This is a genomic window from Brevibacillus sp. GCM10020057, from assembly GCF_042683565.1.
Taxonomy (GTDB): Bacteria; Bacillota; Bacilli; order Brevibacillales; family Brevibacillaceae; genus Brevibacillus.
Genome location: NZ_JBHUJW010000031.1, coordinates 1 through 113,989, shown reverse-complemented (window position 1 = coordinate 113,989; position 113,989 = coordinate 1). Strand labels below are relative to the sequence as shown.

At 55.9% G+C, this 113,989-nt stretch carries 109 protein-coding genes, 4 pseudogenes and 2 other annotated features (1 of these 115 cut by a window edge); of the genes and pseudogenes, 31 read left to right on the top strand and 82 right to left on the bottom strand.

Annotation, left to right across the window (positions count from 1 at the left end):
• Both ACFSO0_RS10160 and ACFSO0_RS10155 read left to right on the top strand, forming a co-directional pair.
• A protein-coding gene (locus ACFSO0_RS10160; RefSeq protein WP_376879607.1) for a glycosyltransferase crosses the window boundary here: on the top strand, positions 1–605 show its 3' portion. The gene continues 532 nt to the left of window position 1, outside the view; the window shows 605 of its 1,137 coding nt (coding positions 533–1,137); its start codon lies off the left edge, out of view; it ends in the stop codon at positions 603–605.
• 137 nt (positions 606–742) lie between these two features.
• On the top strand, positions 743–1,570 hold the full coding sequence (locus ACFSO0_RS10155; RefSeq protein WP_376879605.1) for a M55 family metallopeptidase: 828 nt from the start codon (positions 743–745) through the stop codon (positions 1,568–1,570).
• Between the two features lie 128 nt (positions 1,571–1,698).
• Here ACFSO0_RS10155 and ACFSO0_RS10150 read toward each other — a convergent pair whose 3' ends face one another.
• The 5 genes from ACFSO0_RS10150 to ACFSO0_RS10130 form a co-directional block, all read right to left on the bottom strand.
• Positions 1,699–1,899 (bottom strand): cold-shock protein, encoded by a 201-nt coding sequence (locus tag ACFSO0_RS10150; protein WP_376879603.1) that lies wholly within the window; start codon positions 1,897–1,899, stop codon positions 1,699–1,701.
• 220 nt (positions 1,900–2,119) lie between these two features.
• A complete protein-coding gene (locus ACFSO0_RS10145; RefSeq protein WP_376879601.1) occupies positions 2,120–3,418 on the bottom strand; it encodes a nucleotide sugar dehydrogenase in 1,299 nt (432 codons plus the stop codon).
• Positions 3,419–3,659: 241 nt separating this feature from the next.
• A complete protein-coding gene (locus tag ACFSO0_RS10140; RefSeq protein ID WP_376879599.1) occupies positions 3,660–3,974 on the bottom strand; it encodes a 2Fe-2S iron-sulfur cluster-binding protein in 315 nt (104 codons plus the stop codon).
• Positions 3,975–4,006: 32 nt separating this feature from the next.
• Positions 4,007–4,417, bottom strand: a complete 411-nt coding sequence (locus tag ACFSO0_RS10135) for a DUF350 domain-containing protein (protein WP_376879597.1) — start codon at positions 4,415–4,417, stop codon at positions 4,007–4,009.
• A 16-nt stretch (positions 4,418–4,433) separates the two neighbouring features.
• Positions 4,434–6,791, bottom strand: a complete 2,358-nt coding sequence (locus ACFSO0_RS10130; RefSeq protein ID WP_376879594.1) for an endonuclease MutS2 — start codon at positions 6,789–6,791, stop codon at positions 4,434–4,436.
• 209 nt (positions 6,792–7,000) lie between these two features.
• On the opposite strand from ACFSO0_RS10130, the gene ACFSO0_RS10125 reads away from it, so the two are divergent.
• Positions 7,001–7,375, top strand: coding sequence for a phage holin family protein (locus tag ACFSO0_RS10125; protein WP_376879592.1), 375 nt, complete (start codon positions 7,001–7,003; stop codon positions 7,373–7,375).
• A 52-nt stretch (positions 7,376–7,427) separates the two neighbouring features.
• Here the strand turns inward: ACFSO0_RS10125 and larB are convergent, their stop codons facing one another.
• The 5 genes from larB to pheS all read right to left on the bottom strand — a co-directional run bounded on the left by larB (position 7,428) and on the right by pheS (position 12,968).
• Positions 7,428–8,177, bottom strand: coding sequence for a nickel pincer cofactor biosynthesis protein LarB (larB, locus tag ACFSO0_RS10120; RefSeq protein WP_376879590.1), 750 nt, complete (start codon positions 8,175–8,177; stop codon positions 7,428–7,430).
• A complete protein-coding gene (gene larE / locus ACFSO0_RS10115; RefSeq protein ID WP_376879588.1) occupies positions 8,170–9,015 on the bottom strand; it encodes an ATP-dependent sacrificial sulfur transferase LarE in 846 nt (281 codons plus the stop codon). Before larE ends, larB begins: the two co-directional genes overlap by 8 nt.
• Before the next feature lie 115 nt (positions 9,016–9,130).
• Complete coding sequence (zapA, locus tag ACFSO0_RS10110; RefSeq protein WP_376879586.1) at positions 9,131–9,412, bottom strand: cell division protein ZapA; 282 nt, start codon at positions 9,410–9,412, stop codon at positions 9,131–9,133.
• A gap of 82 nt (positions 9,413–9,494) precedes the next feature.
• Entirely contained in the window at positions 9,495–11,918 is a 2,424-nt protein-coding gene (gene pheT / locus ACFSO0_RS10105; RefSeq protein WP_376879584.1) for a phenylalanine--tRNA ligase subunit beta, read from the bottom strand.
• Between the two features lie 15 nt (positions 11,919–11,933).
• Complete coding sequence (gene pheS / locus ACFSO0_RS10100) at positions 11,934–12,968, bottom strand: phenylalanine--tRNA ligase subunit alpha (RefSeq protein ID WP_376879582.1); 1,035 nt, start codon at positions 12,966–12,968, stop codon at positions 11,934–11,936.
• A gap of 51 nt (positions 12,969–13,019) precedes the next feature.
• Positions 13,020–13,292: a binding site (T-box leader), on the bottom strand.
• A gap of 123 nt (positions 13,293–13,415) precedes the next feature.
• On the opposite strand from pheS, the gene ACFSO0_RS10095 reads away from it, so the two are divergent.
• Positions 13,416–14,135 carry a DUF2225 domain-containing protein gene (locus ACFSO0_RS10095; RefSeq protein WP_376879580.1) on the top strand — a complete coding sequence of 240 codons (720 nt, stop codon included), beginning with the start codon at positions 13,416–13,418 and terminating at the stop codon, positions 14,133–14,135.
• On the opposite strand, the gene ACFSO0_RS10090 is transcribed toward ACFSO0_RS10095, so the two are convergent.
• A complete protein-coding gene (locus ACFSO0_RS10090) occupies positions 14,132–14,959 on the bottom strand; it encodes a TrmH family RNA methyltransferase (RefSeq protein WP_376879577.1) in 828 nt (275 codons plus the stop codon). The genes ACFSO0_RS10095 and ACFSO0_RS10090 overlap by 4 nt on opposite strands.
• Positions 14,960–14,963: 4 nt before the next feature.
• The gene (locus tag ACFSO0_RS10085; RefSeq protein WP_376879575.1) at positions 14,964–15,617 is read right to left on the bottom strand and encodes a potassium channel family protein; all 654 of its coding nucleotides are present in this window, start codon (positions 15,615–15,617) and stop codon (positions 14,964–14,966) included.
• A gap of 164 nt (positions 15,618–15,781) precedes the next feature.
• Between ACFSO0_RS10085 and sspI the strand changes: the two genes are divergently transcribed.
• Positions 15,782–16,018: a small acid-soluble spore protein SspI gene (gene sspI / locus ACFSO0_RS10080; RefSeq protein WP_376879573.1), complete on the top strand. Its 237-nt coding sequence runs from the start codon at positions 15,782–15,784 to the stop codon at positions 16,016–16,018.
• A 93-nt stretch (positions 16,019–16,111) separates the two neighbouring features.
• Here sspI and ACFSO0_RS10075 read toward each other — a convergent pair whose 3' ends face one another.
• From ACFSO0_RS10075 to ACFSO0_RS10055, 5 genes are all read right to left on the bottom strand, one after another.
• Entirely contained in the window at positions 16,112–16,321 is a 210-nt protein-coding gene (locus ACFSO0_RS10075; RefSeq protein ID WP_376879571.1) for a Ger(x)C family spore germination C-terminal domain-containing protein, read from the bottom strand.
• Between the two features lie 95 nt (positions 16,322–16,416).
• The gene (locus ACFSO0_RS10070) at positions 16,417–16,776 is read right to left on the bottom strand and encodes a DUF1294 domain-containing protein (protein ID WP_376879569.1); all 360 of its coding nucleotides are present in this window, start codon (positions 16,774–16,776) and stop codon (positions 16,417–16,419) included.
• A 3-nt stretch (positions 16,777–16,779) separates the two neighbouring features.
• The gene (locus ACFSO0_RS10065) at positions 16,780–17,397 is read right to left on the bottom strand and encodes a DedA family protein (RefSeq protein WP_376879566.1); all 618 of its coding nucleotides are present in this window, start codon (positions 17,395–17,397) and stop codon (positions 16,780–16,782) included.
• 161 nt (positions 17,398–17,558) lie between these two features.
• Positions 17,559–19,334, bottom strand: a complete 1,776-nt coding sequence (locus ACFSO0_RS10060; protein WP_376879564.1) for a B12-binding domain-containing radical SAM protein — start codon at positions 19,332–19,334, stop codon at positions 17,559–17,561.
• Positions 19,335–19,508: 174 nt separating this feature from the next.
• Positions 19,509–20,015 carry a MogA/MoaB family molybdenum cofactor biosynthesis protein gene (locus tag ACFSO0_RS10055; RefSeq protein ID WP_376879562.1) on the bottom strand — a complete coding sequence of 169 codons (507 nt, stop codon included), beginning with the start codon at positions 20,013–20,015 and terminating at the stop codon, positions 19,509–19,511.
• 160 nt (positions 20,016–20,175) lie between these two features.
• Here ACFSO0_RS10055 and ACFSO0_RS10050 point away from each other — a divergent pair, with 160 nt between their 5' ends.
• Positions 20,176–21,618, top strand: coding sequence for an aminotransferase-like domain-containing protein (locus ACFSO0_RS10050; RefSeq protein WP_376879559.1), 1,443 nt, complete (start codon positions 20,176–20,178; stop codon positions 21,616–21,618).
• A 106-nt stretch (positions 21,619–21,724) separates the two neighbouring features.
• Here ACFSO0_RS10050 and leuB read toward each other — a convergent pair whose 3' ends face one another.
• From leuB to ACFSO0_RS09955, 19 genes are all read right to left on the bottom strand, one after another.
• Entirely contained in the window at positions 21,725–22,819 is a 1,095-nt protein-coding gene (leuB, locus tag ACFSO0_RS10045) for a 3-isopropylmalate dehydrogenase (RefSeq protein ID WP_376879557.1), read from the bottom strand.
• 84 nt (positions 22,820–22,903) lie between these two features.
• Complete coding sequence (locus ACFSO0_RS10040; protein ID WP_376879555.1) at positions 22,904–24,439, bottom strand: 2-isopropylmalate synthase; 1,536 nt, start codon at positions 24,437–24,439, stop codon at positions 22,904–22,906.
• A 56-nt stretch (positions 24,440–24,495) separates the two neighbouring features.
• The gene (gene ilvC / locus ACFSO0_RS10035; RefSeq protein WP_376879553.1) at positions 24,496–25,608 is read right to left on the bottom strand and encodes a ketol-acid reductoisomerase; all 1,113 of its coding nucleotides are present in this window, start codon (positions 25,606–25,608) and stop codon (positions 24,496–24,498) included.
• Positions 25,577–26,083: an acetolactate synthase small subunit gene (ilvN, locus tag ACFSO0_RS10030; protein WP_376879550.1), complete on the bottom strand. Its 507-nt coding sequence runs from the start codon at positions 26,081–26,083 to the stop codon at positions 25,577–25,579. Before ilvN ends, ilvC begins: the two co-directional genes overlap by 32 nt.
• 1 nt (position 26,084) lies before the next feature.
• Complete coding sequence (gene ilvB / locus ACFSO0_RS10025) at positions 26,085–27,821, bottom strand: biosynthetic-type acetolactate synthase large subunit (protein WP_376879547.1); 1,737 nt, start codon at positions 27,819–27,821, stop codon at positions 26,085–26,087.
• A gap of 592 nt (positions 27,822–28,413) precedes the next feature.
• On the bottom strand, positions 28,414–29,547 hold the full coding sequence (gene sat / locus ACFSO0_RS10020; protein ID WP_376879628.1) for a sulfate adenylyltransferase: 1,134 nt from the start codon (positions 29,545–29,547) through the stop codon (positions 28,414–28,416).
• Positions 29,544–30,245: a phosphoadenylyl-sulfate reductase gene (locus ACFSO0_RS10015; RefSeq protein WP_376879545.1), complete on the bottom strand. Its 702-nt coding sequence runs from the start codon at positions 30,243–30,245 to the stop codon at positions 29,544–29,546. Before ACFSO0_RS10015 ends, sat begins: the two co-directional genes overlap by 4 nt.
• A gap of 272 nt (positions 30,246–30,517) precedes the next feature.
• Positions 30,518–31,705, bottom strand: a complete 1,188-nt coding sequence (locus ACFSO0_RS10010) for a hypothetical protein (RefSeq protein ID WP_376879542.1) — start codon at positions 31,703–31,705, stop codon at positions 30,518–30,520.
• 76 nt (positions 31,706–31,781) lie between these two features.
• Complete coding sequence (locus tag ACFSO0_RS10005; RefSeq protein ID WP_376879540.1) at positions 31,782–33,323, bottom strand: YcdB/YcdC domain-containing protein; 1,542 nt, start codon at positions 33,321–33,323, stop codon at positions 31,782–31,784.
• Between the two features lie 8 nt (positions 33,324–33,331).
• Positions 33,332–33,853 (bottom strand): RNA polymerase sigma factor, encoded by a 522-nt coding sequence (locus tag ACFSO0_RS10000; protein WP_376879538.1) that lies wholly within the window; start codon positions 33,851–33,853, stop codon positions 33,332–33,334.
• Between the two features lie 257 nt (positions 33,854–34,110).
• Positions 34,111–34,470, bottom strand: coding sequence for a 50S ribosomal protein L20 (gene rplT / locus ACFSO0_RS09995; protein ID WP_005829335.1), 360 nt, complete (start codon positions 34,468–34,470; stop codon positions 34,111–34,113).
• Between the two features lie 90 nt (positions 34,471–34,560).
• Positions 34,561–34,758, bottom strand: a complete 198-nt coding sequence (gene rpmI, locus ACFSO0_RS09990; protein ID WP_376879533.1) for a 50S ribosomal protein L35 — start codon at positions 34,756–34,758, stop codon at positions 34,561–34,563.
• A 30-nt stretch (positions 34,759–34,788) separates the two neighbouring features.
• The gene (infC, locus tag ACFSO0_RS09985) at positions 34,789–35,292 is read right to left on the bottom strand and encodes a translation initiation factor IF-3 (RefSeq protein ID WP_376879531.1); all 504 of its coding nucleotides are present in this window, start codon (positions 35,290–35,292) and stop codon (positions 34,789–34,791) included.
• A 269-nt stretch (positions 35,293–35,561) separates the two neighbouring features.
• Complete coding sequence (moaA, locus tag ACFSO0_RS09980) at positions 35,562–36,587, bottom strand: GTP 3',8-cyclase MoaA (RefSeq protein ID WP_376879528.1); 1,026 nt, start codon at positions 36,585–36,587, stop codon at positions 35,562–35,564.
• A gap of 194 nt (positions 36,588–36,781) precedes the next feature.
• Complete coding sequence (thrS, locus tag ACFSO0_RS09975) at positions 36,782–38,695, bottom strand: threonine--tRNA ligase (protein WP_376879525.1); 1,914 nt, start codon at positions 38,693–38,695, stop codon at positions 36,782–36,784.
• Positions 38,696–38,753: 58 nt separating this feature from the next.
• Positions 38,754–39,003 (bottom strand) — a binding site (T-box leader).
• Between the two features lie 24 nt (positions 39,004–39,027).
• Positions 39,028–39,945: a sporulation protein YtxC gene (gene ytxC, locus ACFSO0_RS09970; RefSeq protein ID WP_376879523.1), complete on the bottom strand. Its 918-nt coding sequence runs from the start codon at positions 39,943–39,945 to the stop codon at positions 39,028–39,030.
• Positions 39,946–40,108: 163 nt separating this feature from the next.
• Positions 40,109–41,215: a cyclic dehypoxanthinyl futalosine synthase gene (mqnC, locus tag ACFSO0_RS09965; protein WP_376879520.1), complete on the bottom strand. Its 1,107-nt coding sequence runs from the start codon at positions 41,213–41,215 to the stop codon at positions 40,109–40,111.
• 192 nt (positions 41,216–41,407) lie between these two features.
• Positions 41,408–41,626, bottom strand: a complete 219-nt coding sequence (locus tag ACFSO0_RS09960) for a hypothetical protein (RefSeq protein WP_376879518.1) — start codon at positions 41,624–41,626, stop codon at positions 41,408–41,410.
• Between the two features lie 77 nt (positions 41,627–41,703).
• Positions 41,704–42,609 carry a spore coat protein gene (locus ACFSO0_RS09955; protein WP_376879515.1) on the bottom strand — a complete coding sequence of 302 codons (906 nt, stop codon included), beginning with the start codon at positions 42,607–42,609 and terminating at the stop codon, positions 41,704–41,706.
• A gap of 176 nt (positions 42,610–42,785) precedes the next feature.
• Here ACFSO0_RS09955 and ACFSO0_RS09950 point away from each other — a divergent pair, with 176 nt between their 5' ends.
• The 3 genes from ACFSO0_RS09950 (at position 42,786) to gerQ (ending at position 44,428) form a co-directional block, all read left to right on the top strand.
• A complete protein-coding gene (locus tag ACFSO0_RS09950; RefSeq protein WP_376879512.1) occupies positions 42,786–43,346 on the top strand; it encodes a YqaA family protein in 561 nt (186 codons plus the stop codon).
• 210 nt (positions 43,347–43,556) lie between these two features.
• Complete coding sequence (locus tag ACFSO0_RS09945; RefSeq protein ID WP_376879510.1) at positions 43,557–43,979, top strand: cell wall hydrolase; 423 nt, start codon at positions 43,557–43,559, stop codon at positions 43,977–43,979.
• A 29-nt stretch (positions 43,980–44,008) separates the two neighbouring features.
• On the top strand, positions 44,009–44,428 hold the full coding sequence (gene gerQ, locus ACFSO0_RS09940; protein ID WP_376879508.1) for a spore coat protein GerQ: 420 nt from the start codon (positions 44,009–44,011) through the stop codon (positions 44,426–44,428).
• Between the two features lie 73 nt (positions 44,429–44,501).
• Here gerQ and ACFSO0_RS09935 read toward each other — a convergent pair whose 3' ends face one another.
• From ACFSO0_RS09935 to ACFSO0_RS09910, 6 genes are all read right to left on the bottom strand, one after another.
• Positions 44,502–45,641: a DUF2087 domain-containing protein gene (locus ACFSO0_RS09935; RefSeq protein WP_376879505.1), complete on the bottom strand. Its 1,140-nt coding sequence runs from the start codon at positions 45,639–45,641 to the stop codon at positions 44,502–44,504.
• Between the two features lie 112 nt (positions 45,642–45,753).
• Entirely contained in the window at positions 45,754–46,227 is a 474-nt protein-coding gene (locus ACFSO0_RS09930; RefSeq protein ID WP_376879503.1) for a PilZ domain-containing protein, read from the bottom strand.
• 69 nt (positions 46,228–46,296) lie between these two features.
• Positions 46,297–46,470: a hypothetical protein gene (locus ACFSO0_RS09925; protein ID WP_376879500.1), complete on the bottom strand. Its 174-nt coding sequence runs from the start codon at positions 46,468–46,470 to the stop codon at positions 46,297–46,299.
• Positions 46,471–46,558: 88 nt separating this feature from the next.
• Positions 46,559–47,809, bottom strand: a complete 1,251-nt coding sequence (locus ACFSO0_RS09920; protein WP_376879498.1) for a GNAT family N-acetyltransferase — start codon at positions 47,807–47,809, stop codon at positions 46,559–46,561.
• 151 nt (positions 47,810–47,960) lie between these two features.
• Positions 47,961–48,356: an NUDIX hydrolase gene (locus ACFSO0_RS09915; protein WP_376879496.1), complete on the bottom strand. Its 396-nt coding sequence runs from the start codon at positions 48,354–48,356 to the stop codon at positions 47,961–47,963.
• 296 nt (positions 48,357–48,652) lie between these two features.
• Complete coding sequence (locus ACFSO0_RS09910; RefSeq protein ID WP_376879493.1) at positions 48,653–49,723, bottom strand: branched-chain amino acid aminotransferase; 1,071 nt, start codon at positions 49,721–49,723, stop codon at positions 48,653–48,655.
• Between the two features lie 261 nt (positions 49,724–49,984).
• Between ACFSO0_RS09910 and ACFSO0_RS09905 the strand changes: the two genes are divergently transcribed.
• The 3 genes from ACFSO0_RS09905 (at position 49,985) to ACFSO0_RS09895 (ending at position 52,434) form a co-directional block, all read left to right on the top strand.
• Positions 49,985–50,305, top strand: coding sequence for a hypothetical protein (locus ACFSO0_RS09905; RefSeq protein ID WP_376879490.1), 321 nt, complete (start codon positions 49,985–49,987; stop codon positions 50,303–50,305).
• 120 nt (positions 50,306–50,425) lie between these two features.
• Entirely contained in the window at positions 50,426–51,109 is a 684-nt protein-coding gene (locus ACFSO0_RS09900) for a response regulator transcription factor (RefSeq protein WP_376879488.1), read from the top strand.
• On the top strand, positions 51,106–52,434 hold the full coding sequence (locus ACFSO0_RS09895; RefSeq protein WP_376879486.1) for a sensor histidine kinase: 1,329 nt from the start codon (positions 51,106–51,108) through the stop codon (positions 52,432–52,434). Before ACFSO0_RS09900 ends, ACFSO0_RS09895 begins: the two co-directional genes overlap by 4 nt.
• 108 nt (positions 52,435–52,542) lie before the next feature.
• Here the strand turns inward: ACFSO0_RS09895 and ACFSO0_RS09890 are convergent, their stop codons facing one another.
• Positions 52,543–53,037 (bottom strand): YdhK family protein, encoded by a 495-nt coding sequence (locus ACFSO0_RS09890; RefSeq protein WP_376879484.1) that lies wholly within the window; start codon positions 53,035–53,037, stop codon positions 52,543–52,545.
• A gap of 153 nt (positions 53,038–53,190) precedes the next feature.
• Here ACFSO0_RS09890 and ACFSO0_RS09885 point away from each other — a divergent pair, with 153 nt between their 5' ends.
• Positions 53,191–54,078 carry an AraC family transcriptional regulator gene (locus ACFSO0_RS09885; RefSeq protein WP_376879481.1) on the top strand — a complete coding sequence of 296 codons (888 nt, stop codon included), beginning with the start codon at positions 53,191–53,193 and terminating at the stop codon, positions 54,076–54,078.
• A 73-nt stretch (positions 54,079–54,151) separates the two neighbouring features.
• On the opposite strand, the gene ACFSO0_RS09880 is transcribed toward ACFSO0_RS09885, so the two are convergent.
• The 8 genes and pseudogenes from ACFSO0_RS09880 to ACFSO0_RS09845 form a co-directional block, all read right to left on the bottom strand.
• Positions 54,152–56,263, bottom strand: a complete 2,112-nt coding sequence (locus tag ACFSO0_RS09880; RefSeq protein WP_376879479.1) for a glycoside hydrolase family 3 N-terminal domain-containing protein — start codon at positions 56,261–56,263, stop codon at positions 54,152–54,154.
• On the bottom strand, positions 56,260–57,936 hold the full coding sequence (locus ACFSO0_RS09875; RefSeq protein WP_376879476.1) for a serine hydrolase domain-containing protein: 1,677 nt from the start codon (positions 57,934–57,936) through the stop codon (positions 56,260–56,262). The genes ACFSO0_RS09880 and ACFSO0_RS09875 overlap by 4 nt, the downstream gene beginning before the upstream one ends.
• Positions 57,937–57,951: 15 nt before the next feature.
• Positions 57,952–59,235 (bottom strand): exo-beta-N-acetylmuramidase NamZ family protein, encoded by a 1,284-nt coding sequence (locus tag ACFSO0_RS09870; protein ID WP_376879474.1) that lies wholly within the window; start codon positions 59,233–59,235, stop codon positions 57,952–57,954.
• A 167-nt stretch (positions 59,236–59,402) separates the two neighbouring features.
• The gene (locus ACFSO0_RS09865; RefSeq protein WP_376879471.1) at positions 59,403–60,611 is read right to left on the bottom strand and encodes a macrolide family glycosyltransferase; all 1,209 of its coding nucleotides are present in this window, start codon (positions 60,609–60,611) and stop codon (positions 59,403–59,405) included.
• Positions 60,612–60,627: 16 nt separating this feature from the next.
• A pseudogene (locus ACFSO0_RS09860) lies at positions 60,628–60,849 on the bottom strand (P1 family peptidase); the annotation flags it as partial.
• Positions 60,850–60,877: 28 nt separating this feature from the next.
• A complete protein-coding gene (locus ACFSO0_RS09855) occupies positions 60,878–61,834 on the bottom strand; it encodes a Gfo/Idh/MocA family protein (RefSeq protein WP_376879469.1) in 957 nt (318 codons plus the stop codon).
• 294 nt (positions 61,835–62,128) lie between these two features.
• Complete coding sequence (locus ACFSO0_RS09850) at positions 62,129–62,326, bottom strand: Panacea domain-containing protein (RefSeq protein ID WP_376879625.1); 198 nt, start codon at positions 62,324–62,326, stop codon at positions 62,129–62,131.
• 577 nt (positions 62,327–62,903) lie between these two features.
• On the bottom strand, positions 62,904–63,125 hold the full coding sequence (locus tag ACFSO0_RS09845; protein ID WP_376879467.1) for a LysE family transporter: 222 nt from the start codon (positions 63,123–63,125) through the stop codon (positions 62,904–62,906).
• 44 nt (positions 63,126–63,169) lie between these two features.
• On the opposite strand from ACFSO0_RS09845, the gene ACFSO0_RS09840 reads away from it, so the two are divergent.
• On the top strand, positions 63,170–63,598 hold the full coding sequence (locus ACFSO0_RS09840) for an SRPBCC family protein (protein ID WP_376879465.1): 429 nt from the start codon (positions 63,170–63,172) through the stop codon (positions 63,596–63,598).
• A complete protein-coding gene (locus ACFSO0_RS09835) occupies positions 63,595–63,957 on the top strand; it encodes an ArsR/SmtB family transcription factor (protein ID WP_376879463.1) in 363 nt (120 codons plus the stop codon). The genes ACFSO0_RS09840 and ACFSO0_RS09835 overlap by 4 nt, the downstream gene beginning before the upstream one ends.
• Positions 63,958–64,119: 162 nt before the next feature.
• Here ACFSO0_RS09835 and ACFSO0_RS09830 read toward each other — a convergent pair whose 3' ends face one another.
• The 6 genes from ACFSO0_RS09830 to ACFSO0_RS09805 all read right to left on the bottom strand — a co-directional run bounded on the left by ACFSO0_RS09830 (position 64,120) and on the right by ACFSO0_RS09805 (position 69,736).
• Positions 64,120–65,328, bottom strand: coding sequence for an MFS transporter (locus tag ACFSO0_RS09830; RefSeq protein ID WP_376879460.1), 1,209 nt, complete (start codon positions 65,326–65,328; stop codon positions 64,120–64,122).
• A 42-nt stretch (positions 65,329–65,370) separates the two neighbouring features.
• Complete coding sequence (locus tag ACFSO0_RS09825; protein WP_376879457.1) at positions 65,371–65,937, bottom strand: thioredoxin family protein; 567 nt, start codon at positions 65,935–65,937, stop codon at positions 65,371–65,373.
• A 125-nt stretch (positions 65,938–66,062) separates the two neighbouring features.
• Positions 66,063–66,479: an RrF2 family transcriptional regulator gene (locus ACFSO0_RS09820; protein ID WP_376879455.1), complete on the bottom strand. Its 417-nt coding sequence runs from the start codon at positions 66,477–66,479 to the stop codon at positions 66,063–66,065.
• A 109-nt stretch (positions 66,480–66,588) separates the two neighbouring features.
• A complete protein-coding gene (locus ACFSO0_RS09815; RefSeq protein WP_376879452.1) occupies positions 66,589–67,569 on the bottom strand; it encodes a quinone oxidoreductase family protein in 981 nt (326 codons plus the stop codon).
• A gap of 38 nt (positions 67,570–67,607) precedes the next feature.
• Complete coding sequence (locus ACFSO0_RS09810) at positions 67,608–68,195, bottom strand: DUF1802 family protein (RefSeq protein ID WP_376879450.1); 588 nt, start codon at positions 68,193–68,195, stop codon at positions 67,608–67,610.
• A gap of 269 nt (positions 68,196–68,464) precedes the next feature.
• Positions 68,465–69,736: a cation:dicarboxylate symporter family transporter gene (locus ACFSO0_RS09805; protein ID WP_376879448.1), complete on the bottom strand. Its 1,272-nt coding sequence runs from the start codon at positions 69,734–69,736 to the stop codon at positions 68,465–68,467.
• Positions 69,737–70,117: 381 nt separating this feature from the next.
• Between ACFSO0_RS09805 and ytvI the strand changes: the two genes are divergently transcribed.
• Positions 70,118–71,149, top strand: coding sequence for a sporulation integral membrane protein YtvI (gene ytvI / locus ACFSO0_RS09800; RefSeq protein WP_376879446.1), 1,032 nt, complete (start codon positions 70,118–70,120; stop codon positions 71,147–71,149).
• 122 nt (positions 71,150–71,271) lie between these two features.
• Here the strand turns inward: ytvI and ACFSO0_RS09795 are convergent, their stop codons facing one another.
• Positions 71,272–72,201: a bifunctional helix-turn-helix transcriptional regulator/GNAT family N-acetyltransferase gene (locus tag ACFSO0_RS09795; RefSeq protein ID WP_376879444.1), complete on the bottom strand. Its 930-nt coding sequence runs from the start codon at positions 72,199–72,201 to the stop codon at positions 71,272–71,274.
• Between the two features lie 348 nt (positions 72,202–72,549).
• Between ACFSO0_RS09795 and ACFSO0_RS09790 the strand changes: the two are divergent.
• The 4 genes and pseudogenes from ACFSO0_RS09790 to ACFSO0_RS09775 all read left to right on the top strand — a co-directional run bounded on the left by ACFSO0_RS09790 (position 72,550) and on the right by ACFSO0_RS09775 (position 75,102).
• Positions 72,550–73,027 (top strand): annotated as a pseudogene (locus tag ACFSO0_RS09790) (MerR family transcriptional regulator).
• Between the two features lie 6 nt (positions 73,028–73,033).
• Positions 73,034–73,237, top strand: a pseudogene (locus tag ACFSO0_RS09785) (SRPBCC domain-containing protein); the annotation flags it as partial.
• A gap of 40 nt (positions 73,238–73,277) precedes the next feature.
• Positions 73,278–73,736 carry an SRPBCC family protein gene (locus ACFSO0_RS09780; RefSeq protein WP_376879442.1) on the top strand — a complete coding sequence of 153 codons (459 nt, stop codon included), beginning with the start codon at positions 73,278–73,280 and terminating at the stop codon, positions 73,734–73,736.
• A gap of 310 nt (positions 73,737–74,046) precedes the next feature.
• Entirely contained in the window at positions 74,047–75,102 is a 1,056-nt protein-coding gene (locus ACFSO0_RS09775) for a hypothetical protein (protein ID WP_376879440.1), read from the top strand.
• 221 nt (positions 75,103–75,323) lie between these two features.
• Here ACFSO0_RS09775 and ACFSO0_RS09770 read toward each other — a convergent pair whose 3' ends face one another.
• The 4 genes from ACFSO0_RS09770 to ACFSO0_RS09755 all read right to left on the bottom strand — a co-directional run bounded on the left by ACFSO0_RS09770 (position 75,324) and on the right by ACFSO0_RS09755 (position 80,348).
• Complete coding sequence (locus ACFSO0_RS09770; RefSeq protein ID WP_376879437.1) at positions 75,324–76,685, bottom strand: (Fe-S)-binding protein; 1,362 nt, start codon at positions 76,683–76,685, stop codon at positions 75,324–75,326.
• Complete coding sequence (locus ACFSO0_RS09765) at positions 76,678–78,093, bottom strand: FAD-binding oxidoreductase (RefSeq protein WP_376879434.1); 1,416 nt, start codon at positions 78,091–78,093, stop codon at positions 76,678–76,680. The genes ACFSO0_RS09770 and ACFSO0_RS09765 overlap by 8 nt, the downstream gene beginning before the upstream one ends.
• 192 nt (positions 78,094–78,285) lie before the next feature.
• Positions 78,286–79,128: an aldo/keto reductase gene (locus ACFSO0_RS09760; protein WP_376879432.1), complete on the bottom strand. Its 843-nt coding sequence runs from the start codon at positions 79,126–79,128 to the stop codon at positions 78,286–78,288.
• Positions 79,125–80,348: an MFS transporter gene (locus tag ACFSO0_RS09755; RefSeq protein WP_376879429.1), complete on the bottom strand. Its 1,224-nt coding sequence runs from the start codon at positions 80,346–80,348 to the stop codon at positions 79,125–79,127. Before ACFSO0_RS09755 ends, ACFSO0_RS09760 begins: the two co-directional genes overlap by 4 nt.
• Positions 80,349–80,553: 205 nt before the next feature.
• Here ACFSO0_RS09755 and ACFSO0_RS09750 point away from each other — a divergent pair, with 205 nt between their 5' ends.
• Positions 80,554–80,922: a winged helix-turn-helix transcriptional regulator gene (locus ACFSO0_RS09750; RefSeq protein WP_376879427.1), complete on the top strand. Its 369-nt coding sequence runs from the start codon at positions 80,554–80,556 to the stop codon at positions 80,920–80,922.
• 211 nt (positions 80,923–81,133) lie between these two features.
• On the opposite strand, the gene ACFSO0_RS09745 is transcribed toward ACFSO0_RS09750, so the two are convergent.
• Both ACFSO0_RS09745 and ACFSO0_RS09740 read right to left on the bottom strand, forming a co-directional pair.
• Positions 81,134–81,511, bottom strand: coding sequence for a VOC family protein (locus ACFSO0_RS09745; protein ID WP_376879425.1), 378 nt, complete (start codon positions 81,509–81,511; stop codon positions 81,134–81,136).
• 17 nt (positions 81,512–81,528) lie between these two features.
• Positions 81,529–81,891, bottom strand: a complete 363-nt coding sequence (locus ACFSO0_RS09740) for an MmcQ/YjbR family DNA-binding protein (RefSeq protein ID WP_376879422.1) — start codon at positions 81,889–81,891, stop codon at positions 81,529–81,531.
• A gap of 298 nt (positions 81,892–82,189) precedes the next feature.
• Here ACFSO0_RS09740 and ACFSO0_RS09735 point away from each other — a divergent pair, with 298 nt between their 5' ends.
• Positions 82,190–82,966 (top strand): YheC/YheD family protein, encoded by a 777-nt coding sequence (locus ACFSO0_RS09735; RefSeq protein WP_376879419.1) that lies wholly within the window; start codon positions 82,190–82,192, stop codon positions 82,964–82,966.
• Between the two features lie 208 nt (positions 82,967–83,174).
• On the opposite strand, the gene mscL is transcribed toward ACFSO0_RS09735, so the two are convergent.
• The gene (gene mscL / locus ACFSO0_RS09730) at positions 83,175–83,639 is read right to left on the bottom strand and encodes a large conductance mechanosensitive channel protein MscL (protein WP_376879417.1); all 465 of its coding nucleotides are present in this window, start codon (positions 83,637–83,639) and stop codon (positions 83,175–83,177) included.
• A 311-nt stretch (positions 83,640–83,950) separates the two neighbouring features.
• Here mscL and ACFSO0_RS09725 point away from each other — a divergent pair, with 311 nt between their 5' ends.
• Complete coding sequence (locus ACFSO0_RS09725; RefSeq protein WP_376879414.1) at positions 83,951–84,286, top strand: hypothetical protein; 336 nt, start codon at positions 83,951–83,953, stop codon at positions 84,284–84,286.
• Between the two features lie 359 nt (positions 84,287–84,645).
• Here the strand turns inward: ACFSO0_RS09725 and ACFSO0_RS09720 are convergent, their stop codons facing one another.
• From ACFSO0_RS09720 to ACFSO0_RS09705, 4 genes are read right to left on the bottom strand one after another with little or no spacing between them, the layout of a single operon-like run.
• Complete coding sequence (locus tag ACFSO0_RS09720; protein ID WP_376879412.1) at positions 84,646–84,861, bottom strand: hypothetical protein; 216 nt, start codon at positions 84,859–84,861, stop codon at positions 84,646–84,648.
• A 57-nt stretch (positions 84,862–84,918) separates the two neighbouring features.
• A complete protein-coding gene (locus tag ACFSO0_RS09715) occupies positions 84,919–86,136 on the bottom strand; it encodes an ABC transporter permease (RefSeq protein ID WP_376879409.1) in 1,218 nt (405 codons plus the stop codon).
• On the bottom strand, positions 86,133–86,855 hold the full coding sequence (locus tag ACFSO0_RS09710; protein WP_376879406.1) for an ABC transporter ATP-binding protein: 723 nt from the start codon (positions 86,853–86,855) through the stop codon (positions 86,133–86,135). The genes ACFSO0_RS09715 and ACFSO0_RS09710 overlap by 4 nt, the downstream gene beginning before the upstream one ends.
• Positions 86,856–86,859: 4 nt before the next feature.
• Positions 86,860–88,428: an efflux RND transporter periplasmic adaptor subunit gene (locus ACFSO0_RS09705; protein WP_376879623.1), complete on the bottom strand. Its 1,569-nt coding sequence runs from the start codon at positions 88,426–88,428 to the stop codon at positions 86,860–86,862.
• 243 nt (positions 88,429–88,671) lie between these two features.
• Here ACFSO0_RS09705 and ACFSO0_RS09700 point away from each other — a divergent pair, with 243 nt between their 5' ends.
• Positions 88,672–89,175, top strand: a complete 504-nt coding sequence (locus ACFSO0_RS09700; RefSeq protein ID WP_376879404.1) for a hypothetical protein — start codon at positions 88,672–88,674, stop codon at positions 89,173–89,175.
• 118 nt (positions 89,176–89,293) lie between these two features.
• Here ACFSO0_RS09700 and ACFSO0_RS09695 read toward each other — a convergent pair whose 3' ends face one another.
• Positions 89,294–90,712 carry a HAMP domain-containing sensor histidine kinase gene (locus ACFSO0_RS09695; protein ID WP_376879621.1) on the bottom strand — a complete coding sequence of 473 codons (1,419 nt, stop codon included), beginning with the start codon at positions 90,710–90,712 and terminating at the stop codon, positions 89,294–89,296.
• Positions 90,705–91,388 (bottom strand): response regulator transcription factor, encoded by a 684-nt coding sequence (locus ACFSO0_RS09690; protein WP_376879402.1) that lies wholly within the window; start codon positions 91,386–91,388, stop codon positions 90,705–90,707. Before ACFSO0_RS09690 ends, ACFSO0_RS09695 begins: the two co-directional genes overlap by 8 nt.
• 137 nt (positions 91,389–91,525) lie before the next feature.
• On the opposite strand from ACFSO0_RS09690, the gene bluB reads away from it, so the two are divergent.
• Positions 91,526–92,191 carry a 5,6-dimethylbenzimidazole synthase gene (gene bluB, locus ACFSO0_RS09685; protein ID WP_376879400.1) on the top strand — a complete coding sequence of 222 codons (666 nt, stop codon included), beginning with the start codon at positions 91,526–91,528 and terminating at the stop codon, positions 92,189–92,191.
• A 25-nt stretch (positions 92,192–92,216) separates the two neighbouring features.
• On the opposite strand, the gene hrpB is transcribed toward bluB, so the two are convergent.
• Complete coding sequence (gene hrpB, locus ACFSO0_RS09680; protein ID WP_376879397.1) at positions 92,217–94,748, bottom strand: ATP-dependent helicase HrpB; 2,532 nt, start codon at positions 94,746–94,748, stop codon at positions 92,217–92,219.
• 161 nt (positions 94,749–94,909) lie between these two features.
• On the opposite strand from hrpB, the gene ACFSO0_RS09675 reads away from it, so the two are divergent.
• Both ACFSO0_RS09675 and ACFSO0_RS09670 read left to right on the top strand, forming a co-directional pair.
• Positions 94,910–95,752, top strand: coding sequence for an MBL fold metallo-hydrolase (locus tag ACFSO0_RS09675; RefSeq protein WP_376879394.1), 843 nt, complete (start codon positions 94,910–94,912; stop codon positions 95,750–95,752).
• Between the two features lie 130 nt (positions 95,753–95,882).
• The gene (locus ACFSO0_RS09670; protein ID WP_376879392.1) at positions 95,883–96,095 is read left to right on the top strand and encodes a hypothetical protein; all 213 of its coding nucleotides are present in this window, start codon (positions 95,883–95,885) and stop codon (positions 96,093–96,095) included.
• A gap of 91 nt (positions 96,096–96,186) precedes the next feature.
• On the opposite strand, the gene gnd is transcribed toward ACFSO0_RS09670, so the two are convergent.
• Entirely contained in the window at positions 96,187–97,086 is a 900-nt protein-coding gene (gnd, locus tag ACFSO0_RS09665) for a phosphogluconate dehydrogenase (NAD(+)-dependent, decarboxylating) (protein ID WP_376879389.1), read from the bottom strand.
• A 168-nt stretch (positions 97,087–97,254) separates the two neighbouring features.
• Between gnd and ACFSO0_RS09660 the strand changes: the two genes are divergently transcribed.
• The 3 genes from ACFSO0_RS09660 (at position 97,255) to ACFSO0_RS09650 (ending at position 101,225) form a co-directional block, all read left to right on the top strand.
• Entirely contained in the window at positions 97,255–98,124 is an 870-nt protein-coding gene (locus tag ACFSO0_RS09660) for a MurR/RpiR family transcriptional regulator (protein ID WP_376879387.1), read from the top strand.
• A gap of 186 nt (positions 98,125–98,310) precedes the next feature.
• The gene (gntK, locus tag ACFSO0_RS09655; protein WP_376879384.1) at positions 98,311–99,852 is read left to right on the top strand and encodes a gluconokinase; all 1,542 of its coding nucleotides are present in this window, start codon (positions 98,311–98,313) and stop codon (positions 99,850–99,852) included.
• A gap of 44 nt (positions 99,853–99,896) precedes the next feature.
• Positions 99,897–101,225 (top strand): GntP family permease, encoded by a 1,329-nt coding sequence (locus tag ACFSO0_RS09650; RefSeq protein WP_376879382.1) that lies wholly within the window; start codon positions 99,897–99,899, stop codon positions 101,223–101,225.
• Positions 101,226–101,682: 457 nt separating this feature from the next.
• Here ACFSO0_RS09650 and ACFSO0_RS09645 read toward each other — a convergent pair whose 3' ends face one another.
• Positions 101,683–102,981, bottom strand: a complete 1,299-nt coding sequence (locus tag ACFSO0_RS09645; RefSeq protein ID WP_376879380.1) for an MFS transporter — start codon at positions 102,979–102,981, stop codon at positions 101,683–101,685.
• A gap of 145 nt (positions 102,982–103,126) precedes the next feature.
• Here ACFSO0_RS09645 and ACFSO0_RS09640 point away from each other — a divergent pair, with 145 nt between their 5' ends.
• The gene (locus tag ACFSO0_RS09640; RefSeq protein WP_376879377.1) at positions 103,127–104,008 is read left to right on the top strand and encodes a LysR family transcriptional regulator; all 882 of its coding nucleotides are present in this window, start codon (positions 103,127–103,129) and stop codon (positions 104,006–104,008) included.
• Between the two features lie 181 nt (positions 104,009–104,189).
• Here ACFSO0_RS09640 and ACFSO0_RS09635 read toward each other — a convergent pair whose 3' ends face one another.
• The 8 genes and pseudogenes from ACFSO0_RS09635 to ACFSO0_RS09600 form a co-directional block, all read right to left on the bottom strand.
• Positions 104,190–106,037: an ABC transporter ATP-binding protein gene (locus tag ACFSO0_RS09635; protein WP_376879374.1), complete on the bottom strand. Its 1,848-nt coding sequence runs from the start codon at positions 106,035–106,037 to the stop codon at positions 104,190–104,192.
• Position 106,038: 1 nt separating this feature from the next.
• Positions 106,039–107,766 carry an ABC transporter ATP-binding protein gene (locus tag ACFSO0_RS09630; protein WP_376879372.1) on the bottom strand — a complete coding sequence of 576 codons (1,728 nt, stop codon included), beginning with the start codon at positions 107,764–107,766 and terminating at the stop codon, positions 106,039–106,041.
• A 226-nt stretch (positions 107,767–107,992) separates the two neighbouring features.
• On the bottom strand, positions 107,993–108,901 hold the full coding sequence (locus ACFSO0_RS09625) for a hydroxymethylglutaryl-CoA lyase (protein ID WP_376879369.1): 909 nt from the start codon (positions 108,899–108,901) through the stop codon (positions 107,993–107,995).
• 5 nt (positions 108,902–108,906) lie between these two features.
• The gene (locus ACFSO0_RS09620; RefSeq protein WP_376879366.1) at positions 108,907–110,262 is read right to left on the bottom strand and encodes a tripartite tricarboxylate transporter permease; all 1,356 of its coding nucleotides are present in this window, start codon (positions 110,260–110,262) and stop codon (positions 108,907–108,909) included.
• A complete protein-coding gene (locus ACFSO0_RS09615) occupies positions 110,259–110,705 on the bottom strand; it encodes a hypothetical protein (RefSeq protein ID WP_376879363.1) in 447 nt (148 codons plus the stop codon). Before ACFSO0_RS09615 ends, ACFSO0_RS09620 begins: the two co-directional genes overlap by 4 nt.
• Positions 110,695–111,975, bottom strand: a complete 1,281-nt coding sequence (locus ACFSO0_RS09610; RefSeq protein ID WP_376879360.1) for a hydroxymethylglutaryl-CoA reductase, degradative — start codon at positions 111,973–111,975, stop codon at positions 110,695–110,697. Before ACFSO0_RS09610 ends, ACFSO0_RS09615 begins: the two co-directional genes overlap by 11 nt.
• A 340-nt stretch (positions 111,976–112,315) precedes the next feature.
• Complete coding sequence (locus ACFSO0_RS09605; RefSeq protein WP_376879358.1) at positions 112,316–112,879, bottom strand: helix-turn-helix domain-containing protein; 564 nt, start codon at positions 112,877–112,879, stop codon at positions 112,316–112,318.
• Positions 112,880–113,221: 342 nt separating this feature from the next.
• Positions 113,222–113,989: pseudogene (locus ACFSO0_RS09600) on the bottom strand (hypothetical protein); the annotation flags it as partial.

The following is a 113,989-nucleotide window of genomic DNA, read 5'->3' as shown; positions in this document are numbered from 1 at the left end:
AGACGCAGCTGCGGGACGAAGATCGGGCACGCCTGCGCGCGGAATGGGACATCCCGCAGCATTCCTTCGTCTTCGGTTCCGTCGCACGCTTCGTTCCGGTAAAAGGACTGCCCGTCCTCGTCGATGCGTTCGCCCGGCTGGTGCAACGGACTTCATCCCGCCCTTATCTGGTGCTGGTCGGCGATGGACCCGAGCGCGCTGGACTGGAAGAACAGGTGCGCAGGCTCGGTTTGGAAGACTTCGTCCGCTTCGCCGGCTTTCGGCAGGACATTCCGGCTTGCCTGCACGCTTGCGACGCATTCGTCCACTCCTCCTATTACGAAGGGCTCGGGTATACCATCATCGAAGCAATGGCGTCAGAAGTGCCGGTCATCGCCAGCAAGGTCGGCGGTGTGAAGGAATTCGTCTTTCACGAAGATACGGGGCTTCTCGTCGAGCCAGGCGACCCAGCCGCCCTCTCTCAGGCGATGGAGCGGCTGCTGCAATCGGAACAACTCGTCGACAGCATGGTCCGTCATGCTCTGGAAAAAGTGGAGCGTTCCTTTACGATCGAGCAGATGGCCGCACATATTTTGGCTCTTTACCGGAAGTTGACAAATAGCTGAAAAAGCATGACTGGCGTTTTCCGCGCTCGTCATGCTTTTTTCATGCCGAACGTGTTCATGGTTGCCTCCTTCTAAGCAAAGTGGTTTGATAAAAAGGAAGTCATTTTACGAATCGTATGCGAGGGGATGGAGGAAGGATGAAAGTTTTCCTGTCAGTAGACATGGAAGGAATCTCCGGCATTGTGGATAACACATACATCAATCCGGATGCTGGCGTCAACTACCAACGCGGCCGCAAGTTTATGACGGACGACGCCAATGCGGTCATCGAAGCCGCCATCGAGGCAGGCGCGACGGAGATCGTTGTGGCGGACAGCCACAACACGATGAACAATATTTTGTGGGAATCGCTGCACCCAAAAGGGAAGCTGCTGGCTGGTTCTCCCCGCAATTCGTCCATGATGCAGGGGCTGGATGAGAGCTTCGACGCGGCGCTGTTCGTCGGCTACCATACCCGTCAAGGAGTGCCCGGTGTCCTCAGCCACACCATGTCCGGCGTAATCCGCAATCTGTACATCAACGGACGTGTGGTCGGTGAATTCGGCTTCAATGCGTATTACGCCGGCTGGTTCAATGTGCCCGTCGTCATGGTTTCCGGGGACGACCTCATCGCAGAAGAAGCGAAGGACCTGATTCCCGGCATTTCCACTGCTGTCGTCAAGAAAGCGGTATCCCGCACGGCTGCCCTCTGTCTGTCACGGGAGGAAGCGACGGCTGAACTAAAGCAAAAGACCAAGCTCGCCCTGTCCAAGATCGGGCAGATCGCTCCCCTCACCACTACGGTACCGATGGAGATGGCCATTCAGTTCGCGCACACCGGACAGGCGGAAATGGCGGCGATCGTGCCAGGCAGCCGCTATGAGACCGAAACCGGCACGCTCTCCTACACGGCACAGGACCCTCACGACCTGTACAAAACGATGCGCGCGATGCTCAACCTGGCGGCGGGAGTGGAATTTTTCTAGGGGCTTCCGTATTCGGAAAGACAGGCGGACGGTCGTTTGCCAAGCGCACGCAGCGACTGCCGCCGCTTTTTTCCTGAAATCAACAAGAAAACAGACCCCATTTATCGGGAGTCTGTTGGCTTTTGTGACTAGACTTTCTGTACATTCACCGCTTGGGGACCGCGCTGTCCATTTTCCACCTCAAAAGTAACCTCTTGTCCCTCATCCAGCGTCTTGTACCCTTCCTCCTGGATCGCCGAGAAGTGGACGAAAACATCTTCCCCGCCTTCCCGTTCGATGAACCCGAAACCTTTTTCACTGTTAAACCACTTTACTCTGCCGTGTTCCATTTTTGCCTCCTAGCATGTAAACCCATTACATGAAATTGATTTTTGCCTTACCCATCTAGCTTTGCCTTGCCGGGGGAATTCTATACAGGATGAAGACGGGCGATCTGGCGCACACAAGAGGGGTACAGGAGCGCGGCTGGCAGCATCCGCATCGCTTTCGTTAGGCAAAAAAGAAAACCTCCCCGGACGCGCTCGTCCAAAGGAGGTCTTTCGCGCTTGTTCAGATTCGTACCACCGTGGCTTTGCTGACCAGATCGCGCGGAATGCGATTCTTCGTATCGAACAGAATCGCCCCGTCCGCCATCAGGCTGGCGACCTGCGCCCAGTCGGCTTCCGCAAATTCTTTTTGCACGGCGGTCAACAGCAGCGCATCGGCATTTTGAACTGCCCCCTCCAGGCTCGCTACCTTGTGGGCATAAGCTGTCGGCACGGCCGGGTCGTAGGACCGCACCTCCACGCCTTTGCTCTGGAGCAGCTTGATCAAGTCGCTTACCGGGCTGACGCGATCGTCATTGGAGAAGTCTTTCATCGCCAGTCCCAAAACGGCTACGACGCTGCCTGCCAATGCCTTGCCTTTTTCCTTCAACGCCTTCTCCAGCATGCCGACGATGACATCCGGTACGGCGTCGTTCGTCTTGCGGGCTTGCTCCAGCAGCGGCAGACCGACTTCCAGCTCTCTCGCCTTTGGCTGGAGGTAGTACAGGGCGTTCGGCAGGCAGAAGCCGCCGACGCCAGGACCCGGCGTCAAAAGGTTGACGCGCGTATGGGTGTTGGCGACCTTGATCAGTTCAAATGTATCGATGCCGAACGCTTCGGCAAAACGGGCGAACTCCTGCACCATCGCAATGTTGACGTCCCGCTGAATGTTTTCAATGACTTTCGCCGTTTCAACCACGCGAATATCCGAAACCGTCACTTCTGTCTCGCTGATAAACGAGAGCAGTTCTTTCCCCTTGGCCGCGCTCTGCTCGTTGATCCCGCCGAGCACGAGCGGCATGTGGATGAACTCTTCAAAAGCTCGTCCTTCCGCAATGCGCTCCGAGCAGTACGTCAGGTAGAAGTCTGTGCCGGCGACAAGCCCGCTTACTTCTTCCAGAATCGGCTGGATGACTTCCTGGGTCGTGCCGGGAACGACGGTGCTGCGGATCATGACCGTATCACCTTTTTTCAGTACGCTGCCCAGCGACTCTGCACAGCTTTTCAGCGGGCCCAGATCCGGATCACCGTTGTGGACGGGAAGGCCGACCGTTACAATATAATGGTTCACGTTTGCTGCTGCTTCGGCGTACGAAGTCGTCGCGCGGAATCGTCCCGCGTCAATCTGCTCGCGAAGAATCTGTGGCAATGTTTTGCCCTGATAAGACTCCAGGTGATGGGAATGACCTGCATTGATCTCATCGACGACGCGCTGCACAGCATCGACGCCGATCACGCTTGCTCCTTTCATGGCGTAGGTAAGCGCCAGCGGCAAGCCGACAAATCCCAATCCCACAACAGCTACGCGTACAGGCTGAGTCATTTGGTATCTCCTCTTTCACGTTCTTCTCAATATTGGTCCACGCAAGCGTTATTACGCGGCCGCTTTCTTGTTGGTTACGACAGATAGTACACGCCTGCCGCCAAAAATACGATACACAATCCTATGAGGACCTTGTACAACGTCTCCAAGGCTGGCTCCTCCTCGTGCTATGCCATTTCGGCCTGGCTATGCTGCCAAAGCCTAATTATACTCCCGATTCTCCCGCCGTTCAATCATGCTTTCATCGGGGAGCATCCAGATAAACGCGCATCGGTCCTGTCACGAATACCTGACAGGTCAACCGGAAGCCTTTGGCCAGTGCCTCTTCGCCCAGCCGGTAACGCTCGGTCTCGGATGGCCCGCTGGCAGAACCTGCAGGAATGTCCATCCGCTGACGACAGGTCGTGCATTTGCCAGTCGTACAGTAAAAGTCGATGGGCAAATTCGCGCGCACCAAAGCCATCAAAAGGTTGTCTCCCGCTGACAAAGTGACTTCCGTTTCCTTCCCGTCATGTTCTACCGTCACTGCGAACTGTCTTTTCTCTGCCTGCTCCACCGTATCTCCCCCATGTCGTTCAAATGGTCGATCTATCGGGTCAAGCTCGCGCCGATAATATACGAAAAGCCGATGGACAACACCATGGCCGTGAAGCCGATCGCCCGGTTGCCTTTGGCGATTTCATCGTCGATGTTGAAGCTGGGCGTCATGAATTCAAAAATGAAGTAGGCGACGAGTAGCAGGCAATAGCCAAATGTCGCGCCGATCAGCGCCTGCCCCATGGAAGCGTGCTCCTGGATGGAATAGCGGAAAATATTGGCAATGCCGAATATTTTTCCCCCCGTCGCCATTGCCACCGCCATGTTCCCCTGCTTCAGCTCGTGCCAGACGCGGTAGCGCGTCACCAGTTCAAAAATGGACAGGAACAGGATCATCATCAACCCTGTCACAGCAAAGTAAGCAGCCGTAGCAAAATATTGATTGTGCAGCAGGCTCCCCATGACGTCCCCTCCCGTATTATTTCAGCTCGGCAATGGTGGCACCTACTCCGCCTTCTCCTTGCCCCCCCAGGCGGAACGATTTGACATTGCGATGCTGGCGCAAGTATTCATGTACCCCTTTGCGCAGCGCACCCGTCCCGTGGCCGTGGATGATCGAGACCGTATGCAGGCCGGCAAGCAACGCGTCGTCGAGGAACTGGTCGATTTCCCGGATTCCGTCTTCCACGTTGTAGCCGCGCAGGTCCAAATCCATCCGGATGTTGTCGCTCCTGCGCTTGACGGACGTGTACGACGCAGCCTGCGGCTTTTGTGAGATGGAATTTTGGACGTGCATGTCTTCCCGTTTGACTTTCATCTTCATGATCCCGATCTGCACGAGGAATTCGTCGTTGCTGACTTTTTCCAGTACGGTTCCCTTTTGGCCGAAGCTCGTCACCAAGACCTCGTCCCCGACCTTGATTTGAGTGGCGCGCACCGCTTTTGCCGGCTTCTTCACTTTTTCCTTCTCCAGCTCGAGGACGGCGTTATTCAGCCGCTTCTTCGCGTCGATCAAGCGGTGCTCCTTGATCTCCACGCCTTCCGCCTTCATTTCGCGCAGCTCACGGATGATGGACTCCGCCTCTTCCTTCGCCAGCTGGACCGCAATCCGCGCTTCGTCTTCGGCGCGTTCCATCCGCTTGTTTTTTTCCTCGGCGAACTTCGCCCTCTCCTCTTCCAGCTCGCGGCGCAGCCGCTCCGCTTCCCGCCGCAGCTCTTCGGCCTTTTGCCGCTCGGTCTCGGCCGCCTTGCGGTTGCGCTCCAGCGAAGCGATCATGCTCTCCACCTGGTTGTCTTCCTCGCTGATCGAGCCGCGCGCCACGTCGATGATCGCCTCGGGCAGTCCGAGCCTCTTGGCGATGGCAAACGCATTAGAGCGGCCCGGCACGCCAACCAGAAGGCGGTACGTCGGGCGGAGCGTCTCTACGTCGAACTCGACGCTCGCGTTGATTACTTCCGGCCTGTCGTAGGCGTACGCCTTCAGCTCGCTGTAGTGAGTGGTGGCGACGAGACGCGCACCCGAAGCGATGACGTGGTCGATGATTGCCATTGCCAGCGCTGCGCCCTCGGTAGGATCGGTGCCTGCGCCGAGCTCGTCGAACAGCACCAGACTTTTTTCATCCATCGCTTCTATAATATGGATGATATTTTTCATATGGCTGGAAAAGGTAGACAGGCTCTGCTCGATGGACTGCTCATCGCCGATGTCGGCAAACACGGAGGAGAACACGGTCATCTCGCTCTCTTCCTCTGCCGGGACATGCAGGCCTGCCATCGCCATCAGGGAAAGCAGCCCGATCGTTTTCAGCGAGACGGTCTTCCCGCCCGTATTCGGTCCGGTCACGACAATCGCCTGGTAGTCGCCGCCCAGCTCCACGTTCAGCGGCACGACCACATCGCGGGGAATGAGCGGATGGCGCGCCTTGCGCAAATTCAAATAACCACGGTCGTTCAACCGGGGGGAAATGGCCTTCATGCTCCAGGCAAGCTGGGCTTTGGCAAATTGAAAATCAAGCTCCGTCAGCGCATCGATGTTCATGGCGAGCGCGTCTACGGCGAATCCTACCTGCTCCGTCAGCAGGTACAAAATCCGTTCCACCTCGCGCTCTTCGCGCAGGCGCAGCTCCCTCAGCTTGTTGTTCATGGAGACGATCACTTCCGGCTCGATGAACAGCGTAGCGCCGGATGCCGACTGGTCGTGCACGATGCCGCCGAACACGTGGCGGTACTCCTGCTTGACCGGAATGACGAAGCGGTCGCCGCGGATCGTCACGATGTTTTCCATGAGCATTTTCTGGTACGAGGACGAGCGGGTCATCTGGTCCAGCTTTTCGCGAATCCGCGCCTCCAGCTGCCGGATCTCCTGCCGCACCTGCCTCAGCTCGATGCTGGCGCTGTCCAGGATGTCGCCGCCTTCGTCCACACAGCGGCGAATCTCCATCTCCAGCTCGCGAAGGCCCTCGATTCTCTCTGCCTGCGCGCGGAGCAGCGGCAGCTCGTGGTCATCGCACATGTCGAGCAAAAACTGTTTCAGCCGGCGTCCTGCCCCGATGGTGCTGGCGATGTCGAGCAGCTCGAGCGGAGCGAGCATGGCGTTGAGGCGCGCGCGTTGGACAGCGCCGCGAATATCGCGGATGCCTCCGAGCGGCACGCTTCCTTTCAGGCGCAGCACCGTCGCCGCTTCTGACGTTCCTCTCTGGGCGATCTCGACTTCCTCGATCGTGGTGAACGGGAGCAATTCTGCCGCTTTTTCCTTGCCATATGTGCTCGTCGCTTTTTCCACCAGCATCGCGACGATTTTTTCGTATTCCAATGTTTTGAGTACCCGTTGTTCCACGCAAATCCTCCTTACTTTCCTAAAGCGGCCCACCTTCGCAAGTCACCTGTGCAGCAGGGAGCGACAATCAGTTCACGGGTAAGCCATACGTTCCATCCATTATATCATGCCAGCCGTTCCAAGGATAATTTTACACGCCCACATCTGGCATAGTTCGACACCCAAATAGACAAAATGTAGATGAACCAACCGAAAAAGGAGGAGTATACTTGACGATCATGCGCCATATCGTCCGCTTTATCGTCGCGGCCGTAGTTCTGATGTTCGTCGGCTTTCTGGTTCCTGGCTTTTCCGTTAGCAGCTTTTGGACAGCTCTCCTGGCGGCTGTTGTGATCGCCCTGTTAGGCTGGGTCATCGAGGCGATGTTCGGCGATCGCATCTCGCCCTATAACCGCGGGATTGTCGGCTTCATCGTCAGCGCCGTCGTCATTTACCTAACCCAGTACGTCGTCTCCGGTTTTCGCGTCACCATCCTGGGGGCTTTGCTCGCTTCACTGGTCATCGGTATCATCGACCTGTTCATTCCGATCAAGACCCACATGGATCTGCGCAATGGCGATGCGGGCAACAAACAGGAGACGTAGACCCATCCTGCAAAAAAGCCAACCCTTTTTCTCTCGGGTTGGCTTTTTTGTATTACTTCCCTGCAATCTTCCGATGGATCATACCCGCCATGTAGCCGGCACCGAAGCCGTTGTCGATGTTGACGACAGCCACGCCGGCCGAGCAGGAGTTGAGCATGGACAATAGCGCGGAGACGCCGCCGAAATTCGCACCGTAGCCGACACTGGTCGGAACGGCGATCACCGGAATGTCTACCAGCCCAGCCAAAACGCTGGGGAGCGCGCCTTCCATCCCGGCGACGCAGACGGCGACAGCTGCCTCCCTGATCTCGGCAAGCCTTCCGAACAGGCGATGAATCCCGGCGACGCCGACATCTGCAATCACTCTCGCTTCACTGCCAAAGCAACGGGCCGTCCAAGCGGCTTCCTGGGCGACACCCAAGTCCGAGGTTCCGGCAGCCACGACCGCGACATAGCCGTCACGCACTGGACGCAAAGGCTCGCGGCTCGCTATGAGCAGGCCGGCTTCCTTTTCATACTGCACGTCCGGCCAGCGCGCAAGCACCCGCTGCGCCTGCTCCTCGCTCACCCGCGTCACCAGGACCACCTCCTGATGCTCCCGCAGCCGCTCCATGATTCCAATGAGCTGCTCCACCTGCTTGCCTGCCCCGTACACGACCTCGGGAAATCCCGTCCGGCTGGCGCGATCCAGGTCGAGCGTGGCGTAGTCCAGTGTGCTTGCGCCTTGCAACAGTTCGCTCGCCTGCTCGATGTCCAGCCGCCCTGCCTGGACTTCACGCAAAATCGCCTTCACGTCAGCCATGCTGCAGCTTCACTTCCGATCCCAGCACCGCGTTCATGCTTCCTGTCTGATAGCCAAACAAATCCAGGGTCACGTACGAAAAACCGATCTCCCGCAGCGTCTTGTCGATCTCGGCATGCCTTGCGATCAGCCGGGCAAATTCGTCGGGCGCAACCTCGATCCGGGCGATCGTATCATGGTGGCGCACCCGCACCTGATGAAAACCGAGACTAAGCAGATACCCTTCCGCCTGGTCGATCTGATCGATCTTCTCCAGCGTGATCGGGGAGCCGTACGGAATGCGCGACGACAGACAAGCGAAGGACGGCTTGTTCCAGGTCGGCAACCCCATCGCCTTGGAAATGGCGCGAATGTCTTCCTTGTAAAAGCCTGCTTCCTGGAGCGGGCTGCGTACCCCACGCTGCGCGGCGGCGACACGGCCCGGCCGGTAGTCTCCCTGATCGTCCACGTTCGCCCCGTCGCAAATGACGGCCTGCCACTCGTTTTCCTCCGCCATTTTCCCCAAGTGCTCATATAAGCCGTCCTTGCAGAAAAAACAGCGGTTCACCGGATTGGAGACGAAATTCGGATTTTCCATTTCGCGGATTTCCGTTGTGACAAACCGTGCCCCCAGCTGCGCCGCGAGCCGCTTGGCTGCTTCCAATTCCCGCGTCGGGAACGTCTCGGAGGCAGCCGTGACGGCAATCGCCGAATCGCCCAACTCCTCTACCGCCCGCGCCAGCAGGAATGTGCTGTCTACACCGCCAGAGAACGCGATCAGGACGGTGCCCATCTCACGCAAAATGCTGCCGAGTTTCCGGTTTTTTTCGCTCAACGCCTCACTGATTTGCAAGCTCATCCCCATCGTCCTCCCTTTTCCACAAACGGTCCTCTCCAGGCTAGAAATCCTGGCTGCGCCAAGCTGTTTGGCGGAGCCTTATCCGAACCAAAAAGAGGGGCAGATGCCCCTCCTTTCACGACTTCTCTATATCTTTTCCATTGGCATCTTCCCGCAGGATTTTCAGCAGTTCTTCGTACTCCCGACGCAAGCGGAAGTATTCATCCGCGATATTGACTGCAGAGAGTACGGCAATCTTGGCCGTGTCCAAACGATGGTTCCCGTTCGCGATTTCGTTCATCTTGTCATCAACGAAACCGGCCACCATGCGTATGTGATTGACACTTGCCTTTCCACTGAGCCGGTATTGTTGGCCAAAGATATCCACCGTCAAACGATTTTTCCCATCACCTTGCACGAGGGGTTCCTCCCTACTGCGACCTTTGCTCTACTTTATCCATTTTAGGTTACTGAAAATGTCAGTTTTCGTCAAGCCATGCTTACATGCGCAGCTCGGCGCCGGTCCTGGTTTTCAGCGCTTCGATCACCGCGGCAGTCACCTTCTGGATTTCCTCATCCTGCAGCGTCCGTTCGGCATGTCGCAGCACGAGTGCAAAGGCCATGCTCTTTTTGTCCGCTGCAATGCGCTCGCCGGTGTACACGTCAAACAACGTGAGCGATTCCAGCAGTTCGCCTGCCGCCTCGCGGATGGCCGCTTCGAGAGCGCCCGCCGGCACCGCACGGTCGACGACCAGCGCGAGGTCGCGCGTCACGGCCGGGAATTTCGGCAGCGGATTGTAGAAGCCGACGCTTGCTGAAAGCTCCACCAGCTTCGCTACGTCGAACTGGAAGACGTAGGTTTCGCTCAAATCGTACGCTTTTTCCGTTGCCGGATGGATTTGTCCCACATATCCGAGACGCACTTCCCCGGCCCATACTTCTGCCGTACGACCCGGATGCATGCCGGTCAGATTCGCTACCGCTCTGTACTGGACGTTTTGGATGCCCAGGCGGGTCAGCAACGATTCCACGATGCCTTTTGCCTGATAAAAGTCGACAGGCTGTTTCGCCCCCATCCAGTTTTGCGGCACCCATTGACCGGTCACGGCCCCGGCCACGTACAGCCGTTCTTCCGGCAGTCGGGTAAGCGTTTCTTCGGTGCTAAGGAAGACGCGGCCCAGCTCGAAGATCGCGATGTCGTGGTTTTGCCGGTTTTTGTTGTAGGCAATGGTCTCCAGCAGGCTCGGGATCAGGCTCGTGCGCAGCACGCTGCGCTCCTCGCTCATCGGCATGAGCAGGCGAACCGGCTTCACGTCGTCCTCGTGCAAGCCAGCGGCATCGTTTACACGGTCCGGGTGCACGAGCGCATAGGAGATCGCTTCGCTGAGGCCCACCCCGATCAGGTGACGGCGAATCGTACGCCGCAGCTTCTGTTCAGGTGTCAGGCTGCCCTGGGTGGTCGCGCCGGCTGGCAGGCTGGTCGGGATGTTGTCATAGCCGTACAGGCGGGCGACTTCCTCCACCAGATCTTCCGGCAACGTAATATCTCCCCGGCGTGTCGGCACCGTGACCGTCCAGCTGTCGTTTGCCGCTTCATACGGGAACTGCAGGCGGTCAAAAATCGGCGAGACTTCGGAGGCAACGAGCGATGTGCCAAGGTGTTGGTTAATTTTGGCCAGTGAAACGGTCACTGTCACCGGTTTCGCTTCCGTCACGACTGCAGAGGCGATGCCTTTGGAGATTTTCGCGCCGGACAGCTGCTGGATCAGGGCAGCAGCGCGCTCGCCCGCCTCGCGGACACGCGCCTGATCGACACCTTTTTCCCAGCGGACGCAGCCCTCTGTGCGCATGCCCAGGGAACGTGCCGTACGGCGAACGGTCTTCGGCGTGAACCATGCTGCTTCCAGAATGATTTCCGTCGTTTCGCCCGTGATTTCGGAGTTCGCTCCGCCCATGACACCGGCAATCGCCAAGCCTTTGGTCGGGTCGGCAATCAAGAGCGTCTGATCATCCAGCTTGCGCTCCTGATCGTCCAGCGTCACCAATGTCTCGCCTTCCTTGGCAAGGCGCACCACGATAGAACGATCTGCCACCTGTCCGGCGTCGAACGCGTGCAGCGGCTGGCCGTATTCGAGCAGGACGTAGTTCGTCACGTCTACCACGTTGTTGATCGGACGGATGCCCGCTGCCATCAGGCGGTTTTTCATCCATTGCGGCGAGCTTGCGATCACAGCGCCAGTGAAGTGGCGGCCGTGGTATTGGCTGCACTCGTTTGTCGCTTCGATCTTGACCTGGATTGGATTGGGCTCGTCGCTCTCCGTCAGTTCGATTTGCGGAAGCATAACTTCTTTGCCCAGAATCGCCGCCACCTCGTAGGCGACCCCGATCATGCTCAGGCAATCGGAACGGTTCGGGGTCAGGCCCAGCTCCAGGACGTAGTCGTCCATGCCAAGGTAGGATACCGCATCCATGCCGATTTCCGCTTCTTGCGGCAGCACCATGATGCCTTCCTGCTGGTCTTTGGCCAGCAGCTTGTCATTGAGACCCAGCTCCTTGGCCGAGCAAATCATGCCTTGGGATTCCACGCCGCGCAGCTTGGAGCGCTTGATCGTCAACCCGCCCGGCAACTTGGCGCCAACCAGCGCTACCGGCACTTTTTGGCCTTTCTCCACGTTGGGCGCCCCGCATACAATTTGCAAATCTTCTCCTTGTCCTGCATCCACGATACAAACGTTCAGACGGTCTGCGTCCGGATGCTTCGTGCGCTCCTTTACATAGCCGATCACGACGCCGGAGACACCTGCATTGCGCGACTCCACCGCGTCTACTTCCACCCCGCTGCGAGTCAGCTTCTCCGCCAGCTCGTGCGGTGTGCAGTCGCTCAGATCGACGTATTCCGCTAACCATTGGTACGATACCTTCATCTTGGCCTCTCCTCTCTACTCCCGATTGAACTGACGCAAGAAACGCACGTCGTTGGTATAAAAATGGCGAATGTCCTCTACGCCGTATTTGAGCATCGCGATCCGCTCCACACCCATCCCGAACGCAAAGCCGCTCACTTCCTGCGGATTGTAGCCCGCCATCTCGAGCACGCGCGGATGGACCATGCCGGAGCCGAGAATTTCGATCCAACCCGTCTGCTTGCAGACGCGGCAGCCGTGTCCGCCACAGTTGAAGCATTGCAGGTCGACCTCTGCGCTGGGCTCGGTGAATGGGAAGTAGCTCGGGCGCAGGCGGATTTGCTGGTTTTCCCCGAACATTTGGCGGGCAAACGTCAGCAGGATTCCTTTCAGGTCGCTCATGCCGATTCCTTTGTCGATCACCAGGCCCTCGATCTGCGTGAACTGGTGGGAGTGCGTCGCGTCGTCATCGTCGCGGCGAAATACTTTCCCCGGGCAGATGATTTTCACCGGCGTTTTGCCTTCTTTTTTCAGCATGGTGCGCGCTTGTACCGGAGAGGTGTGCGTGCGCATCAGGATCTCATCCGTCACGTAGAACGTGTCCTGCATGTCGCGCGCCGGGTGATCCTTCGGCAGGTTGAGCATTTCAAAGTTGAAGTGGTCCATCTCCACCTCGGGGCCTTCTGCTACCTCGAAGCCAAGTCCGACGAAAATGTCTTCGATCTCTTCGATGATGCGGGAGAGCGGGTGCATGCTCCCCGCAGGAACCGGACGTCCCGGCAGCGTGACGTCGACGGTCTGGGACGACAGCTTGGCGTTCAGCGCCGCTTGCTCCAGCTCTTGCTGTTTGCTGGCGAATGCCGTCTCGAGCGCTGCCCGCACTTCGTTGACCAGTTGCCCGACCAGTGGGCGTTCTTCGGCAGAGAGGCTTCCCATGCCGCGCAAAAGCTCTGTCAGCTCCCCTTTTTTCCCCAGGTACTTGACGCGCAAGTCCTGAAGCTGTGCGCCTTCCGTGACCTGGCCGATCTGGCCAAGGGCAGAGGCTTTCATCTCTTGCAACCGAGTTTGCACTTCATATCGCTCCTTTATATGGAAAGTGTAAAAAAAGAAAAACCCGCCCCAAAAAGGGACGAGTTACTTTTTACTCGCGGTACCACCCTTGTTAGGCAAACACGCGCAAACCGTGATCTTTTTCACAGGAAACGCCGTGACTTTTGCCTCACTTACGACACTGATAACGGGAGTGACCCGGCTGCTCCTACTGCGTAAAAACGGTTCAGAGTGCGGCTTCGGAGTGAATTCGGCAGCTACTGTGCTGAAGGTACTTTCAGTCTACGGCACCTTCTCCCTGAAAACAAATAGGACCTGCGTACTAGTCTCCTTCATCGCTTTCGGTTATAATTAGACGTAGGAAGATTATAGCGCAACCTTAACCAACTTTCAATTCTACAAAAGTTCCATATCATTCAGCCTATTCCTGATGACCTATAATCAAGCGCAGAGAAAGGGGACTTTCGCATGATTAATAACATCTCTGCCCTCTTTGACAAGTCCTGTAAATGCTTACATTGCCAAACCCCTTTTTCCACCAAACGTGTGCGAGGCGGCTCGTTGACCATGCTTTCCCGGGATACCGACTTCTGCACGCGCTTCAAGGAGCAATCGCTCAATCCGATCCTATACACCGTATGCGTCTGCCCCGCCTGCGGCTTTGCCTTTACGGAGCAGTTCAAAAGCAGGCTCACGGCGTGGGAGAAACAGACAGTGGCTGAGCAGATCGCAGCGAAATGGACACCGAAAAACTTTGGCTCCGTCCGGAAAGTACCCGAGGCGATTGTCAGCTACAAACTGGCTATCTACGCCGCAGAGCTGACAGACCAGCCACACTCTGTCAAAGCGGGACTTTATTTGCGGCTCGCCTGGCTGTACCGCTTTCTCGGCAAGCCGGAGCAGGAGCTGCGCTTCGTCAATATGGCCGTTGGCGAATACGAGCTGTCGTACGTCCATTCCGACTACGTCCGCGGCGAAAAGGAGATGTCCGAGGTGCGGCTGCTCTACCTGATCGGCGAACTGTATCGGCGGCTGGAAAAGTTCGACCTCGCCATCAAATACTTCGGCAAGGCGCTCGCCTTCCGCAACGTGACCATCGAGAGCGGCGTCATTCGTATGGCCCATGACCAATGGCAGCTGGCGCGGGAAGAGTACAAAGCGAAGCAGCAAACGCAAAAGATCGGTTAAGACAGCCGATCTTTTCTTTTTCGCTGCGCCTCGAAGACGAAGATGCCTGCCGCCACAGCCGCATTGAGCGATTCAGCCTGTCCGTAAATGGGGATGTGGACGAGCTGATCCGCGCGCTCCATCATGGCCGCAGAGACGCCCCGCCCTTCATTTCCGATGACGATCGCCGTTTTGTGCCCATAGCAAACTTCATCGTAGGAGACGCTCTGCTCGTGCAGTGTCGAAACGAGCAGTTGGCCGCCGCGGGCCTTCCACTCATCCGCTACTTCCGACAGGGCACGGGAAAACACCGGCAGGCGGAACAGCGCTCCCATTGTCGAACGCATGACTTTCCCGTTGTACAGATCCACGCTCCCTTTTCCCAGCACGACAGCGTCCACCCCTGCCGCCTCGGCTGTTCGCAAGATCGTCCCCAGATTGCCGGGGTCCTGGATTTCATCCAGCAAGAGAAGCAGCATCCCTTCCTGCCCGTCCGCCTTTTGCTCGATCCATTCGTTCCAATCGGCCTTGCTTTTCTTTACTTCCGCCACGATTCCCTGGGGAGATTTGGTTTCCGACAGCTTCGCCAGCACCGCCGATGAAGCCGCGATGACCTGGACGTCCAGCGGGTAGCTGCCGAGCGCACGCCTCGTGGCGGCATCCATGTTTCGCTCGCTGTCGTACAGGATAGTGAGCACTTCCGCCCCGCTTTTCAGCGCCTCCTCGACGAGATGCGCCCCTTCCACGAGAAAGCGTCCCTGCGCTTCCCGCCCTTTTCGCTCCAGCAATTGATGCAGCCGCTTGACCAGCGGATTTTGTACCGATGTTATGACTTCATGCCCCATGTGTCTACGCTCGCTCCTCGAATGCCTTCAAATCCTTGTTGTTCCCGATGACGACGAGTACGTCTCCGTATTGGATCAGTTCTTCCGGATTTGGGGCGATGTTGAATTTGTCGCCGCTCTTGATGGCGATGACGTTGACCCCGTACTTTTTGCGGATATCGAGCTGCCGCAGACTCTTGCCCACAAATTTGGAGGAGACGACGACCTCCGCCACGCTGTAGTCGTCAGCCAATTCGATGAAATCGAGCACATTGGCAGAGATGAGATTATGCGCAACCCGCACGCCCATATCCCGCTCCGGAAAGACAACGCGATCCGCTCCCACCTTGTACAATACCTGCCCGTGCCGCTCGTTTTGCGCCTTGGCGACGATCTTTTTCACGCCCAGCTCCTTGAGCGTCAGCACGGTCAAAATGCTAGCCTGGATGTCGACCCCGATGGCGACGACGACGACGTCAAAGTTGCGTATCCCGATCTCCTTTAGCGCCCTCTCGTCCGTCGAATCCGCCGCCACCGCATGGGTGACATACTGTATGTTTTCATTGATGCGCTCTTCGTTTTCATCAATGCCCATCACTTCATAGTCCATCTCGTACAACGTCCGGGCCACGCTGGAGCCAAACCGCCCCATCCCGATAATGGCGAACTGCTTTGACATTCACGATCTACTCCTTCACCTTGCCGCATCCCTCAAGAAGGCTTTTGCCAATACCAAGCATTATAGCACACCGCCGGCAGCATCGACAAAACAGGTATGAGCAGCACGAGTCAGACAAATACTAAAGCCGATTTCATTTCTACAAGAGAGGTGTGCGATCTGTCATGAACATTGCCTCGCTCAATTTGCGTCAAGCCATCATGTACAAAATGCAAGGCTCCGATGCATCCGCCGTACAAGATACCATCACGGATGCGATTGCAAGCGGTCAAGAGAAAACCTTGCCGGGGCTGGGTGTCCTGTTTGAAGTGCTGTGGCAAAACAGCGATCCTTCGTCCCGCCAGGAAATCGTCCAGACCATTGCCGGACATCTGCCCCGCCAGGCAGAAAAGCCGATGTAAACAAGCCCACACTTTTCCTGTACCGAAAAGGGAGCGACGTCAGGTCACTCCCTTTTTGCTTTCGCACGGCGCAGCCGCCAGCGCGACAGACTCCTATTGCATCTCCATCCCCAGACGCCGAATCTTGATGGTGTAGACCGCCTTGATCGGAAAGGTTTTGAATTCCTTTTTCCAATTGTGCTTCTCCCGGTAGTCGCGGTAATGATGGGCGCGCAGTGCGAGCCCCAGCCGCAGGACGTCGCTGTCGTAATCCTTCTGCAGTTGGACAAACAGCTTCTTCGCCCGGTTTGTTAGTGTGCCCAAGAAAGGAAATGAAAACCCACCAAAGAGAAAGTTTCGCGGACACCATTGCCAATAGAAAAAGGATTCTGCCTGCGAGAGAAGCAGAGTCCTTGTGCTTATTTTCCCATTGTGAGAATTAGCAGAAACAGCTGCAAGAGACAGAAAACTGGCACCAGAACGAGAAACGAGACGTGCCTGGTCTTGTGACGAAAAGCGAGCATCCCTACCAGGGCCCCGATTCCCCCGCCCAAAGCAGCTGCGAGCAGCAGGCTTGCCTCCGGTATCCGATAGCCTTGGCGAGGGGCCAGCCGTTTGTCCGTGCGCATCAAAAAATACGCATAGCCGTTCAAAAGCAACCCGCCTGCCGCAATCAGCCACGGCATCGGGGTGCCCGCTCCGGCAAGGACGAGCGCCCAACCCGCAGCGAGCAGGAGATTGCGGTTTCGTCTGTGTGCCTGCAATTGATTATGGTACATCGCTTATTCTCCTTTGGCCCGATACGGCCGGTTTCCCAGCACGAATTTGCGAATCACCAGCCCGATGACGAGCAAGACGAGCAGCGTGAGCAAGGTGTAAATGCCATAGTGCCGAATCATCCCGATGATGACCTCGACGTGGTTGCCAAAAATATACCCGAGCAAGTAAAAGGCGATCGTCCACACCAGTCCGATCGGGTAGGAGAGCAGGGCATAGCGGCGGTACGTCATGCCCCCCATCGCGACCAAATAAGGAACCACGTGCCGGACGACCGGAAACAGATAGCTGATGCAGAGCGCCGACGTCCCGTACTTTTGCAGCAGAGCCGTCGAACGCTCGACAGCATGCCGCATTTTTTCACTCTTCGACAGCCATTGCAAGATCGGCTTTCCAAAATATTTTCCGAGCAAAAACCCAATCGTCAATCCGGAGGCTACCCCCAGATACCCCGCCAAAAAAGCGCAAGCCGGGTCGAGCAGGCCGATTGAGACCAAAAATCCCCCCGTCGCTACGACCAGCTCGTCAGGGATCGGCAAGCCTACGATACCCAGCCAGAGCAAAAAGAAAATGGCCAGGTAACCGTATTGCTCTATGATTGACATCAGCAGGTTGATTTCCATGAGCAAAATCCCCTATTCTCGCCAAAATGCGGCTGTTACTAGGATTGCATGCTTACGGCATTCGTTCAGCCATAGCCAGTACGTATGAACACCCGAAAAAGGTACTTGTCTATTTTGCAATAGTTGGCTTCATTTTATCAAGCGAAGAAAATATGTCTGCCTTACAAAGACATGCGCGCATGATCCACGATCGTAAAGGTATTGCGCTCGCCTTCGACGTACGGATAGTAGACGACCAGGCTGTAGTCGCCTTCGATTACTGTCCCCGCCTTTAGCCATGCCCCGATGTCAAACGATACTTTCGCAGTCAGCGTATGCTTGAAGTAGTCCTTTTCCACAGCCGCATGTCGTGCGAAGTCTTCGCGCAGCTGCTTCCGCTGTTCATGGACGGCGGCAAACACATCTTGCATCTCCTGTTTGTCCACGACATCCTCCCACCACAGCTTGCGCGGGCGATGTTTATGATTGCACAGGAAGTCGAATTTCATCAGGCTGATGACGTGATCGAGCCTCTCTACCTGCTGGGTCTGCAGGAAGCCTTGCAGGCGGGTAAACAAGTCCTCCAGCTGATGCCCGATCCGGCTCCATCCCTGTTTCTCCCAGAAATCCCCGAACGACTGGAAAAAGTCAAACGGCGTTGCGAAGACATGCTGCAGCAGCCACTCCAGCGTATGGTCCATGCGGTGGGCGTTCCAATATTTCTCCAGCACATCCTCGACGCGCTTGATCTTTTGCATGTCGCCAAACGACAGGACATTGTTGCCGAGAATCTCATAAGGCGCTTCGTCCATGAAGATGTAGCCGTGCTGTGCCGCCCGGGCGCGCACGCCGGTACCGCGCAGCATTTTCAGAAAGCCGAGCTGCAGCTCTTCGGGACGGAGCGCGAACACATCGTTGAACGTCTTGCGAAAGGACTGGTAGTCTTCCTCTGGCAGTCCGGCGATCAAGTCGAGATGCTGGTCGATCTTGCCCGAATTTTTGATTTGCGTCACGGTGCGCGACAGCCGGTCGAAGCGTTGAATCCGCTGCACGAGCCGGTTTGTCTCATCGTTGGTGGACTGCACGCCGATCTCGAAGCGGAAGATGCCGGGCGGCGCGTTTTCCGTCAAAAAGTCCAGCACGTCCGCCCGCAAAATATCTGCGGTGATCTCGAACTGGAAAACGGTTCCCCGATGGTTGTCGATCAGGAACTGGAAAATTTCCATCGCGTACTTTTTATTGATATTAAACGTACGATCTACGAACTTGATCGTCTGCACGCCATGATTGATCAAGCGGAGCAAATCTTCCTTTACTCGCTCCAGACTGAAGTAGCGGACCCCGTCTTCAATGGATGACAGGCAGTATTGGCATTTGAACGGGCAACCTCTGGACGCCTCGAAGTAGACGACCCGGTTGTTCAGCTCATCCAAATGATCCTGGTAAGGGGACGGAATTGAATCCATCTCCTCAATCTGCGCGCGCGGCATGGAAAAACGCACATGCTCTCCATCCCGGTACGCGATCCCGGCTACCTCCCGCAGGTGCGGCTGCTGCCTGGTTTCTTTTGCCTCCCGATAGGCTTGCAGCAGTTCCAGGAAGGTCTGCTCCCCTTCGCCAATCGCGATGACGTCGATTTCCGGATGCTTCTTCATCCAGTAGTCGGCGTCGTACGTGACTTCCGGGCCGCCCAAAATAACGGGCACGTCCGGGCATACTTTTTTCAGATTGCGGATGACGTCGAGCGTCTCGCGAATGTTCCAGATGTAACAGGAAAAAGCCACGACGTCGGGCTCGCGCTTGTAAATGTCTGCGACGATATTCAAAGTGACGTCGTTGATCGTGTATTCGACCAGCTGTATCGCCGGAAAGGACGCCTGGGCGTAGCTGCGCAAATAGCGCAACGCCAACGAGGAATGGATGAACTTCGCATTTAAGGTGGCTAACAAGATATTCATGTTTCGGTCTACTCTCCTTGCACAATCTGGCTCCGATGCGGCCTGTGGCAACTGCTATGCAAGCCCGCCAGTCATATTCCTCTGGTAACAGTACCACATGCGGACGGAATCCGGCAAATCCGGCCGCCTGTGAAAAAAGGGCAACATCCGCCTCTCGCCTAGTCGCCCTGTCTGTCATCTGTTCAGCTCGCGCACCACGTGCGAAAGCTCCGGCACGATCAGCTTGCTCATCGCCAGCCTGACCGCACCCGTCGAACCTGGCGTGGAAAAGATCGCCTTGCCTTTGTAGCAGCCGGCGACCGCCCGGCTAAGCATGGCGGCAGAGCCGATGTCCTCCGTGTAGCTTAGCATGCGGAACAGTTCGCCAAAGCCGGGGATTTCCTTATCCAATAGCCCGGATACCGCCTCGAAAGTATTGTCACGAGGAGAGATGCCCGTTCCCCCGTTCAGCAAAATCACTTGCACTTCCTCATGCCCGATGCCTTTTTCAATCGCCGCGACGACTTCCGCCGGCTCGTCCCGGACGATTTCGTACAGCGCGGTGGCGTGGCCGGCTTCCTCGAGCAATTGCTTCATCAGCTGTCCGCTTTTGTCTGTCTCCTCTGTTCTCGTATCCGAGACCGTAATCACCATGCACGTGACCCGCTTGGGCGACAACGCCTTATGTTCTTGTACACTCATGTCCCAACCTTCAGCTCCCATCCAATAGCACGCTCCTTCCATGATACCATGCGCTTGAATTCCCAAGGGAGTTTTTCTGTTTGCCCTATAGTTACACCCCCTTGTTTTCCGATATAATTTTGTTGATTGCTATTTTTGACAGACAAGGAGGCGTGGCCGTATGGCAAACCGCCCTTTTTTCGCTTTTCACTTCCATAAACAAGCGCACACGCCCATGTACATACAGCTCGCAGAGCAATTGCAAACCGCCATTTTGCACGGCGCTTTCCTCGTGGACGGCCAGCAGCTCATCTCGTTGCGCGACATGAAGACTGTCAGCGGCTGTTCTCTGGAAACAGTAAAAAAAGCGTACGATCATCTGGCTGAAGAAGGCTGGCTGGAGGCTGTGCACGGCAAAGGCTACTACCTGACGCAGCGGGCCAAGGAAGCTCGCCTGGAAAGCCGGCTGCCCCTGACCGACATCCCGATCGCTTCGTTGGCCGACTCTTCTCCCCGTCCTGGCGAGGAGCTGGTCAAGCGGCTGCGCAGCGCATTCTACGACAGCCTGACCGTGTTGGACGAGCCGTCTGCCCAGAAAAAAGTACGGCGCGCACATGCGGCAAAAGTCTTCGCCGACCATCTGGGAAGACGCGGTCTTCCTCATTCGCCCGAGCGCATCCTCTCCTTTAACCGCAGCACCAGCGGCTTTGCCTTCCTGGCGCAGCGAATTATGAGTCCGCGGGATGTCGTCTTCGTGGAAGAATACAGCTATCCGGTCTTTTTGCGTCTCTTGAGCCAATGCGGCATCACGGTGCGCCCGATCCGCATGGATGAGGAAGGCATCTCGCTGGAAGCGCTCGATGCCGAACAGGAGCATTACCCCGCCAATTGGCTGCTGATCAATCCGCACTACCATTTTCCGACCGGGATCAGCTACTCCCGCGAGCGAAAGGAAAAGCTGCTCGAATGGGCGGTCCAGCGAAATGTCCGGCTGGTAGAAAACGACCACTACGGCGACCTGTGGTTTGAAAAGCCAAGCTCCTCCCTGTACCAAATGGCGCTGGAGACGCAAAGCTCCGTTCAGGTCTACTACCTGCACTCGTTGTCCAAAACGCTTGCGCGGGATTTGCAGCTCGGCGTCCTGATGCTGCCCTCCGATCTCGGCGAGTCAGAGCTGGAGCGCTACCGGCAGATCGTCTCGATGACCGGGGCAGAGCCATCCTTGCTGGTCGTGGAGGCTGCCGTGCGCCTGCTGGACGATCCGTGGTTCTCCGAAGTGTACCTGGCAGACCGGCGCGCCCTTTTCCAATCGCGTTTCCAGCGGCTGTGGAAGGAAAAGCATCACGCCCTGCCCGCCCACGCTCGCATGTATCCGATCTTGGGCGGGCTGAACACCTGGATCGAATGGGGCGCACCATCTGCCAAAGCTGCGGAGAGCGAGGACCGGATCGTAGCGATGCTGCTCGCGGAAGGTCTCGAGCTGACACCCGGCCATGCCTTCCGCGTCGCCGACGAGCCCGAAGATACATTGCGCCGCCCTGCCGTTCGCTTTCCGCTTGCCCCGATGGAAGAGCGGGAACTGAAGCATTGGCTGTACCGTCTCGGCGCCGCATTGATCCGGTAAGCCGCCGTCATTCGCCTTCGCAAAAAAGCGCCAAAAAAGCTCCAAAAATAACGCCCAAAAAAACTGCCGGCCATCGCAAACGATGCCGGCAGAGTCATTTCTTTGTTTATTTGGCAACCAATATTTTCGACAGCTCGTCGCGGACCAACTGGCCCATCTGTACCGTACCGATGGCTTTGCTGCGGTCGACCGCGATGTCGCCTGTGCGATGGCCGGCTTCCAGAACGGCCCAGACGGCATTTTCCACAGCTGCTGCCGCCTCGTCCATGCCGAGCGACAGGCGGAGCATCATCGCCACCGACAGGATGGTAGCCAGCGGGTTGGCGATGCCTTGGCCGGCGATGTCAGGCGCGGAGCCGTGCACCGGTTCATACAGACCGAAGCTGCCGGCAGCGAGGCTCGCCGAGGCCAGCATGCCGATCGATCCCGTTAGCATGGCCGCCTGGTCGCTCAAGATGTCGCCAAACATGTTCTCCGTCACGATGACGTCAAACTGCTTCGGCGCTCGCACCAGCTGCATCGCGCACGAGTCGACCAGCTGGTGGGACAGCTCCACGTCCGGATAATCCGCTGCTACGCGCTCGGCGACTTTGCGCCAGAGGCGGGAGCTTTCCAGCACGTTCGCCTTGTCGACGGAGACGAGGCGCTTTTTGCGCTTGCGGGCAATGTCGAATCCGACGCGGATGATCCGCTCGATTTCTGCTTCGTTGTAAATGCACTGATCTTCTGCGACTTCGCCGTTCGGCCCATCGTAGCGTTTTTTCTCGCCGAAGTAGATACCGCCAGTCAGCTCGCGGACCACGATCAAGTCCACGCCGGATACGACCTCCGGCTTGAGCGAGGACGCATCCACGAGAGAGCTGTGCATCGTCGCTGGGCGGATGTTGGCGAACAGCCCCAGCGCTTTGCGGATGCCGAGCAACCCTGTCTCCGGCCGCAGATGGCCCGGGTTTTGATCCCATTTCGGTCCGCCGACAGCGCCCAGAAGGACGGCATCTGCTTCTTTTGCCAGCTTCACAGTGGCATCCGGCAGCGGCGTGCCGTCTGTGTCGATGGCAATCCCGCCGATGCGGCCCTCTTCACATGTAAAGGTGACCCCTTCCCGTTCTCCGACGAGCGTGAGGACTTTGACCGCTTCCTGCATGATCTCCGGTCCGATCCCGTCCCCAGGAAGAACGGCAATGCGATAATGTTTTTTCATCGTCTATCCCGCTTTTCTATTTGGTAATGGTTTCCGATCTCTACCGGTTTCTTCACCCTACCCGGTTGTATACACTTGCTTTCCTTAGCTGACAACTGCCGGCACAGCCTCGCCGCGACGCTCCAAAATCTTGTTGATGGCGCGCACGTAGGCAATCGCGCTCGCCTCCAGCACATCTGTGCTCACTCCGCGTCCCGTCACGGTGAGGTCGCCCTGCTGCAGGCGGACAAACACTTCCCCGAGCGCGTCTTTCCCTTGGGTTACGGAAAGGATTTTGTAGTCGACGAGCGTCACTTCCTCGCCTGTCGCACGGTCGATCGCCTTGTAGATCGAATCGACAGAGCCGTTCCCGATGGCGGCTTCCTCCACGGTCGAGCCATCTGCCCGCAGCAGCCGCACGCTCGCTGTCGGCACGGATATGTTTCCGTAGCTGAGCTGGACAGATTCCAGCTTGAAGGCTTCCTGAGCTCTGACCATCTTGGTATCGACCAGCGCGAGAATGTCGTCGTCGCTGATTTCCTTTTTCTTGTCACACAGCACCTTGAAAGCCGTGAAAGCGGCGTTCACTTCTTCCTGCTCCAGATGATAGCCCAGCTCGATCAGCTTTTCCTTGAATGCATGGCGGCCGGAGTGTTTGCCCAGCACCAGCTTGTTGGATTTGAAGCCGACCGATTCTGGACGAATGATCTCGTACGTGGTGACTTCCTTCAGCACGCCGTCCTGGTGAATGCCGGATTCGTGGGCAAATGCGTTGGCTCCCACGATGGCCTTGTTCCCCGGAACGATCATCCCCGTCAAGCGGCTCACCAACTGGCTGGTCCGCGCGATTTCCTTGAGCTGCAATTTTGTGGTCGCCTGGTAGTAATCCTTGCGGGTCTCCAGGGCGAGCGCCACTTCTTCCAGTGCAGCGTTGCCCGCGCGTTCGCCAATGCCGTTGATGGTGCCCTCGACTTGTGTCGCACCTGCTTCTACCGCAGCCAGGCTGTTGGCCACCGCCATGCCCAGATCGTCATGGCAGTGGCAGCTCAAGCGGATGTTTTCCGTCTCCGGCACCAGGCGGCGCAGTTCGGTGAAGATTTGCCCGTACTGGATCGGCGTCATGTACCCGACCGTATCCGGAATGTTGACAGTCGTCGCCCCGGCCTTGATGACAGCCTGCACGACCTGTGCCAGAAAATCAATCTCTGTCCGCGCGGCATCCTCTGCGGAAAACTGTACTTCCGTGAAATATTTCTTCGCGTACTTGACGGCTTCTACGGCGCGCTCGAGCACCTGCTCCTTGCTCATGTTCAACTTGTACTGACGGTGAATGGGCGATGTTGCAAGAAAGACGTGGAGGGATGCGTCTTGCGCATTGCGGAGCGCTTCGTACGCCTTATCCATGTCGTCTTTCACGGCACGTGCCAAGCTTACGATTGTGGAGTTTTTCACCCGCTTCGCCACTTCGGCTACAGACTTTTGGTCGCCGGGGGAGGCAGCCGCAAAGCCTGCCTCGATCCTCGTAACGCCCAACTTCTCCAGTTGAAGGGCAATCTCCACCTTTTCGTTCGTGCTGATGTTGACACCCGGAGACTGCTCTCCATCGCGCAAAGTGGTATCAAAAATCTCAATGGTCCGCATGAACTTTTCACCTCCACTTTTTTTCCTACATTATATATTGTCTGTGATGCGGCCTTTTATTGGCCGACTTTTGCTTCTTCTTTTTTCGTTTCTTTGTTCAGCCAGGACATCATGCCGCGCAGTTGTTTGCCGACTACTTCGATGCCGTGTTCTGCTTCCAGGCGGCGGCGGGAAGTGAAGCCTGGGCGGTTCGCCTGGTTTTCCAGAATCCAGTTGCGGGCGAAAGTACCGTCCTGGATTTCGGCCAGCACTTTTTTCATCTCTTTGCGCGTTTCCTCGGTGATGATGCGGCGGCCAGTGCTGTAGTCGCCGTATTCAGCCGTGTCGGAGATGGAGTAGCGCATGCGGGCCAGGCCGCCTTCGTACATCAGGTCGACGATCAGCTTCAGCTCATGCAGGCACTCGAAGTAGGCGATTTCCGGAGCGTATCCGGCTTCCACCAGCGTATCGAAGCCAGCTTTTACGAGCTCGCTCGCGCCGCCGCACAGTACCGCTTGCTCCCCGAACAGGTCGGTTTCCGTCTCTTCACGGAAAGTTGTTTCGATGACGCCTGCCCTCGTGCAGCCGATTCCGCTGGAGTAGGCCAGCGCGATGTCTTTCGCTTTGCCGGTCGCATCCTGGTGAACCGCAATCAGGCCAGGTACGCCAAAGCCTTCCTGGTAGACGCGGCGAACGAGGTGACCCGGGCTTTTTGGAGCGGACATGATGACGTCGACGTCTGCCGGCGGCACGATTTGCGCGTAGTGGATGTTGAATCCGTGGGAGAAGCAGAGCGCTGCGCCGGATGTCAGGTTTGGCGCTACTTCATCGCGATACACTTGCGCCTGGCGTTCGTCTGGCATCAGGATTTGAACGACATCGGCGCGTTTGGTCGCTTCTGCTACGGACAGCACCTCAAAACCGTCTTTTACCGCTGCATCCCAGGACTTCCCTGGACGCAGACCGACCACTACTTTATAACCACTGTCGCGCAGGTTTTGTGCCTGTGCATGCCCCTGGCTGCCGTAACCGATGATCGCGATTGTTTTCCCACGCAGTACCTCATGTTTTACGTCTGCTTCATAGTACATTTTTACCATTTGTGTAGCCTCCCTAAAAATATGTTTAGTTTGAATTTTTATTCCGAATATTGAAATTTCAAACCGTTGCAGCGGCTGTTGCTGGAACATTGCTGCGTGCCATCGCTACCGAGCCTGTTCTCGTCAATTCGAGGACGCCATAGCTCTGCAGCAGGACGAGCAGCGCGTCGATTTTTTCCGTGTCGCCCGTCACCTGAACGATCAGCGAACTGGTTCCCACATCGACGATGGCCGCGCGGAACGGTTCGACGATGGCGTTCAGCTCCGCAAGCTGGCTGGGCGATGCGCTGACCTTGATCAGTGCAAGCTCGCGGGACACGTAGGAGTTGGCACTGAGATTGGTGACAGAGATGACGTCAATCAGCTTGTGCAGCTGCTTCATCAGCTGGTCGATCTGGCGGTCATCTCCTCCGGTCGTAATGATCATCCGGGACAGGCCCGCCTCTTCCGTGCCCCCGACCGTGATGCTGTCGATGTTGAAAGCACGCTGTCCGAACAAGGTGGACACGCGGGTCAGGACGCCGGGGTGATCGTTTACGAGTACGGCAAGGGTATGCTGCTGCATCTTACTCTTCCCCCAATTCCATCTGATCTAGTGTGTTCCCTGCGGCAACCATCGGATAGACGTTTTCTTCCTGGGCGACGCGGAAGTCCACCACGACCGGACCGTCGCAGGCGAGCGCTTCTGCCCATACCGCTTCGGCTTCCTCGGGAGTGCTGGCGCGCAATCCCTTCACGCCGTATGCTTCGGCCAGCTTGACGAAATCCGGGCTGCAGGTCAGGTCGATCTGGCTGTAGCGATTGTCGTAGAACAGCTCCTGCCACTGGCGAACCATGCCCAGGCACTGGTTGTTGAGGATGGCAACCTTCACCGGAACCTTGTACTGCGCGACGATCGCCAGCTCCTGGTTGGTCATCTGGAAGCCGCCGTCCCCTACGACCGCGATAACAGTACGACCCGGATGAGCGATTTGCGCCCCGATCGCAGCCGGGAAGCCAAAGCCCATCGTGCCGAGACCACCCGAGGAGATGAACGAACGGGCTTTTTTGAACTTGTAATACTGTGCTGTCCACATCTGGTGCTGCCCTACGTCCGTTGTGACGATTGCTTCCCCATTGGTGGAACGGTACAACAGTTCGATGACGGCCTGCGGCTTGAGCGTTTTCCCGTCTGTCTTGTACTTGTACGGCTGCTTTTGCTGCCAGTCCTTGAGCTGCTTGATCCACGCTTCGGAATCGCATGCAGCCGCCAGCGGAAGCGCCTTTTCCAGGGTGCTCTTCACATCGCCCGTAACCGTCACGGCTGTCGCTACGTTCTTGCCCAACTCCGCCGGATCGATATCGACGTGGACGATCCGGGCATTGGGAGCAAACTCCTTGGTGCGGCCCATCGTGATCCGGTCGTCAAAGCGGACCCCGAGACCGATGACGCAATCGGCATTGAGCAGCGCCTGGTTCGCCGTAAAGTTACCGTGCATGCCCGGCATGCCCAAAGACAGCTCGTGAACGCCCGGAAATCCGCCAAGTCCCATGAAGGTGCTGATGACCGGGATACGCGTTTTTTCCGCGAAGGCGCGCAGCTCGGCATCCGCGTTGGCTGCGATAATGCCGCCGCCTGCCATGATCACCGGACGCTTCGCCTTTTGGATCGCTGCTACAAAATTTTGAACTTCTTCATCGCTTGGCACCACCGAGGAGCGGTAGCCGCGAATGTTCACGGTTTCCGGATAGTAAAACGGTGCGACCGCGTTGGCGACATCTTTGGGAATGTCGATCAGCACGGGGCCCGGCCGGCCTGTCGTGGCGATGTGGAACGCTTCCTTCACGATGCGCGGCAAATCCCGCACGTCGCGGACGAAGTAGTTGTGCTTCGTGATCGGAACCGTAATCCCCGTGATGTTCGCCTCCTGGAACGCATCGGTACCGATCAGCGACTGGGCAACGTTGCCTGTGATGCACACCAGCGGCACCGAGTCCATCTGCGCCGTGGCAATCCCTGTCACCAGGTTCGTCGCTCCGGGTCCGGATGTCGCGATGCACACCCCCGGCTTGCCTGTCGCCCGGGCGTACCCGTCAGCCGCATGGATGGCACCTTGCTCGTGGCGGGTCAAAATGTGCTTGAAGTAGCTCCCGTACAGCGAGTCGTAGATGGGGAGCACCGCCCCTCCCGGATAGCCGAAGATGTATTCTACCTGTTCGAGGAGCAAACACCGAAGCAAGGCTTCAGCGCCTGTCACCTCTTCTCCGAATTGAATCTGCGGAATACTGTTCTTTGTCTGCATTTCGGCCATTTCAACACTCATGTTCTCTCCTCCTCCCACTTTCCAACAGGTATTGAAAATACCTATAGCAAAATAGAAAAACCCTTTCGCCCCGACACGGTTCTCTTTCCATGTCTTTTGGGGCGAAAGGGTTCGCGGTACCACCCAACTTCATCGGCGCCTCACGGTCAGCCGATCTCAGCCAGTCACATCAAAATTGCAGACTGTAACACGCTAACGGGTGTTAATCGGTTCTGCCTACTGCCTGCGCACAGCAGGTTTCAGCAAAACGGCTCAGAGGTGAGCAATGCGCGTGCTCTTTACCCGGTTCTCAGCAATCCGGGCTCTCTGTGAAAGAGTGGACGGGCACTATCCTCGTCATAGCCTGCTATTATAACAATATTTACAATATTGTTGTTGTCAGAATATAAAGTGTTACGTCTGATTATAGCTAGGCACCATAGGGGTGTCAACGAAAAGAACCGCAAATTTTTAGACTTTCGTCCGAACGAATGATCAGTCAAAATCGCCGATACGGCAACGGTTTTGGATGTAAGCGCATACACAGATTGTCCAGCTTGTCCCCTTGTCCGTGAAGGAAAAAGGAACGCAGAACCGTTCCTTTTCCTCCCGGCTAACATCCTTCCAGCCCGCTCCCGCTTTTCTCGTGCAGCCCCTCAATCAGCACCGCAGCCACTTCCGGCCGGCTGAACTGGGCGGGCGGTTTGATGCCGCTGCGCAGCAGCTCCCGCACTTTGGTTCCGGACAGCGTCACATGTCGACTGCTGTCATGCGGGCACGTTTTCGCCGTCGCCATGCCTTCGCATGCCGTGCAGTAGAAGCTGTGCTCGAAAAAGAGCAGCGAAATTCCCAGTTCATCCGGCCGAAATTCCGAAAAGATGTGCTGCGCGTCGTAGGTGCCGTAATAGTTGCCGACTCCCGCATGATCGCGCCCGACGATGAAATGGGTGCAGCCGTAGTTTTTCCGGACCAGAGCGTGGAAAACCGCCTCGCGCGGGCCAGCATAGCGCATGGCGGCGGGAAAGGCTGCAAGCAGCACGCGGTCAGACGGATAGTAGTGCGAAAGCAAGGTCAGGTAGCTTTTCATGCGCACGTCTGCGGGGATGTCATCCGCCTTGGTCGCTCCCATCAACGGGTTCAAAAAGAGCCCGTCGACGATTTCCAGCGCTGCTTTCTGGATGTACTCATGCGCCCGGTGCACCGGATTGCGCGTCTGAAAGCCGACGACCGTCTTCCAGTTCTTTTGCGCAAAGAGCGCTTTCGTCTGGGCGGGGGTCAGATAGTATTCGGCGAACTGCTCCGGGACTGGCCGCTGCAGGACGTCGAGCGAGCCGCCGAGATAGAGATTGCCTTTTTCAAACAGCCTTTTCACTCCGGGATGTGCCGGGTCTGCCGTGCGAAAAACCTGCATCGCTTCCCGCAGCTTATCTGGGTAATAACAGCTTTCGACCTGCAAAATCGCGTAGTTGCCCCCGTCCTCGCCGCGCAGCAGCACGCGCTCACCCGGCTGGATGTCGCCGTACTGCCCGTCATCGACCGCCAGCGTGACCGGCAAGGGCCAGACCGACCCGTCCGCCAGCCGCATGGTCTCCACTACGGAGAGGTAGTCTTCCTCAACCATGAATCCGGATAGCGGGGAAAATGCGCCAATCGCCAAACAATCAATGTCGGACAGCGTCCACTTGTCGATCGTGATCGTTTTCTTTGGCAAGCTTTGCGGTATCATGTTCTCCCCCACGTCCTTCATTTGTGCAGACCGCACTCGGTTTTTTCCTGGCCTGCCCATCTTCCGGACCGCGGATGCTCACCTGGCATGACTGTGCGCGTGCAGACGCTGCAACCGATGCTCGGGTAGTTTCGGTCGTGCAGCGGATTGTACGGGACGTCATGCGCGTGAATATACTCCCACACCTGCGCGTCCGTCCAGTCGGCCAGCGGGTTGAACTTCACCAGGTTGAACTTCTCGTCCCATTCCACTTTTTTCGCATGTGCCCGCGTCGGCGCCTGCTCCCGGCGAATGCCCGTGATCCAGGCCTGATACTGCGAGAGCACCCGACGCAGCGGCTCCACCTTGCGAATCTCGCAGCACAGGTTGGGATCGCGTTCCCACAGCCTGTCGCCGTGCATCTTAGCCTGCTGCTCCAGCGTCAGCTCCGGCAAAACCTGGATAAACGTCGAGCCGTACCTCTCCTGCAGCCGGTCACGGGTAGCGTATGTCTCGGCAAAATGCTTGCTCGTATCCAAATAAAAAACAGGGATCGTCGGCGCCAGCTTGTGCAGCATGTCGATCAACACGACGTCTTCTGCGCCAAAGCTCGAGGCGAGAACGAGACCGCCCGCATAATTTTCCACAGCCGTCACCAGGACGTCCATAGGCGACTTCGCTTCCAGCCGGTACGCCCACACCTGCAAATCTTCCCCCGCCATCATGTGGCGATCACTCATCAGACAAACTCCTTCCTGCGTGGATTCACCCATCATCATATGTGCGCAGACGGCAAGTGGCGCTTCGTCCCGCAAAAAGAAAACAGCTGCCAGGCGCGTTATGCCAGGCAGCATGGCTCGCTATCGCGACGTTCCTTTTTGCTGACTGGCCTTTGCTCAGGCAGAGCAGCGGAATTGTACACGATCGCGCCGATCACCTATGAAAATGTGCTGGGTGCAACGGCTGGGCCTTATGGGCCAATACTCCATCACTTCCCGGCGTTCTCCTATCTTTAGTATGGATAAAAGGTTTTTTCTACTGGTCCCAGAAATCCGCAGATCTCCCCTGCTGATGATACTTCAATCGCTAACCATTTTTCTGTTTTGGGGTTAAAGAACCTTACACTTTTGGTTGCGTAACTCACGCTGCCCGTTGGGAGATTGGTAATGTTCTCATTGCGAGCAATTTCTTTCAATTGGAATTCAACCTGTGCCGTATCGCCCAGATAGTCTTTGATAAAGGAAGCTGCTTTTTGCTTGGCCAACTCATCTGTTGCCGGTTGAATCCGTAGATCGTCCACCACTAAATTGTGGATGCTTCCGTCTTTGTTAAACGTTATGTAGACGCTTGGAAACCTTGTGATTCCGTCTTTGGACAACACAAGCTTGGCTGTACCGTCATCACTGCTCTCGATTTTTTCGTGGGTGTACGACTTGATCATCGGCAGAATCTGACTGACTTTGTCCAAGCTTCTCCTGGATTCGTCAGATAGAACATCGTTTGGCTTCGTCCGTTTGTCCAATGGGGCCACGTACCAGGAGTCGTACGCGATTGGTTTTGTCATCTTTTTATATCCGAGCAGCCTCCCGTCTCCCGTGAGATTTATCTCCACGTAATTCGCTTTTTCCGCATTTCCATGAACAGGAGAACGGAAGTTAAGCTGTACACTCTGTCCGACTTTTTTGCCCAGATCATACTCGTCCGTTTTCCAAACGGAAACGAGCTGATATTGATCGGCACCATCAGGTTGAAGCACTCTCACATAATCCGACGCGCGTTCTTTTAGCGTATTGTCATCCACTATTGTCTTCCCGTCATTCAGTCGAATACCAGAAATCCGTACTTCCATCAACTCCCCACTGTTTCTGTCGATATGGACAAACCCGAGCGGGAACAAATCCCGTTTCACCCCATCTGGTGTAATAACGGCTCGATTCACATCCCGCTCATACAGCCCTATGTTCACCACGTCATTTACCACGTCTGACACATCTAGAGCGACATAGTTTGTCATTTGGGGCAACCGTTGGGGAAGCCCCTCAATCGTTCTCATTACGCTCGGTGTAAGCTCAATGTTTTGCGGATTTATAATCGTTGCTTGATCTTTTTTTGCTGATTGCGAATCCGCAGCCCAAGCGGGTGTTGTTGTCAACATGCTGGCTGCAATTATTGTTACGATAAGCTTCCTGGTTGTTTTCATATTTCCATCTCCTACATGAAAATTTTGCTTTTCATCAGTATTAGTGCCTATTCATTTGAAAAGGTTACATATTTTTTTAATCCAGGCATTTCCCAGTATAGGCGTTGAATTCTACCGCATTTGGCGGCAACCCTATCAACCGATAGTGAAAAGAAGGGTCGCCCTGCAGGGGATGGATCGACGGTGTTCCTCTCAGCTGCAGCGGATATTGCTTCAGAAAGCTGGCGATACATTCTGCTCTTTCCATTGGCTTTTGCCGTGTGTTGATTTTATCCGGAATATCCGTGAAATCTCCACGAAATGCGATGATCTTCCCATCGGACAAATCAATGGTTATCAAAAAGGAACGATCGCGAATCGGTATCTGATCGATTACCGGCATCCACTCCATCTGAATGACAGAACCATTTCCTTGTCTGGATGCCTGATAAAAATACACATGGGAAATCGACTTCGGCATATGCTTTGAGAGAAATCTGGCGGCAATCTCTCGGGCATTGAGTTCCGATAGCTGTATTTTTCGCTCTGCCTGATGCTGATCCGATTCCTGGTAGGCAAATCCGATGATATTGCCTTCACTATTTGTTTCAAGCGTCAGACGTTTTCCTTGTTCGTTCTGCCATATGATGGTGCTGCTCTTCTCCCCTTTTTTCTCGTGAACAGGAAGATTCTCCACCTCAATGCCCGTATCCTCAGTCAGCAAATCCGCCAACTCCTTAACATGATTGCCGGAAAAAGATTGGCCCTGCGATTGAACCTCCTGTATAAAAGAATGCTGATACTGGGCAGATAGATAATCGGCCTTCCCGAAGAATCTACCTGAATGCGCATCAATTTCCTCCAACTCAGGCATCTCATAGATTAGCGTTGCTGTAGACACTCGATAAAATAACTGCAGCCGTGATGCGAGCATATCTTCTATCCATGCAGGGCTCTTCAATCCGTGAAATTCAACGATTCGCGCTATGTCCGCAGATGAACTGTCTGTCACGACGATGCCAACCGCTCGATCAGCTGAATCAAGACTCACTGAGATTACACTTCCGGGATCAGAAGCAGTCTCTTTCCCCCGGGTAAACGTAATTTCGGCTTTCCCCTCCTCCTTTTCGATTCGTTGCAATGCCTGATATTCTCTGCTGTATCGCTCTCCGACTACTTGGGTTAAAAACTGTCTTGCCTCTTTTTCCCCTTTTATCCCCCTTGGCTGGTCAGCTCCGGCTGCTGTTTCTGTAATGTTCTTGTTGTGGTCCGATGTAGCTTTCGACTGGAGATTCGTTTCCGGTATCTCCTGCTCTTTCGTTTCAGGTGACAGTCTATGCTGAGGGACGGGCGTTTCCGGTCTTGCGGTCGCCAAAAGCGGATTGGATGGTTTGACCGGCGTCTTTGCATGATGATTCTGATGCGAGATCAGAAAGGCTGAACCCATGAAAAGTACCAATGTTACGCTCATAACAGCTGCGACTCTGGATAAATGGGCTACTCTACGAGCACGTTTTTCTTTTGTTTTCAAAGATTGCAAGCACATTTGCCGCAGGCTGCTTGCAAATTCGGGATCAGGCTCATATCCCTCCTCGTTCTGCAGTGTCCTTTTTATCCACTTCTCAGTTGACCAGTCCACTTTTACTCTCACCCTTTCATCTTCGGATAAAGTGCTTTTGCCAGCATTTTGCATGCCCTATGGTAATCTACCTTCACTTTTGCTTCCGAGCATTTCAGTATTTCTGCTGTTTCCCTTACACTGCAGTCTTTTACACAACGCAGAATAAACACCATCCGATGAGTAGCCTTCAGCTTCCTCAAGGCATTTAAAACCTCGTTTGAATTTTCCTTGGCCATCAACTCCGACTCAGGGCGCCCATCTACCCCCTCCAATCCAGACAGAAAAGGGTCGAGAAATACCTGAAAGAACTTGCGCTTACGATACCAGGAACGGGCGATATTTTTGGAAATGGCAAAGAGCCAGGTCTTGATATGAGAACGGCCTTCAAAACGTGGCAAGGATGAAATCACCTGGAGAAAAGCTTCCTGTGTCAAATCCTCGGCATCGTTTTGATTACCTGTAAAACAATAGAAAAAGTGATAAACATCACGATAGTAGGCTTCATAGATGATGGTAAATTGCTTTTCGATCTGCAGATCATCTAGCAAAGTGTTCTCTCCCTGTCAACGAAAGGTAAACATAGTTCTTTATGAATTAGTGCCTAGTACAAGAAAAAGGTTACAGTTTTTTTGCGATTTTCTACCACTCTGGTTCATTTTTCAAGCAGTTCAAGACATTCAGAGATTTTTCATACGGAACTTCGGGCTTGCCGTCGTTTACCATTTTGGGGGAGATTCCTGGATCTCATCACCGCAGAAAAAAAGCCGATCTATCCCGGGGGGGAAGATCGGCTTCTTTGCCATTTTTACGCGTTCAGTTTGCCTTTTGCGACAGCAGCCAGCTCGTTGAAAGCGGCTTTGTCGTTTACAGCCAGGTCAGCCAGCATTTTGCGGTTTACTTCGATGCCAGCTACTTTCAGGCCGTGCATGAGACGGCTGTAGGACAGGCCGTTCAGGCGAGCTTGTGCGTTGATACGAGTGATCCACAGTTTGCGGAAGTCGCGTTTCTTTTGGCGACGGTCGCGGTATGCGTACAGCAGGGATTTCATTACCTGCGCATTAGCGGATTTAAACAGGCGATGTTTGGAACCGAAGTAACCTTTCGCCAGTTTCAGGATTTTCTTATGACGACGGCGTGTAACAATGCCACCTTTTACTCTTGGCATACTAAACTCCTCCTGGTCTTTCCAGCATGGCGGCCTGCTTCCAGGCGCTTAGGGAGCTCATGCTGTGTAATGGTGTGTAATCGGGAAAACTTACAGGTATGTGAGCATTTGCTCCATACGTTTTTGGTCGCCTTTGGATACCAGCGCAGCTTTGCGCAGGTGGCGTTTTGCTTTGGTCGTTTTGTTTGCGAACAAGTGGCTACCAAAAGCACGGTCACGTTTCAGTTGGCCGCTGCCAGTCTTTTTGAAACGTTTCGCAGCAGCCCTGTTGGTTTTCATTTTAGGCATCTGAAAAATCCTCCTGTCTAAACTACTATCTTACTTTTCCGCTTTCGGAGCCAAAATCATGATCATGCTGCGGCCTTCGATCTTCGGCTTGCGCTCAGGCGAAGCGATATCTTCACATTGGGCTGCAACACGTTCCATAACGGCAAGTCCGATTTCGGAGTGGGTGATTTCACGTCCACGGAAACGGATCGTACACTTCACCTTGTGATGATCCTCCAAGAACTTCCGGACGTTGCGAAGCTTCGTTTGGAAATCGTGCTCCTCGATGGTGGAAGAGAAACGCACTTCTTTCAGCTCGATGATCTTCTGGTTTTTGCGAGCTTCCTTTTCCTTTTTCGCCTGCTCGTACTTGAACTTCCCATAGTCCATGATACGGCATACCGGCGGCTTGGCTGTAGGAGCAACGTTGACCAGATCCAATTCGGCTTCCTGGGCGATGCGCAAAGCTTCCCTGAAAGGTACGACTCCCAATTGACTCCCGTCAGCACCGATCAAACGGACTTCACGGGCACGGATCGCTTCGTTAATTAACATTTGATCCTTGCTAATACTTGCCACCCCCGTCAATTTCGAGAAGGAACAAAAATGTGCGAACGCATTATGCGCCCGCACATATCTCACCTAGCAAATTCATCAGATCAAAGGATCTTTGCGTAAGAGTTACCTGTCAACAGTCACATGTGACGTCGACCCAGGTGAGAAGCTGGGCGCCTCTGCTTGTTCTCGAAGTATGAAGTGTTGATACACGCTCTTTATAATACAGGGCGTATTTTCTTTTGTCAAGTCCCGCTGTGCATATTCGGTCAGCCTCCGATGTGGGACATTTCCACTTTGGCCCGTTGTTTCAGGTCCGGTGTGGCGTTCCCCCGCACTTCCGAGTAGCGGTCGTCGCGCTTTTCCCAGATCGTGCGGATCAGCTCGCGGATCTCCTCGTCGCTTTGGCCATCGCGCAGAGGCGCCCGCAGGTCGTCACCCGTCGAGGCGAACAGGCAGCTGTACAGCTTGCCTTCTGCTGACAGCCGCGCACGCGTGCAGGTGGAGCAAAACGCCTGCGTCACCGACGAGATCAGCCCGATCTCCGTCTTTTCGCCGACGTAGCGGTAGCGGGTAGCCACCTCGCCAAAGTAGTTCGGGTCCACCGGTTCAAGCGGCATCTCCTCGTGAATCATGCGCACGATCTCGCTGGAGGGCACGACCTGGTCCAGCTTCCATCCGTTACTGTTCCCTACATCCATGAATTCGATGAACCGCAGGGTGTGCTTTTGCTCCCGGAAGTAGCGGGCCATCGGCAGAATATCCTGGTCGTTGACGCCGCGCTGGACCACCATGTTCAGCTTGATGCCAAGCCCGGCCTCTGCTGCCGCTTCGATCCCATTCAGCACATCGGCGACGCGGTAGCCCCTGCCGTTCATCCGGCCAAAACGTTCTTCGTCCAGACTGTCCAGGCTGACAGTAACCCGGTCCAGTCCCGCCTCCTTCAGCGCTCTGGCGTGGCGGGCGAGCAAGGAACCGTTTGTCGTCATGGCGATGTCATGCACGCCTTCGACTTCGCGGATCATGCGAATCAAGACCGGCAAGTCTTTGCGCATCAACGGCTCGCCGCCCGTAATCCGGATCTTCCCTACTCCCAGCGAGGCAAAAATCCGCGTCAACCGCGCCAGCTCTTCAAAGGACAGCAGCTTGTGCTGAGGCAAAAATACGAAGTCCGGCCCGAAAATTTCTGCAGGCATACAATACTGGCAGCGAAAATTGCATTTATCCGTCACCGAAATGCGCAAATCCCGGAGAGGGCGATTTCTGGCATCCATGATTGGCTCTGGCAATGGCATTTCCCTCCCTTCCACCCTTTGTTTTTACCCGTTCCCGCATCATCCTGCATTAAGAGTACCATATCTGGGTCCTGGACGCCTGATTTTCCTGCACTTTTGATCCGCTCCAAATCGTTTTGTCCATCCTGCACAAAAAGGACGCTCCCGCCATCCGGAGGGAAACGCCCTTTTTCGTTTTTGCGCGCAAGACGCGATTATTTCATTTCCTTGATTTCCGCACGAATTTTTTCAATGAACGCATCTACGGACATCGCGCCTTCGTCCCCTACGCCGCGTCTGCGCACGGACAGGGTGCCGTCTGCCATTTCTTTTTCCCCGATGACGAGCATGTATGGGATTTTTTGCACTTGCGCTTCGCGGATTTTGTAGCCGATTTTCTCGTTACGCGCATCCAGCTCGACGCGAATGCCTGCTTGCTGCAGCTTTTCCTTCACCTGCTCTGCGTATGGCAGATGCGCTTCGCTGATGTTCATCAGACGCGCCTGGATCGGCGTCAGCCATACAGGGAATGCGCCTGCGTAGTGCTCGATCAGGATGCCGATGAAGCGCTCCATGGAGCCGTACATCGCGCGGTGCAAGACAACCGGACGGTGCTTCTCGTTGTCCTGGCCCACGTAAGTCAGGTCGAATTTCTCCGGCATCTGGAAGTCCAGCTGGATCGTACCGCATTGGTGACGGCGTTTCAGCGCATCCGTGATCTGGAAGTCGATTTTCGGACCGTAGAACGCGCCGTCGCCTTCCTTGATTTCGTACGGCAGGCCGGCGTCGTCCAGCACTTTGCGCAAGGAGCTTTCCGCGATTTCCCACAGCTCGTCGGAGCCCATGGAGTCTTCCGGACGAGTGGACAGCGCCACGCTGTACTCGAAGCCAAACACTTTGTAAATGGTGTCGATCAGCTGGATCATGCCCTTGATTTCGCTTTCGATCTGGTCAGGACGGACAAAGACGTGCGCATCGTCCTGGCAGAAAGTGCGCACCCGCAGCATGCCGTTCAGCGCGCCGGAATATTCGTGGCGGTGCACCTGGCCGAACTCGGAGTAGCGAATCGGCAGGTCGCGGTAGGAATGCATGGTGTTTTTGTAAATGAGCATGTGCCCCGGACAGTTCATCGGTTTCAGGGCATACGTCGCATTGTCTACCTCGGAGAAGTACATGTTTTCATGATAGTGGTCCCAGTGACCGGACTGATGCCAGAGACGTTCGTTCATGAGGAACGGAGTGCGCACCTCAGTGTACTGCGCCAGCTGCTGCAGGCGGCGAGAGAATTGCTCCAGCTCGTTGCGGACTGTAAAGCCGTTTGGCAAATAGAACGGCATGCCCGGCGCTTCCTCGGAGAACATGAACAGCTCCAGCTCTTTGCCCAGCTTGCGGTGGTCGCGCTTTTTCGCTTCCTCGAGGAAGTGCAGGTATTCGTCCAACTCGGCTTTCTTCGGCCAAGCGGTACCGTATACGCGCTGCAGCACCTGGTTCTCCGCTTTGCCGCGCCAGTAAGCGCCTGCTACGTTCATCAGCTTGAATGCCTTGATGTACCCGGTAGATGGCAGGTGCGGCCCGCGGCACAGGTCGAAAAATTCGCCTTGCTCATACAGCGTGATGGTCGCATCCTCCGGCAGGTCGCGGATCAGCTCCAGCTTCAGATGGTCGTTCAGCTCCTGGAAAATGGCCGTTGCTTCTTCGCGGCTGACTACTTTGCGGCGAATCGGCAGGTCTTCCTTCACGATTTTTTCCATTTCCGCCTCGATCTTGGCGAGGTCTTCCGGAGTCAGGGACACAGGGATATCCATGTCGTAGTAAAAGCCGTCTTCGATGACCGGACCGATCCCGAATTTGACTTCCTTGCCGTAGAGGCGTCGCACTGCCTGCGCCAGCAAGTGGGCGGTACTGTGACGGTACACTTCCAGCCCGTCCTGCGAATCCAGCGTCACGATTTCAATTGCTGCATCCTCTTCCAGCGGGGTGTACAGATCGACGACTTTGCCGTCCTTTTTCCCTGCTACTGCCTTTTTCTTCAAGCTGGCGCTAATGGAACCAGCGATGTCTTCGATGGTAGTCCCGGCCTCGTACTGCCTTACTGCACCATCCGGGAAAGTCACATTGATTTGTGCCACGTTTGCTTCTTCCTTTCTGTTTGTAATGGAGAGTGGAGAAATAAAAAACACCCATCCCCAAAGGGACGAGTGTCATCTCGCGGTACCACCCTTGTTCGAGCCTGCCTGATGCGTGAAACGCACGGAAACAAACTCCTCAAGAAAACATAACGGTTAAAACCGGCTTACCGATAATGGAAGGCAGTGCCTTCGTTCCCGGCAGCTACTCGAAGGGGGTAGATCCATATGTGTCCGCAGCGGGCTTCCAGCCTAGTCCCGCCTCTCTATGGCGTCCTGCATATCGTCCATGTCCTTCTCATCGTATTTGCCATGATGTAAAGTTGTTGTTGCTATTATAGTGGAAACGGATTGTGCACGTCAAGTACGCGCCTGTCTGCCAGGCAAAGCGGGCATGATGGACAGATGCTCAAACGGCTGCCAAAAATGCTGCGGATCGTCTGGGTCAGTCCGGGCCTGTCTGTCGCCATGTGCAGGATGATGCTCTCCGGCGCCAAGGTCACCAGGGCACTGACCAGGTAATCTTCATCCCGGCAAATTTGTTCGTCCAGGCCAAGTGCGGCATCAAGCTGGTCGAGCCAGATGCGATCCCCTTTTTTATCATAAAGGTAGAAAGGTTTGTCCACACTAGGAACGACGTGAACCACTTCCTGCTTGATTTCCTGAACAGAGATAAAATAGCGCAGCAGCTCCACAAATTCCTGGTACTGCTTGTCTTCGAGATATTCGTCAATGCCGGACTCCACCAGCTCGAACAGCTCATTCCAGTGATCCTGCAGGCGGAAGCGCACAAAGCCAAGCACGTTGATCGACCGCTCCGACTCCAGGTACGCAAACGCTTTGCGATATAGATTGGCCTTGCGGGTGGTTGCAGGAAACTCGCCGCAGACCGACTCGCTCTCGTGGCACATGCGCTGGATATACGGGAGAATGTCGGCCCATTCGTCTTCCAGTTGTTCGGCACAGAGCAAGTCCGTTGCCATTTCCTCGACGATTTCCGGTTCCTTCACTTGCATGATCCACTCGGCCAGGGACAGTGCTACAAAGGCTCTTGCCCAGTCAATCGTCTGCGCATCGTATTCTTCCTCGCACCAGCTTTGAAAGCAGAACAGGCGGTACCCGTCCTGTTCCTCCTCCTTGTATGTAATTCTCACCGGTGCCGTGTTGACCCGCTCCGTCATCTCTTGCAAGATGGCGCGATACGTGCCACAATGCGCAGGGACATTCTCCAGCAATACGCGGAACGTCTGCATAACCATCCCCCCAACCGCAATTGTACTTACAGTATATGTCCCGGCAGGAGCGATATACTTTTAAACGGTTGGAAACAGAGGGAACGAAAAAAACACGCTCCCCGTCGCTTCCCCGCTTGCGGGGTTACGATCGAGAAGCGTGCTGTAACGGTTTTTACACCTGTCAGTTTTGCATGACGAAATCTTTCTCTGCCATCTCGCCGTCCTTGAAAATGCGCAGGATGTCGTACTGGGTGTTGCGCTGCGCGGGAATTTTGCCAGCGCCGCGGATCAGCTCGAGAATCTGGTTGGTGTTGACCTTGTAGGTACAAGCAGCGGCCGACACGACGTTTTCTTCCATCATCGTCTGGCCGAAGTCGTTGGCGCCGTATGAGAGGGACAGCTGTCCGTATTCCGGGCCCATCGTCACCCAGGACGCCTGAAGGTTCTCGAAGTTGTCCAGCATCAGTCGGCTGATCGCCAACGATTTCAAATATTCCTCCGGCGTGTTGTTAACCGCCTTCATGTTCGTGTTGTCCGGCTGGAACGTCCAGACGATGAACGCCTTGAAGCCGTGCGTCTCATCCTGCGCTTCGCGGATGCGCATCAGCGAGAGCACGCGTTCTTCCATTTCCTCGCCGAAGCCGATCACCATCGTCGCGGTACCTGGCAAACCGGCACGGTGCGCCGCCTTTTGCGTTTCGATCCAGTCCGTCCAGGAGCCTTTCAGACGGGAAATTTTGCGGCGTGTACGGTCGTCCAAAATTTCTCCCCCTGCGCCCGGCAGCGAATCGAGACCGGCAGCCTTCAGCTCTTTCAGCACGTCCTCGACAGACATGTTCGACACTTCGGCAATTTTCAAGACTTCTGCCACCGAAAGGGAGTGCATGGTAATGTTCGGGAAGCGCTGCTTGATGGCGCGCAGCAGGTCCGTGTAGTAGTCGATCTTCAAGTCGGGATTGGTCCCGCCCTGCATCAAAATTTCCGTCCCGCCTACATCGATGGTCTCCTGAATTTTTTGGAAAATCGTCTCTCTCGGCAAAACATATCCTTCCGGCGAGCCCGGTTTGCGATAAAAAGCGCAGAATCGGCAGTACGTGTCACATACGTTGGTGTAGTTGATATTGCGACTGATGACAAACGTCGCGATCGGGTCCGGATGGTGCTTTTGCATGACCAGATTGGCATAATGTCCGATCTTTTCAATCTGGTCGCTCGCATACAAGGCCAAGCCATCCTCCAGACCCAGGCGTTCGCCTCTCAACGCCCGCTCCAGAATGCTGTCGATCATAAGGATCACTCCTTGTTCCCTACGTAAATTCCACTCCACATAATAGCACACTTGCCCTACCCCGGCTATAGCCCAGGGCACTTATACTGTCAGGAGTTACATACCATCTCCGCTGTCTGTATTGCCCGCTTGCGCCGGAGAAAAAGAAACAACCTTGCCAATAGCAAGGTTGTCGACTTTCGGGGCATAGCCCTATTCAAATCCGATTTCCGCGTATACTTCCGGTTCCCAGTAAATAACGGTCTGCGCAAGAGGAAAATTCGTCTCCCGGGCGCCGTTTGGCTCGCCGTTGAAGTAGATGATTTCCGTCACGGAGACGCGATCGCCCCGCACGTCAATCTCGCCTGACAGCTGCTGCGTCGTGCCGTCCGGCGCATAAAAAATGACTTTCCCCGATCCCAACGTTTTCATGGGCCCCTCCCGAAAATGTTTGTCCTCTTTCTATAGTAGTGGAGATTATTTCCTGTCGTCAACGAAAATTACAGGACTTATTGACCAAGCAAGGTGTCTGAAATCGTGTTTTTCTTGCGACTTCGGGGCTGCCTGCCATCCGCCTGCTGATACAGCGCGTCAGTCGCCTCCACTCCTGTCGTCTGCACGATGTCCGTTGTCATCGCCGTATCTTCGGCCGCGCCGTGGACGTCATGCCGATAAGACGGCGGCGAAAAAACCGGATTGGCGCTCACCGGAGTCATAGGCGGCTCCACCACTGGCGCCACGCGTGCGCCGTTCGCGCTCTCCCTAAGCAGCTGTGACGGGATCGTGCTCTGCTCGCTGCCAGCTTGCACGGGGGCAGCCTGCGGGGAAACGGGTTGCTCCGGCTCGCTTCGCAGCGGCTGGTAGCCGCGCAGCAGCTCTGCGTTGGTCGCTTCCGGCATGACCGCCCACGTATAGTAGCCTTTGCGCTGCATGTAGCCCCACAGCTCATGTGCCTGGTGAGCGCAGTTGACGGCCCCTTGCAGCAGCAATTCGCGAATTTGCGGATGGGCGGCCTCCAGTGCAGCTGCCATTTTCGTCTTCGCCCCCGCCTTGTGGATGCCGAGCAAAGCGGACGCTACATCGCGGTCATGGATCTGGGACGCGTACGGATGAGGCTGGCTTGCCTGCATCGGCTGACCCGTCTGGACGGTTTGCCCCGCCATTTGCCCGGTGTAAGGAATCGGCTGATTGGATCGGTACGGCAGCAGCTCACCCGCCCCCAGTCCTTGCACCGTATAGACTAGTGTGTTGTACTCGCCTTGCATGAACTGAAGCTGATGGTGAACCAGCTGCGCCAGCTCGGGATCGCGAATGAACGGGACGTACAAATGGGCGGTCGTGATCGCGTCGATCGCGCCGTTCAACACTTCATGCAGTTCAATTACTTCGTGCGCGCCGTACGGATGGGATTTCATCTGGGTTTACGCCTCCTTCATAGATATGGCACTTGAGGAACATCCCTAACAGTATGTCCGAAAAATTTCTGTCCTAGAAGCTGGTGCTGACTTTGGACAATCCGGCATATCCTAGCTACAGAAACCGAATCTTTCCTGTATAATGGCGGGGAAGGAAAATTCGCAAGGAGAAGCCCATGCTCGAACAACTAACACAACTTTTTATGCAGTACGGAATATGGGGACTCTTCGGAATGGCATTTTTGGACTCGTTTATCAGTCCGGTTCCGCCTTTTTTCATGCAAATCGCCATGAGCCTGATCGATCCCGGCTCTGCGCTGCGCTTTGCCACTGTCGCCTTTACCGCTTCCGTACTGGGCGCGCCCATCGGCTTCATGCTCGGAAAATGGCTGGGGAAACCGCTCTTGCAAAAGCTGCTGCCTGCGAAATGGACGGCTGCGGCAACCGAACAGTTTGCCAAAAACGGAGATGCCGCCGTGCTCATCGGCGCCTTTACGCCCATTCCTTTCAAGGTGTTTACGGTATTGAGCGGCGTATTCAACTATTCGCTGACCAAACTGATGCTCTTCGCCATCGTGGGACGGGGCTTGAAATTTTTTTTGATCGGCACCCTGTTCCATTTTTACGGAAAACATGCAAAAGTTCTTCTGGATGATTATTTGCAAGTCACGCTCCTTGGCATCGCCGTCGTCGTCGCCATCGGCTGGTTCGTCTGGAAAAAGCGGCGACAGTCGTAGGGCAAAGCACGGTCGAAGCCATGCCGAGCTATGCAAATAAAGCGCCCGAGCCTTCTTTTTGGCTGCGAGCGCTTTTTTGCGTTCATCCGCATCGGCGCGTAAACATCAGCAGCTTGCAGGTCATGCAACAGGAATTTTTCATTTCTGCGAATCACCGATTGCAGGCGCGCCCATATATTGTAATTGTGAGTTTTTGGAGGAGGTGAAGCAATGGCTGTCATTAAAGCGAACTCCAGCGACGTAGACCTGCTCGCCAGGCTTTTGCGGGCGGAAGCCGAAGGGGAAGGCGATCTCGGTATGCTGATGGTCGGCAATGTCGGGGTGAACCGCATTTTATCCAACTGCCTGGATTTTAAAGGCATCCGCTCGATGAGAGACATGGTTTTCCAGTCCCCCGGCGGCTATGAATCGGTACAAAAGCCGTATTTTTACCAACGCGCCCGAGATCGAGAGAAGCGTCTGGCCAAACGTACGATCAACGGAGAACGGACACGTCCGGCTACCAACGCTTTATGGTTTTATAAACCTGCAGGCAGTTGTCCTCCTACCTGGTGGAACCAACAGAATTCCGGACGTTATAAAGCGCACTGCTTCTTCGTTCCGCAACCCGATGATTGCCCACGTGTTTACTAGAGAAAGAGAGATTAAGGAGCGAGTTCATCATGAGCCAACAAATGCCATTCCCGCAATACCCGCAGTATGGATACGACATGTTCCAGTCGCCGCAGATGCCCTACGGAATGCCGCTGCAACCGCAGATGACCCCGATGCAGCCAAGCGGTTCGACGATCCCCGGCATTCCCATGACCCCCGGCCAAGTCGTCGAGGAATCGTACATCGAAAACATTTTGCGCCTCAATCGCGGCAAAGTCATTACCGTGTACCAAACGTTTGAAAACAACAGCCAGTGGAACGCCAAAATCTTCCGCGGCGTGCTGGAGACGGCCGGCCGCGACCACATCATTTTGAGCGACCCGCAGACGGGCAAACGCTACCTGCTGCTCATGGTCAATACGGACTACATCACTGCCGACGAAGAATTGAACTACGTCCCGCCGACACTGCCACAAGGAATTCGCTGACATTTCGGGACAGGAAAAAGACAGATCCCCTGCCCAGCGTAAGGGACCTGTCTTTTTCTCATGCAGCCAGCTCTCACCGCTTTTTCATTTCGTTGTAGCCTTTTTCCCCGTACGGCTGGAGCTTGTCGAGCCATTTGTTCTCCAGCTTCTCCAGCGCATCCGCTTCATCAAAGTACGGATCGTTCTTTTTCTCCAGCACCTCCAGCACCTCGAATGCAAACGCATCCTCGCCGTACTGCTTCCAGTCTTCTTGCAGAGCCTTACACGGATGGGAGCCGTGCTTCAGCATGAACTGCTTGCCGTTCATCGTCTTCAAGTTCCGCGTCGCTTCAATCCAGACCTTTCCGTTTTGCGTGTTGCGGATCTGGTAGACACCCGCCTCCGTTTTCATTTCCTTGTAAAGCTGCTTGAGCTCCTGCTTCCGGTTCATCTGGTTCTCCTGCTCCTCTCCGCTTTTCCTGTTTGTGACCCAGTATTCGCTGCCGCCTGCTGTTCGCTCCAGAAAAGAATGGTCGATCAAGCTGCGGCGCAGCGTAACGTGGTCAGCGTAAACGTCTTGCAGTACCGCATTGACTTCTTTCTCGCTGTACACCCGCTCCGGATCGAAGCGTTTGGCAATCTCCTGAAGCACCACCAGCCGATGCTTGTGCTTGCGGGGGAACCGGCTCAACGGTCCCAGCGTTCCGTCCGGAAAATACTTGCTTACGATCTCGCTGTATTCTGCAGGAGACACCGCCAGTTCTGCCTCGCGCTGTCTGCCGCCAGCAGGCGCAGTTGCCTTCGCTGCCGTTTTCTTGCTACTCGCCTTCAGCAATTCCATCATGACCAGAAAGACTTTGGCTTGCCGCTCCTTTTCCTTCAAAGCAAAGCGATGGTTGCGAATGGTCGAGGCGCTCCCGATGCCCAACGCAGCCTGCACCTCCTGATCGCTCATGCCCTGGTAAAACAGACGCAGCAAGTTGCTCTGGTGGTCAGACAGGCCGGTAATCCGCTTGTCCAGCCTGCTCAGATGGTCAAATACCGAGACATGCGCCTCCTCGATGTGATGGTCCATATATTTGGCAGCATCGAAGAGACGATCGCCGACCGGATAAATGATTCCTTTTTCCACTTCCTGCCCGCACAGCAAACAGACATAATCATGCTCCCGCTCGCAAAACCCTTGCTTCAACTCCTCGAGGGATGCGCTCCAAAACTGTTCTGTCAACGACATATACAAACACTACTTTCTTTTGTTTATTTTATAGTAGACAATTTATCATTTCGTTTTATTTATGTCAAACAAAAAAGCTTCTCGTTGGCTCTTTGGCACAACGCAGAAGCTTTTATCTAGCGGGGGTAGTTTGCAGGCTGAGTCTGGCTTGCTCCTCGAGAAACTGTTCTCGGTCTCCTTGCAGGAAGTGTTCGCCGCGCACCTGCCTGTTCTGTCTGGAGCGGATCACGTACCGATTCACTATCCGGTTGATTTCGAGGTGCTGGGCCTCTTCCATCGTAAAACGGACTGCATATTCGTAAAATTTCTCTCCCCATATCGCGGTCCGAAGAATATGCCCGTACATTTTCAACGGCTCGTCCTGGAGCAACGTTTCAAATTGCAGGACGAGTTGATCGTTCGCAGGCATTTTCAGATGGGAAAGGAACCGAAGTCCCCCGCCCCCGATATCTTCAATCAAAACTTTGGCGCTCCCAACCTCCAAGGATTTGCCTTTGATGAGGACGATTGTCATGTCTGCAAAAAGAGGAGGATCAAGCCGCAAGCGGAAGTATTCCCGCCTGTGCCGCTCTTTTCCGAAAGTCATATCACTCACCCACTTCTCGGAATTGGTCACGCCACAAGCCGTTATCGTCAGTAACTGGCGCCTGTCCTTCTACTGTTTCTGTTTCGGGTAGCGCATATCCTGCAAAGTGACGTCATATTTTTCCCACAATTGGCGCTGGTCGTACATGATTGAATCGCGGCGGTCCAAGCGGAAGAGGAGTTTGACCACAATCCAGACTGCCACCAGAAAAATGGCGAAAATCACTAACGTCAAGAAAACCATCGAAAGTCCCCCCTCCCATTTTGTACCATCATATGGGAGGGTTCCAAAAAAGATACCTATTTATGGCTATTTCGTGACAATTCGATCATTAAAAGGGGGTTGTGCATCTCGGCTTCTCGTCCACTGCGAACATGTTGTCCAAAAGCGGCAGCAGCTTGTCGTCGCTTAGCTGTACAAGCCCGTACTGATGCAATTTGCGCAAGCTGACCGCGCCCATGGCGAGCGAAGAAAAATCGGAAATATCCAGCGTCATTTCGACGTCAGGCTGGCCTGCCTCTACTACGTCCGGCAGTCCCTCGCGAAAAGCGATCAGCCAACTGCCGTCGTTCTCCGGGAGAAACGAATCGCGAATGCGTAGTCGCAGCAAGCAGCTTTCCTGACCGAAGCGGCGTCGGGACAGCTGATGGAAAAAGCACGGTACATCGATCACCCGGTACATCAGCCCGACACCGGACACATGGCTCTCGTGATAGACGCTGGGAATCAGCCTGTCCGTTCCGTTGCCGGGATCAGACAAGAGCAGGTGAAAGTCATCGTCAGCCGTCGTCAGGACGACGCGCTGGACCTGATCGGACTGGGTGTGCAAAAAGGAGAGGAGCTGGGCCATCGCTTCCGGCGTCTCGTACAGAAACTCCTTGACAACGATGTCGCTTTGCAGCCGGTTGTCCTCGTGTGCAGACTGAAACTGGAACGCTAGATAGCCGCTCACTTTTTCTTCCTTTTTGCTGCCGACGACGATGAGTCCAGGCTGCTCCAGAAAACTTTTCAGCTCACGATCCGTCTTCTTGACCATTCCGTGCGTCTGCCGGACGATACGGTGATAGCAGGCCAAGATTTGCTCACGGTCCGCATCTGTCAGGTAATGCACCTTGTCCTTGGCCGTAAACGGCAGGCTCGCGGGACGGATGCGGTATTGGTGAAGTTTGCTCCCGACGCCGAAGCCCATCTTCTTGTAAAAGTCGACGCGAAACGGGTAGAGCGAGACGAGGCTGACGCCGCGCTCGCGATACGTGGCAAGAAATCCTTGCAACATGGCCTTGGCGACTTTTTCTTTTTTATGCAACAAATCGACCGCCACCGAGCCGATCCCTCCGGTCAGCAGCTGGATGCCGTGCACGTTCATCGGAAAATCGTACCACTTCATGACACCGACAAGCAGGTTCTCGCGGAAGAGTCCGTGAAAGCTGGCGTGCGGATCATTTTCCAGCGTATCCCGTACGCGTTCGGCAAAGCGCTGGCTGTTTTCCGGGGCGAGGAGACTGCTTCCAGGGTAGGCCATCGCCGTGATTCTGACAACGTCTTGGATATCTCCATGTGAAATCGGCCGAATTTCCTCCATCATTCTGCACTCCCATCTGTAACGATTTGGCAATATTCCCATCGCCTACAAAAATAGTACCCAAGATTCCTGCAACTCGGCAACCTTGTTGCTGCATTTCCTGGAAATGATCCACCAAACGCCCCGGACGTTCCCTTCCCGGCTCTCCGCTTTATTTTTCCAGCAGCGCCGCGCCAAGCCTGCGCACAGCGGAAAAAACGTACGTGTAATAATGGCTCTCGTGCGGCACGAACGCCTCTCGTCCCACATCCAGCACCACATCCCGCTTCGCCTCGTTTGCATCGGCCAAAAAGCCCGCCGCCTGCAGCTTGTCCCGTTTTCCGAAGAACAACGTCTCCAGATCATCCAGGTTCACCCAGAAAAGCCCGGTGACTTCCTCCGGCTGCAGTTCGTATGCGTGCAGCGGCTGGTCGCATGCATATGCGAACACATGGCACAGCTCCTTGTCGATCATACCCGGCCCGATCCCTACATCGCGGATCGCCCCGTTCGGTTCGAGAGCGGCAAAGGCAACCGAAAGCCCCAGTTCCTCTCCCAGCTCCCGCACCCCTCCGACCTCGGTGCCACGCCAATATGCGTCCCTGCCTCGTCAAATATGTCCAGCAACTCTTCGTGCATGTCTATCCCTCTCTCGCAACTGACGTTCACTCCCTGCTTTCGCCTGGCAGACATTTCCTGCGCTTGCTACAGGAGCGCACCTGGATTTGTGTTTCTGCTATATATACACAAGCAGCATAGCTCGACCCTTTCAGGTATCTCGCTATGCTGCACGCAAGACTCGCTTTATGGGAGAGTCACGTCATCCAGACGCCCTCCACCCTTTTTGGGAGCGGCGGTGTCTGCTTATCTGATTTCAACCGACCAGCCGAACTTGTCCTCCACAAGCCCGTACTGGATTCCGGTGAGGACATCGTACAATTTGGAGGTCAGCTCGCCGATCTGCTCCCCGTTGATGAACATCTGGCGGCCGTTCCAGTTCATTTCGCCAATCGGAGAAATGACCGCTGCCGTACCCGTGCCGAACGCTTCCTCCAGCTCGCCCCTCGTATAGGCTTCATACAGCTCTTCCATGGAAATGCGCTTTTCGACCACAGGCACTCCCCAATCTTTCAGCAATTGAATCGTGGAGTCGCGGGTGATGCCCTCCAGGATGCTGCCGTTTAGAGCCGGTACCCACACCTCGCCTTTCACCTTGAAAAAGACGTTCATGCTGCCGACTTCCTCGACGTATTTGTTTTCGATGCCATCCAGCCAGAGCACTTGCTCGTAGCCTTTTTCCTTCGCCTCTTCCTGGGCTTTCAGGCTGCCTGCGTAGTTGCCGGCTGTTTTGGCATTGCCCGTACCGCCGCGAACGGCGCGCACGTAGTTGCTTTCGACGTAAATTTTTACAGGCTTCATGCCGCCAGCGTAGTAAGCGCCTACAGGAGACAGGAGAATCAGCAATTTGTACGTGTGCGAAGCGCGTACACCGAGGAATGCATCGGTCGCGATGACAAACGGACGAATATACAGGGATGTTCCGCTTTCTGTGGGAATCCACTCTTTTTCAATGGCTACCAGCTGCTTGAGCGCCTCCAGCATAAATTCCTCGTCAATCAGCGGCATGCTGAGGCGGTTCAAAGAACGGTTCATTCTTTTGAAGTTTTGGTCGGGCCGGAACAACCAGGCTTTTCCTTCCTTGTTGCGGTACGCCTTCAATCCTTCAAAAACGGCCTGTCCATAGTGGAACACCATCGCTGCCGGATCGAGCGTGAGGGAAGAATACGGTACGATCTGCGGGTCGTGCCATCCTTTGCCCTTGGTGTAGTCCATCGTGAACATGTGATCTGTAAAGTGCACGCCGAATCCGAGCTTGTCGCTGGATGGTTTTTCCTTTTTCTGTTCGGACAGAGTAATTTTTAGCTGACTCTCCATCTTCCACATCTCCCTTGATTTTATATGCTATTCTTCTGGCACAACATATTGTCTATAAAATACCAACTATTTTGAATGATTTCCACCGTAAGTTTATTCCGAAAATATTTTTTTTGACTAAAAACCTAAATTTACGGATGATTCCCTGCATTTCTTCATAAAACTTCATACTTTTTTCAGAGCCATTACAGAAATGTAGTTTATAACTGGCAATGTAAAATGTTTTCCCTCAAGGAAGGGGGATCATGGAGGATGATTGCAATGAAAAAAACCTGTCGTTTTCTCACGCTCACAGCTGTAATGGCTGTTACCGCTTCTCTGGCTGTACCTGCATTCGCGGCGAGCGAGAAGGGTGACAAAGAAGGGACTGCCAGCTTCTTTAGCACATTTGTTGGCGAAAACCACATCTACACCAACCCGGCAACGGAAGTGTTCGCGCCGACTCCATCGGCTACAGATGCGACTGCAACCACGCCTGCACCGGAAACAACAGCTCCGGCTGCAGTCGACAACACCACCGCCCCATATGCACTGGGCTGGAACTGGATGTCCTTCCCAGAGCCGAGCGATGACGACAACTAAGACTTCGCGCTTCAGCAGGTGCTCCGTATCCCCGGGGCGCCTTTTTTACTTCGCAGGCCTCTCCCCCTTCTATTCCTCCGATACACAACTCTTTATAATAGTGATCAAGGAGGTTTCATCATGAATAGTCCAACGATTTTGATTGCTGACGATGATCCCGATATTGTCCGCCTGATCGCCGAAAGCTTTCAGGACGAAGGATTCCTGACGGTCGAAGCGTTAACGGGCAAAGAAGCGCTGGAAAAAGCGCTGGACCCCTCTCTCTCCCTGATTTTGCTCGACATCATGATGCCGGAGATGGACGGGCTGGATGTTTGCCGCAAAATACGAAATACCGTCAACATTCCCATTTTGTTCCTGAGCGCAAAGGATCGGGAGCTGGATCGGATCATCGGCCTCGAGGTTGGCGCGGATGATTATATTTTGAAGCCATTCAGCATTTCCGAGCTAATCGCACGGGTACGCGCGCATCTGCGCAGGGAAAACCGGTACATATCCGCCGCCAAGCCGATTCACAGCGGAAACCTCGTCATCAACAAGGACACGTTTGAAGTCTTTCACCATGACAAGCGCATCGAGCTGTCCACCAAGGAATTCCAAATTCTCGTGTACCTGGCCGAAAACGCCAACCGCGTCCTCAGCCGCGAACAGATCTACAATGCAATCTGGGGCGAGACGGAATACGGGGACATCAACACCGTCACGGTGCACATCAAAAACTTGCGCTCGAAGCTGGAGCACGACAAGCATTACATCAAGACAGTGTGGGGCATCGGCTACAAATTTGTCGGTGATTTGCAATGAAGCAGCACATAAAGATCAAACTTCTGATCGCTCACTGCATCGTGCTGCTGCTTAGTCTCATGATTCTCGGCATCTATTATTGGAAATTTGAAATTGCGGACTTTGCGACGCAATGGGAAAAGCTGCGCCATCAGTTCCAGCTGCAGGACCGGCAGTTTATCAACGAGATGAACAAGCTGCGCGGCAAGCCGCAGGAGATGCGCTCCTATTTGGACCGCTACGCGCAGGACTATTCCATGCGCATCAACATGTACGACCGCGAGACGGGAAAGACGGTAACCGTGGATTCCTTGTCCCACAACCTGTTCTCCGTCACACTCCAGGACGATCAGTACACCGATGAAAAGCATCGGTATGTGTTTACCTTCACGCATCCCGTCACGTGGGACATGTTGCAGCCGCTGCAAACGTCCAAACACATCATGGGTGTATCGATCCTGCTCTTTTGCTTGTCCACGCTCTTTCTGGCCACCTACAGCCGAAAGATCGCCATGCTCCCGCTCGTCACCTTTTACGAAAAACACAGCGAACTGCTGAAGACCGACCTGCAGTGTTACCCGCGAGAGATGGAGTGGGAAAAAATATACAGCACCCTCGTCCAGGCCAACGAGAAGCTTTTGCTGGAAAAACGCAAGCAGTCCGTAGCCATGGCCGCGATCTCGCACGATTTGAAGACGCCGCTTACTTCCATCAAAGGATACATGGAGCGATTGATGAAGGGGCGTGTCCAGTCGGAGGAAACCAGGCAGGAATACTACCAGATCATTTATCGGAAGGCGACCGAAATCGAAAAGCTGATGCAGGACCTGTCAGAATACGTGCAGAACGACAGCCATCCGCTGCTGGTCCGAAAACAGGTCCCGCTTCAGGCTTTCGTCGAGTCGATTGCGTCGGAGTATGCGGAAGAGCTGCCTGCCTTTTCGGCGGAGCTTCACTGCACATGCGAGGTCGAAGGAAACCCGACGCTGTTCATCGACGAGCAGCGCATTCGCCGGGTGTTCGCCAACATCATTCACAACTCGCTCAACCATTCGCATGCGAAGGACAACGTGCGCGTGAACATGCGGGTCTACACCGACCAGAAGCAGGCAATCTTCGAGCTGGAGGACAACGGCCCTGGTGTCCCCCTGGGGGAATTGTCCAAAATCTTCGAGCCGTTCTACCGCGTGGACAAGGCGCGGTCGAAGGTGAAAAACGGCAGCGGGCTGGGGCTTGCAATCTGCAAAGGAATGATCGAAAAGCAGGACGGAAACATCCATGCATACCTCCCTCCGAACGGCGGTCTCGGCATCAGGTTCGCCCTGCCCGTTCAGGAGTTGGACTGAAGAACAAAACGCCGGGCAGGATTACTGCGCAAAAGAGAGCACTTCCTTTTTGGGAAAGGAATGTGTTCTCTTCTTGTCCAGACCTCTGCGGGCGGCTTTCGGCATTGCTTACTTCGCCGGTTCAAGCTCGCTTTCGATCAGCCATTTGTGATTTTTCACTTCTCCGCCGCCCGTGGTCGGTGTATAGTCGACCATGTAGACCGTGGTCGTCTCTGCGGAGTCGATTTTCGCCGATGCGTCCATCATTCCTTTTTCGTGATCCGCCTTCAGGACCACCTCTGTGCCAGGCTTGTACGGTTTTTTCACATGGTTCTTGATTTCCTCATGGATGACCCATTTATGATTGGCCACCGGCGCGCCGCCAGTCGCAGGCGTGAAGGTAACCGCATAGGCTGTCGTATCGTAAGCGCCTGCTACCTTGGCCTTCGCACCTTTCATGCCCGGCATGTGGTCTGCTTTGATGATGACTTCGCTTCCGATCGGGTAGGCAGGATTTTGCTTCGCCTTGACCCCTTCCGGAATTTCAGCTGTACTCGACGATCCGCAGGCGGAAAGGCCAATGGCGGCTACGAGCAGCAGCGAGAGCAGTCGCAGCTTTTTCATTCAGATACACCTCCGGATTTTTCGTTATCCACATGAACAGTATACACATTGTGGCCGTCAATACCAAATCGGCCCCGTCAATGTTGTGCACGAAATGTCGGAGGTACGCACGCTTCCCCTTGTTATGCTTGAAAAGGAAGGGAGGTCATTCGCATGGATATGCTGAAGCAGTTGAATGCAGCCTTGGTGTACATCGAGGAGCATCTGGCCGATGAGATCGACTATAAAGAGGTGGCGAGGCTGGCGGCCTGCTCGGAATACCACTTCAAGCGCATGTTTCCGTTCCTCGCGGGAATCTCGCTCTCGGAGTACATTCGCCGCCGGAGACTGACGCTCGCCGCCTTTGAGCTGGCTCACAGCGACTGCCGGGTTCTCGACATCGCAGTGAAGTACGGGTACAGCTCCGCCGATTCCTTTGCGAGAGCTTTTCACGCCTTGCACGGCATCACCCCGTCGGAGGCCAGAGGGCACGGAGCATCCTTGAAAGCCTATCCGCGCATGACCTTCCAGTTGACTATACAGGGAGGTAGCGAAATGAATTATCGAATCGTAGAAAAATCAGCGTTCCGCATCGTCGGAATCCAGAAACGGGTCCCGATCCAGTTCCACGGCGTCAATCCCGAGATCGCCGAAATGTGGCAAAGCCTGGACGAGGCGACGATCCATCTGCTGAAAAGCCTGTCCAACGTCGAGCCGCGCGGGCTGATCAGCGCGTCCGTGAACTTCTCGGAAGGGCGGATGGAAGAAAAGGGAGAACTCGATCACTACATTGGGGTGGCTACCATCGCAAATTGTCCCTCTCACCTCGCAGCGCTCGAAGTGCCTGCCCTGACCTGGGCGGTGTTTGAAGCAGTCGGCCCGTTCCCCGCTACGCTACAAAACGTCTGGGGCCGAATCTATTCCGAGTGGTTCCCTTCCTCGCTCTACGAGGCTGCTCCAGGACCGGAAATTTTATGGAACGAGCATAAAGACATCTCCTCTCCCACCTTTCGCAGCGAACTGTGGATTCCGGTTGTCAAACGGTCGTTGCCGGAGTTTTAAATCCAAACTAGCCTGCACATAAGAAAAGATCCGGCGGTTGCGGCTGCCGGATCTTTTTTGCGCGCTGTACGCTTTATGAACGCGGTGCAAAGGTCAAGCCGTGGCCGTACGGATAGAGGATTCCGCCCTTTCCGTCCGGGATCGTCACCGGAAGTTTGCCCGTTGGGACATTCCAGCCGAAGATCGTATCGGCCATCGCGGCGAAGCTCGCCGGCCGGTACCCGTACTGGGCGAGGTACGCATCTGCTGCCGGATAGGCCATGACGTCGTACGGGTTGCGGATGCCCACCGAGATGACCGGCTTGTATGTTTGCTCGGTGATCTGCCTGTACAGCTTCATCGCGGGAGCGTCCGCAGACCTGCCCCTTGCATCTGCCGTACAGGAGGCGAGAATGACCGCATCTGCCTGCTGCACCTGTCCCCACTGCTCGGCGGTAAGCCCCTTTTTCCCTATGCGTATCGCCGCCGTCCGGGCATGGTGCTTTGCCAGCGCTGCGGCCAGCTCGTCGACGTAATCGGCTCCGACGACCACGAGCTTTTGCGACTCCGCCAGCTGCAGGGGGAGCACTCCGTTGTTTTTGACCAGGGTGATCGAGCGCGCCGCGATCTCGTTCTCCACGCGTTTGTGCGCGGGCGAACCGACCACTTCCTGTGCGCGAATCTGCCGGGCTTCGAGCGTTTCCGGATCTTCTTCCTTCAAGATTCCGCGCCTGATTTTCAGCGTCAGGATGCGCCGTACGGACTGGTCGATGCGCGACTCGGCGATCTGCCCCTTTTTCACCGCTTCGCAAACACTCTGGATGACCTTCTCCAGATTCATCGGCATGAGCACGATGTCGACGCCCGCCTGAATCGCCAAAATCGCCGCGTCTGTCTGCCCGAAATGGTCGGCAATCGCCTGCATGTTCATGGCGTCTGTAAAAATGACGCCGTCAAAACCGAGCTTTTCCCGCAGCAGACCAGTGATGATGGCGGGAGAGAGTGTCGCTGGCAGGGCGATTTTCGATCCGTCTTTTTTGGAAATGGCGGCCCTGTATTCGACCTTCGGAAAGGTGACGTGCGCCGTCATGATCGCATCCGCGCCTGCCGCAATCGCCTGCTTGAACGAGATCAGCTCCGTTTTTGCAAGGTGCTCCAGATCGTACGGCACCTGGGGCAATCCGAGATGCGAGTCGACCGCCGTATCTCCGTGCCCGGGGAAGTGTTTGAGCGCAGCGATGATGCCGTTGTGCTGCAGTCCGCGCATGTACGCGACTCCCAGTTCTCCGACCAGCTGCGGGTCCTCCCCGAACGACCTCACGCCGATGACGGGATTGTCAGGGTTGCTGTTGACATCGAGGTCAGGGGCAAAATCTGTGTTGATCCCAAGGCTCGCCAGCTCGCTGCCGATGACATCTCCCGCCTTCCAGGCCAATGCTTTGGAGCGCGCCGCCCCGAGCGCCATGTTGCCCGGCAAATCCGTGCCTTGCTGCAGCCGGGACACAATGCCGCCCTCCTGGTCAATCGCCACCAGCAGGCCGTACTTTTGGGCCGCTTGCTGGTACGCCTGCACGAGACGGATGGTCTGCTCCGTGCTGGCTGCATCCTCCCGAAACAAAATCACCCCGCCGATGTGATGCTTCCGGATCGTTTCCGCGATTTCGGGCGCAAGCGTCGCTGCATGTTGGCCCTCGGCCCGGCGAAAGTTTGGCATCATCATCTGTCCGATCTTTTCATCCAGCGTCATCCCTGCGATGGCTTTGTTGACGAGTTGGTAGCGCTCGCCTTTTTGCCTGTAGACCGCCACCTGCGGCATTCCCTGGCTGCGGCAGACCAGCTCGATCCGGTCGTTCATCCTGCCATCGGAGACAGTGACAATCGCCGTACCCGGACGGCCGGTAAAGTGGACGAGCCCCTGTTCGTCGACAGAAGCGACGTTTTTGTTCGAGCTTTGCCACTGCAAGCGCCGGGTTGCCTTTTCCATGTATCCGTCCCTGTATACGTGGAGGGCAAGCAAAGGAAGCGTGTCGCCCATCGGCTGCACCTCTACGCCGGGAATGTTCAGATGCAGGATGAGATCGGGGATCTGGACCTGTGCCTGGGCATTCGGCGGATAACCGGATGCGCCCGTGCTCACCACGATTGCAAATACAAGCATCTGCAGCGAAGTCAGATGCAGACGCATTCGTTTGTCCGTGCGGCTCATTGCTTCTCCTCCTCTCGCGCGGTTTCGTGATGCCAGCCTTCTGCCACCCAGTCGGCCTGCACCGGACGACCTTTTGCATCATAGACCGCCGGGTGGTGCACGTACCAGCCGCGACCGTTGATCGTCGCATCAGTCGCGCAGCGGAACCGGATATACCTCGTCCCTTCCGGCAGCCTGCATGCGGCGCCAGCCCAATCGCTCTCGCCGGTCACCGGGCTGGCAACGGACAGCCAGCTTTTGCCGTCCGGCGACACTTCCAAATAGCCGAAATCGTACTCGTTTTCCAGCCGATACCACGTGTCATACGTCAGCGTCCCTCCGCCGGGGAGCATGACTTGTGCCGTCAGCGTCGCCTGCCGCTCATCGCCTGCTCCCGCAAACCACGCACCGTCGCGCCACGGCTTGTGGACGGGAATCGCCAGCGCGACCTGCCGAAAGACACGGCTGCGCAGCGGCGTAATCGATTCTGTCTCGCGGGTCGGGTGAATCCGGTTGGTCAAAAGGACGGCGATGGTCTCCTGGCTCTTGCTCACCACGAGCGCCGTGCCGGTAAAGCCGGTGTGCCCCATCGCCAGACCGTCGCCAAGGGCGTCCATGTAAGCGCCGCGCCCCAGTTCCCACCCGAGCCCGTGCTCCTCTCCCGGCAAAGCGGCAAGCTGGTTCGCCGCCATCGAGGCTACCGACTGTGCGGACAAAATCCGCTTTCCTTTATACGTGCCGCCGTTCAGAAACATTTGCCCGAACACCGCCAGATCGCGGGCCGTACCGAACAGCCCGGCGTGTCCCGCTGCCCCGCCAAGCGCCCAGGCATTCTCGTCCTGCACGCTTCCCCAGACGAGGCCCCTCTCCGGCGACTGCTGAAATTCCGTTGCCGCCGTTTGCTGCTCCCATTGTTTGGGCGGATTGTACATCGTGCGTGTCATCCCCATCGGCGTGAGGATGTTCGCTTGCACGTACGAATCGAGCCGCTGGCCTGTTCGCCGCTCCACCAGCGCACCGAGCGCGATCATGTTCAAATCGCTGTACGCAAAGGTGCTCCCCGGCGGATGGACGAGCGGCTGGCACAGGACGGCCTGCAATCGTTCCGCGCGGCTGCCGCCTTTTTTATACAGCGGCATGTAGGCCTGAAAGCCGGAGGTATGCGTCAGCAGCTGGCGGATCGTCACCTTTTCCTTGCCGTTGGCCGCGAATTCGGGCAAATAGGAAGCCACGGGCGCATCCAGCTGTACCAGCCCCCGGTCCGCGAGCTGCATGATGGCAGTCGCCGTAAACAGCTTGCTGATCGACGCCAGATCAAACATCGTGTCCGGTTGCATCCGGATCGGGTGCCGCAGCCGGGTGAAGGCATCATCCGCATAACGGGCAGCAAAGCCGTACGCCTGCTCCTTGACGATCACGCCGCGCCGCGCCACGAGTACGACAGCACCCGGTATGAGCTTCTGGGCGATCGCCTCCTCGATGACCCCGTCAATCTCCTCCAAAGGTTCCTCCGTCATTCCGGCATCGCTTGGCTGTCCGACCAGCAACTCGCGGTGAGACGCTCCCGGGCGATCCCAGGCTGTAGCGGCGGGATGGAGGACAGGCTTCGGTTTTTTCTCTACTTCCTGCTTGTCCAGCGCAAGTGCATTACTGGACAGACAGAAGCAGAGCAGCAGAACAATTCCTGTGCGCAATCTCATCGGCTCCCATCACTCCGTGCCATACAGCAAAAAGGGCTTTCGCTGCATTTCAAACGCGCGCAGCTCCTCCTGCCACTTCGCCACGATCTCGTTCACAGGCGTTCCCTGATCCAGCGCTTTGCGGACCGCGTCTGTGCCAAGGAGCTTGTCGATCCAGTGATCGCCTCTCCAGTCAAACTGTCGCGGGTACTGCTTCTTCACTTCTGCCATGACCGTCAGCGCGGTGCGGACAGGTTCGTACGCTTGCCGATCCGTCACGTAAAACTGCACCCCGCCGATCGTCTTGCCCGCATGCTTGGAAAAGGCAGGCTGGAAGTACGCTTCCCGAAACGCAACGCCCGGCAGCTTTAGCCGATTCAGCCGATGCGCCAGCTCCCAGCCGTTGATGTACGGCGCCCCGACCCACTCAAACGGCAGCGTCGTACCGCGCCCTTCGGAAAGATTCGTCCCTTCAAAAAGCCCGTTGCCGGGATAGACAGCTGCCGTCCCGACGGTAGGCATGTTCGGGGATGGCGGCACCCACGGCAGCCCCGTGTCCTCGTACTGCATCCCCCGCTTCCAGCCCTCCATGCGGATGACGGTCAGGTCGGCCTTTGCGCCGTATTCCTTTTCCAAATCCTGCTTGCGAATCCACCCCGCCAGCTCCCCGACGGTCATGCCGTGGCGCAGCGGGATCGGGTACAGGCCGACGAAAGACTGGAAATGCAGATCGAGGATCGGCCCTTCGACCTTCTCTCCCCCGAGCGGATTTGGGCGGTCCAGCACGATGAAAGGCTTTCCCTCCATGGCCGCCGCCTTCATCGCGTAGGCCATCGTCGAAATATAGGTGTAAAAACGCGCTCCGACGTCCTGGATGTCGTACAGGACAACGTCGACGTCGCGAAACAGCCGGGCGATTTCTTGCGGTTCTTTGCCGTACAGGTTGTAAAAGGGCAAGCCCGTTTTCGCGTCCTGGAATGACTCCGGCGCAGAGCCAGCCTGCTCCGCACCGCGTATCCCGTGCTCGGGACCGTACACGGCGACGAGCTGAATCTTTTTCTCCAGCAGAGCGTCTACGTCATGGACGAGCCCTGACGTGACCCCGGTCTGGTTCGTAATGAGCCCGACGCGCTTTCCCAGCAGCTGCGCGGGCTGTTCCAGCAGGCGCTCGATGCCGGTCCGGACAGCGGGGGCGGTTGTCTGTATTTTTACTTGTGCAGGGGGCTGTTCTTCGCGAGCCACGGCCCCTGCGGCCAGGAAGCTGAACAGGAGCAGAATGCAGAGAGAGCATTGCCATGCGGTTGCCTTCTTCATGGAGATTCACCTCTGAACGGGGCCATCGTTTGCCTGGATGGTTGGATGTGCATGCTTTCCTTAGTTATTATTGGTTAATTTTAGGGATGGCAACCGCGGCTGTTCATCGGGGCGCAAAAAGACCCTGTGAGTTGGGCCGGCTGCGCATCAGGACTGCCCAGCTCCTTTCAATTGTCTATCTGATATTGCCTCTTCCATGCAAAAATTTCATCGACCGCCTGGCGATACCCCCCTGCTCGTTGGAAGGATTCCTGCACATTCGCCGCCGCTTTTTGAAATGAAGGGTTCGTTAACACATGTTCTGCCATTTCCCGCAGCTGACGGGCAGTCATGCCTTGCATTTGCAGGGAAATGCCTGCCCCGAGCCTGGCTGCTTGCTCGGCGACGATCGGCTGGTCCGCGCTTTGCGGGAGTAAAACGAGGGGAACTCCGTAATAGAGTCCTTCATGGGCGCTGTTCATCCCGCCGTGCGTAATAAACAGCTTCGCATGGGGCAGAACTTCCGTCTGCGGAACATAGCTTTTGACCACGAAGTTTTTCGGGATGTCCCCCAGATCGGAAAGGCGTACTTTGTCCCCGACAGACATGACAACGGTATGTCCGGTGTTTCCAAATGCCTCCATGCACAGCTTGTAGAAATCAATCGCATCGTTCAAGACAGTGCCCAGCGATATGTAGATGGGGTTTTTCCCTTTGATCGCAGCAAAGTCGAAGTCTGCCGACGTGAATCGCGGGGAAATGGATGGACCGACAAACTTGTACGTATGGTCGAACGTTTCGCCAGACGGTTGGAACTCGCGAGTCGTGTACACGATGGCAAGCGATGCGGGATTGCAGAAGACTTCATAGGGAGACTGGATGTTGACCTCGTAGTTTTCCTTCACCCTCTGCGTCAGTCTCTGGTATTCATCCTGGATCGGCTTCATGATTTCTGCCGGGATTTTTTCCGAAATCCCTTTCATCATTTCATCGAACGACTCTTTTGTCTGCGCGAAGGAAGTACAGGAAGTAATCGCGGGCCGCTTCAGTATCTGCGCCAGCAGCCGTCCGCAGCCAAACATGGAATCGTGGATGATGTAGTCAAAATGCTCGCCCCGGATCTGTTCCAGCACGCTGGGGATGACGATGTCTGTCGTATGCAAAAGACCGTTGATTCTTTCCGGCAAATAATTTCTTCCGCCGGAGATAAACGCCTTGATAAACTGTTGGCCGTCGATCGTGCGCACAGTCGCTCCCGTCTTTTCGATCCGCTCGTGGAAAGCATCGACGGTGAAGTACACGACTTCCTCGCCGCGCGATATAAGCTCTTGCACGACTCCCACCGTCGGATTGACGTGTCCTTCCGATCCGGCATTGATAAATAAAACACGTGCCATATTTACCGCCCCTTTGCTATCTAGTTCTCCGCTTTGTGCATGTCAGCTTCCTTCGCGGCTGCCTACTCGCTTCGGCCGCCGCAAACAACTGGTTCATCACCGGATGATCCTCGTGCAACTGCGTCCGCGTCTCCAGGAACGATTCAGACTGGTGCGGAATTTTGTGTGCCGTCGTAAAGGCGATCACGATGTCTCCGCTGCCGTGCCCGAAATGACTGCCCGTCCTCCCCAGCCCGATCTGCCGCAGCCCCCGCGATTTTTCCTGCCTATTCGTTGCTCAGGAGCGCCTCCAGCACTTTCTGCACTTTGACACCCGTCTCGAAGGTCACGAGCCGCGCCTCTTTTCCTTCCATGGCCCGCGCAAACTCGTCCAGCAAATTCGCCAGCCGGTCCACCAGCGGAATCTCGACCCGAGACGTCCGTTCATTGTCGCCGCCCGTGTACAGATTGGTCCAGTTTTGCAGGCTGATCGTCCCTTCCGTCCCGTAAATGCGGTAATCCAGATACTCCTCATGCGCGATGCCCGCCAGGCCGTTGATCGTGACAGGCGTACCGTCCGCCAGCCGCAGAAAAGCCGATACCCCCGTCTCGCACGCCTGCGGATCGGCCGGATAGTCCACCTCTGAGCGAATGACTTCCAGATCGCCGAACAGGGCGTACGTCAAATGGGTGAAATGCGGCAGCACCTCCCGGATGAAGCCCCCCTGCTCGCGGCCGGACAGCCACGGCGTCTGCTGCCAAGGACGAGGCCACTGGTGGAAGTGGGTGAGAATGTCGATGCGGCGGATGGTTCCCAGCTCCTTCAGGCGGCGCTGCAGCTCGGGGAAGATCGCCTGATAGTACGTCGGAAAGTTCATCGCGTGCACAACACCGGCTGCCTTGGCCGCTTGCAGCATCTCTTCCGCTTCTGCCAGCGAGTTGGCCAGCGGCTTTTCACACAGGAAATGCTTTTTGTGCGCCAGCACGTCCAGTGCGATCGCGTGATGGAATTTCGGCGGTACCGCCAAATAGACCGCATCCAGCTCTTCGGCAGCGAGCAACTCCCGGTAATCGGTGTACCACGGGACATCCCCGGACAGCCTGGCTGCCTCCTGTGCCCGTTCGGCGGACACGTCGCTGATGGCAGCGATCCGAAACGCCTCATGCGTGCGGATGGCGTTCATCATTCGCTCCCCCATCACCCCCGCGCCGATCACGCCGATTCGATAAACTGTTTGACTCATGGCAAAAATCCCTCGTCTCTCGTTGATATTGCATATCTCGTGACATGCCTTCACATTCCGCTAACCTTACCCCATTTCTCCACCGGGCGGAACAATCCTTGTGCAAAAAAAGTTTCACGAAAAAAGATGCCGTCTCCAGGTCGCTGTGCAAATGGTGCCGGATTGTAAAAATTTCCTAGCGATACGGATTCAAGGACATATGTAAACCTTTGATTTTTCAACGTTTTTGAACGGCAAAAGGGGCGTCTCCAAGTCAAAAAAATCGACTTTTGAGACAACCCCTTATTACTCAGCTTAATTGAATAGAATCCGCGTAGCTGTAAGAGATGATCTCTTCGTCCACCGTTTCTTTCCAAGCTGCTTCATGATGCGCGAAATTAAATCATGCTTTTTAGGGACCGGGCCATACGGTAAATGCCAATATGGAGTGCCGCTAATGGGTTTTCTGGTCCTCTTATATCTTAGGAAGTCAGAGTACCATAATAACTTCATGAGCTTGGTTTTTAAAACAAATTCCCTTGAGAAAAATAAGACCATATGAAACAGTTTTTGCGAGTTAAAGATAGCCCCCCCTGTCTCGAGCGTGTTGTTATGAGACTCATATGTTTTCTCCAGTAACCGTTGACTTGAAACCTCGATAACATCATTCTCAATGAATGGTTGGAGCTTTTTCTCCAAAGTTTTCAATTCATCCGGTTCAAACTTGCTTTTGTTCTGATCAAAAAATTGCTTTATTGATTTTGGATTACTCCTCAACATTTTATAAATGCCAATCTGCGTAGTATCCGGCGAAGATGTCCCCAATTCATATCTTTTTATAGTCGCAATTCCCATATTTAACAGTTTGGCAAAAAGATATTGGGAAAGGTCATTTCCTCCAAGTTTTTAAGTTCTTTTGATAACAGTTTCAAGAGATTATCATTTTTATGGTTCATCCTCGTGAAATGAAAGACACACACAGCCTCGTCCAGTTGTCTCAATCTTCACTTTCTTCCCCACCTCCTTATATAATATCCGTTCCAGTATCAATTGATACCTATCTAAAGATCATCACAGCTCGCTAACAGTATCAATTGATACTTTTCCATTTCACCACCCGAAAGATCGGCATGGGCTTCATCAAGATGGCGCGCAAGCCGACTGCTGCGAGCATGGTATAAATCAAGTCTCCCGTGGCGGCGCCGAGATCCGCCATGATGCCTGCCCGGCTATTCAGCAAACGAAAACCGCTTGACGCGCAACCATTTGGTTTCTTAAAATGAATGCGAAACGTTTTGGTTTCCTTTTTCAAGAAGACACTCAACTGTACACCAAACAACGAATTGGAGGTCGCTCATGTCTCAACACACTCCCGGAACGATCCCGGATATCGTCCAGACTCTCGTCCTCAACGCTCCCGTGTCAAAGGTATGGGAAGCCGTCGCCACGGCAGAAGGCATCGCCGCCTGGCTCATGCCCAACGACTTTCAACCGGTCGCAGGACAAGCCTTTACCATTTTCTCCCCCTACGGAGACTCCCCGTGCGTGGTCAAGGAACTGGACCCGCCCAACCGCCTCGTCTTTTCCTGGGGCAAGGATTGGGTAGTCACGTTTGCCTTGAAGGATCTGGGCGGTCAAACGGAGTTCACGCTCATTCATTCCGGCTGGTCGGAGGGCACGGTCACAGAGGTCGGCGAATCGCATACCGTGGTCCGCGAGCGCATGAACCAGGGCTGGGCTTCTTCCGTGCTGCCCAAACTGCGTGAGTACGTGGAGAAAAAATGAGTTCGTCTGCCGCCAAGCACGATGTCTTTCAAGCGATCGCAGACCCGACGCGGCGCCAGCTTCTTCGCCTGCTGGCCGAGCAGGAAATGTCGGTTACGGTCATCAGCGGGCATTTTCCCATGAGCCGCACGGCAGTATCCAAGCATTTGCGCGTCTTGTCGGAGGCCGGACTGGTCAAAGAGCAAAAAGTCGGCCGCGAGACGAGATACCGCACGCAGCCGGAGCCGCTGACCGAGATCAGGGACTGGCTGTCGTATTACGAGCGCTTCTGGGAAAACAAGCTGCAGGCGCTGAAGCGGTTCGTGGAAGAAGAGCACGCGCAGGACGGGCCTCCAGCCAAGCCGCGCCTCGTGGAGTAAGACAACGTGCAGTTTGCGTGAAACGGGCCCTGCAGCCGTTACCTGTGCGCCAGCCCCAGCCGCGGGCTTTCCCCTTATAGACAGCAGCAAAAAAGCGGACCCACTCTGTTCTCAAGGAACAAAGGGTCCGCTTTTTGTTTGCGTCATGCCAACGTTGGCCGATTACGATTGCACCGCAGCCGGCTTCAGTTTGCTGCGGCGATTTTCCCGGCGCGAGAGGTACAGACTGAACAGCAAAATGAGCGCGCCGAACAGGTACGGCGCATTCAGATGCACATCGTACAGCGTGCCTGCCGCCGCCGGACCGAAAATGTTGCCCAGACTCATGTAGGCGTTGTTCATCCCGGCTACGAAGCCTTGCTCGTCGCCTGCTCTCTTGGAAATGAGCGTGTTGATCGCAGGACGCATGATCGACGTCAAGGTAAAGAACAGAACGGTCAGCACGAGCATATACCAGAAGTTTCCGGACAGCAGCATCAGCACCATGGAAACAGCCGAGAGCAGGAACGTCCAGTTGATCAGGTTTTTCTCGCCGAAGCGATTGATCAGCTTGCCGATCAGAGCCCCCTGGACGACCGTGCCAGCCAACGCCCCGATGGTGATGATGATGGAGATGTCACGGGCCGTATAGGCGAACTTCGCATCGACAAACAACGGGAAGATTACTTCAAAGTTGGCCAGGCCAAAGGTCATCGTAAACACGAGAATCAGCATGACGAAATACGGCGCCTTTACCGACTTGCCCAGTTGGATAAAGATGCTTTCCTTTTTGATCGTGGCATTCCGTGCGGCGTGCTGCGCTTCCCTGGAGAGCGACTCCGGCAGGAACAGCAAGGAGCCCAGCGTGGCGAGCGCCCCTACAGCCGCCGAGACGTACAGCGGCATCCGCAAGCCCAGTTCGGCGAGGAAGCCGCCGATCCCCGGCCCGATGACAAAGCCGAGCGACATGGCTGCGCCGAGCATACCCAAGCCTTTGCCGCGCTTTTCCTCGGTGGTGATGTCTGCCACGTAGGCCAGCATCGAGGGAATCATGGCGGCCGCGCCGATCCCCGCGATCAGCCGGGATACGTACAGCATGGAAATGTGCTGGGCCGTCGCAAACAGCAGGTTGGAAATGGTGAACAGTGCCAGTCCGGAGACGATCATGATTTTCCGTCCGTACTTATCCGACCATTCGCCCGCGATCGGGGAAAAGATAAACTGCGTCATTCCCAGCGCAGCGATCAAATAGCCCGCCGTCTTGCCGCCCGCGTCAAATTCCTTCAAAAACTCGGGCAGAATGGGAATGATCAGGCCGATTCCCAGCATTGCAATAAACATGTTCACCATGAGAAAAAGAATCGGTCGTCGATTATTCTCTGCACTTCTCATTTTTGCGTTTATCCAGTCCTATTCATAAAAATTTTTCGTCTGTCACGATCGTTGCAGCGCCGCTTTCACGCTGTCGATCACCGTGCGCCAGATGGCCGGGTCGCTCGTGATCTGTTGCTTGAAGTCGCGATGGACGATTTTTTGCTTCTCGGCAAAATCCGGTGCATCTTTTTCGGGAAGTCCGCTGCGCAGGCTGGTAATCAGCTCCTGCACCTGCGGCGAGCGCGGGCCCCACACTGCCTGTTTTTCGCCCGCTTCGTCGATGAAAATAAAGATCGGAATCGCCCGGGCCGTACCGTTGGTCAAATACTGATCCATCAGCTCGAGATTTTCATCGCGAATCAGGTAGCGCAGTTCGATATTGCTTTTCTCCGCAATTCGCTGCACGATTGGCACATTCAATGCAGCATCCCCGCACCAGTCTGCCGTCAGCACGATGCCTCTCCAGCCCCGCTGCGCGACGTCTTCCCAAACAGCCAAATCCTCATCGGTAAAGGCGAGCTGCTCGTAGACACGCGTCAGCTCTTCGCGATTGACCTGCATGGCTTCCACGTACTGCTTGAAAGTCACGCCTTTTTCAAACCATGGATTGTGTGCGAAAGTAGCCATTGTTTCTTCCTCCTAGGCATTATACTGTAAACGGCGTTATTCCTGGATAGCAGATGTTCCCAGGTGATTCGCGCACATGTCCCGCCTTGTGCGCAAGGGACTGCCGTTTGGTCAAGTGAACAAGCCTACGACTGCCTGATTTTGTCCAGCACCGAGTGAATGGTAATCTGCTCCAGATACCGGGTGAAATGCTCCTCTGCTTCGTTGAAGATCTGGTCCATTACGCTGTGCATCTTGGCAGAAACGGGGCAGGAATCTTGCGGATCTCCCGTGCACCATTGCGGCTTCAACGTCCCGCAGGAAACGGTCCGGTAAAGCTGGGCCAGATTCACCTCGCGCGGATCGCAGTCGAGGATGTAACCTCCGCCAAGTCCCTCTTTTGTACGTACGAAGCCGTGCTTTCTCAGCATACTCATAATCTTTCGGATTCTTGCCGGATTGGTGCATACATTTTTCGCAATGTGCTCACTGCTGGCCATATGGTCAGGGAGGTTCGCCAATAGAGCCAGACTGTGGACGGCTATCGTCAATTCACTATTCACTTCAGCGGCTTCCTCCTCCAGAAGGGTACTGTAATCATAATGCGTACAGTTTGGGAAGTCAACAAGAGGGGACACTTTCCTGAACAGGCATGTCTTGGAAAAGCAGCTGTCAATTCCTCACATCAAGCAGCACTTTCCCCGTGCTTTGGCGACTCTCTACCCACGCATGGGCGGCGGCGGCTTCTTCCAGGGGGAAGCACTTGCCGATCTTGATCTGGAGCCTGCCGTCAGCGAGATAGGCGAACACCTTTTCCGCCGTGTCCTGCAGCAGATGGGGCCGCTTGCTGCGGGTGGTGCCGAAGCTGAAGCCAAGGACGGAGCGGCAGCTCGCATGCAGGTCAATCGTGCGGATGGAACCGACTTCGCCGCTGGCGTTGCCAAAATGGACGAGCCTGCCGTACCAGGCCAGACATTCCAGGCTCCGCTCCGAGACGGCGCCGGAGATGGAGTCCAAAATGACATCTGCCCCCGCACCGTCTGTCAGCTCGTTGACCTTTGCAACGAAATCTTCCGTGTCATTGCAGATGACATGGTCGGCTCCTGCTTCGCGGGCAACGGCAGCCTTGCCGGCGCTGCCTACCGTACCGATGACTTTGCCTGCCCCCAGCAGCTTGGCCAGCTGGATGGCGGTCGTGCCGATTCCCCCGGCCGCAGCATGGATCAGCACGGTCTCGCCGGGCACGAGCCGCGCTACGTCCGCGAGCAGCTTGTAGGAAGTAAACGAAACGACTGGGCTGGCCGCCGCCGTCTCGAAGTCGATGCTGTCCGGCAGCGCGAACGTCAACGCTTCGCTGGCTACGGCGTACTCCGCATACGATCCTCCTGCCGGAAACGCGATGACGCGCTGTCCCGGCGAAAAACGCTGCACCTGTGAGCCGACCCGCTCAATGACGCCGGCAACGTCAAGACCGGGGATAAAAGGGAGCGTTCCGCCTCCTTTTTTGCCGTAACGCGACTTGATGTCCGCAAAATTGACACTCGTCTTTTCTACGCGAATCAGGACCTGCTGCGGCGAAATATCCGGCATTTCCATCTCCACGAGCTTCATATGCTCCGGACCGCCAAAGGCGGTGACAACTACAGCTTTCATCCTTTCATTCTCCTCTCCTGAACCAAATGATCTATCCGTTAGCGGCCCAAGATTTGCAGGATTGCCTCTTTTTTCTGTGCATACTCTTCGTCGGAGAGCACAGGCGCAAAGCTCTGCCCCGGAATGGCAGCCAGCAGATGATGCCACGATTTGCAGCCCTTGTACGCCTCCTCGATGGCGATCTCCACCGGCCGGTCGAGGCGGTATACGCGGGCGAACAGGATGTGCAGCGGTTTTGTCTTTTTCCAGTGCAGCCGCACGTCCGCGAAGTTGTCTGTCCAGATATGGAAAGGCGCGAGCGCGCGCAGCTTCTCCTCGTCCATCAGCTCAATGTCATCGGTCACTTCTGCAAAGTAAGCGATCTCTACGGTCTGCTTTTCCGGCGACCAACCCGCAAGCGTCTCCTGCAGCAAGCCGTGGTATTCGGACTTGACCATCTCCGGCTTTTGATGCTCGTAGGTCGGATAGAGGTAAAACTTGTTGTTTTCGAGCCGAAATTCCCTCGTTTCTTCGTACAATCCGCCCTTGCGAATCGTGATGATCTGATGTCCTTCGCCCAATGCTTTGACGGCGACCGCCCACTCCTTGAGCGAGAGCGGCGATGTCGGTTGTGTGATGGTGTGCATGCAAAAACAGCTCCTTTACTTTCTACTCACGATGGTTATTGCTATAGTCTAGCCGAAGTTACAGCGGCTGGAAAGTCCCTGTAGCCAGCGCGTCCGCCTGGCGAATCTGTCGGGATGCCCGAGCTTGCCCTGCTTTCTCCCTTCGCCCGAAGTGTGGCACAAGCTGCACTTGTACTGGATGGAATCTCATCCATCCCGATCTGTACAAAAAGCCTCCCGCCCGGATTTGCTCCGGACGAAAGGCTTTGGAATTGCGTCTTTCCTTATTCTTATGCAGCTTTTTCGCTGCTGACTTCTTTCAAATACTGTTCGGCTTTCTTCATGTCGAACTGACCTTCCCAGCGGGAGATGACGACTGCGGCCAGCGAGTTGCCCACGACGTTAACCACGGTGCGGGCCATGTCCAACAGACGGTCGACCCCTGCGATGAACGCCAGACCTTCCAGCGGAATGCCCACGGAGCCCAGTGTCGCAAGCAGAACGACAAACGAGACGCCAGGCACGCCTGCAATCCCTTTGGAGGTGACCATCAATACCAGCATCAGCGTGATTTGCGCGCTGATCGGCATGTGGATTCCGTACATTTGAGCGATAAACAGCGCTGCCAGAGCCTGATACAAGGTCGAACCATCCAGGTTAAACGAGTAGCCTGTCGGGATGACGAACGATGTAATCGCTTTTGGACAGCCGAGGCGTTCCATTTTTTCCATGATTTTTGGCAAAACGGTCTCCGAGCTGGATGTCGAGTAAGCCAGCAGGAGCTCGTCCTTCAAGATGCGGATGATTTGCGTAATTTTGACCCCGCTCATTCTCGCAATCGCACCCAGTACCACGAGGATGAAGAATACCATCGCTACGTGCACCAGGATGACCAGCTTGGCAAGCGGCAGGAGAGAAGACAGACCGAATTTGGAAACGGTAACGCCGATCAGGGCAAAAACCCCGAATGGAGCAAAACGCATAATGGCGTTTACGACCCAGAACATGGCGTCCGCCACACCCTGGAAGAAATTCAGTACCGGTTTGCCGCGTTCGCCAGCAGCTGCCACCCCGAGACCAAAAAGGACGGAGAAGAAGATAATCGCCAGCATATCGCCGCGGACAATCGCATCAAAAACGTTTTTCGGTACGATGTTGACAAATGTATCAATCATGCTATGGCTTTGTGTCGATTCAGCCGTTTCCACGTAACTGTGGATATCCGTTTTTGACAGGTGAGACATGTCCACTCCGACACCGGGCTGGAAGATGTTCGCTGCCAAAAGACCGACCACAATCGCAACCGTGGTAACGATTTCAAAATACAAAATGGTTTTTCCGCCGATTTTCCCCAGCTTTTTAACATCACCCACGCCCGCGACGCCGACGATCAAGGTCGCAATCACGATCGGGATGACGATCATTTTGATTAACCGAAGGAACACATCGCCAATCGGTTGAAGATAGGTCGCCACAGCAGGATTGCCGAAGAACATGGCCCCAACCAGAATCCCCAGAACGAGACCGATGACAATCTGTATCGCTAATCCAAACCGCTTCATTTTGACACCTCACTAACAAGATGTAATCTATATTCACACAGATACGTTTTGTCGAACTGTGTCGAATACCATTCACATTTTACCATAAGGAATGTTTCTATTCACAATGTAAATAGATTCCTTTGCTTTTTGTTAATTTTAGCTATATTGATTTGCGATTCTTGGCCGAGAATCATATGGATGTTCATCATATCACAAAATTGCCACACCCCAGTTTTTTTGTATTTTTTCATCTTTCTTTACAATTTTGATAGTTCGGTCAGTACATGGCCGGGCCGCCTGTAAAGTGAGCACATTGTTTTCCTTGCGAAGAAAGTGATAATATAGTTACGAATGGATATAACCTGTTGCTTATTCGCTTGTGAGAATGGAGCCTTTTCGATGACGATCCGGAAATTTGTATTGCCGGGGATTCTCCTGGCCATCGCGCTGTTTCTCTTGCCCTATTCGGTTCCCTTTTTGCTCGCCTTGCTGACGGCCATCCTGCTGGAACCCGTCGTGCTCTTTCTCGTCCGGAGCCTGCGCGTGAATCGGCTCGGGGCCGTTATCGTTTCCTTTCTCGTGTTTCTTCTTAGCTTCGCTGCCATCGCCTATTGGCTAGGCACCCGGATCGTCGTCCAGAGCGTCGATTTGGCACAGCGGCTCCCGGCCTACTCCCAGCATCTGTTTGAGTTTCTCGAGTCCACCTTCGGACGCTGGGAGCTGTATTACTCGACCTTGCCCGAAGAGACGGTCATCCAGATACAGCAGGTGTTCGACAGCCTGAAAACGTCCGCGCTCGCCACCGCTTCCTCTCTTGGCAAAGGCATTCTCGGCACAGTCGCCGCCATTCCCGGCTTCCTGCTGACGGCTGTCATCTACCTGGTCGCTTTGTTTCTGATCAGTCTGGATCTGCCTCGGCTGCGGGCCGGCTTCCTGCGGATGTTCACGGCGTCGGCGCGAGAGAAGATCAACGTGGTGTTCACCCAGCTGAACCGCGCCACAATCGGCTTTTTGCGCGCACAGATCATTCTGAGCCTCGTCACGTTCCTGATCGCGTGGCTGGGGCTGATCATCCTGCATGTGAAATATTCGGCGGTAATCGCTCTGCTGATCGTACTCGTGGACATCCTCCCGATCCTGGGAACAGGGTCGTTCCTCGTGCCGTGGGCCGCCTACAGCTTTTTCACGGACAAGACGCACCTCGCCATCGGCCTGATCGTCCTGTTTCTGGTGATTACCGTCGTCCGGCGCATCATCGAGCCGAAAATTCTCGCCTCCAATCTCGGCATCAGCGCCCTGGCCGCTCTGGTCAGCATGTTCCTTGGCTTTCAGATCATCGGCTTTTTCGGGCTGATTCTCGGACCTGCGCTGGTCATTATTTACGAAGCGCTGCGCAAAGCCGGATTTTTGAAGTTCAGGATCGATTTCTAGGCCGCCATTCACCCGTAAAAAAAGCAAAGAGCTCTGGACAGAAAGGAAGCCTTCTGCCCTTGAACTCTTTGCTTTTTTGGTGTTTTCGCGCCGCTATGCCGCCCGGCGGACGCTGCTCCCCTCTACTGACCGGACTTGCGGGACAGATCGAGCTCCCATCGCTCCTCAATCACCCTCGTTCCGCCCCATTCCTCGTTCGGCTTTTCCTCCGTCAGCCGGAAGTTGTATTTGCGGTAGAGATGGCGCGCCGCTTCCAGTGTCGCTACCGTCCACAAAAACACATGCTGGTAGCCTCGTTCCCGGCAAAAGTGCAGAGCCGTCTCCATCAGCTTTTTCCCGATGCCCATGCCCTGGTGCCGTTCGTCCAGAATAAACCAGCGAAGCTGCGCTTCTGTATCACTCGCCTTTGTGATGGCGATCGAGCCGATGATCTCCCCGTTCCTTTCGGCTACCCATACTTCTCCGCCAGCCGTATTGTAGAGAAAATCGGCCAGCCCTTTCATCACGTAATATTCAAAAATTCGTCCAAACTGATATTTTTCGTCGTAAAACTTCCCGTGAAGGTAGCCGATGTATCCCAGATCACCCGGTCGAAAAGGCCGAATGGTCACGTCGGATGCGCGTTCTGCCGCGTAAATGGATTCGATCGTCTCCATGGAGGTGACCAGTCTGGAAAGCTCCCGCTCGGACAAATGCTGCGTCATTTTGCCGACGCCCTGGTTGGCCCGCTCCACCATTTCCGCAAAAATCGCCCTGCCCTTCTCTGTCAGCTCAAGCAAGTATTGACGCTTATCCTCCGGCGATTGACTTTTGGTGATGATCGCTTCTTCCTCAAACCGCTGCAGCATCCGGCTCATGTATCCTCTGTCAATGCCCAGATTTTCTCTAATCTCGGTAGCCGTGCTGCCGTGTCTGTAATGAATTTCTGCAATCACCCTCGCTTCTGTCAGCGGAAATGGCGGCTGGTAAATTTCCTGGTCGATCTTGCCGAGAACGCTGGCGTAATAACGATTGAACTTTCTGATTTTTTCTATGTAGGACAGCCTTTCCACAGAGACCCCTCCATGCCTTTGCAAAGTTTTGCTCTGAATCCAGCATATCAAAGTAAGTTGATTTTATCAACTTTTAATTTGACCTTGTCAACTAATTGAGGTCCCACACCGTCTTCTTTCTTAAATTTCTAGCTGTTCTTTGAAAATAAAGGAGTAGACTGGAAGCGGGTGTTACGCTAACTCCCCATGTATCTTCCATATATTGTGTTAAAATACAGATGAAACAACTTCTGAAATACGAATGGACGGCCTTTTCGGTTTTCTAAAAAACTTTCTCTTGCACCTTACGTTACGTCATCTTTCATAATCAAAGTATCGGTAAAAGTTAGCGCTAACGAAGGAGTATCTATGAGCCAGCATTGGAAGGTAGAAGATCTTGCCAAACTAACAGGACTCACCGTACGCACTCTCCGATTCTACGATCAAATTGGTTTGTTTTCGCCGTCCGATCAGACAGAGGCCGGGCACAGGCTGTACAACGAATCCGACCTTTTGCGTCTACAGCAGATTTTATCGCTTAAGGAATTGGGCTTGTCCCTTGAAGAAATCAAGATTCTCCTGGAGGGTGGGCTGATCAGTACGCTTGAGATTGGGACCTGCAAATGGCTCGGATTAAAGAGCAAATAAAGCTGCAGCAGAAACTTCTTGAGCAACTCCAGCATGTATCGAAGTTAATTCAAGTAAAGGCTCCCGTAACGGTTGAAGACTTTACCAAACTATTGCAAGCCATGAAAAAAAACCATGAAAAGCTCGTCATCGAACATCGAATGAGTTGGGAGCGTGTTTGGATGTACTGGGCAATTTCTTGGTTGAAGAGGATGAATGAACGTAACGCATTGTCTATACCTACTCCATAGATGCGGGCGAGACGCGCATTTCCGTTTCACTCACAACGGTTGAACTCTTCCCGACCGAGGGCGGCACGAAGCTGATCTTCACGGAGCAAGGGGCATTTTTTGATGGGCATGATACGCCGAAAATTCGCGAGCATGGCACGAACGAGTTGCTAGATGCCTTGGGGAAAGCTCTCGAATAGGACTGGGCGGATGAGTCTATATCATTTGGGAGGGATAAGCATGAGCCTGAACAACGCAGCACAAGCAGGCGAACGCGAGATTGTGATCACCCGCGTATTTGATGCTCCACGCGAGATGGTGTTTGATGCTTGGACAGATGAGGAGCAGTTGTCAAAGTGGTGGGGACCTCGAGGTTTTACATCGACTTTTCAGAAGTTCGATATGATGCCCGGCGGAACATGGGAGTTTATCATGCACGGCCCTGACAACGTTGATTATCCGAACATGCACGTCATTGTCGAAGTCGTTCATCTCGAGCGAATCGTCTTCAAACATGCTGTATTTTCCCATTTTATGGCGACGGTCTGCTTTGAGGATCTGGATGGCAAGACGAAACTCACCTACCGCACCGTTTTTGAAGAAACGGAAGCGGTATTCGATAAGGTGAAAAAATATGCCGTCCCAGGGGCCGAACAGACCATGGATCGGCTGGCAGAGCTTTTAGCAAACAACACCTGATGGGGTTCCATTTTGAAAAGCAAGGGCCTTCCCGAAAAGGATGTCCTTTGCTTTTTTTGCATTGATCGTTTAGAAAAAAATGTAAAATATACCAAAACTCCCCTCTCCTCTGATGCGTCTAACATACATCATGATGCAAAAGGATGATGGACCATGACCAGCAACAAAATGATGGCCACCCTGCTGGCTGGCTCGCTCTGCCTAACTGCCGCCCTCCTGCTCTCGCCTCTGATGCCCGCAGTTGCAGCAGCGGCTTCAAGCCCGCACATCACGTACAAGCCTCCCGCCGAATCCGGAAAAGTATCTGTTTTTGAATGTGCAGATGGTCTCCATCGCCAACCCGCAGGTGCCTGCCCTGAAAAGAACTTACACAAAGACGGACTATTTTATCGACATGGACAGCGGCGGATCGTATTGGAAGCTGGCCTTAGATACGAATCGCGAGTTCGCCTCCTCAAAAAAAGGATTTTTGTGGAATCTGTACGACTTCGTGGCGATTCTCCCCCCTGCCTTCCCAGCGGGTATAGACCTGGATGACCTCGACAGACGTATCTCCCAAGCGGAACCGTACTCAGATGAAGACCGCGAGCTTAGGGAGAGAAGAGCCCAGCTCTACATGAACGCCCGCCTCCAGCCGCTCATCGATGCCGGCTACGTCAGACCCGAGGAGATCGACGACGGGATCGCGACGAAACAGTTCGTTGCGACCGTCCTCTACCGCGTGTTTGGCGAAATCCGTCCCTATCACGGGGGCATTGACCTGAAAGATTCGGACGACACAGCCGTGCGCTGGGCCGTAGAGGTCGGCCTGCCCGGATTTGTCGTGGACAGCAAAGGCTATCTGTATCCCCATACGCCGCTCAGCATGGAGCCGGGACCGTTTGAACACCCCGAGGAGTATGCGTACGAACGGCTGTCGAACTTCATCACGCTGGTGCTCCCCGGCAAGAAGACGGCAAACGGATGGGAGTATTATCAGGTGAAGCTGCTGCCCGGGATGGTGCCGGCGCAGGCCCGAGAGCTGATCTACGTCAACGGGAAGCCGTATATATCCGATTCTCCCTTTGATGTGTTGGCTACTCCTGAATATGACAAGGCAAACAAGGCGATCAGGCAATATTTTATTTCGCGCTTCCCCCAAATGCTTGAGCAGGCGAGAAAAGACGCTCTGAAACCGCGGGTCTGGGACTGGAGCCGCGATCTCATCCATCACCCCCGCTTCGCCAAAGAAATCTCCGCCTACCGAAAAAGCAAGACGAACAAAAACGTAAACGCCGTCTACCAGGCGGTGCGTCAGTACTACAATTTGACCATCGCCCAAGACTCGGCCGCGAACATCAAAAGCGTGCTGGATCACGTGAAGTAACACTCTCCGCAGGCGCGCTGGTCATCCGAGCACTTCCGCCATCGCTACCAGAATGTGCTGCTCGCCAATGAACCCTGGAATGCGATCGAGGCTCCCCAAGGTCAGCTCAATGAATGGGATGAGCATTCGACCTACATTCATGCCATGGAAGTCATGTCCATCTACGACCTGCACATCCACCGGGACTGCACAGCTTCTGGTCGGGCAGCGCATCCGCCGCTTTATTTCGTGACGACCTCTGCCTGTTCGGCCGCTTTGCATTGCCCTGCGTACGTCGCTTTTTTCCCGAACTGGACTCTCGCCAGCAAATCTACGAGGTGCACCGCTTCCATCCGGTCCTCCAGGCCAGCCCGGTTGATGCCAGCCTTCATCTGCAGCAGGCACCCGGGGTTGGAGGTGACCAAGATGTCCGCCTGCGTGGCGGCGACGTGGCCCATCTTCTCGTCCAGCAGGCTGCCTGCCATCTCGGGCTGGATCAGGTTGTAGATGCCTGCCGAGCCGCAGCAGCGGTCGCCCTCGCGCAAAGGCACGTAAGTCGCGCCGGGGATCGACTGCAGCAAGGCGACAGGTTCTTTGGTGACCTTCATGCCGTTGCGCAAATGGCAGGAAGACTGGTAGGTGACGCGCATCGGCTGGGGCAGGGCGTTCCACGCCGCCGGATCGGTCAGCTCGGCCAGCAGCTCACTGATGTCTTTCACGCGTGCGGAAAACCATTTCGCTTTTTCCTGCCAGAGCGGGTCCTCCGCCAGCAGATGTCCGTACTCCTGGAGCATGGCCCCGCAGCCGCCCGCATTGGAGACGATCACGTCCACACCTGCCGCGCTGAAGGCCGCGATGTTTTTCCGCGCCAGCTCTCTCGCGGCTTCACGCTCTCCACTGTGAGCGTGAAGGGCGCCGCAGCAGACTTGGCCTTCGGCAATGACGACCTCGCAGCCGGCTTCCGTCAACAGGCGTACTGTGTTGAGATTGGTCTCACTGAACAGGACGTCCATGATGCAGCCGTGGAACATGCCGACGCGGCGTTTCCGTTCGCCAACGGCCGGGATGACCGTGGCGCCGAGATAGTCTCTGACCCCTTTTCCCGATGCTTCCGGCATGATCGCCTCCATCTCGCCCAGCTGCTTCGGCAAAATGCGGAGCATGCCGAGCCTGCGCACCGCTTTCTGGAGACCGGAGCGCTGATAGAAGCGCAGCAGGCTGCCGAGCCGATACATCCGGTCCTGCCGGGGGAACAGATGCGTGAAAACGACTTTGCGCACGAGCTTGATCCATGTCGGATGCGCCTGCACTTCCTCGATCGCTTCCCGCGTCTGCTCGATCAGCTGGCCGTAGGGAACGCCCGCCGGACAGACTGGCTCGCAGGCGCGGCAGCAAAGACACAGATTCATCTGGTCCACAAAATCCTGGTCCGGCTCCATGACGCCGTCCGCCACCGCTTTCATCAGCGCGATCCGCCCCCGTGGGGACGCCGCTTCGTAACCTGTCTCGCGAAAGGTCGGACAGGCGGGCTGGCAAAAGCCGCAGCGCATGCAGTTGGACAGCTCGTCGTAATCCAGTTTGTCGATCAACGCTTCTCTAAGCACGACTGACCACCACTCTGTTCCTTGTTTCTTTGGCGAACATCTTGCCGGGGTTGAGCAGGTTGTGCGGATCGAAAGCGCGCTTGATGCCTTTCATCACTTCGATGCCTGCCGCACCCACCTTCCATTCGAGATACGGCGCCTTGACGATTCCGACCCCGTGCTCGCCAGTAATCGTGCCGCCCAGTTCGATGGCCGCTGCGAATATTTCCGCGAATGCTTCCTCGACCCGTTCGATTTCTTCGTGATTGCGCGCATCGGTCATACAGGTAGGATGCAGATTGCCGTCACCTGCATGACCAAAGGTGCAAATGTGCAGACCGTACCGCTGCGCGATCTCTTGAATAGCGGCGACCATCGGGGCAATCTGGGCGCGCGGCACCGTCGCGTCTTCGAGAATCGTCGTCGGGCGCAGCCGGGACAGTGCGGCCAGGGCGCTGCGTCTCGCCGTCATCACTTCGTCTGCTTCCTCCGGCGTCGTCGCGACCTTGATCTGGACGGCATCGTTTTGCTTGCAGATCGCCGCGATCTTCTCCATGTCGCGGTCCACCGACTCGGGCTCGCCGTCCTGGCCGATCAGCAAAATGGCGGCGACATCCGTAGGCAGACCGATTTGCTTGAAATCCTCCACGACGCGGATCGTCCCCTGATCCAGAAACTCCAGCGTCCCCGGAATAATCCGATTTGCGATGATATCCGAGACGGAGCGAGCCGCCTGTGACAGGTCGGCGAACATCGCCAGCATGACGCGCTGGGTTTGCGGCTTCGGAATCAGCTTGAGGATCGCCTGCGTGATGATCGCCAGGGTGCCTTCGCTGCCAACCAGCAGCTTGGTCAGGTCGTAGCCTGCCACGTCCTTCATCAGCTTGCCGCCGGTGCGGATGATTTCGCCGTTCGGCAGCACTGCTTCCAGTCCGAGCACGTAGTCTTTCGTCGTCCCGTATTTCAGGCCGCGCAGTCCTCCGGAATTGAGCGCGATGTTCCCGCCGATGGTTGAGATGACCATGCTGCCCGGGTCTGGCGGATAGAAAAGACCGCGCGCTTCTACCGCCTGGTGAATGTCCGAAGTGCGGACGCCCGGCTGTACGGTGATCGTCAGGTTTTGCTCGTCGATTTCCACGATCCGGTTCATCCGGTTCAGGACGAGGACGATGCCCCCGCCGACCGGAATCGTGCCTGCGCACAGATTGGACCCGGCTCCCCGCGTGACGATTGGAATCTGATGCTTGGCGGCTACCCGCACGACTGCTTGGACTTCTTCCGCGCTTTGCGGCATGACGACGACATCCGGCAGGGACTGCTGCATCGGAGTAGCGTCATACGAATAGGCGACCAGCGCTTCCTGCCGATCCAGACAATGCTTTTCGCCCACGATAGCTCGCAGCTCGGAGCGAATGTGTTCTGGCAACATGGAAATCCCCTCCTGGATTAACTGTACTTCTGAATCGCTTCCCGGATTCTCCCATTGGTAAGATTCAACAAATGCGCCCCCTCTTCCCTGCTCGTACCCGTCAGCTTCAGCAAAATCGGCGGACGCAAAAAAGGTGCCCTATTCAAAGGCACCTTTTTTGCTTGTCTTTCTTCGATATACATAGAGGCCAGATTAGAAATCAAAATTGTCCGGGTCCGGACCTACGCGCACGCCTTCATCCAGGGCGTCGATCTTCGCCATGTCTTCTGCGGAAAGCTCGAAGTCAAAGACATTTGCGTTTTCCACGATCCGATGTTCCTTGATGGATTTCGGGATGGTGACGACGCCGTTTTGCAGATCCCAGCGCACGATGACTTGCGCGACGGATTTGTCGTGGCGCTCTGCGATCTCTTTGAGCACCGGATGGTCGAGCAACTGGCCTTGCATCAGGGGCGACCACGCTTCCATCTGGATGCCGTTTTCCCGGCAAAAAGCCAGCAGCTCTTTTTGCGCGAGGCGCGGGTGGTACTCAATCTGGTCGACCATCGGTTTGATCTCCGCGTCCTTCATCAAGTCTTGCAAATGATGTACGTGGAAGTTGGACACGCCGATCGCTTTGACCTTTCCGTCCTTGTAGATTTTTTCCAGGGCGCGCCATGCGTCCTTGTACTTTCCTTCGACCGGCCAGTGAATCAGGTACAGGTCGAGGTAATCCAGACCGAGCTTTTTCAGACTCGTCTCGTAAGCAGCCAGCGTAGCCTCGTAGCCAAGGTCGGAATTCCATACCTTGGAAGTGACGAACAGCTCCTCGCGGGTAATGCCCGCATCCTTCATGCCAAGGCGAATGCCTTCGCCAACGCCTTCTTCATTGGCGTAGACGGCAGCGGTATCGATACTGCGGTAGCCATTGCGGATGGCGGCGCGCACCGCCTCGATGACTTCCTGGCCATCCTGTACTTTAAACACGCCGAGGCCGAGCCAAGGCATTTTTACTCCGTTTGCGAGTGTTGTTGCAGCTTGCAGATTGGTTGTCATGAACACGTAACCTCCTTATGGTTTTTGCTAACCCTGGAACGGCCAGCCTTGCCTTCCAATACTCGGCTCCAGCCTGTCAAAATGACGGCGCCAAGCACCATAATTCCCCCGACCCATGTCGTATGAATAAGCCCGATCGAATCCGTGATAACTCCGCCCAGATAGGCGCCGATCGCGATGCCCGCATTAAACGCGGCGATGTTGACAGCCGACGCCACATCCTTGGCGCTCGGCACGTACCGCTCCGCCAAAATGACGACGTATACCTGCAGACCCGGCACGTTCATGAACGCCATGATGCCCATGAAAAAGATCGTGACCAGCCCGGCGAGCTTGAACGGCACAGTAACGAACAGGATGAACAGGACGAGCGCCTGCACGACAAACATGACCAGCAAAGCTCCGAGGGGATTGCGGTTCGCGAACTTTCCGCCCGCCACGTTGCCGATTGCGATGGCAATGCCGTAGACGAGCAGGATGATCGCGACTTGTGCTGCAGAGAAACCGGCAATATCAGTCAGCAAGGGCGACAGGTAGGTGAAGACGACGAACGTCCCACCGTAGCCCAAGGTAGTGATGATGAACATGAGGAGCAGCCGGCCGTTCGTGACCAGCTTCAGCTGATCGCCGAACGTCGTCTTGACTCCTTTGCGCAAATTCCCCGGGACGAGCAGGGAATTGGCGATCAGTGCAATGACGCCGACCAGAACGATCGCGGCAAATGCAACCCGCCACCCGAGCTGCTGGCCGAGGTACGTCCCCAGCGGCACGCCCGTTACCGTGGCGACCGTAAGCCCGGTAAACATAAGGGAAATCGCGCTCGCCCGGCGATCCTCCGGCACGAGGTCAGCGGCAATCGTCGACCCGATCGACATGAATACGCCGTGGGCAAATGAGGACACGACACGCCCGACGAGCAGCAACGCAATCGAGCCCGCACTGGCCGCGATACTGTTGCCCGCGATGAAAAAGATCATGATCCAGAACAGCAGCGTCTTTCTCGGCAAACTCGACGTGAGCGAGGTGAGTACAGGTGCTCCGACGGTAACACCCAGCGCATATAAAGTAACAGTCAGTCCAGCAGTCGTGACCGGGATGTTCAAGTCTTGCGAAATCAACGGCAGCAAGCCTACGCTGATAAACTCCGTCGTTCCGATCGCGAACGCGCTGATCGCCAGGGCAAGCAGGGCCAGCGTGCTTCGCTTTGTTCCTTCTGTCACAAGTATTCCTCCTTGATATTGAATCAACCGTTCGTTCACCGCGAACGGAAAAAGAATGGTATGGTGAATACCAGCTGGCAAATGCTATTATGGAGGATAGAAAACAGAATGAGAAGTACACACTTTTTTGTATGATAGGAACCTGAAAGTATCATAGGCACTTTTTTGTACCTATGCGATTTTATTAATGAAAGAAGGAGCCGGCATGAAGAAAAAGAAGTACAACATCTCGGTAGAAGCGACACTGGAGGTGATCGGCGGCAAGTGGAAATGCGTGATACTCTGCCATCTGACCCACGGGGCGAAGCGGACGAGCGAGCTGAAGCGGCTGATGCCGGGCATCACCCAAAAGATGCTGACCCAACAGCTGCGCGAACTGGAGGAGGACGGCATCATCAACCGGATCGTCTACAACCAGGTTCCGCCGAAAGTGGTATATGAGCTAAGCGAGTACGGCTGGAGCCTGAAAAACATTCTCGACACGCTCTGCGCCTGGGGCGAGCGGCATATCATCCGCGTTTACGGCGATACGGAAGGCATGCTGGAGGACAGCATCCTCAACCACAAGCGCTGACCGGAAGCCGCCCGTCCCTTGCCTCCAAAAAAAAGTCGGGAAAGCCCGTGCCAGCGGTCAAAAAATCTGGCTGCGCCGGACAGAAACCTGAGCCACTCCACTCCGAACGTCAAAAAAGGCCATCCAGCTCATGTGCACTGGATGACCTTTTTTGCGTCAAGCCGAACTGACCGTTTGCCCCGGAACCGGCTGTCCCGGTTGTTTTGCCGGATCAGGCAAACAGGCTGACGAGATTGCCGTCCGGGTCGGCCACGATGGCGTAGCGCTGTCCCCAGAAGGCGTCCCACGGCTCGCGATGGCCCGCGTAGCCGTGCTCCACGAGCTTCGCGTACAGCTCGTTTACGGCGTCCGCGCTGTCGCACAAAAACGCCAGCTCGATCCGATGCCCCGTCGGCTCCTCCCAGCCGCCGTACACATCGCGGGCTACCTCTACCGTATCAAAGGCGAGGCGCACGCCGTCCTGCACGACCTCCACATGCACGTCGGCATTGGCGCTCTCCGGTATATCCAGCCCGAGCAGGCGGTAAAAATCCAGCGATTTCTTCATGTCCTTCGTGACAATCCCTACCATATCCAGCTTGATTCCCATAGCGAACCGCTCCTTTCTCATACCATTAATGACAGCTCTTGCCGCACTTTCTTCGGCAGCTTTTGCACGATTTGCTCGTGGGCATGCGCGATCATCCGCTCCCACAGCTCGTGCGGAATGTCCGCATCGAAGTAAACGGAATTCCAGTGCGTCTTGTTCATGTGGTAACCAGCGATAATGCCCGGATAGATGTCGCGCAGCTCGCCCGCCCAGGCCGGGTCGCATTTCAGCGTGAGGATGTCCTTCCCCTTGCCGTCACTGCCGATCATGGCAAACAGCTTCCCGCCGACATGATAGCGATCGCACTCCCACACAGGCTGGTAATCGTACGTGCATCCGGGCTGCTTCCGGCACCAGCCGTCCAATGTTTCCTTGTCCACGTTTCCTTCCCCCCCTTCCACAGGCACGGCTCCTACTCGAGATAGCGGTAATGGGGCTGAGCCAGGCCAGGCTGAATGACAGGCGGTTGCAGCGGCCGATACATGCGACTAGACACAGAATCCCCTCTGCCTTTTCGAGCCTTCTTTACTATTACCTCATTTTACCACCTGAGCTTTCTTCGATATACAGTGTCCGCTGACAAATCCCCGGGCCGCTCTCGCCTTGCCCTCTCACTTCTTGCGCCCTTCCCGTATATCATAGCGAGAATGGACTTTTTCCAAGCGAGGTGCATGGTGCATGATCTCCTCCTGCAAATGGAGCCTTCACAAGTTCTTTGCCAAAAGCCCGCACATCCGCCCCTATTTGCCTCCCACCTCCCTGTACCAGCCTGCCGCCCTCCGCACTTATTTGGGCCAGTACGACACCGTCTTTATCAAGCCGACGAGAACCCATATGGGAAAAGGCATCGTGCGCGTCCAAAAAAAGCCGGACGGCTACCAGTTGGTCAAGGAGCGGGGAGAGCCCGTTCACGTCTCCACCCTCGATGAATTGCAGCAAAAGCTGGAAAGGCTGTGCAGTGAAAAAACGCACATCGTCCAGAAAGGCATCGACCTCGCCGAGCTGAACGGACGGCCCTACGACATCCGCGTAATGATGATGCGCAACGGTCTCGGCAAATGGCAGTATGCCGGGATGCTGGCAAAGGTCGCAGGGGCTGACAGCGTCATCACGAATGTAGCCCGCGGAGGCGGCTATGTCGTCACTGTTCCCCACGCGCTGAAGAAGTCGCTGTCTCTCTCCCCCGCAGAAATCCGCCGGATCGAACGGACGCTCATCCACCTTAGCTATCAGGTCTGCTCCCATTTCAACAAGTACCGGCACTCCGCCCAGATCGGCGTCGACTACGCCATCGACAAGCAAGGACAAATCGCCGTGATCGAAGTCAATTACGACTTTCCGTCTCACGGACTATTCGCCAAGCTCAAGGACAAAACCTACTTTCGCACGATCAAGCGACTGCACTACCAGTACCGCAAGCGGGTCAAGCACAAAAAAAGCCGCGTGCGCACCTGACAGCTCTCTTGTCCCGGCGGGTGAAGGGGGCGGGCCTGCCACGGCTCACCGCCACTCCACCGGATGTGCCGAAATGCCAAAGAGGGGCTGTCTCACAAGTCGATGTTTTGACTTGGAGACGCCCCGTTTTCCGTTCAAAAGCGTTGAAAAAGAAATGGTTTTCAAATTGATTTGGTAACGATGGGGATCAGGGCAAATGACTTCCGGGCTATTCGTGCGCCAGCGCTGTGCCGCGGCCATCCAGCATGGAGGTGCAGTTCGGGCAGCGCGTCGCCTTTACCGGGATCGTCGTGATGCAATGCGGGCATTCCTTGGTCGTGACCGGAGCCTCCGCCACTTCCTGCTTGCGCTTGAACCGGTTCAACTGCTTGATGACGATGAAGATGGAAAACGAGATGATCAAAAAGTCGATGACCGAGTTGAGAAACAGCCCGTAGTTCAAGGTCGCTGCCCCTTTACTTTTGGCTTCGGCCAGCGTCGCGTAATGCGTGCCGCTCAAATTGATGAACAGATTGGAAAAATCGACCTTGCCCAGCAGCAGCCCGATTAACGGCGTGATGATGTCGTTGACCAGTGACGTTACAATTTTCCCGAAAGCTCCGCCGATCACGACACCGACTGCCAGATCGACGACATTTCCTTTCAGGGCAAACTCTTTGAATTCCTTTATCAAGTCCTTTTCCTCCTCTGTTCTCCAGCACTCACTTGCCGTATCAGGCAGCAAAAAGCACTCGTGGTCCGCCTCGACGCGCACATCCGCTTTTGACATCTGGCGCTGCGCTGAACCAGCCGATTACCTTATGCTAACCAAATCAAAAACAGCCGTCAAATGGCGATCTGCATGCTACTTCTCTCCTATTGCACCGCGCTCACGACTATTTTACACTTATCCATAACTTCGACATAATTCGCCACATTCTGTAACATTCCGACCTCTCGAAGACTGGGAAACTGGGAAACGAAGCGATAAAGGAGATAAGGATCATGCTCTCGATTGACCCTTCGACGAACGAGTTACTTTCTTTGGCAAAAGCTCAACTCCTCCGCGCCCTCCACCTTCAGCAGACGAAGCCTTATTTGCCGATATGGGGAGAGCTCTACACCTCGCTGCGCGATATCGCGAAGCACGGACAGCAGACGCAGGAAAACGTGCTGATCTACCCGCTTCGCCCTACAGGCGCCCTCTGGTATTTGCATGAAGAAAACCGGTTTTTGGCGGATCTACCGGAACCCGGCATCACGATTAAACTGACACAGGAGCAGCTTTTGGACGCTCTGGTCAAAGGAAGCTTCCCGCCGCGTCGGCCCACCAACGGCTGAACGTTCTCAGCCTTGTTTGCAAAAAAAAGCCCAGGTTATCAACAACCCGGGAAGAGTAGTACGGAAGTAATTACGTGAATGTCTTTATCTTAAATCGCTAGACCTATTAATACTAGCTGTAATTTTAGGTATATGTACCTAGTTTTACCCTTAATAAAAAAGAGGCGGCCCTCCTGCACAGATTGGGTACCGCCATCCCGAACTTCCCCAAGTTCGTTCATACAGGCATTGTACTATGAAACGTTGACATCGAAAAGTGTCAGGTTTTGTTTTATCACAACTTATTGAAAATCTTTCTATCGGGCATTGCTGTTTTTGCAAAACGGCCCAAAGTCTGCCCGCGCACCAGAACCGTTCTTCTAGTGGTCGCCGCCGCCCGCTGCATCTGCTGCCATCGATCCGAAAATGATGTACAAATAGACGTACTGACTGACGCTCACTTTTGGAAACACGAAGACGATGTTCGACTTTCCTTCCCATTGCCTCACCGTATACCGCAGGTTGCTCGCTCTGATTTTCTTCAAAATGCGCGATGCTTCGCGCCACGAAACGGAAAACTGGACGTTTTTTTCCATCAGACTACCACCTCACGCGGCTAGTATGCCCGATTCGGAAAAAGGCAACACCTGTCCTTATTCGTAGCGCAGCGCATCGATCGGTTTCAGCTGCGCCGCTTTTCGCGCCGGGTAGACTCCGAACACGACACCGACCAGGGAAGACGTCAGGAATGCGTACAAGATCGGGGAAAGGCTGATCGCCGTCGCAATGCCGGCGAAACGGCTGAGCGCCGCGGCGGCACCGATGCCTGCCACAATCCCTACGATCCCGCCGATCAGGCTAAGGGTGACCGCCTCAATCAAAAACTGGCGCAAAATATCGCCGCGCTTCGCTCCGATCGCCTTGCGGATGCCGATCTCGCGCGTCCGCTCGGTCACGGACACGAGCATGATGTTCATGACCCCGATTCCCCCGACGATCAGGGAAATCGCTGCGATCCCCGACAGCAGTGCCGTCATCGAGCTGGACACTTCCTGCGCCGTGCTTAAAATATCGGTCTGCGACGTTATGCGAAAATCGTCTGCTGTCTGCGGACGCAGGTTGTGCCTGACCCGCAGTGTGCTCTGGATGTCGAGTTGCGCCTGCTCCATCTGGTCCGACGATTTTGCCGACACGTAAATCGTCCCGACGTTTTTCCCTCCCGTCAAACGGCTCATGGCCGTCGTGATCGGGATCAGGATGCGGTCGTCATTGTTCGTCATCCCGGAGCTTCCCTGGCTTTTCAGCACCCCGATGATCGTAAAGGGAATCCGGTTGATCTGGACAGTTTGCCCGATGGGGGTGACGCTGCTATTGGCAAACAGGTTGCTCGCGACCTCGGTTCCGATCACTGCCACGTTGAACTGCTGCTTGACTTCAAAGTTGGTAAAAAAACGCCCGCGCTCGACCTGGACGTTGCGCACCTGGGGAAACGCCGCCGTCGTGCCTTCCAGCGAGCTGGAGTAGTTGCTACTGCCCCAGACGATCTGCGCCCTGCCATTCACGCTTGGAGCCACGCCGGACACGGACTCCTTTTGCTCGATCGCCTCGGCGTCCGCCAGCGTCAGCGTGTTGAGCGAGCCTGCCCCCAGATTGACTCTGCCCTGCGTCGCCTGTCCTGGCGAGACGATCAACAGGTTGCTCCCCAGCCCGTTGATCTGCGAGGCCACACTGCTCGAAGTCCCTTCCCCGATGGCGACCATCGCGATCACCGCCGCGACCCCGATGATAATGCCCAGCATGGTGAGGATGGATCGCAGTCCGTTGGCTTTTATGCTGCGAAATGAAATGCGTACGCACTCGACAAAACTCATCGCTTCCCTTCCTCCCCATGCGCTCTTCTCCGGTTGCTCACCACTTCGTTGGAGACGATCTGCCCATCCCGGAACCGGACGATTCGTTTGGCGTAATCCGCGATGTCCGGCTCGTGCGTGACGAGGATGACAGTCTTGCCCGCGTCGTTCAGCTGCTGGAAAATGCCCATGATTTCTTCGCTCGTCCGGGTATCCAGCGCCCCCGTCGGCTCATCCGCGAGCAAAATGACCGGGTTGTTGACCAGCGCCCGGGCGATGGACACGCGCTGCTGCTGCCCGCCGGACAGCTCGTTCGGCTTGTTGTTCAAGCGCTCCTGCAGCCCGACATCGATCAGGGCCTGGACGGCGCGCTCCCGCCGCTCTTTCGCAGGGACGCCGCCGTAGAGCAGCGGCAGCTCGACATTTTCCACGGCCGTCGTGCGCGGCAATAGATTGAAGTTTTGAAAGACGAAGCCAATCTTGCGGTTGCGGATTTCCGCCAGTTCGTCGTCATGGGCTTGCGAGACAGGTTGGCCGTCCAGATAAAACTCCCCGGAGGTCGGCTTATCCAGGCAGCCGATGACGTTCATCATCGACGATTTCCCCGACCCGGACGGTCCCATGATCGCGACGAAATCGCCTTCGTCGATCGTCAGGCTGACGCCGCGCAGCGCATGGATTTCCTGATCGCCGATGCGGTACAGCTTTTTCAGGTCTTCGATTACAATGACTGGTTTCATCTGCTCATCGCCCTCTCATTCCGCCTCCTCCGCCAGAGAAGCCGCCTCCCATGCCGCCGAAGCCTCCTACGCCGCCCATACGGGTCATGCCGCCCATGCGGTTGGCGTTCTGCTCTGCTGACGCTGCGGACGTATTCATTGCCATGATGACGACTTTATCGCCTTCCTGCAGCCCTTCTGTAATCTCCACCTTGTCCGAGGCGAAATAGCCGATTTTGACAGGCTGAAAGCGATACGGTCTGGCCGCGCTGCGCGCATTGCCTTCCTTGCTGCCGCTTTCCCTGGTGCTGCCTTCTGTGTACAGGTAGACGCCGTCTTTCCCGTTCATCGTCTGCAAGGCTTGCGCAGGCACGACCAGCACGTTTTGATGGGTGCCGATCTCGATTGTGACGTTCATCGTCATGCCGATTTTCAGCTTGCCTTCCTTGTTGTCAACCGTGAGCAAAACGTCGTAGCTCGTCACGCCGGACTCTGTTTTGGCCTCCGGGTAGACCAGCTTGACTTTGCCCGAGAACGTCTCATCAGGATAGGAGCTCGTCGTGAAGCTGACGCTCTGCCCTTCCTTGACTTTGCCAATGTCGCTCTGGCTGATCTGGGCCAGAACTTCCAGACTGCCGGAATTGGAGTTGTCCATGATGATGAAGTCGCTTCCCGGGATTTCCCCGACGTTCCCGTTTACTTGCACGATGACCCCGTCCATCGGCGCTTTCAGCGTGACGGCATTCAAAGCCTTTTGCGCCTGCTGCAACTGCGCCCTCGCCTGCTCGACCGCTGCCTTCGCGGACAGGACTGTTGAGGCGTCCGGGCCTTTTTTCGCTTCGTTCAGCGCTTCGACCGCCGTGTCGTATGCGGCCTGCGCCTGCTCGATCTTGCTCGACACCTGACCGCGAGCCTGCCCTGCCGTCAGCACCGCCGTATTGTAGTCGCGCTGCGCCTGCTCCAGCTCCGACTGCGCAGTGTCATACTCCGTCTTGGAGATCGCGCCTGCCTCGTACAGCGCTTTTTGCGACGCGTATGTCTTCTGGGCATTGGCGAGATTGGCTTTTGCTTTTTCCTCATCGCTTGTCGCCTTTTGCGAATCGATGGACTGCTTCGCCAATTCCAGCTCCGTCCTGGCCTGGGTGACGTTCGCCTCCAGCGTGCGCATCTCCGCTGTCGTTTTGCGCTTCTGCGCTTCCTCCAGCTTCGCCTGCGCGGACAGCAGATTGGCCTGTGCGTTGGTCACCTGGATCTTCGCAACGGAATCGTCCATCGTGGCGAGCACTTGCCCCACCTTTACCTGATCGCCCACCCCGACCACGATGGAGGAGATCGCATCCTTGGCATCCTCCACATCCGCAAAGGACAGGGAGGTGCGCTTGGACGCCTGAACCGTACCGGACGCCAGCACCGTCTCGGTCACATCGCCTTTTGACACGGGTATTACCTGAAAGGCAGCCTGTACCCTCGTCGGCGTCATGTACGCCTGATAGCCGTACACACCGCCGCCAATCAGCACGACGGCCACTCCGAGTGCGATCCACCGTTTCTTGTTCATTCTCCCTGTGGAGAACCGTTTTCCTTTCCCATTCATTTCCGTCACCTGGAGACTCCCCCCACTCGCTTTCTTGTTTGCATGAACCTCGTGATGGGATCAAATATACGGAACAAATGCGTCAGGATTGCGTCAGGAGCCTTTTATTGATTTGAAAATGAAAACGAATATAGTAATATTAGGAAAAATTGCTGCACTGTTCAAAAATTTGGATGGGCCAAGCATGATTTGGACCGGTTCGCTTTCCTCAAAAATTCTTTGTTATAGGTGAAACGATCAGGCATGACAAAGAAAAACATAACAACGTTTATTATGGCCTCCCTGATTTCTGCGTTAGGGAGTCGGAAGGATTTTTTTCCTGGAAATTTTCAAGCGAATTACTATCCTGCAAAAAAATATTGTCGTCACGTTTATCTTCAGTCTGTTGGGAAGTGCGGCTATACTGGCCCCGTTGGGAGCAATCCCTCGATCCTTTTGCTGAGTATACTGGAATTCGTGTTAGGCGGTTTCATAGCCATTTCAAAAGTATGTGAAAGAACCTTTTTGCAGACGATCGTCCCATCTGCGCATCTAGGGAAAATAGGGTCATTAAGACAGGCTTTGCAAATTTCCGTTAAATTGCTCTCGGTCCCTCTTGTTGTGGTTGTTGTGAAATGGTTTGAGATGATCTTGGTTTCAATCGGATTGACTCTTTGCTATGTACTTGCAGCGATCTGTTTAGTTAACAAGGGCGATCAACAAAAACTCATGAAAGAGGTGAAACATTTATTTCGTCGACATAGTTGAATAGCGCAATGGCAAGAAAAAAGGCACCCCTTGGAATTTACATCGGAAACCCGCAGAGGTTTCTCCCATGTCTATTCCAAGGGGTGCGCTCAAACTTTAGACAAGGCATCAGTCTCCTCTACACTTCCACACCTTTTCGCAAAGTCAGCGTGAAGGTCGTGCCTGCTTCCGAGGATTCCGTCAGCTCCAGATTTCCCCCCAGCGCCTGGGCGATCATCCGGCTGAAGGACAGCCCCAATCCCAGCCCGCGCACGGTATGCTTCTTCTCCTCGCCACGATAAAAACGGTCAAAGACAAAGGGCTGCTCCGCCGCAGGAATCCCCGTCCCGTGATCCTGCACGACAATTCGTATGTCCTGTGGTGTCTCGCCAAGGCGTATCTCGATGCGTCCGCCGGGTCGGGACGCCTGGGCCGCGTTGTTCAGCAAATTGTACAACACCTGCTGCACCCGCAGCGGATCGGTGAAGACGATGATCGGCCGCTCGGGCTTCTCCACGTGCAGCGAGAGGTTGTCCTCCTCCTGTCCGATCCGCCACTGATGGGTGATTTCCTGCACCAGCTCGTACACATCCTGGCTCTCCCGGCGAATGCGGATGTCTCCGACCGCAAACGAGTTGAAATCGAGCAAATCCTCCACCATTTTTTGCAGCCGCGCCGTCTCACTGGTACATATTTCCAAAAATTCCTTCGCCTCCGCTCCCGTGACGATGTCGTCTTTGACGGCCTGCACCAGCCCGCTGATCGAGGTGACGGGCGTCTTCAGCTCGTGGGTCACGCCTGCGAGCAGCTCCGTCCGCATCATCTCCAGCTGACGCAGCCGGTCTGCCATCTCCTTGAACGAGTGGATCAGCTCGTAAATTTCCGTTTCCTTGCTGTCTTTTTCCAGGCGGATGTCGTAGTCGCCGATCACGATCTGCTTCGCGGCCGCTGCGACGTCCATGATTGGCTGCGACAGCTTTTTCGTCAAAAGGAAAATGACCAGCCATCCGAGCAGTCCCAGGCTGATGAGCATAATAAACAGAAGCTGAAATTCCGTGGTGCTGCGCATCATTTCCTTTTTCGGCGTGAACAAAAAGACCCAGCCGACCGTTTGCTCCTTGGCGGTAATGCTGCGTTTGACGAACAAAAATTGCTCTCCCCGCGAGAGGGTGATCTCCGTGACGTCCTCCCCGGCATCCGTCAGTTGGGCAGCGCGCGCGGACAGCTCGTTGGAAAGGGGGCCGGGCAAGTCAAACAGCGGCTGCTTTTGCGCCCCCAGGATCAGCATGAACGGTTTGTAATTTTGCCGCAGTGATTGCTGCCTGTTGTCCAGAATGCGGAACAAAAACGGCGCGACCTTGATATTTCCGTCCGCATCGAGAACGCGATCCGCTATTTCGCCGGCCGTCAGCCGCATGAAGTCCAGCCGCTTCTGCGTTTCATTGTAGTTGATCCACAGGCTGGAGGCGATCCCGATGACGAGCAGGCCGACGCACAGCGTAATCAGGTAGCGTGTCGTCCAGTAGCGAAAAAGCGTGGTTTGCCTGTTCTTATTCATAGACACACAGCTTGTATCCCAGACCGCGATAGGTCCGGATCTCCCCTTCTGAAGCCGGCCAGTTTTCCAGAGATCGGCGGATTCGTTTGATCGCCAGGTCTACGGCCCGGTCGCTGCCTTCGTAATCCATGCCCCACACGTGCTCAATGAGCTGCTCCCTCGTGAACGTCTGGTTTTTGTACTGCGCCAAAAATAAAAACAGGGACAGGTCCTTGGGGGTAAACGCCAGCTCAATCCCGTGCAAAGTTACGGTATATGCCTTGAAATCGACTTTCAGGCTGCCGAACTGTCTGACCCGATCGCCTTCTATCATGTTCGTCGAACGCCTGAGCACTGCCTGGACGCGCGCCACGACCTCGTCCGCGATGAACGGCTTGGTGATGTAGTCGTCCGCCCCTTGATGCAGTCCCATCAGCTTATTGTCAATTTGCCCCAATGCCGTGAGCATGATCACGGGACATGAGCTTTTGTTCCGAATATACTCCAGGATGCTCCAGCCGCTCCTGCCGGGGAGCATGACATCCAGCAGGACGAGCGCCGGATTGCCCGCATCGAATTTGCGCACGGCCTCATCGCCGGTAAATGCCTGCTCGACGTGAAACTGACTCTTTTCCAGATAAGCCTTCAAGACGCGAGAGATCGGCAGTTCGTCTTCTACAATCAGGATGCTCTTCACTTTCGCTTCACTCCTCTTGCGATCGCAACAGACTCTCTTCCTAGCGTATGAGAGGAATATGTCAAACAGATGTCTGGAGCAAAGTCTCTTTCCCGATTACAATGAGAGGAAAAACAGGCAGGAGGGCACATGCCATCATGAACCGCTTGACAGAAGAAGAAAAAATCGGGCTGTACAAAGCCATCAGCAACCGCAGGGACATCCGCACCTTTCGCAGCGACCCCATCCCGTCCGAGAAACTGGCGATGATTCTGGCCGCCGCTCACCATGCCCCGTCCGTCGGCTTCATGCAGCCGTGGAATTTCATCATCGTCACAGAAGATGCCACCAAGCAGCAGCTCGCCGCCTGCGCAGACAAGGAACGGCGCGCCCTGGCGATTCATTACGAAGGATCGGGCCGCGAATCGGCTTTTCTGGAGCTGAAAATCCAGGGAATCAAGGAAGCACCCGTCACGATTTGCGTGACCTGTGACCCGACTCGCGGCGGCGACCACGTGCTCGGACGAAATTCGATTCCGGAGACCGACATCATGTCCGTCAGCTGCGCCATTCAAAACATGTGGCTGGCTGCGTACGCAGAGGGCCTCGCGATGGGCTGGGTCAGCTTCTATAAAAAGCAGGACGTGCGGCGCATCCTGGAAATCCCGCCCCATATCGAGCCGGTAGCGCTATTGTCTGTCGGTTATACGGACGACTACCCGGATCGCCCCCTCCTGGAAAAACACCGGTGGGAAAAGCGGCTCGACTTGCAAAAGCTCATTTTCCGCGAACGCTGGGGAGAGGAAGCCTCCGACCCCAAGTAAGGCGTCTGCTTCCCTGCAGGCGGTACTAGGCACGCGGCCGCGTCCGGTTCGTCGGGATTGCCTGCAGCGGGTCGTCCGGCCAATAATGCTTGGGATAGCGTCCCTTCAAATCTTTTTTCACGTCAAAATACGCACTCTGCCAGAAGCTGGCCAAATCTCGCGTGACCTGAACCGGCCGGTTGGCGGGCGACAGCAGGTGCAGGGTCAGCGGCACACGCCCTCGCCCGATGCGCGGCGTCTCCTTCCACCCGAACACCTCCTGCAGACGGACGGCCAAAACAGGCGCCTGCGGGTCGCTGTAATCGATCGGCAAACGCGAGCCGCTGGGGACGACGACGTGTGTCGGAGCGTGCTCGTCCAGCTCCCGCCGCTGCTCCCAGTCGAGCAGCGACTCCAGAATCGCGGAAAGCGAGAGGCGGGACAGCTCATCCCGGCTCCTGATCCCCTGCACATGCGGGCCCAGCCATTCGTCCACATGCGCGAGCAAAGCGCTGTCCGAGACGTCCGGCCACGAGCCGTCCAAGCGGTGCAGAAACAAAAGGCGCTCCTGCAATTGACGGGCGTGGCGGCTCCATGGCAGCACGGCGAGCCCTTCTTCGGCAATTCCTTGCAGCAGGGCAGCCGCCACCGCATCCGGGTCTGTCAGAGGGGCAGGCGTCTCCCGCAGGACCAGCGCACCGAGCCGCCTGCGCTTGCGGGCGCGCACCGACTGCGCCGACTTGTCCCACCAAACGGCTGTCTCCTCCTCGATGCTCTCTGCGCAGACGCGCTCCAGCTCTTCCTCGGTGATCCCCGCCGCCAGCATGATCCGGCTGTCCGTCCCGACATCGTCCAGCTCTGCCGCAACTACATAGGCGGCGTATGCAAGCGGCTGATCGCCAGCAAAGACGGCTCCCCTGCCGTTGCTCAGCACGTACTTCCCGCTGTCCCTGCGCTGTCCGATCCGGTCCGGAAAGGCTTTGGCCAGCAGCGAACCGATCGCATCCAACGAATCGCCCGCCCCCGCTCTCTGCTCTATCACGCGAGCCCGCCACGTCTGCTTCAGCGCAGCCGCCTCCTGCCAGATGCGTCGACACGCTTCCTCGTCGACCTCCCAGAAGCCCGCCGGCAGCAGCTTTCCCGTTCGCCGCCCGTCCGCGGCTGCCCGCAGCGCCTCGACCCGCAGCCGCAAATCCGCCTGTCCGGCAGCGCCTCTGCCGCGCAAAATATCCCGTTCTCCCAGCAGCGCCGCCAGTTCGCATGCCAGCTCCAGCTGCTCCCGCCCTTCTGCTTCGAGGATCATGTGCGCCAGCCTTGGGTGCAGCCCCAGCCCGGCCAACTCCCGGCCATGCGCGGTTATTTTCCCGCGAGCGTCCAACGCGCCCAGCTGGACGAGCAGATCGCGGGCGTGCGCCAAAGCTGCGCGCGGCGGAGAGTCGAGCCACGCCAGCTCATCCGGGTCGTCCGCTCCCCACGCAGCCAGCTCCAGCGCCAGGGGCGTCAAATCCGCCTCGCGAATCTCCGGAGCCGTGTGCGCCGCGAGCGCCCGATCCTCCTGCTGAGTCCACATCCGGTAGCAGACCCCCGGCGACAGCCGTCCTGCCCTTCCCCTGCGCTGATCGGCAGAGGCCCGAGAAACCTGAATCGTCTCCAGCCTGGTCATCCCTGTGCGAGGGGAAAAGCGAGGGACGCGCATGAGGCCGCTGTCAATGACGATCCGTACCCCTTCCACCGTCAGGCTCGTCTCCGCGATGGACGTCGCCAGGACGATCTTGCGCTTGCCAGGCTGCGCAGGCCGGATCGCCGCATCCTGCGCTTCCTGCGGCAAGGCGCCGTACAAAGGAGCGATGGCGACATGAGGAGGCAATCCGGCGGCCCGCAGCTTTCCCTCGACGCGGCGAATTTCGCCCGCTCCCGGGAGCAAGACCAGCACATCGCCCGTTTCTTCGGACAGCGCCTGCACAATCTTCGCCGCGACGGCATCCTCCAGCCGTCCTTCCATCGGCCGCGCGAGATAGCGGGTCTCGACGGGGAACATCCTCCCTTCGCTTGCGATCACCGGCGCATTGCCCAGCAGGCGGGAAACCGCAGCGGCATCCATCGTCGCCGACATGACCACGATCCGCAAGTCTTCACGAAACAGGCTTTGCGCCTGCAAGCCAAGAGCGAGCCCGAGATCCGCATGCAGGCTGCGTTCATGAAACTCGTCAAACAAAATCAGGCCGACACCCTCCAGCCCAGGGTCTGCCTGCAGCATCCGCGTCAGCACCCCTTCCGTGATGACCTCGATCCGGGTGTTCGGACCGACTTTCGCGTCCATTCTGACCCGATAGCCTACCGTTTCTCCTACCTGCTCCCCCAGTGCCGCAGCCATATATCTGGCGGCCGCCCTCGCAGCCAGACGGCGCGGCTCCAGCAGCAAGATGCGCCGTCCTGCCAGCCACGGCTCGTCCAGGACGGCCAGCGGGACGCGCGTCGTCTTTCCGGCACCCGGCGCTGCTACGAGTACGGCGTTCGCATGGTCGCGCAGCGTCGCCAGCAGCTCCGGCAATATTTCGTCGATCGGCAATGCGCTCATTTTTTCACCTCTTGCAACATCTTCATCCTCTCATCTTACACGGCTTGCCGCCCCTGCAAAAAGACTTTGAAAAATGACAGAATAATCACTGAATTGTATAATGAGAAGGTGAGCTAATTTTTTTATTGGTAGAGAGAATTTGATAGCAGGAGGTGCTGCACATGATTCACATACACAACCATGAAGATGTCGTATGTGTGGAGGGGATCGTCAAACGACAAGGACGCGACTCATCCGTCTACGTCTATTTGACGGATGGGATGATGATCGATACCGGCCCGAAAACGATCGAGGCATCGCTCATCCCGTTCTATCAGTCCTCATCCTTTGAATCTGTCGTCCTCACCCACAGCCATGAAGACCATGTCGGAGGAGCAGCATGGATCGAAGCGCACCTGCACGTGCCCATCTACATCCACGACAAAGGCGTTGCCCGCTGCGCACAAAGGGCCGACTACCCGGTGTACCGGCAGCTCACATGGGGCATCCGCGATCCTTTCCCGGCTCACTCTCTGGGAAAATCGTTCCACTCCCGCACCCTGGACTGGAAAGTGCTCGAAACGCCCGGCCACGCCCGTGACCACATCGCCCTGATCCACGAAAAAACCGGCCGCCTGTTCGCCGGAGACCTGTTTTTGGGGACAAAGACCAATGTCATCCTGCGGGAAGAATCCATCCCGACGCTCATGGACTCCCTCCGGCTCGTGCTTTCCCACGACTTTCAGGCGCTGTACTGCGCCCATGCAGGCTATATACCCAACGGCAAAACCATGCTCCATCAAAAGCTCGAGCATCTGGAAAACCTCACGGGGGAAATCCTCCATCTCTACAGCAAGGGATTGGCTGCGGGCGAGATCAACCGTACGCTCTTTCCTGGCCACTTGCCGATCATCGACATCTCCGAAGGCGAATTCGACTCCTTGCACATCGTCACGTCTGTGCTCGCCAGCCTCGATCAGCGCGAGGGCCATTTTCCAGATACGTCCAATGGAAGGTTTCGATAGCGAGTATCAGCAAGATCAATGGGCGACGGGATATACGTTTTCGTATGACTTCTGCCTTACTTGCTATTTACCGGCCCCCACACGCAATGATACCCTTTATTTGGAAGTTAAGACAGGAGGTGTCAGCAGTTTGCAAAAGGTTGCAGAACACATCTATCTCATCGAAAACATATGGGTGGTTCTCGTGCCCCTTCTCCTTGGCATCGTCAGCGTGGCGTGCCTGCTGGTCGGTCTTTTCTGGCGGAATCGGATTCAATTGTACGTCTCCGCTTGCTGCTTTGCGGCGCTGCTGCTTTGTTTGCTGGCCATCCGCTTCTTCATGACGGGCGCGGCTTCCTCATGAGAAAGCCGCGCCCTCGTGGGATGCTTGCAGACACACAACAAAGCGAAGGGATGTTCCCTCTCCCTTCGCCTGCTGCTGTACTGCTTTGCTCTTACGATTTCTTTTCCACCGCATGCCCGCCGAATTCATTGCGCAGCGCTGCGACGACTTTTCCGTGAAACGTGTCCGCCTCGAGCGAGCGATAGCGCATGAGGAGGGACATGGCAATAACCGGAGTCGCCGCCTGCAGGTCCAAGGCTGTCTCCAACGTCCATTTGCCTTCGCCGGAGGAGTGCATAACCCCGCGGATTTCATCCAGCTTCGCGTCTTTGCGGAACGCCCGCTCCGTCAGGTCCATCAGCCAGCCGCGGATGACCGAACCGTTGGCCCACACCCGCGCCACCTCGGCGAAATCGTAGTTGTACGGGCTCTTTTCCAGCACCTCAAAGCCTTCGCCGATCGCCTGCATCATGCCGTACTCGATCCCGTTGTGAATCATTTTCAGGAAGTGGCCGCTGCCCGCCTCGCCTGTGTACAGGTAGCCGTTCTGCACGTTGATGTCGCGGATCATCGGCTCAATGCGGGCGAATGCTTCCCGGTCGCCGCCAATCATCATGCAAGCGCCGTGGCGCGCGCCTTCCATCCCGCCGCTCGTGCCGACGTCCAGAAAGTGAATGCCTTTTTCCTTCAGCCGCCCGTAGCGCTCTACCGATTGCTTGTAGTGCGAATTGCCTCCGTCGATGACGATATCGCCAGGGGACAGCAACCCCGCAAGCTTGTCCACCAGCTCATCTACGATCTCTCCTGCGGGAACCATCAGCCAGATGACACGCGGCGCGTCCAGCTTGGCAACCGCATCCTCGATCGATTGTGCCGGAATGGCTCCTTCGCGTTCCAGCTCCTGTGCCCGTGTCGGCTCCACATCATAAGCTACGACCTCGTGTTGATGCGAGAGCAGGTTCAATGTCAGATTGTAGCCCATTTTTCCTAATCCAAGAATCGCCAGTTTCATTGCGGGTACGTCACTCCTTTTGAGTTCCACTCGTTATCTCGTAATTATATGACAATTATTTTCCCTTTTCATCATAATTGAAGAAAATTTTTTTGAAGCTAGGAAAAGAAACCCGACCTTTTCTATAATTGGGTAGCAGTTCTCCATCACTTGGGAGGTGTTTTTCGTTTGGCCGATTCAACCACACACGTGCCACCCGGCGTGCTTACCCAATTGCGCGCCATCTACACGCAGCTTAGCAACAAGGAGCAGAGAATCGCCGACTACATCCTGAAGCATGCGGGCGACGTCATTCATCTGTCCATTACGGAACTGGCCGACCAGAGCCAGTGCGCCGACGCGACCGTCTTCCGCCTCTGCCGCCGCCTTGGCTTCCGGGGGTATCAAGCATTTAAAATCGCGCTCGCCAGCGAGGTGACCAACCCGAAGCAATCGATCTACCAGGAGATTAACCTCGACGATGACGATCTCGGCTCGATTGCAGAAAAGATTTTCACCGCCAACATCGAGACCTTGCGCGATACCCGGCAGATCATCGACAAGGACACGTTGCAAAACATCGTCACCTGCCTGGAATCGGCGAAGCGCATTGAATTTTACGGCTCAGGCGGTTCCGCCGCCATCGCCCAGGACGCCTATCACAAATTTATGCGGACAGGCATTCCCTGTATCCACCATTCCGACTCCCATTACCAGGTGATGTCTGCCTCCCTGCTGTCCGAAGGGGACGTGGCCGTCGGCATATCCCATTCCGGTTCCAACGAGGACATCCTCGAAGCGTTGCGGGTGGCAAAGGCAGCCGGAGCCAAGACGATCGGCATCACCAGCTACGGCAAGTCTCCGCTCGTGCGGCTGGCCGATATGTGCCTGTACACGACGTCCCGCGAGACCGTCTTTCGCACCGAAGCGCTCTCCTCCCGGCTGGCCCAGCTCAGCCTGATCGACCTGCTCTACGTCGCCGTATCCTTGCGGCGGCAGGAAGAGACGATTGCCAATATCCAGCATATCCGCGAAGCCATTTCGTTAAAACGCCTGTAGCAGCAGGCGTTTTTTTCGTGGACGCCCCTGATCGAAGGTAAAGGAAGGGAATACTGGTACAAAAAAGCAACGGTAAAATGAAATAATTTTTTTCTAACATATTAACAAATGAAAAAAATTTCGTTATAATCGCCATATTACTTCGCGAGCATCTGTAAGCGTATTCAAACAAGAAGGTGAACCGCAATGAAGCCATCGTATTTTATCGGGCTGGATATCGGGACGACGAGCACGAAAGCTATCGTCTTCACGCCGAACGGCGCTGTGCGCGGAACAGGCAATGTTGACTATCCCCTGCTCGTTCCCCAACCGTCATGGGCGGAACAAGATCCGGAGACGATCTTCGCCGCCGTCATTCAGTCCCTGAAACTGGCTGTCGAGCAGGCGAACGTGAACAAGCGCGAAATCGGCGGGATCGGATTTTCAACTGCGATGCACAGCCTGATCGCCGTCGATGCGCATGGCAATCCGCTGACCCACAGCATCATCTGGGCGGACAACCGCAGCGCAGCCCAGGCCGATCGGCTGAAGCAGGACGGCGTCGGCCACAGCATTTACCTCGCTACGGGAACGCCGATCCATCCGATGTCGCCGCTGCCCAAAATCATGTGGCTGCGCGAACAGGCGCCGGACACGTTCCGCAAGGCGGCAAAGTTCATCTCGATCAAGGAATACGTCATCCATCGGCTGTTCGGCCAGTACGTGGTCGACTATTCCATCGCCTCGGCGACCGGACTGTTCAATCTGCGCAAGCTCGACTGGGACGACGACGCTTTGCAGGTGGCCGGCATCACAAGGCAGCAGCTTAGCGATCCAGTCCCGACCACCCATGTGCTGCGCGGCATGAAAATTCGCTACGCCGAAGAAATCGGGATCGATGCCGATACTCCGTTTGTGGTTGGTGCAAGCGACGGCGTCCTCGCCAATCTCGGAATCGGCGCCATCGATCCCGGTCAGGTAGCCATCACCATCGGGACGAGCGGGGCCGTGCGCACCGTTGTGCCCGAGCCGATTACCGACCCCAAAGGCCGCACGTTCTGCTACGTGCTGACGGAAAAGCATTGGGTGATCGGCGGGCCGTCCAACAACGGCGGCATCATGCTGCGCTGGTTCCGCGACGAGTTCAGCTGGCCGGAGGTGGAGCGGGCCAAGCAGATGGGGGTCGATCCGTACGACGTGATGATCCAGGCCGCAGAAAAAGTTCGGGCAGGCGCAGACGGGCTGCTGTTTCTCCCCTTCCTCTCCGGGGAGCGCGCCCCGTACTGGAATGCCAATGCCCGCGGTTCGTTCTTCGGAATCGGCCTGCACCACAAGCGGGAGCATTTTATCCGGGCTGTGCTGGAAGGCATCCTGTTTTCCGTCTTCAGCATCGGCATCGCCCTGCGCGACCTGGCGGGTGGAGCGACGGAAATTCGCGCTTCCGGCGGCTTTGCGCGCTCGCGCGAATGGCGGCAAATCATGGCCGACATGTTCGGCTACGAGGTGCTGATTCCCGAGAGCCATGAAAGCTCCAGCTTCGGCGCCGCTTTGCTCGCGATGCACGCACTCGGGGCCATGAACAATTTGCACGATGTCAAAAAGCTGATCCACATTTCCCATCGGCACGAGCCGAATCAGGAACGCTCCAGCACCTATCTGCAGCTGTTCTACGTTTACGAGCGCGTGTACTACAACCTGCTGGAGGAATACAAGCTGATTGCTGAATTCCAAAAGCAGCTGAACCAGTAAACACACATTGATCACGAAATCATGACGTCAAGGGAGGGGCATTCATGCCACTTGTCATTACATTGATTTCTATCTTGCTGCTGCTTCTGCTCATCACCCGCTTCAAAGTCAATCCGTTCGTCGCCCTGCTGCTCGCCGCCGGATTCGTCGGGATCGCTTCCGGGATGCCGCTGGTCAAGGTCGTCGATTCGATCAAGGACGGGATGGGCGGCACGCTCGGCTTTATCGCAATCGTGCTGGCACTCGGCACCATGCTCGGAAAAATGATGGCGGAATCCGGCGGCGCGGAACGAATCGCCCGCACGCTGATCGGCCTGTTCGGGGAGAAAAACGTCCACTGGGCCATGATGTTTGTCGCCTTTATCGTCGGTATCCCTGTATTTTTCCAGGTCGGCTTTGTTCTGCTGATCCCGCTCGTCTTTACCATCGCCCGTCAAACGGGTGTCTCCCTCGTGAAAATCGGGATTCCCCTGATCGCCGGCCTGTCCATCGTACACGGGATCGTTCCACCGCATCCGGCCGCCATGGCTGCCGTCGATCTGTTCAAGGCTGACGTAGGCAAAACGATTTTGCTGTCCATCATCGTCGCCCTGCCTTCTGCCATTATTGCGGGACCGCTCTACGGCACCTGGATCAGCAAACGTGTGCAGACGAGCATCTCGCCGGAACTGGCCGCTCAATTGAGCGAACCAAAAGACGAGCGCGATCTCCCTGGCTTCGGCGTGACCGTCTTCACGGTGCTGCTGCCGGTTTTGCTGATGCTGCTGGCGACTGTCGCCGACGTGAGCTTGCCCAAGGATGACATGCTCCGTCAGTGGGCCGACTTCATCGGCAACCCGATCACGTCCCTCTTGCTCGCCGTCATCATTTCCTTCTGGACGCTCGGGGGCAACCGCGGCTTCAGCAAAGACGACATTCTCAAATTCACCAACGACTGCCTCGCTCCGACGGCTACCATTCTCCTGGTCATCGGTGCGGGCGGCGCCTTCAATAAAGTGCTGCTCAACAGCGGGGTCGGTGACTACATCGCGGAACTGGCTTCCGCCTCTGCGATCTCCCCGATCTTCCTTGGCTGGCTGATCGCGGCGTTGATTCGCGTCGCTACAGGCTCTGCGACCGTTTCCATGATGACGGCTGCAGGCATCGTCGCACCGATTGCCCAGCAGCTCCCGGGTACGAGCCCGGAGCTGCTCGTGCTGGCTACCGGCGCAGGCTCCCTGATCCTGTCGCACGTCAACGACTCCGGCTTCTGGCTGATCAAGGAATACTTCAACATGTCGGTACAGGACACGCTGAAGACATGGACGGTCATGGAAACGATCCTGTCTTGCGTGGCGATCATTCTGATTATGGCTTTGTCGCTCTTCATTTGAGGAAGTTGCCAAATGCCCTCGAGGCTGCTGTCTTCAGGCATTGCATATGAAAAGGCTGCCGGATTTTGTTCGGCAGCCTTCGTTTATATTTCGCATCTCCTGTCCCTGCCTCCGCACGCACAGGCGCTACTACCACGCGTACGGTATCGCCGCAAGATCAGCCACGTAAAATGACTTTCCATCTTTGGCCCACCCGACAAACCTGATGTTGTCTCCATGCTTCGCAAACTTTGTCTGCGGGAAATAAAAACTTCTGGATGTATCCTGGTATTTCAGCATTTCTCCATAATCGGGACCGGCAGCGATGGGACCGGAATGGCAACTCCCAAAGTCAGTGCGGCGAAATCCCGGCGACGAATGCACGCGCTTTGTCCGCACCACGCGACAGGGAGCATTTCCTCATTTTACCAGATTGCGCACCACCTTGACCCACGGGGTGAAAAATTTTCTCCATCACTCACTGAAAAACATCGGGACCCCCGAGAGGTTGGCGGCTGGCCGAGCCTTTCCCGAGCGCGTGATCTCTTTCCTTCGCCGTGGGCATATTCACAGCCCCGTTCACTTTCAGCGCCGCTGCTGGCGGCACCTTGGAGAGGCGTACAGCGAGCGCGAGGCCGATCAGGACGAAGCCTGCAACCATCGCCACGACACCGCCCCAGCCGAGCGATGACCAGAATACGCCGCCCAGCGTCCCGCCGACGCTGGAGCCTGCGTAGTAAAAGAACAGGTACAACGACGACGCCTGCGCTTTGTCATGCAGGGCGCGCCTGCCCACCCAGCTGCTCGCGATGGAGTGGCTGCCGAAAAAGCCGAAGGTCAGGATCGGCAGCCCGAGAATTTTCAGATACAGATGCGCGTCCAGCGTCAGACACGCCCCTGCCAGCGTAATGACCAGCGAAACCATCACTACCTTTGCCCGCCCGTGCAATTCCGCCTTTTTGGCCATCCAGACCGAGCTGACCGTCCCGACCAGAAAGACGATGAAAATCCAGCCGACGAGCGTCTGCGAGAGCGAGTACGGCGGTGCCGTCAGCACGTAGCCGATGTAATTGTACAGGGCGACGTTGCTGCCCAAAATGAGAAAGCCGATGCCGAACAGGCAGAGCAGCCCCGGGTCCTGCAAATGGCTGACCATCGACGAGACCAGCTTGCCGACTTCCGGCGAGCGCGGATGGAAATTTTGCGACTTCGGCAGATTCAGCCAAAAGATCAGGCTCGCGATCAGACTGATGGCGCTGATCGCCCCCATCGCCACATGCCAGTTGAACCAGTCTGTCAGCATCCCGGAGATGATCCTCCCGCTGACCGCCCCCACGGAGTTTCCGCTGATGTACAGGCCCATCGCGACCCCAAGGCTGGTCGGCTCCACTTCTTCGCCCAAATACGCCATGGCGATCGAAGGCAGCCCGCCCAGCGCAATCCCTTGAATGACGCGGAAGACCAGCAGGCTGTCAAAGCTCGTGCTGCTTGCCGTCAAGACCGACAAAACGGAAGCGGCAAGCATGGAGCCGATCATCACCGGCTTGCGCCCCCACACCTCCGAGATCGTCCCGAAAACGAGCATGCTGACAGCCAGCGCGATCGTCGTCACCGACAATGCCAGGCTTGCCATCGCCGGAGAGACGTGAAACTCCGTGGAAAATACCGGCAAAATCGGCTGCGTGCTGTACAGAATGGCGAACGTATTGAATCCTGCCGCGAAAAACGCGAGGTTGGACTTGCGAAAAGCAGCTGTGCCCTGCCGAATGTATCCCATGCTGATGAAACCTCCCATGAGTCCGTTCCTTTCACACCTTTATACTATCATTGACAATTCATAATGAATAATTTATTGTAATCATGATTTTCATGCATACAAGTAATGATTACAGATGCAAAAGATTGCGATTGGAGGTATGCCCATGGAGTGGCAGCAGCTCGAATATTTCCAGACGCTCGCCCGCATGCAGCACGTCACGCGCGCTGCGGAGGCCCTGTCGCTCTCGCAGCCGGCACTTAGCCGTTCCATCGCCCGGCTGGAGGAAGAAGTGGGCGTTCCCCTCTTTGACCGCCATGGACGCACCATCGTGCTGAACCGCTACGGCGAGCTGCTGCTGCGGCGCGTGAGCCGCATCCTGAAAGAATGGGAAGAAGGAAAACAGGAGCTGCGTGACCTCGTCCATCCGGATCACGGCGAAGTCGCGCTCGGCTTTTTGCATACGCTGGGCACCAGCCTGATCCCCGACCTGATCGGCGCCTTCCGCGCACAGGCTCCGAGAATCACCTTTTCCCTCATGCAAAACCACAGCTACTCGCTCCTGGAACATCTCGATGCCGGAGAACTGGACCTGTGCCTGCTGGCAGAGCCGACGGAAACGAAGCTGCCGATCCAGTGGACGCCATTGTGGAGCGAAGAGTTGTTCGCCATCGTCCCGGTCGGCCATCGGTTGGCAGGCGCGGAGAGCATCCTGCTGGAGGAACTCGCGGACGAGCCGTTCATCTTTTTGAAAAAGGGATACGCCCTGCGCCGCACGACGGACAGAGCCTTTGCGCAGATCGGCGTGCAGCCCCGGATCACGTTTGAAGGCGAGGAAGCCGCTACCGTCGCCGGTTTGGTCGCCGCCGGCCTCGGTGTCTCGCTCCTGCCTGACCTGCGGGGAATCGACAAGAGCAAGATCGTGTACATCCGCATTCGCGAGCCGCAATGCCAGCGCGTGATCGGGATGGCCCTGGTCGAAGGCGGCTACCTGTCTCCAGCCGCGCAGCGCTTCCGGCAGTTCGTCCTCGCGCATTTCGGGCAGTAGCAGATTCGCCGAGAGAAGCAAAACGCCAGAGCCGAGACCGGACAGATGCTCTGCCCACTGCCTGCTTCCCCGTCCGCTCCCGACGACAAAGAAGCTGTCCCCGCCTCCATGAGACGTGAACAGCTTCTCTCCTGTCGCCACCGTTCCGCAACCTGTCCATGCGCTGCGGCTGTGCCCTGGACTAGGAAGATGCCTCCAGATTTTTGAACTGGTTGAAAAACAGCTGATGGTACACGCCCTGCTGCCGGATGAGAGACTCGTGATCGCCTTTCTCCACGATCTTTCCACGGTCGACGACCATGATCGTGTCGGCATCCCGGATCGTATTGAGCCGATGGGCGATGACGAAGCTCGTGCGCCCTTCCATGATCGTGAGCAAGGCATCCTGAATATGAATTTCCGTGCGCGTGTCGATGCTGCTCGTCGCCTCGTCGAGAATAAGCAGGGCCGGTTTGGCGAGAATCACGCGGGCGATGGCGAGCAGCTGGCGCTGGCCCTGGCTCAGGTTGCCGCCGTTTTCCGTCAGCATCGTGTCGTAGCGCTGCGGCAGCCGGTTGATAAAGGCGCTCGCATTCGCCATCGCCGCAGCCGCCTCGACTTCGGCATCCGTCGCATCCGGCTTGCCGTATTTGATATTGTCCTTGATCGTCCCGGAAAACAGGTACGTGTCCTGCAGCACGAAGCCAAAGCTGCGGCGCAGGCTGTCCCGGGTGTACTCCCGGATGTCCCTGCCATCCAGGTAGATCGCCCCTTCGGTCACATCGTAGAAGCGCGTCAGCAGGTTGACGACCGTCGTCTTCCCTGCCCCTGTCGGCCCGACGAGCGCCGTGGTGCTGCCCGCCTCGGTCTCGAAGCTGACATTTTTTAAGATCAGCTGCTCGGGACGATAGCCGAAGCTGACGTTGTCGAATACGACGTGTCCCTTGGGGTTTGTCAGCTCGACGGCCCCCGCGACATCATCCGGCTCTTCCTTCTCGTCCAGCACTTCAAATACCCGCTCCGCTCCAGCCACCCCAGACTGCAAGACGTTGAAAATGTTGCCGAGATCGTTGAGCGGCCTGACGAACTGGCGCGAGTAGCTGAGAAAGCTGGCGATGACCCCGACGGTAATCATGCCTTTGACGGCCAGCGCCCCGCCGACGACCGCCACCACCGCAAAGCCAAGGTTGTTGATGACGTTCATGAGCGGCATGAGAAAGCCGGACCAGATCTGCGCCCGCATCCCGATGCGCGACAGCTCCGTGTTGATCGCAGCGAATTCCCGCATCGCCTGCTCTTCGTGGTTGAACGCCTTGACAACCTGAATCCCCGATACCGTCTCCTCGATGTGCCCGTTCAGTTTTCCCAGCTGGATCTGCTGGTTTTTGAACAGCACGCTCGTCTTCTTCGCGATCGAGCGCGTCAGCAAATAAACGAGCGGCACGGTAATCATGCACGCGAGCGTCAATATCGGGCTTAGGGCCAGCATCATGACAAGCGAGCCGAAGATCATGATCGAACCGGACATCAGCTGGACGGTTGACTGCGAGATGGAGTTGCTGACGTTGTCGATGTCGTTCGTCAGCCGGCTCATCAGCTCGCCGTGCGGGCGCGAATCGAAAAACGCGACCGGGAGCTTTTGCAGCTTCGCAAACAAGTCCTGGCGCAAGTTTTTCACGACCCGCTGGGACAGCCCGGCCATCAGCCAGCCTTGCCAAAAGGTCAAAAGCCCGTCTGCCACGTACGAGACGAGCAGGGCGAATGTGATGACGGCGAGCATGCCGAGCGCCTGCTGTCCTCCTGCCATCGCATCGACCGCCTTCCCGATCAGATACGGGGCGGCGAGCATCAACAGCGCATCTACCAGCACGATGACGAATACGAGCGGCAAAGCCCGTTTTTCTTTTCCAAACGCTTGCCACAGCCGGCGCAGCGTCCCTTTGAAGTTTTTCGGCTTGACGACCGGCCCTCTCCCGGCATGCCCCATTCGCCCCGGTCTGCCCGGAAGCATGGGCGGCTGCATCGGCCGTTGGCTTCGTTCCTGCGACATGCTACTGCACCTCCCTGCCGAGCTGGGAATGGAAGATTTCCTGATAGACGCGGCACGTCGCAAGCAGACTCGCATGCGTCCCGATGCCGACGATCTCCCCTTGATCCAGCACGACGATCTTGTCTGCGTCCATCACCGACGTAATGCGCTGGGCGATCAAAATGCAGGTCAGGCCTTTGGCGTATTCGCGCAGCGCTTCCTTGATCCTGGCTTCCGTCGCCACGTCCACCGCGCTCGTGCTGTCGTCGAGGATAAGAATCTCTGGCCGCCGCACCAGAGCCCGGGCGATCGAGAGCCGTTGCTTCTGGCCGCCGGAAAAGTTGATGCCGCCCTGCCCGACCCGCGCTTCGTACCCATCCGCTGTGCGCATTAAAAAGTCGTGCGCCTGCGCCATCCGCGCTGCCTGCTCGATTTCTTCGTCGGTCGCGTCTTCCTTGCCCCAGCGGATATTGTCCCGGACGGTTCCGGTAAACAGCGTCGTCTTTTGCGGCACAATCGCCATCTTCTCCCGCAGCCGCTTCGGATCAATCTGGCGCACATCCACGCCGCCTACGCGGACTGTCCCTTCCGTCGCGTCGTAAAAACGCGGGATGAGGCTGACCAGCGTGCTCTTGCCTGAGCCGGTCGAGCCGATGATCCCCACCGTTTCGCCCGGCAGGCACGAGAACGTAATATTTTTCAGCACAGGCTCCCCCTGCTCGCCCGCATAGGAAAAAGACACGTGCTCGAAGTCCACCCGACCTTTGCGTGCATCTTCGGCAGCAGCAGAATGGTCCCACGTCATCCGGTTTTCCTCGCCGAGAACCTCCCCGATCCGCGCCGCAGATGCCTTGGCGCGCACGAACATGTTGAACACCATCGAGATCAACATGAGCGAAAACAAAATTTGCGTCATGTAGTTCGTAAAGGCGATGATGTGGCCGACCTGGATGTCTCCCCGCTCTGCCGCAAGGCCCCCCATCCACAATACGGCCACGATGCCCAGATTGACCGTCAGCATAATCGCCGGGCTGAAGACGGACATGACGCGTGTAGCGGACACGGATTTGCTCTGCAGCTCTTCATTGGCGCTTTTGAACTTGCCGACTTCAAAATCAAAGCGGTTGAACGCCTTGACGACGCGCACGCCGGACAAATATTCGCGCATGACGCCGTTGACCTTGTCCAGGGACTGCTGGACCTTTGTGAAAAACGGGAAGCCGATCTTCATGTTCAAAAAGATAAACAGACCGACAACCGGCACGACGACCGCCAGCACAACCGCCAGCCTCGCGTTCAGCTGCACGGCCATGACCAGCCCGCCGATGCACGTAAGCGGCGCTTTCACGAAGATGCGCATCATGCCGTTTACGAACACCTGCACCTGGTTCACGTCATTGGTGAGCCGGGTCACAAGCGAGGCGCGGTCGAACTTGTCGATGCTTTCAAAAGACAGTGTCTGCACCTTTTGAAACAAATCCGACCTGAGCTGGGCGCCGAAATTTTGCGACACGTACGTCGACAGCAGGTTGCGCATCGAGGCCGCCACCGCGCCGACCGCCGTCACGCCGAGCATCAGCCCCCCCGTGGACAGCACGTAGTCCAGGTCCCGATTGGCGACCCCTATGTCGACGATGCGCGACATGATGGTCGGCTGCAGCAGGTCGCACAAGGCTTCCACGGTCAGGAAGACGAGGGACACACAAAAGATGACACCGTATTTTTTGATGTATTTCGTGAAATGACGCATGCAATCACCCCTGGCTTCTCCTGTACCAAAATCTTTCTCTATCACACCATACCTGTCGGGATTTGAAAAGTAGTTTCCAAGGTAAGCATTCGCCTTGACGCGGGCGAACGTGGAACTTTGCCGCCCTTTCGCGAATCCTGAACATACATCCTGCTCAGCATAAAAGAGCACAGCTGCCGCCCCGGACACGTCTTCCATGCCCGCTGCAACCGCTGTGCTCTTTTGCTTATCCTTCCTGTCCCTGGCAAGCCTGCATGCTATGGCTCATCAGCGGACGTCCCATTTTTTCCTGAATCAAACGCGCTGCCTCTCGCAGCTTCTCGCCGTCGACCCCTGTCTGCATTCCCAGTCCATCCAGCAGGTACAACAGATCGTCTGTCGCGAGGTTCCCCGACGCGCCGAGAGCGTACGGGCAGCCGCCGAGTCCCCCGAGCGAGCTGTCAAAGGTCGTCATCCCCATCTCCAGCGACACGAGCACGTTGGCAATTGCCATGCCGCGCGTGTCGTGGAAGTGCATCGCCAGCCGCTCTGCCGGAAAGCGCCTTAGCAGCACTTCCAGCACCTCCTGCACCTGGCGCGGATGAGCCACCCCGATGGTATCCCCGAGCGAAACTTCCTGCACGCCCATCTCCAGCAAGGCGTCCGTCACCCGAATCACGTCCTCGACGGGCACCGCTCCTTCGTACGGGCAGCCGAACACGGTAGATACGTAGCCGCGCACTGTCTTGCCTGCCGCCAGTGCAGCCTTCGCCGTTTCTGCCAGGATCGGGTAGGTATCCTGCCTCGTCTTGTTGATGTTCTTCATATTGTGCGTCTCGCTTGCCGACATGAAAACGGAGACTTCATCGACCTGCGCGGCTAGTGCCCTCTCCAGCCCTTTTACATTCGGGACGAGCGCCGCGTACGTCACACCCGGCACACGTTCGATGCCGGACATTACTTCCACCGCATCCGCCAAGGCCGGAATCCACTTGGGATGGACAAACGACGTCACTTCGATGTACGACAGACCGGAGTGCGACAGCTGGTTGACCCAGGCGATTTTGTCCGCCGTCGGGATGAACACCGCTTCGTTCTGCAGTCCGTCCCGCGGGCCGACTTCCTTGATGGTGATCGTTGTCGGATCGATTTTCATCTGCATCAGACTCCAAGCAGTTTAGACATCATGTAGGTAGAGCCGTAGAAGATCATGAACTGTACGCCGGAGCTTACGCCCAGCACGCGGTTCAGCAAACCGCCGACTGCCGCCATCGTCAGGGTGAGCAGCACGCCGACCAGCTGCGCCTCATGGAAGGCGAGCAGGCAGGCGAGGCCGATAAACATGCCGACAATCGCTTCCTGGCTGATGTTTTTCATGACGAACACCGTCGCTTTGCGCGCGTAGTTCATCGCAAACGGGTAGGCGATCAGTGCGGCGATCACCAGACCGATCAGGCCGTACAGGAAGAACTCCCACGGTGTCAGCATATTGTGCAGGTTGTTTACAGGTTCGCTCTTAAAGACGGGCGGTGCATTGAACAGCGGAGACGCAGGCCCGAGCGCTACCGGGCTGAGCGGGATACCAAACGCCAGAAGCGGAATGATCGCTTCGGCAATGTAGGTGGACTCCGTGACCCCGTTCATCGAGGCGAGGCTGGAGGAAGCCTTTTTGTAGACGCCTTTGTTGCGCGAGCCGACGATTTCCCCCATCAGCGAGGTCATGCCCACCGGACTGAAGGCAAAGGTCAGGGAAGACACAAAGGATGTCGCTGCTGTATATGCCGTTTGTCTTTTGGTCAGGACGCGGAACGGATTCGGGAAGTACCCCCTCCACGACTTCGTCTCCGGCGCGAGGTGATATTCCTTGGCGGACGAACGGACCATGCCTTTGCGCGCTGCCGGCGACAGGGCGAACAAAATATCCGAGAGCATCGGGCCGATCGCGATGCCGAGGAAGAAGCTCGTGCTCAGATGCTTTTCCACTACGTTGAAGCTGAACGTATCAATGCTTTTGATGAAAAAGGCGAACGGGATAATCATCACGACGCTCACCCATTTCCCTTTGGAGAAGTAGGCGATCAGGATAGCGGCCAACGTAAAGATCAGTCCGGAAGCCGATTTGAAAAAGTCGGCGAACTGTCCCAGAAAATGCCCGAACAACACGGCAGTAGGCAGGGCGATAAACGCACCGATCAATCCGCCGGACAGCATTTTGCGCAGCGCGACATGGGGCACGCCCAGACGGCGCAGCGACGAGGCATGGTCGATCAGCGGCACCGCTGTCGTATCGCCCGGAATGCCCATCAGCGCGGTCGGGATGGCGTGCGTCAGATGCTTCGCCAGGACAGCCGCCATAAAGAAGGAAAAGACAGCTTCCGGCGGCGCGCCGAGCAAGATGACGAGCAAGGTAAAGGGCACCATGATAGCGGTTTCATCTGTACCCGAAACCAATCCGATCAAGGAGAAAATGATAGCACCCGCCAATGCGAGCAAAATGGATGTGACAAGTACGCTCATGGTTGTTTTCGCCCCCCGCTGTTCTTAAATGACTCCCAAATCCCCAGTTCTTCCATCTCTTTTTTCGTGACTGGATCGTCCTTGATCAGCTCATACTCGGCTTGCGGGTCTGTCTGCATGCTGGTCAAGATTTCCTCCAGCCCTTCCTTGGACGTGTCATCTTCGGTCAAAATCCGGCTCGGCTTGAACAGCCTGGCACACAGGATCAAGCCGATGACGCTGCCAGCGATGCCGAGCAGCAGCGAGTACGAGCCGACCATCTTGGCTTCGGCAATCTTGGGGAAAATGCTTTTCCCCAAGAAGTAGCCGCCGATGCTCAGGCAGATGCTGATGACGATAGCCGATAAAATCCGGACGGGGACGACGGTATCCCCCAGAATTTCAATGTACTCTTTCCCCGAAGCCGCCGTTTGCTGTTCGTTTCTCACCATATCAGTTTCCATGGGCATCCCCCTCCTGCAATTGTTTGGTCAGCTCCAGGATGCGGTCATAGCGTACATCCTTCTCCTGGATCGCCTGTTGTACGATTCGGTCGATCTGATCCTCCTGCGCCCCTGCCATCATGGCGAGGTTGCGGGCATGCAAGGCCATGTGTCCCTGCTGGATGCCCTCGGCCGCGAGCGCGCGCATGGCTGCGAGGTTTTGCGCCAGCCCGACCGCCGCGATCGCACCGGCCAGTTCCTCGGCATTTGCAATGCCCATCACCTTCAAGGCGAGGCGTGCCGTTGGATGCGACTTGGTCGCGCCGCCGACGATCCCGACCGCCATCGGCACCTCGATCGTGCCGACGAGATTGCCTTCGCGGTTTTTCTCCCAGCGAGTGAGCGAGCGGTATCGGCCCGTCACGGACGCATAAGCGTGTGCCCCTGCTTCCACGGCGCGGGTGTCATTCCCTGTCGCCAGCACGACGGCGGAAATCCCGTTCATGATCCCTTTGTTGTGCGTGGTCGCGCGGTACGGGTCGCACTCGGCAAATTCGTAGGCGCGGATGATGTTGTCGACGACTGTTTCACCGCCCAGCTGCTCTGTGGAAAATATCGCCCGAGCGCGCACGAGTCGACGATCCGCCAGATTGGAAATGATGCGCAGGACGACGCGGCCGGACGTAATTTCCTCGACGAAAGGCGCGACTGCCTCGGCCATCGTATTGACGGCGTTTGCCCCCATCGCATCCCGCGTGTCGACGAGCAGATGCAGCACGACCATCGGCTGCTTCGACCGCTCGATCACATGCACCTCGACGTCAATGGCCCCGCCCCCGAGCGAGACGAGCGTCGGGTCCTTCGCATTGCAGCGAGCCAGTATCTCCTGCTTGTTTTCGTAGATGCGCGCCATCGCGCCGTACGGATCAGCCAAGTCCACCACCTGGATTTGCCCGCGCATGATCGAGCCGCTCATGGAAGTGTAAAAACCTCCCAGGTCGTAGGCAGCACGCGCCGCATTGCTGGCCGCCGCCACGACAGACGCCTCTTCCGTCGCCATCGGAATGAACCGGTCGACGCCGTTGATCTTGAAGTTCGTCGCGATCCCGAGCGGAATGGACATCACCCCGACGACGTTCTCAATCATCGCATTGGCGGTGCGCAGCGGGAATGGGGTCGCTCCCGACAAGATTTGCTTTTCTTCTGCGCTCAGCCCCCTTGCCTCAGCGACCTTCTCTAGCCGTTCCTCCGGCGACAGCTTGTAAAAACCCGATACCCGACTGGTAGTCATCTTGCATTCTCCTACTCTATGTTGTAATAATCTGCAGGTACTATGCCCTGTTCTCCCCCGCTTCCACAACGGGAAACGCTTTCATTTCTGCGTGCAACCGCTCTCATGAACAATCGCCACAGATTGCGGTGACAAATGTTTGCGTACTCTCTTTGTTTGCAAGTTTCCTTTTATTCAACTTTGTTGAATGACCATATACTACTACATCTTCCGCCGCCTGTAAATAGGGATGATTCAAAATTGTGCGAAAAATAATGAGCATGAAAAAAACAGCGCGCTTCCGCTCGACTGCGCTGTTTCTACAGACTCACAGACTATGTCCCCCGCCGCTTTCGCTGTTTCAGGCAGACGGCTGGATGAACACGCTCAGCACTTTCGCTTCCGTGTTCGCGTATGGCAAAAAAATGTGCGGCTTGCTCCCTGCAAAGTAAGCAGTGTCCCCTTCCTCGAGGATGTGCTTCTCGCCGTCGTAGTAAAGGATGATCGTTCCACTCACGATGTAGATGAATTCTTCCTCGGGATGGGTAAACGGCTCTGTCTCCGGCATATCCGCAGGAACCGTCACCAGGACAGGCTCGATTTTGCTGAACCGGGAGCGGTTGGCAAGCGTCTCATACATGTACCCCATTTCCTTGCTCCCCAGGGTGAATGTGCGTTGACGCTTGGGAGACAGGACGAGATAATCGTCGCGGTCCTCTTCCAGAAACCAGGCCAGCGGTGTCTTCAGGTGATCGGCTATTTTTGACAACGTCGCAATCGCGGACGCCGTTTGTCCGTTTTCGATTTTGGACAGGAGGCTCTTGGTAAACCCGCATCTGTCCGCCAACTCCTGCTGCGTAAAGCCCTGGCTCAGCCGGGCCTGGCGAATGCGTTTCCCAATTTTGGACAGATCGATGGCAAACATCCCCTTCTTTGCTTGTTTCTTTTCTCGATTATAGCGACTTATGGATAGGTGATCAACAATGTTGAATGTCGTTCACTATGGGCTATTTTGTGATCATAAAGTTATAGACCGGAGACTCTTGAAGTACAAGGAGTTCCGGTCAACTATATTACCAAGTAATTAGAATTCGTCTGAGTCTATAGGTAAGAATGAAGTAGTCTATCGATCTAAACTAAATCTTTCCCTCATTTATGATACGATTCTCCGCGCTGTCTGTAACGGCAAGTTAGTATTTCTAATATGTTTGACTGATGTCAAAATGAAGAACCCTCCTATGACGGAAGGCTCCCATCTGAACTCAAATTAGACGCTAAAAAAACGTTCTTTAAACTCTGAGTAATTATTTTTAGCAGCACGAGCATCACTAGCAGATTTAGAGATAGCATGCGAATACCTGTCATCACCTCTAATTTTAATCTTATAATGTTTTCCATCCTCAGTAAGTTCAAACCCTAATCTTAATAGTTTTTTCTTTCCCTGCCTAGACAAACCATCAGGTGCAGCAAGTATAGTTTTAACTTCGCCAAGGAACTGGTCTTTATTATTTGATTCTTCGTTAGCTGATAAGATTGAAACTAGGATATTTTTAACCCTAATAGAGCAACTGCCGCTTTTCAATTTTTGTTCTATTATCTCCCGAACTAGCTCTACCTGTTCATTTGGAAATAACTCAGGCTCCGATCCTTTGAAAATTAGAGTTGTCCGAGTATTGAAATCACTTGGACTTACTCTTTCAATCATCTGACTTAAATATCGATTTTCTGCTTCGAGGCTTTCGACCTGTTCTTTTAATACATGATTTTCTTGTAATGCATATTCAATAAATTCTTTTTGCTCAGCTTCACCTTTTCTGAACCGGTCAACAGTGGATTGATACTTTAGGCTCTGAACAAAAGACCATCGACACTCATTTGCTGTTTTTCTTGTGTTTAGTATTTTTTTAACAAAATTAAGATTCATCACCATAACCCGTGCTAGACATTGAAAAAACGCAGATGTTCCTCTATCGTGGGAGTTGTCGAGACAACCACTGAAAAGGAGGAAATCTGCGTTGTGCCTTGATTTTAGCAC

Excerpts from the sequence above, each read along its gene's own strand:
- ACFSO0_RS10050 (WP_376879559.1), top strand. The coding sequence starts at position 20,176 with ATGGCAAACCGCCCTTTTTTCGCTTTTCACTTCCATAAACAAGCGCAC.
- ACFSO0_RS09620 (WP_376879366.1), bottom strand. The coding sequence starts at position 110,262 with ATGAGCGTACTTGTCACATCCATTTTGCTCGCATTGGCGGGTGCTATC.
- ACFSO0_RS09635 (WP_376879374.1), bottom strand. The coding sequence starts at position 106,037 with ATGTCGCAGGAACGAAGCCAACGGCCGATGCAGCCGCCCATGCTTCCG.
- ACFSO0_RS09955 (WP_376879515.1), bottom strand. The coding sequence starts at position 42,609 with ATGAAATCCCATCCGTACGGCGCGCACGAAGTAATTGAACTGCATGAA.
- ACFSO0_RS09850 (WP_376879625.1), bottom strand. The coding sequence starts at position 62,326 with ATGAAGTTATTATGGTACTCTGACTTCCTAAGATATAAGAGGACCAGA.
- ACFSO0_RS09625 (WP_376879369.1), bottom strand. The coding sequence starts at position 108,901 with ATGAAAATCGATCCGACAACGATCACCATCAAGGAAGTCGGCCCGCGG.
- ACFSO0_RS09880 (WP_376879479.1), bottom strand. The coding sequence starts at position 56,263 with ATGAGCCGCACGGACAAACGAATGCGTCTGCATCTGACTTCGCTGCAG.
- infC (WP_376879531.1), bottom strand. The coding sequence starts at position 35,292 with ATGTTAATTAACGAAGCGATCCGTGCCCGTGAAGTCCGTTTGATCGGT.
- ACFSO0_RS09900 (WP_376879488.1), top strand. The coding sequence starts at position 50,426 with ATGAATAGTCCAACGATTTTGATTGCTGACGATGATCCCGATATTGTC.
- ACFSO0_RS09645 (WP_376879380.1), bottom strand. The coding sequence starts at position 102,981 with ATGGGATACATTCGGCAGGGCACAGCTGCTTTTCGCAAGTCCAACCTC.
- ACFSO0_RS10090 (WP_376879577.1), bottom strand. The coding sequence starts at position 14,959 with ATGGGGCATGAAGTCATAACATCGGTACAAAATCCGCTGGTCAAGCGG.
- ACFSO0_RS10070 (WP_376879569.1), bottom strand. The coding sequence starts at position 16,776 with ATGTACCATAATCAATTGCAGGCACACAGACGAAACCGCAATCTCCTG.
- mqnC (WP_376879520.1), bottom strand. The coding sequence starts at position 41,215 with ATGATCGACAGCATTCTGGAGCGGGCGTTGAGAGGCGAACGCCTGGGT.
- ACFSO0_RS09895 (WP_376879486.1), top strand. The coding sequence starts at position 51,106 with ATGAAGCAGCACATAAAGATCAAACTTCTGATCGCTCACTGCATCGTG.
- ACFSO0_RS09650 (WP_376879382.1), top strand. The coding sequence starts at position 99,897 with ATGCCACTTGTCATTACATTGATTTCTATCTTGCTGCTGCTTCTGCTC.
- ACFSO0_RS09745 (WP_376879425.1), bottom strand. The coding sequence starts at position 81,511 with ATGGGAATCAAGCTGGATATGGTAGGGATTGTCACGAAGGACATGAAG.
- ACFSO0_RS09705 (WP_376879623.1), bottom strand. The coding sequence starts at position 88,428 with ATGAATGGGAAAGGAAAACGGTTCTCCACAGGGAGAATGAACAAGAAA.
- pheT (WP_376879584.1), bottom strand. The coding sequence starts at position 11,918 with ATGAAGGTATCGTACCAATGGTTAGCGGAATACGTCGATCTGAGCGAC.
- ACFSO0_RS09700 (WP_376879404.1), top strand. The coding sequence starts at position 88,672 with ATGACAAAGAAAAACATAACAACGTTTATTATGGCCTCCCTGATTTCT.
- ACFSO0_RS10055 (WP_376879562.1), bottom strand. The coding sequence starts at position 20,015 with ATGAGTGTACAAGAACATAAGGCGTTGTCGCCCAAGCGGGTCACGTGC.
- ACFSO0_RS09710 (WP_376879406.1), bottom strand. The coding sequence starts at position 86,855 with ATGAAACCAGTCATTGTAATCGAAGACCTGAAAAAGCTGTACCGCATC.
- rplT (WP_005829335.1), bottom strand. The coding sequence starts at position 34,470 with ATGCCAAGAGTAAAAGGTGGCATTGTTACACGCCGTCGTCATAAGAAA.
- ACFSO0_RS09615 (WP_376879363.1), bottom strand. The coding sequence starts at position 110,705 with ATGGAAACTGATATGGTGAGAAACGAACAGCAAACGGCGGCTTCGGGG.
- ACFSO0_RS09885 (WP_376879481.1), top strand. The coding sequence starts at position 53,191 with ATGGATATGCTGAAGCAGTTGAATGCAGCCTTGGTGTACATCGAGGAG.
- ACFSO0_RS09715 (WP_376879409.1), bottom strand. The coding sequence starts at position 86,136 with ATGAGTTTTGTCGAGTGCGTACGCATTTCATTTCGCAGCATAAAAGCC.
- ilvN (WP_376879550.1), bottom strand. The coding sequence starts at position 26,083 with ATGCAGCAGCATACCCTTGCCGTACTCGTAAACGATCACCCCGGCGTC.
- ACFSO0_RS09935 (WP_376879505.1), bottom strand. The coding sequence starts at position 45,641 with ATGTCGTTGACAGAACAGTTTTGGAGCGCATCCCTCGAGGAGTTGAAG.
- ACFSO0_RS09865 (WP_376879471.1), bottom strand. The coding sequence starts at position 60,611 with ATGGCACGTGTTTTATTTATCAATGCCGGATCGGAAGGACACGTCAAT.
- ACFSO0_RS10135 (WP_376879597.1), bottom strand. The coding sequence starts at position 4,417 with ATGGGGAGCCTGCTGCACAATCAATATTTTGCTACGGCTGCTTACTTT.
- ACFSO0_RS09950 (WP_376879512.1), top strand. The coding sequence starts at position 42,786 with ATGCTCGAACAACTAACACAACTTTTTATGCAGTACGGAATATGGGGA.
- rpmI (WP_376879533.1), bottom strand. The coding sequence starts at position 34,758 with ATGCCTAAAATGAAAACCAACAGGGCTGCTGCGAAACGTTTCAAAAAG.
- ACFSO0_RS09835 (WP_376879463.1), top strand. The coding sequence starts at position 63,595 with ATGAGTTCGTCTGCCGCCAAGCACGATGTCTTTCAAGCGATCGCAGAC.
- larB (WP_376879590.1), bottom strand. The coding sequence starts at position 8,177 with ATGGCTGACGTGAAGGCGATTTTGCGTGAAGTCCAGGCAGGGCGGCTG.
- ACFSO0_RS09925 (WP_376879500.1), bottom strand. The coding sequence starts at position 46,470 with ATGGTTTTCTTGACGTTAGTGATTTTCGCCATTTTTCTGGTGGCAGTC.
- ACFSO0_RS10040 (WP_376879555.1), bottom strand. The coding sequence starts at position 24,439 with ATGCGGACCATTGAGATTTTTGATACCACTTTGCGCGATGGAGAGCAG.
- ACFSO0_RS10065 (WP_376879566.1), bottom strand. The coding sequence starts at position 17,397 with ATGGAAATCAACCTGCTGATGTCAATCATAGAGCAATACGGTTACCTG.
- gntK (WP_376879384.1), top strand. The coding sequence starts at position 98,311 with ATGAAGCCATCGTATTTTATCGGGCTGGATATCGGGACGACGAGCACG.
- ACFSO0_RS10010 (WP_376879542.1), bottom strand. The coding sequence starts at position 31,705 with ATGAAAACAACCAGGAAGCTTATCGTAACAATAATTGCAGCCAGCATG.
- ACFSO0_RS09930 (WP_376879503.1), bottom strand. The coding sequence starts at position 46,227 with ATGACTTTCGGAAAAGAGCGGCACAGGCGGGAATACTTCCGCTTGCGG.
- ACFSO0_RS09640 (WP_376879377.1), top strand. The coding sequence starts at position 103,127 with ATGGAGTGGCAGCAGCTCGAATATTTCCAGACGCTCGCCCGCATGCAG.
- ACFSO0_RS09675 (WP_376879394.1), top strand. The coding sequence starts at position 94,910 with ATGATTCACATACACAACCATGAAGATGTCGTATGTGTGGAGGGGATC.
- ACFSO0_RS09610 (WP_376879360.1), bottom strand. The coding sequence starts at position 111,975 with ATGACTACCAGTCGGGTATCGGGTTTTTACAAGCTGTCGCCGGAGGAA.
- ACFSO0_RS09780 (WP_376879442.1), top strand. The coding sequence starts at position 73,278 with ATGAGCCTGAACAACGCAGCACAAGCAGGCGAACGCGAGATTGTGATC.
- gerQ (WP_376879508.1), top strand. The coding sequence starts at position 44,009 with ATGAGCCAACAAATGCCATTCCCGCAATACCCGCAGTATGGATACGAC.
- ACFSO0_RS09920 (WP_376879498.1), bottom strand. The coding sequence starts at position 47,809 with ATGGAGGAAATTCGGCCGATTTCACATGGAGATATCCAAGACGTTGTC.
- ACFSO0_RS09910 (WP_376879493.1), bottom strand. The coding sequence starts at position 49,723 with ATGGAGAGTCAGCTAAAAATTACTCTGTCCGAACAGAAAAAGGAAAAA.
- hrpB (WP_376879397.1), bottom strand. The coding sequence starts at position 94,748 with ATGAGCGCATTGCCGATCGACGAAATATTGCCGGAGCTGCTGGCGACG.
- ACFSO0_RS09855 (WP_376879469.1), bottom strand. The coding sequence starts at position 61,834 with ATGAGTCAAACAGTTTATCGAATCGGCGTGATCGGCGCGGGGGTGATG.
- ACFSO0_RS09630 (WP_376879372.1), bottom strand. The coding sequence starts at position 107,766 with ATGCGTCATTTCACGAAATACATCAAAAAATACGGTGTCATCTTTTGT.
- gnd (WP_376879389.1), bottom strand. The coding sequence starts at position 97,086 with ATGAAACTGGCGATTCTTGGATTAGGAAAAATGGGCTACAATCTGACA.
- moaA (WP_376879528.1), bottom strand. The coding sequence starts at position 36,587 with ATGCCATTGCCAGAGCCAATCATGGATGCCAGAAATCGCCCTCTCCGG.
- bluB (WP_376879400.1), top strand. The coding sequence starts at position 91,526 with ATGAACCGCTTGACAGAAGAAGAAAAAATCGGGCTGTACAAAGCCATC.
- ACFSO0_RS10155 (WP_376879605.1), top strand. The coding sequence starts at position 743 with ATGAAAGTTTTCCTGTCAGTAGACATGGAAGGAATCTCCGGCATTGTG.
- ACFSO0_RS09815 (WP_376879452.1), bottom strand. The coding sequence starts at position 67,569 with ATGAAAGCTGTAGTTGTCACCGCCTTTGGCGGTCCGGAGCATATGAAG.
- ACFSO0_RS09825 (WP_376879457.1), bottom strand. The coding sequence starts at position 65,937 with ATGGCTACTTTCGCACACAATCCATGGTTTGAAAAAGGCGTGACTTTC.
- ACFSO0_RS09765 (WP_376879434.1), bottom strand. The coding sequence starts at position 78,093 with ATGTTGCCAGAACACATTCGCTCCGAGCTGCGAGCTATCGTGGGCGAA.
- ACFSO0_RS09870 (WP_376879474.1), bottom strand. The coding sequence starts at position 59,235 with ATGAAGAAGGCAACCGCATGGCAATGCTCTCTCTGCATTCTGCTCCTG.
- ACFSO0_RS10095 (WP_376879580.1), top strand. The coding sequence starts at position 13,416 with ATGATTAATAACATCTCTGCCCTCTTTGACAAGTCCTGTAAATGCTTA.
- ACFSO0_RS09805 (WP_376879448.1), bottom strand. The coding sequence starts at position 69,736 with ATGAAGCGGTTTGGATTAGCGATACAGATTGTCATCGGTCTCGTTCTG.
- ACFSO0_RS10150 (WP_376879603.1), bottom strand. The coding sequence starts at position 1,899 with ATGGAACACGGCAGAGTAAAGTGGTTTAACAGTGAAAAAGGTTTCGGG.
- ytxC (WP_376879523.1), bottom strand. The coding sequence starts at position 39,945 with ATGCAGACGTTCCGCGTATTGCTGGAGAATGTCCCTGCGCATTGTGGC.
- ACFSO0_RS09725 (WP_376879414.1), top strand. The coding sequence starts at position 83,951 with ATGCTCTCGATTGACCCTTCGACGAACGAGTTACTTTCTTTGGCAAAA.
- ACFSO0_RS10015 (WP_376879545.1), bottom strand. The coding sequence starts at position 30,245 with ATGAGTGATCGCCACATGATGGCGGGGGAAGATTTGCAGGTGTGGGCG.
- ACFSO0_RS10145 (WP_376879601.1), bottom strand. The coding sequence starts at position 3,418 with ATGACTCAGCCTGTACGCGTAGCTGTTGTGGGATTGGGATTTGTCGGC.
- sspI (WP_376879573.1), top strand. The coding sequence starts at position 15,782 with ATGAACATTGCCTCGCTCAATTTGCGTCAAGCCATCATGTACAAAATG.
- ACFSO0_RS10085 (WP_376879575.1), bottom strand. The coding sequence starts at position 15,617 with ATGTCAAAGCAGTTCGCCATTATCGGGATGGGGCGGTTTGGCTCCAGC.
- ACFSO0_RS10060 (WP_376879564.1), bottom strand. The coding sequence starts at position 19,334 with ATGAATATCTTGTTAGCCACCTTAAATGCGAAGTTCATCCATTCCTCG.
- ilvC (WP_376879553.1), bottom strand. The coding sequence starts at position 25,608 with ATGTTCCAGCAACAGCCGCTGCAACGGTTTGAAATTTCAATATTCGGA.
- ytvI (WP_376879446.1), top strand. The coding sequence starts at position 70,118 with ATGACGATCCGGAAATTTGTATTGCCGGGGATTCTCCTGGCCATCGCG.
- ACFSO0_RS09945 (WP_376879510.1), top strand. The coding sequence starts at position 43,557 with ATGGCTGTCATTAAAGCGAACTCCAGCGACGTAGACCTGCTCGCCAGG.
- ACFSO0_RS09760 (WP_376879432.1), bottom strand. The coding sequence starts at position 79,128 with ATGACAACCAATCTGCAAGCTGCAACAACACTCGCAAACGGAGTAAAA.
- ACFSO0_RS09750 (WP_376879427.1), top strand. The coding sequence starts at position 80,554 with ATGAAGAAAAAGAAGTACAACATCTCGGTAGAAGCGACACTGGAGGTG.
- ACFSO0_RS09905 (WP_376879490.1), top strand. The coding sequence starts at position 49,985 with ATGAAAAAAACCTGTCGTTTTCTCACGCTCACAGCTGTAATGGCTGTT.
- ACFSO0_RS09605 (WP_376879358.1), bottom strand. The coding sequence starts at position 112,879 with ATGTTTGCCATCGATCTGTCCAAAATTGGGAAACGCATTCGCCAGGCC.
- leuB (WP_376879557.1), bottom strand. The coding sequence starts at position 22,819 with ATGAAAAAACATTATCGCATTGCCGTTCTTCCTGGGGACGGGATCGGA.
- ACFSO0_RS09830 (WP_376879460.1), bottom strand. The coding sequence starts at position 65,328 with ATGAGAAGTGCAGAGAATAATCGACGACCGATTCTTTTTCTCATGGTG.
- ACFSO0_RS09840 (WP_376879465.1), top strand. The coding sequence starts at position 63,170 with ATGTCTCAACACACTCCCGGAACGATCCCGGATATCGTCCAGACTCTC.
- ACFSO0_RS09695 (WP_376879621.1), bottom strand. The coding sequence starts at position 90,712 with ATGAATAAGAACAGGCAAACCACGCTTTTTCGCTACTGGACGACACGC.
- sat (WP_376879628.1), bottom strand. The coding sequence starts at position 29,547 with ATGAAGGACGTGGGGGAGAACATGATACCGCAAAGCTTGCCAAAGAAA.
- ACFSO0_RS09960 (WP_376879518.1), bottom strand. The coding sequence starts at position 41,626 with ATGAAAACGTTGGGATCGGGGAAAGTCATTTTTTATGCGCCGGACGGC.
- ilvB (WP_376879547.1), bottom strand. The coding sequence starts at position 27,821 with ATGAGTGTTGAAATGGCCGAAATGCAGACAAAGAACAGTATTCCGCAG.
- ACFSO0_RS09810 (WP_376879450.1), bottom strand. The coding sequence starts at position 68,195 with ATGCACACCATCACACAACCGACATCGCCGCTCTCGCTCAAGGAGTGG.
- larE (WP_376879588.1), bottom strand. The coding sequence starts at position 9,015 with ATGAGCTTGCAAATCAGTGAGGCGTTGAGCGAAAAAAACCGGAAACTC.
- ACFSO0_RS09890 (WP_376879484.1), bottom strand. The coding sequence starts at position 53,037 with ATGAAAAAGCTGCGACTGCTCTCGCTGCTGCTCGTAGCCGCCATTGGC.
- ACFSO0_RS09735 (WP_376879419.1), top strand. The coding sequence starts at position 82,190 with ATGATCTCCTCCTGCAAATGGAGCCTTCACAAGTTCTTTGCCAAAAGC.
- ACFSO0_RS09720 (WP_376879412.1), bottom strand. The coding sequence starts at position 84,861 with ATGGAAAAAAACGTCCAGTTTTCCGTTTCGTGGCGCGAAGCATCGCGC.